Genomic DNA, 115,343 nt, shown 5'->3' on the forward strand with positions numbered 1-115,343 from the left:
TCCAGATGCTTTAAGTTCAGTTCCTCTTGCTAAAAAATATGATGCACCAATACTTTTAACTTATAATAATTTTATGCCAGCAAATGTTATGGATGAAATTAAAAAGCTTCACGTTGGAAAGGTATTTTTAATAGGAGGACAAGGTTCTATAAGCAGTAGTATAGAGACTCAATTGCAAAACCAAGGAATACAAACCGAAAGACTAGCAGGGGCAGATAGATATGAAACTTCAGTGAAAGTAGCTGAAAAGTTTGGTAAAGTAGATGCACTTACAGTAGCTACAGGAGAAGATTATGCAGATGCTTTATCCATAGGTCCTGCTGCTGCAGCTATGGGAGTACCTGTGCTTTTAGTTCCTAAAAATTATGTGCCTGATGCAACTAAAAAATATATAAGAAATTTAAATGTCATAAAAAATAGTGAATATGACAATAGTAGTACTGGCTCTAGTTCTAGCAGTACCAGTACAAATTCTGGAACTTATAGAGATTACCATGTTTTTGTAATGGGAGATAGTAATGTAGTAACTGATAATGTAGTTAGCGAATTTGAAGGTGAAGGAAACAATGTGGAAAGAATTGAAGGTAAGGATAAATATTATAGAAATATAAATGCAATAGCTAGGTTTGTACAAAAATCTAATGGTACAAGTACACAAAATAGAGAAGATTATGATGATAATGATAAACAAGCTCAATATTTTGTCAAAGGTGATATGTTAAGCCTTAATAATTTGTACTTAGCTTCTGGAGAAGGTTTTGCAGATGCATTGTCTGGGGCAGCACTTGCAGCAAAATCAAAGTCTCCTATAATACTTTCTGGTTCTTCTAATTCAAGTATAATAAAAGATTTTATTTTAAGTAAAATCCCCAATTATGGTAATGATTCTGTAAATCCTGAATATCTTACAGTTCTTGGAGGCGAAGGAGTAATGCCAGGAACCAGGGTAAGTGAAGTATTTGGAAATATAGCCTTTGATAATACAGTAGGATTTAAATCAGATTCTGATGCAGTTAAATTTCCAGATAAAGCTTTTGAAAAAGTTATAAGGGATAAATTAAATATTCATGATAGAAATATATATTTTTCAGATGTAAAAGGAATAACTTCTTTAGATCTTACTAATCAGAATATATTAAGCGTTTCAGGACTTGAAAACTTAATTCATCTTAAAAGTCTAAATTTAAGTTATAATCAAATAAAAGATATAAGTCCAATTGTAAGATTAGATGAACTTGAAAATCTTGATTTAAGTCATAACAATATAGAAGATATATCTTATATTTCAAATTTAGTAAATCTTAAAGAACTTAATTTAAGTGATAATGAGATATCTGACCTTGATCATTCAAGAAATATGTATAAAGAGGATAACGAAACTGAATATGGTGAAACCAGTGATAATGTTTTTAAAAAGTTAAAGCATATTGTTTCTTTAGATTTAAGTAATAGTATTTTAGATGATTATTCTGGAAATAGAAATCAAATAACAAGTATTAGTAATTTAAAAGATATGACAAGTTTAGTATCGTTGAATTTGAATGGTAATGATGTTGGTAGCTTAAACAACTTGGAAAATCTAACTAATCTTACTAAATTAAAATTGAGTCATGCTGATTTATATGATTTGGATTTTATAGAAAAGCTAACAGGAATAACTTATTTAGATGTAAGCTATAACAGAGCTATAACTAGTGATGATTTGAAGCCTTTAAAAAACTTAACTAATTTAAAGTATTTAAATATTAGTAATGATAGAATAGATGACGTTTCATCGCTTAGTGGTCTTACTCATTTAACTACGCTTTACATGGAAGATAATCCTATAAAAGATTATACTCCAATACTAAATATTTCAAAATCCTTATATTATAAAGATTTTGATGTGATGTCAGTTGTAGGAAGTACTTCTTATGATAAAGATACCACAATAGATGCTCAAATTAAAGATGAAATTTCAAATTTTCAAAGCATGTATAGCTATGGAGATTATAATAAACTTAGGTATAGAAAATTATATCATGCATATGACTTAGGCACATATGATAGTAAGTTACAAGATCTTTACAGAAATAGAGATTGGATTACTTATGAGATATCTTTAGGTGGTATGAGTCAAGAATATGTAGATAGCCTTAAAAATGAATTGGATGCTATTAACTATAATGTAGAAGAAATGAATAAGAAAGATCAAATGAATAAAAATGTTAAGGATTTGGAAGCGCAACTTTCATCTACATCTAAACCTATAGAAAAAGAAAAATTGATAGGAAAAATAAATTATGTCTATGCAGATTACAGATATGACTATTATAGAAATTTAGTACAAAAATATAATACTGATATGGAAAAAATTAAAGAACAGCTTCAAGAGGCATCCTATGAAACGCCAAATTATTCAAGTAACAAGGATATAAAAAATCTTCAGCGTGCACTTGATGAAATTCAAAAAGATAATGATTTGGCTTCAGAAAAAATAACAATGTATCAAAACTATAAAGATTTCTTTAATGCTGTAGATGCAGTCTTAGAAGAAATTTAGAAAGGAGTAGTAATATTGAAAAGCAAAAGATTAACTTTTATTGTAGCAGTTCTAGTAGCCGGCTTATGCTTTTCAGCTTTTAAGGTTAAAGCTGAAACTATAACAACCAGATATAATGGAATAGACAGATATGAGACTGCAGCTAAAGTTTGTCAGGATGGTTGGAAAAGTTCTCAGAATGTAGTTATAGTAAATGGAGAAAACTTTCCGGATGCTTTGGCAGCAGCTCCTTTAGCCAAAAAGAATGATGCACCAATTTTACTTACATCTAAAGATGTATTAAATCCTTATACTTCTGTAGAGATAAATAGATTAGGTGTGAAAAATGCATTTATAATTGGAGGTAGAGGAGTTGTATCTCAAGCCATAGAGGATTCTTTAAAATCCAGAGGAATAAAGGTTACAAGGTTAGGCGGCGTTGATAGATATGATACTGCAATACAAATAGCTGGAAAACTTGGTAAATCTAATGAGGTTGCGCTTATAAATAGCAATGATTTTAGAGATGGAATGTCTATTTCAGCTATAGCAGCAGCTAAGGGAATGCCAGTAATTCCTGTAGATACTTATAGTATGCCGGCTTCTGTAAGTAAATATCTTCAAGGATATAAAAAGGCAGATCAGATATATGTAGTAGGTGGACAAGATAAAATAAGTGATTCTGTAATATCAGGACTTCCGAATATAAAAAGAATAGGTGGCGGCGATATTTATAGTTCTAATATAGGTGTAGTAAATGCTTTTTTAGGAGAATTAAAGACAGATACTATATATATTTCATCAGCTAAAGATTTTCCAGATTCGTTAGGAGCTTCAGCGCTTGCTCCAAAAACCACTTCACCAATTATATTTGTGGATTCTCCTATGTCTTATGCTACACAGAACTTTTTAAAATCTCATATAGTTAATAATATAAAAGTTCTAGGTGGACCAGGAGCAGTTAGCTATGAATCAGAGCAAATTGCTAAAAGTTTACCAAGTGCAATAGCTAGTATTGATAATATTACAGATACTATAGTTCAAAATGAAAAGTATACACCAAGGCCAACTATGATTGTAACCGCTAGTGATGGAAGCAAAAAAGAAGTTAATGTGGATTGGAATCTTACTAAAATAAATACGTCTAAACCAGGAATATATACTTTTACAGGAACTATTCATGGTACTGATAAAACTGTGCTTGCTACTCTTAGGGTTAAACCAATACCTTATAAGATTGATGATTTAACTAAAACAGCAGTTAGTAGACAGTTTTTTAATGTTCCAAGTACTGTAGAAGCACAAATGACTGATGGAACTAAAACTCAAGTGCCTGTTACATGGGATTATGGAACTCAAAGTGGGAATAAACCAGGGGTATATGTTTTTTATGGCACTGTTGATAATTATAGTAAGAAGGTTAAACTTACCTTGACAGTTACTGATAATGGTACAAGTTCAAAAGTTATAAAAACTATAAATAATATAAAGAAAACAGTAGCTACTAAGTCTAACTTTACATTACCATCAACAGTAACAGCTATAATGACTGACAATTCAACCCAAAGTGTGCCAGTAACATGGGGAACTGAAAATAAGTATGCTACTGGAGTATATACTTATGAAGGAACTGTAAGTGGATATAGTGGAAAAGTAGGTCTTATGCTTATAGTTACAGGAGAGGGCGGACAAGATCCAAATGATCCAAATTATCCTGATAATCCACCAGATCCTAGTAATCCAGATACAATTGATTTAGGTGAGTTAGCTGCTATAATGCAAAATGAATCATACCCAACTACAGTAAAAGATCCAACTACTGGAAAACAAGTTGCAGTTACTTGGACAGAGGCTGTAAGTATTGATTCTACCTTTGTAGACAGCACATATATAGATGATTGTAGGGTTGCTAAATTTACTTTAAATGGTGCTATAAGTGGTAACAGAAAGGTTAAAGCAACTATAGGTATAATACCTAAAATTATTACTCTTAATGTAGATAACAATACTGGTAATGTACCAGCTATAGCTATAACTGTTAAAAGAAGTGATTATTCAGGAGGAACATTTAATATGGATGAATTATCTAATAGGATATGTGCAGTTATAAATAATGCAGATGGAAATAGAGAAGCAAAAAAAGTACATGTTCTTTTATGGAATCCACCAGTTATAGATATAAGTGATTCAAATACTTATCATGTTACAGCAACTATAAGTCATTATAGTACACCAATAACAGTTACAATTAAGGTTCAATAGTGAATTTTGAATAAATAACATAAATGGGAAATAGTTAATTTTTACTATTTCCTAAAAAATTATTAACTAAAAAGTGTAAAATTTCTACAATATGTTACGAGTATAGAAATATGGATATTATTTTATAAAGAGCGTTGGTATTAACGTATTATAAAGGAATTACATGAAAATAAATTTGATGGAGGTAGGAAGATAATGAAAAAAACTAGATTGTTGGTAATGACAGCAGTTATTTCACTTGGTATATGTTCTAGTGTTTATGCTCAGTTGCCAGCTAATTCTATAGTTGTAGGAAATAATGTATATGATGTTACCTATTTTACAAATGATAGCAGTGGTACTAATACAGCTAAAGTAAATGATCAATTGGCAAATAATTTAGGTAATATATATTATGTAGATTCAACAGGTACAACAAAAGATATATTTACAAATTCAACTGTTACTGATAGTCAAATAGTATCTAGAGTAGGAAATACATTGACCTATTATCCAGGCAATGGAACAACTGAAAAAATAGTTACAGGTGCAGATGGTAACTATCAACCTCCTACTATAGCTAATGGGGCCACTACTATAGTTCATGTTACTTATAAGCAATTACCTGGAGGATTATATTTGTTTACATGTCAGATAAGTCAGTTATCAGGAGTAACTGGTGCAGCTTATTTTCAAGTTGGAAATAGTACTATAACACCATTAACTGATCTGGTTAATTACATGGGACAACTTTCAGCTGGAGCTAATGGTTTACTCCATATATATGCTAGTGATGGAGTTACAGAATTGGCAAATGGGTATTTAAATTTAGTTACAAATGGAAATGCTTCTGGAGATGTAAACTTAACAGTCACTTTGCAGTTGACAGGAAATTCAACAGGAGTTGATTCATCTACTTTAGGAAACAAAGCTTATAATATAACTAATAATGGTTTTGCCAGTATTGATAAGAGTGGAAAATGGATTTATTACAGTAATACAGGTGATGGTAATAAGCTTTATAGAAAAAGTGTAACTGGTACAAGTGATTTTCTTATTAGCAATGATAATGTAAAGTTTATAAACGTAATTGGAGATTGGGTATATTATAGTAATTATAGTGATGGTGGAAAGATTTATAAAGTACAGACAGATGGAACTCAAAGACAAAAAGTTTCAGATAACATGGCTTCATATATAAATGTTAAGGGAGACTCAATATATTATATTAATCATGGTGATAGAGATAGAATATATGTACTAAATTCAAAAGGAAACAATATGCTTTTGACTGATCCAGCATCATATTTAAGTGTTACAGGAAACTATTTGTTCTATATTAATACTGCTGACTACAATAGATTGTACAGTTATGACATACAAAATAGTAGAAAAGCAAGAATAAGTACTATAAATACAAAATTTGTTAATGCTTGTAATGATTATTTAGTATTTTATACAGGATATGATGGTGTATTGTACAGGTCTACAAATGCTGAAGGTCAGAATCCAGTGCCAATGACTGTAACTACTAATGTAGCTTCAAAAGCTGGTGCTTATACAACGTTGACTGATAAAGCTACACAAATATGTGCTACTGATGATAATGACATATATTATATAAGTTATGTAGATGGTAATAAAATATACAAATTGGATACTACAGGTAATGGATATAAGGTGGTAGATGACTCAGCCAATTATATGAATATAATAGGTGATGACTTGTATTATTCAAAAGCTGGAAAGGCTTACATTGCTTCTAAAGATGGAGATGGAACTCAAAAGGGAATTGCTATAAAAAAACCTAAGTTAACCAATAAAGTAGTGACCATTAATCCTATACCGACGTATACAACAGATGATATAACAAAATTTAATTTTCCAGAGACTGTATCTTGTATAATGAGTGATGGAAGTCAACAGACTTTAGTAGTAGCTTGGAATAAAACGATACCTAAGTCAAGCAAAGGTGTTTATACTTTTAAAGGAACTATATTAGGATATGGAAATACAGTTACATTAAGTGTAGCGTTAGATTCTGGAGCTATTGATGCTAATAATGTAAAAATTGTGAATAATGTAGGAAGTAAAGATACAATTAGTATTACAGGATTAACTACTGGTGATGTTGTAAATGTTTATAACAATATAACAGATACAAAACCATTAAAAACAGCTACTGTAGATGCAAATGGAAATGTAAACATGACAGGACTAAATCTTTCTCCTGATGGTGGAAATGTATATATTAGTTTAACTAAGACGGGAAGATTAGAAGGTAGTAAGGTAGCTGTTCAATATCAAGCAGAAGCACCAGTAGGATTTGCAGTAGATGCAACTAATCAAAATGTAACTGGATTAAAACCTGGTAAATCATATAAGATTTATATACAAGATGAAAATTTAGATGGAACTGTGCCAGCTTTAGATGGTTTACAGATTTCTACAACAGCAAATAGTAGTGGAGTTATTAATGTTCCTACTATGATATCTAAGATAGATGGAAATACCAATTTGAAGCAAATGCTTAGAGTGGTTGCTTCAAGTACTGTAGATAGTGCTCCTTCAGCACCAGTTGAAATAAGTAGAGCAGTGGTACCTGATTACGTAGGTATTGATTTAAATCTTGGAAGAATTACAGGAACTACTACAGGAATGTCATTTACTTATAATGATCCTGATAGTTCAACAGCAGCATGGACTACTTGTGAATCGGGATCTACACCAATTTCAATGACTAGGTCTCTGCAAGTAGCTGTTAAAATTGGTGCTTCAGGACCAGTACTTGAAAGTAAACCTGCAAAATATGGATTATTCCCATTACCTATAATAACAGGATTGACAAATGGTGGAACTTACACGACTAAAGCAGATGCAGCAACTGGTAAGGAATTATTCCCAACTGTAACATGGAATAGCAATACGTCTGATGCAGCATCAGGTACAACAATAACTTATGTTGCAACTCTAACTAAAGATGGGGTAGCATTATCTTCTCCAGCAGATGGAACTGCTTTACTTAATGAAATAAAAACAGCAGGAGATGGAAATTATGTTTTAACAGTAACAGGAACCAAAACTGTTCCATCAATGAATCCAACTTCTGCATCAAACAGTACTAAAATTAAGTTTACAGTAAGTTCAGCAATACCTTCACCAGTTGATATAAGCTTTGTTGAAAAAGCAGGTACACTCTCAACTAATAAAGTTCCAACACTTTATCAAGCAACACCAACATGGCTAAATTTGGCAGGAACCGTTGCAACAACAGTACTTCAGAGAGTAGATTATTCAAATTCAATTAGTGATCCTACAGCTGACAGTGTATGGACAAATGCGGCTAAAGTAGCTTTTGTACAAAATTCAACTATACAGCAGGATGGATATTATAAATTAACAGTTACATCTAAGAGTAATGAAAATGGAGCAACAAGTATATCAACAAAGGTATTTAGAGTTGATACAACGGATGTGGCAACATCACCAACAGTTTCAGGAGTAACAGAAGGAGCAATTTATAATGAAACTAGTCCAATAACTACTAATGGAATAACGATAACAGATGTAGATTCAAATAATGTTACTAAAGCTACAATAATGAGAGATGGATATGAAACTGATTATAATTCAGGTAAAGCAATAACAGTTAATGGAAATTATGTATTGAAGTTAAATACTACAAACATTATAAATGGAGCTACAACTATAAAAACTATAAACTTTAAAATGGATAGTGCAAATAATGATCCAACACAAAATCCACCAGACGCACCAACGACTGCAACATTTACATTCAATAGTAATGGTACTGCACAGCTTGGAAGTGTAAATACTACTGAAGAATATAGTGTAAATAATGGACAATCATGGATACCGGTAACATCACAAGGAACTCAATTGATTACTTCAACAACTGAATTGAATTCATTGAACAGTACTAGTACAAATGGTGTACAAGTAAGATATAAAGCAAATGGAAATACACCAGCTTCAGAGGCGCAAATTATTTTATTAACACAGTCACCAGCAGCACCAAATCTAACATTTAGCTTTGGTGGATATGATTCAAACAACAAATTAGTAGGCACATTAAGTGGAGCTGCACAATATAGTGTAAATGGTGGATTAACATGGAAAGATGTAGATGGAAGTAAGAATTTACAATCAGGAGATGCAGAGCTTATAAATACAACTAATGGTGTATGGATTAGAACAAAAGCATCAGGTACTACTAAAGCTTCTAATGTTGAAAAAATATCTATAAGTCAAGCAGGAGTACCAAGTGTAACATCATCAGTGGAATCAACAGCAACAGAAACCAAAGTCAAGTTAACTAGTCTTCAAACAGGATTAGAGTATAGAGTGAAGACAGCTAGTACAACAGGTAACTGGACTGATTTAGATGCAAATCCTATACCAGTAACACAAGCAGGTTCCATAGAAGTAAGAAGTAAAGCGGTAGGTACTGCAATGCCAGGATTTATGACAACTATAACTATACAAGCAGCACCAAGTGCAGCTATAGATTACAATAATGAACAAATTACGGGAGTTAATGGTAATAGTATGCAGTGGTCTAGTGATGGAACTACATGGAATACATTTAGTGGTAATACTATAGATCTTAATAGTAACAGTCTAATACCAGCTAATGGTTCTAGTGCTCAAGATGTTTATATAACTTATACACCAACAGGTGCTTCTGTGGGATTAACTAAGCATTTAACAATTAATCCAAGACAGCAGACTATTGATACTACTGGAATAAGTGCATCAATAGTAACTTCAACTGGAGTAGTTACTATTGCTGGATTAAATCCTAGTCAGGTAAATGCATATGAGGTAGAAACTTCAACAGATGGAGGAAGTAATTGGTCATCCTCAAGTATTGCAATAGCTTCTACAGATGCAAATGGAATTGGAACTGTAACTGCAACAGGTTCAGTAAATGCTATTAGAATTAGGCTAAAACCAACATCAACAGCATCAGCAAGTGAATATTCATCTAAGGTTACTGTAACAGCTGCATCCGTTAAAGCATCAGGAACTATAACCTTTGGATCTCCAGCAAATGATGATACTGTAACAGTTGCAGGAGTAAAATTTACCAAAGCAGCTTCTAAAACTAGTAATACTAATTTTTCTACTGCAGATGAATTAGTAGCAGATATTAATGCTTTAGTATCTAGTGTTACTGCAACAAATGTAAGTGGAACTATAACTATAACAGCTAAAACAGAAGGTGTAGCTGGAAATAGCATAACATTAGCGAAAACAGGAAGTGCACTTACAATTTTAGAAACTCATTTAACAGGTGGACAATAACCTTTGAAAATAAAATTTTCTAAAAGTAAAAAGGGGAAAGGAACAAACCTTTCTCCTTAGTTTTAACTATTAATCAGTAAATAGGAGGGAACTAAGTTGACCAAAAAAATTAAAAAATATGCTTTACTATTTTTTTCAATGTTTATATTTATATTTTTTAGTGGTAATGAAGTTTTAGCTGCTGATAATAATGTTTTAAATATGGGAACTAAAACTATAACTAATGTAAATAAAACATGGACAATAACTTTTAACAAACCAATAGATTTTGATTCTATTCAAGGTAATATAGAAATTAAGGATGTTACTTCTGGTAATAATCTTTCAATAACTCCATTACAAGGTGATAGTAAAGCTGTTGTTAAAGTAAGTGCTCCTACAGGGGGTTACATAGTAGGTCATAGTTATCAAATAATTTTGAATAGAAATATAAAATTGATTAGTGGTGGTTCATTAGAAAAAAATATTACATTTAATTTTGTAGTTCAATCAAAGAGTACTAATTATACTATAACTGCAAATGTAACAGTTTCATCTGCTATTAGCATTTTTAAACAAATAACAATAACTTCTACGAATTTGCCAGGTGCAGTAAAATATAAAATTGAGGGAAATAATAATCTATATGATATAGGAAAACCTATGGTTTTATTATCAGGCAAAAGTACTGTTAAAGTTTATATATGCGATTCAACAGGGAATATACTTGGAACAGCAGATATGGATGTTTCAACTACTAAAAGTAATATGAGTTTAAATTTCAACTAATTAAAGAAATGTTATCTGTAGGCTGGAGTAAGATTCTGGTCTACTTATTTTTGTTGATATGAAAAAATATTTAATAAAGTATATATTAGGTAGTTAAAATGGAAAGTTGTTAATAATTCACATCAAACTAAAGTTGTAAAATGTGTTAATTACCATAAAGAAATACCTATGTATTGACGATAATAAATAAGTAATACTTTAAAGGAGGAATATAAATTGAAAAAAATTATAGGAAAAGCTGTTTTTATTTTAGTCTTTATAATGACTTGTTGTGTTTCTTATGGTGCTTTAAGTGTTTCAGCAGCAGAAGATTTTAATGATATGGGAAATAGAGCTATAAGTGATGTAAATAAGGTTTGGATGCTGCAATTTAGAGCACCAGTAGATATTAGTTCATTAAGTAATAATGTTAGTATGCAAGATCTTACAGATGGAGGATATGTTAATGTTACTGTTTCGGCAGGAGATAACGAGAATTTAGCAAAGGTTAACCCGCCTTCAGGTGGTTATAAAATGTCACATAAATATAAATTAACTATATGGAAAAATACTAAATCTAAAAAAGGAGAAAATTTACCGAAATCTGTAGTATTAAATTTCAGTCTAAATTCTAAAGATAATAATGAATATACTACTTCAGCTAATGTATTAGTTGCTCAGGCTATTCCTGAAATTAAGAAAATAACTATATCTACAAATTTACCTTCTGTTTCTAAATATAAAATATATGGAAATAAAAACTTTTTTAATATTGGAGATACTTGTGCTTCATTAGTAGCAGGAAACACAGTAGAAGTTTATTTATATGATAATAAAGGAAATTTACTTGGAACTTCTATATTGGATGTAGATTCCACACAAAGTAACATTAACATAAAGGTAACATTAGCAAATTAAAAATAAAAATTAATTTTTTATGTGATTTGGGGTGAATAATATGAGATTAAATCATAATTCAGCATCGCTAAATGTATATACAGCTTATTCAAAATCATTGAGGAGCCAAAGTGTTGCAATGGGAAGAATATCTTCAGGATATAAAGTAAATAATGCTAAGGATAGTCCTAATGGTATTGCTGATAGTGAAAGAATTAGAATGCAAATACGTGGACTTCAAATGGCAGCGAGAAATTCACAAGATGGTATGAGCATGCTTCAAACTGCTGAGGGTGGGCTAGATGAAATGACTTCAATGATTCAGAGGGTGAGGGAACTTGTAGTGCAATCAGGAAGTGGTTCAAATAATCCAGGTGATAAACAAGTTATACAAAATGAAATTGATCAAATGATAGACGGAATGGATAATATAGCTAATAATACTGAGTTTAATGGGTTAAAACTGTTAGGGCAAGAAAAGGACTTAGAAATGCTTGTAGGTGCTAATGTAGGAGAGAGTATTATTGTACCTCAAAAGGATGTAACTTCTAAAAATTTGAAAACTTCAGATGGAAAAAGTTTGTCACAATTAAAATCTGGTGATTTATATAACATAACTAATGGTAATAATATTGATGATGCTTTAAATATTATAGATCAATCTTTGAATAGCATAGTTTCTATAAGAAGTGGGTATGGGGCATTAGAAAATAGATTTCAAGAAAGCTTTGATGATGCCACTGAAATGTCTGATAGGCTAGAATCTGCAGATAGTGGAATTCGTGATACGGATATAGCTGAGGAAATGGTTAATTATAGCAGAGCAAGTATACTTGTTCAAGCAGGAAATGCTATGATGGTTCAAACAAATAAGTTACCACAGGATGCATTAAAAATACTTGAAAACGTAAGAAGTAAATAATGTGAGAAAAACAGTACCAAATTTAGAAGTTAAATTGGTACTGTTTTTTTGTTAAAAATTGAGTATTAATGCTATTTGTTGTGAAAATTTTACAAAATTGAATTTGCATAAAATTGCATTTTAAAATTATATAGTAAAACATACCTTGATATTGTATAATAATAAGGACAAAATAGTATTATTTAAATCAAGTTTTTAAATTTTGAAATAAAAAACAAAAAAACGTTAATATGTTTTTAAGTGGAATTAAAACATTATGCTAAAAATAATAAAAAAATTACAAGAACTTTTTTAAAAATTAACATTTATTTTAGATTTTATGATAAAATAGTTTATATTGAGTTCGTTTTAATGTAAAATAAAATTATATTAAAATTGTAGAAATTATGGAGAAATTTATATGAAAATGGGGGATTGGAGTTGAATATAGGGAGTATTTCTAAAGATCAAGAAGTTTATAATTTGATAAAAAAAGGGCTAGATGCTTCCACAGAAAGAAGTAAGGCAACAGCTGATAACATTGCCAACATAAATACAAAAGGATATAAAAGAAAATATGTAACTTTTGAAGAAACTTTGCAAAGCAATATGGATGATTTAGATTTGAAAACTACAGATGATAAACATATTAAGTTACAAGAAAATTATGGACAAATAAATACAAAGACAGATAACTCTACTAGCATGAATGAAGATGGGAATAATGTAGATATAGAAAATGAAAAAACTAATCAAGCTGCAAATACACTTATGTATATGGCTCTATTAAATCAGGCTAATAGTAGATTAACCTCAGAAAAATATGTTATTAGTGGAAAATAATTTTAATGGCTAAGAAAGGAGAATTTTTATGATTAAAGCATTTAATAATTTAAGAATAAGTGCCAGTGGACTTTCAGCAGAAAGACTTAGAATGGATACAATAGCTTCTAATATAGCTAATGTAGATACTACCAGGGGTGCCAATGGACAACCATATAGAAGAAAAATTGCAGTTTTTCAAGAAAATTTAAATACACAGCTAAATAAACAGAATGGGAAGTATGAACAAACTCCTCTTGGAGTAAAGGCTGTTGGAATTGTAGATGATGAATCTCCACTTAGAAGAGTTTATGATCCATCTAATCCTGATGCAGATGCTCAAGGATATGTGTCTAAACCAAATGTAAATGTATTAAATGAAATGGCAGATATGATGGTAGCTACAAGAGCTTATGAAGCTAATATAGATGCTATTAGTTCTGAAAAGACTATGTTTTCAAAAGCTCTAGAAATTGGAAGGTAGGGTAAATTATTATGAAAATAAATGAATTTGTTCCTGATAGTAAAATTTTTCAGGGAATTGGAATTGGCAATAATGATAAAAACGGAAATGCAGAAACTCAATCAGTTGGATTTGGGGAATTTTTAAAAGGAAAATTGGATGAAGTAAATGCTCAGCAAATAAAATCAGAAGATACTACTGAAAGCTTTATAAAAGGTGATGAAACAAATATACATAAAGTTATGTTAGATACTGAAGAAGCAAAGATGTCATTAGAACTTGCAGTCCAAATCAGGAATAAGTTCGTGGAAGCCTATCAAGAATTAAATAGGACGCAGTTATAGTAGGTAAGGAGTGCTAAGTTAATGGGTAAGCTATCACAAGTTTTTAAAAATTTAATAGAAAAGTGGAAGGGCTTAAGTAAAAAAAAGAAGATAGCTTTTGGAATAATTTTCACAGCGGTTATAGGTGCTTTAATATATCTAGGCATATATTTTGGTTCAACAAAATATGATGTTTTATTTTCTAATATGAGTTCTACAGATTCTGCAGCAGTTTATAAACAATTGCAAGCTGATAAGGTTGATGCAAAAGTTCAAGGAAATTCTATATTAGTACCTAAAGGTCAAGTTGATAAATTAAGAATGCAGATGTTGTCAGAAGTTAATATGACTAATGGAAGCCAAGGGTTTGAACTTTTAGATAAAACGAAATTAGGATCTACGGATGCGGAAATGAAAATAAATTATCAAAGAGCTCTTCAAGGAGAACTAGAGAGAACCATAAAAGGTCTTCCAGAAATACAAAATGCTAGAGTAAGTCTTGTACTTCCAGATGATACACAATTCGTTAAAGATACTCAACCAGGAAGTGCTTCTGTAACTTTGCAGATGAAACAAGGACAAAAGTTAAATTCTGATCAAGTAAAAGCTTTAGTGGCTTTAGTATCAGGAAGTGTTAAGAATGTACCTAAGGAAAATGTACAAATAATTGATGATAAGTTAGCTTTACTTTCAAAGGATCTTTTTAATGATAAAAAGGATATAACTAGTGATTCTACTACTTCGGCAGAAAAGCAACAGGAGTTAAAACAGCAATATGAAAAAGAATTAGAAAAGAAACTTTCCAATATGCTGGAAGCTGTTTATGGTAAGGATAAGGTTAAGGTTAAAGTTAATGCTGATTTGGATTTCGATGCTGTGCAGCAGGATTCAACTACCTATGATCCTAAAAGTGTTGTAGTAAGTGAACATAATGTAAAAGATACATCTACAGGTGGACAAGGAACTGCAACATCTAGTAGTCCTGTAGATAATAATATGACTAATACTACAACTAATAACACTGGAAATGGTTCATCAACACATGATGAAAGTACTAAGAATTATGATGTATCAGAAGTAAAACAAAAGACTATAAAGGCACCAGGTGCAGTTAAAAGATTGACAGCTTCTGTAGCTTTAGATGGAAATGTGGATCCTACTACTAAAACTTCTATAAGTAATCTTGCAGTATCAGCTATAGGCTATGATGCTAAAAGAGGAGATACTATAAATGTAGAGGGTATTCCTTTTGATACTACATTAAAGGATCAAGCTAAAAAAGATTTGGATGCTATGAATAAAGCAACTGATCAAGCTAAGAAAACTAAAACTTATATAATGCTTGGAATTTTAGCAGCAGTAATCCTTGGTGCAGCAGTAGCTCTATTCTTGTGGAGAAGAAAGAAGAGAGAAGAGGAAGAAGATTTATTTGATGAGGAAACTGGCGGAATTGATGTAATTGTAGGAGATGAAATGGAACCTACAAAACAGCAATTTAAATATAAGCCTGTGGATCTTGAAAGTGAAAATGAACAGACACATGTGGAAAATGAAATAAAGAACTATGCAAAGGAAAAGCCAGAACAGGTTGCAGATATTGTAAAATCATGGCTAGCAGAAGATGAGAGGTGATAAAATTTGGCAAGAGAAAATGAAAAATTAACAGGTGTTCAAAAAGCAGCCATATTATTCATAACTCTTGGTCCAGAGGCTTCTGCAGGAATAATTAAGAAATTGCCAGAGTCGGAAATACAGAAAATAACCTATGAAATAGCTAATATAGCATCAGTTAAGTCCGAACAGAAACAGGAAATACTTGCAGAGTTTATAGAAATGAATAAGGCTAAAGATTACTTAACTGAAGGTGGAATGGAATATGCTAAAAACCTTTTAGCCAAAGCATTAGGTAGTCAAAGAGCTATGGAAATATTGGACAAGGTTACAGAAGCTACACAGCAATTTAGGCCTTTTGCAATAGCTAGAAAGGCAGATGCTCATCAACTTTTAAATATAATAACTAATGAGCATCCACAAACTATTGCTCTTATACTATGTTATCTTCAATCAGATAAATCAGGACAAATATTATCTGCATTACCAGAAGATGTGCAGGCAGAAGTAGCTTACAGAATAGCTACAATGAGTAATACATCTCCAGTAGTGGTAAAGGAAATTGAAAAAGTTTTGGATGGTAAGTTATCTTCAGTAGTTAAATCTGATATGAAGGTAATTGGTGGAGTTCAAACTATAGTAGATATACTTAACCAAGTTGATAGAACTACAGAGAAAAATATTACTGAAGGTCTTGAAAAAGAAGATGCTGAATTGGCAGAAAAAGTTAAAGAGTCTATGTTTGTATTTGAAGACATTATTACTCTTGATGATGTTTCTATCCAAAGAGTTCTTAGAGAAGTTGAAAACAAAGAACTTGGATTGGCACTTAAAGGCTGTTCAGAAGAAGTTGCAAATTCTATTTTTAGAAATCAATCTAAGAGAGCAGCTGCTGCTTTAAAGGAAGATATAGAATTCCTTGGACCAGTAAGACTTATGGATGTGGAAAAAGCTCAACAGAGAATTGTAAGCATTATAAGAAGATTAGATGAAGCTGGAGAGATAGTAATATCAAGAGGTGGAGAAGATGCAATCATCGTATAGGATTATTAAAAATACCAGAGTAGATGAAGACGGCTTAAAAAAAATAATAACAGAATTTGAGACAAAAGAAGAAGTTGAACAAAAAAATTTGGCAGAAACTAATGCTAAAACCTTTATAGATAGTTATGAAAATTTAGCTAAAACTATGTTGGAAAATGCTAGAAAACAAAGTGATGGTTTGCTTTCAAAAGCTTTTATAGAAGCAGAAAGATTACAAAAGGAAGCTTATGAAAAAGGCTATGATGAAGGAATGCAAAAGGGCTATGATGATGGATTTAATAAATCTTATGAAGATGGTTATAAAAAAAATTTAGAAAAGGCTCAAGCAGAAGGACAATTGATTAAGGATAATGCGGATAACATATTAAGGACTTGTAAAGAGGAAAAAGAAATATATTTAAAAGAAAAAGAACAAGAAATAAGAAATTTGATAGTAAATTGTGTAGAAGCTGTTTTGAAGAGAGAAGTTAAGGATGAAGCAGCATTAAATGATGTAATATTCCAGGCTTTATCTACAGTAAAGAATACCAAAACTTTCATAATAAAAAGTAATGAAATCTATTGTGAAGAGTTGAAAAATAAAGTAGAATTATGGAAAGAGCAACTTCCATTTAGAGGAGATATTTTCATTATTCCTGATAAAGATGTAGAAATTGGTAAAGCCGTTATTGAAAGAGAAAATGGTAAAGTTGTAGTTGATGTGAATATAGCTATGGAAAAGATAAAAGAAATAGTGCTTAAAGGTCAGTAGGCAGGTGTTTTTATGATTGATATAAACTTCAATTTCTTGAACAAAAAATTGGAAGAAACGGATTTTAATTATTCAGAGGGAATTGTAAGTAAGGTTATAGGTCTTACAATAGAGGTAGAAGGAATAAAGTCATTTGTTGGTGAGGTTTGCACAATATATAATGAAAAAAATCACCCTGTTACTTGTGAGGTTGTTGGTTTTAGAGAAAAAAATGTTATATTGATGCCTTTAGGAGAGTTGATAGGTATTGCACCTGGATGCAGAGTTGTACCAGAAGGAATGCCTTTAAGTGTGAAATGCTCAGATGAACTTTTTGGAAAAGTTTTAGATGGACTTGGACAACCTTTAAATGGAGAAGAAATAGATATAGGAACTGTATATCCACTAGATACTGAACCACCGGATCCTTTAAAAAGAAGGAGAATAAAAGAGGTTATACCTACAGGAATCCGTGCTATTGACGGTTTTACAACCTGTGGAGAAGGACAGAGAATTGGTATTTTTGCAGGTAGTGGTGTAGGAAAGAGTACAACCCTTGGTATGATTGCAAGGTATGCAGAAGCTGATGTCAATGTAATTGCTCTTATAGGTGAAAGAGGAAGAGAAGTTAAAGACTTTATAGAAAAAGATTTAGGCGAAGAAGGCATGAAAAAATCTATAATTGTTTGTGCGACTTCGGACAAGCCTGCTCTAGTAAGACTTAAAGGTGCTTTTACTGCTACAGCAATTGCAGAGTATTTCAGGGATAGAGGCAATAAAGTAATACTTATGATGGATTCTGTAACCAGATTTGCTATGGCACAAAGAGAAATAGGACTTGCTATAGGAGAGCCACCAGCAACAAAGGGATATACACCTTCTGTTTTTGCAATGCTTCCTAGACTTATGGAAAGAGCAGGAATGTCAGATAAAGGTTCAATTACTGCTTTTTACACAGTATTAGTAGATGGTGATGATTTCAATGAACCTATAGCAGATGCGGTAAGAGGTATATTAGATGGACATATTGTGTTATCTCGTGCTTTAGCTGCTAAAAATCATTACCCAGCTATAGATATACTTAGCAGCATAAGTAGACTTATGTCTGAAGTGGCAGAAGATGAGCATAAAAAAGCAGCCTCCTTTGCTAGAGATCTTCTTGCAACTTATAAGAATTCTGAGGATTTGATAAATATTGGAGCTTATGTAAAAGGTAGTAATGAAAAAGTAGATACTTCAATTCAGTATTATGATGACATAATAGGCTACTTAAAACAGGGGATGAAAGAACATACAACCTTTTCAGAAAGTGTATTAAGTTTAGAAAATATTTTTCAATAAAAGCTAAGGGGGGATTTTATGAGTAAGTACAATTTTAGATTACAAAAGCTTTTAGACATCAGAGTGGATAAAGAAGAAGAAAGCAAAAGAAATTTTACTGAAGCTCAAAACCAGAAATTAAAAGTTGAGACAAAATTAGAAGAACTTAATGCAAGTTATGAAAAGTATAGGAATATTAACAGCGATGAATCAGCTATAAAACGTAGAATAACGCATATATACTTAAATGCAATAAATTATAGTATAAATGAGACTGCAGAAGAACTTAAGCAGAAAGAAAAAATTTTAGAAGATAAAAGATATGATTTAAAGCAAAAGCAAATTGACAGAAAAACAGTTGAAATACTCAAGGAAAAAGGTGAAAAGGCATTTTTAAAAGAGCAAAATCTAATAGAGCAAAGAAATAATGATGAATTTGCTCTATATGGATTTATAAGAAATCATGAAAGGAGGTGAAAAAAATGAATACAAGCATGAATGTTTTGAGTGTGGTAAGCAATACTAATAGCACTAATAATAGTGTTAACTACAAAAGTGATACTTCAAAGAATAGTAATGCATTTAATGATGTATTATCCAAAACAACTTCAGTAAGGCAGGATGCTCAAACTTCCAATAAAAATGATAAGTCCCAGGATTTAAAAGATTCTAAATTCGAAATTTCTGAGGAAACTAAAACTGCTTTAAAGGAAGCAGGTTTATCTGATAAGGATATAGAAAATATCAAATCACCAGATGATTTGAAAAATGTTATAGTAGAAAAAATATTGAACAAAGATTCAAATAGTAAAATAGATTCAGATAAGTTACTAATGCTTTTAGTATCCCTTTTAAAAGTTGATACTAAAGATTTACAAAATTTAAAAGCAAATACTATATCCGACATAAAAGATGCTGTAAATTCTGTTGTTAAAGCAATAGGAAATGAAGGTGAAAATCTTACTGGAGATAAGCTTTCACAAATTTTAAATTCCGCTGGAGATAAATTTAAGGAAGCTTTGGATAAAAATCTTTCAAAAGTGCAAGATCCAACATTAAAATTACTTTTAACTAAAGAAGTAGTTTCTCAAGTAGAAAAAGAAGTAATACCACAAATAACTGAAAATTTAAGTAAAACTAGTATGCCTACAGCTTCACAAGATATTGTAAGTAAACTTCAACAAGAGCTTAAGTCAGCTTTAAATGCAAGCTTAAATGATGTAAATTCACAGAAAAATGTAAATAAGGACAGCAAAATTAATACTTTAGATTTTAAAGAAACTTATAAAGAAGCTTCAAATGATAAAAATCTTTATCAAACATCTGTTAGCAGTAAGGAGCAAAATCAAAATACTGATGAAAATTATTCTTCTTCAAATAAGGAAACATCAAAGGAAGATAACTTTTTAAAATCTCTTACTAGTGATGAAAACAAAGAAGATAAAATTTCAAAAGCTACAAATTTTATGACTCAATTTAATAATATAAATAAAAATATTAAAGTAGATGATGTAGCTGATGTGGTAATAAGCAAAAATAATATGGCTAATGATGTAATAAAAACCTTAAAATATATGGAAACTAACAATATAAAGAATTTAACAGTAAAAATTGCACCTAAAGAATTAGGAGAAGTTATTATAAAGCTTACTATGGAAGGCGGAGTTATGAAAGCATCTATTGGTGCTTCAAATAAAGAGGCTTTTAATTTATTGAATTCCAATATGTCAGATATGACACAAAAACTTCAAAATAATGACACAAAGATTAATAGTCTTTCTTTAAATATTTATAATGAAGATACTACTTTCTTTAAAGATGGTTCAAATCAGGGAAATAATGAAAATAGTAAAAATCATAAAAAGTCTAAGAGTATAAGTGGTATAGAAGAAATAGCAAATGAAGTAGAAGATCAAAATGAAATAGACAGCAATTTAAATATTTTAGCATAGTAAAGGCTTAATTTTTTAAAAGTTAGGAGGTAAAGATATGGCTGGAGTAAATACTGCTACAAATTCTAGTGATGTTAATAAAACTAATGATAGTAATGCTACTAAAACTTCAAGAGGCACTAGAATAGTAAAAAAAGGTCAGGATATGGATAAAAATGCATTTTTTAAAATCTTGGCTGCAGAATTATCAAATCAGGATCCTTCAAATGCTAAAGATGGTACTGAATATGTATCACAGATGGCACAGTTTTCAAGCTTGGAACAAATGGTTAATTTAAACACTACTATGAAGCTTACAGGTGCTAATAATTTAATAGGTAAAACTGTAAATTTAAATAAACTTGATCCAAATGGAAAGTTTTATAGTGGATTAGTAAGCAGTGTAGTTAAAAGTGGTGATACTGTACAGTTAAATGTGCTAGTTGGAACTAAAAAAGATGAAAAAGGGAATGAAGTTCCTGATATTGAAAAATTTGACATCGAAAATGTGACTGAAATAGATGATATGGTAAGTTTAAATAAGTATACAAATGATGCAGATGGTACTGCTGAGTTTTTAAATGCTTCAGTTTTAATTGGCAAAAAAGTTGAACTAAATCAACAAGATAGTAGTAAGAAAAATTATGTTGGAATAGTAAAGGGAGTATCAAGAAATGCTAATGGTGTAGAACTGAATGTAGATATTGGAAATAACGAAATTAAAAAGTTTTTGTACCATGACGTAATTTCAGTAAATGAAAGTTAGTTTGCAGGAAGAGTGATACTATGGGATATAGAGTTATTAATGGTAAACTTTGTTTGATTCAAGATTTCCAAGGTTATAACAGCAGCAATAATAAAGCTAAGGAAAATAGTAATGCTTCTTTTAAAGATTTATTAAATAGAAAAATAGATAGTAAAGAAGGCTTTGTTATATCCAATCACGCAGTTGAAAGACTCAAGGAAAGAAATATAAATTTTGATGAAAATGATATGAAAAATATAAATGAAGGTATTAATAAAGCAGAACAAAAAGGAAGCAAAGAAACTCTAATTCTTTATAAAGATACAGCACTTATAACTTCAATAAAAAACAGAACTATTATTACAGCGATGGCTAAAGAAAATAGTAAAAACAATGTTTTTACAAATATTGATAGTGTAGTTATATTATAAAGGCAGGACCTGAATAAGGATGTCTAACTTTGTGGAACGATTGAAGCAAAGTAAAATAAATAAATTTAGGAGGTAGAAATTTATGTTACCATCCATGTTCTCAGGAATAAGTGGATTAAAAGTTAATCAAAGAAAATTAGATGTAATAGGTAATAATATAGCAAATTCAAGTACTACAGCTTATAAAACCCAAAGAGCAAGATTTGAAGATATGGTAAGCCAAAGTATGGCATCAGCTACAGGGGCTAGTTCAAAGTTAGGTGGCACTAATCCAAGACAGGTTGGTCTTGGTGTTCAATTAGCAGGTATAGATACTTCTACTGGTCAAGGAAGTATGCAGCCAACTTCAGCACCTCTTGATGTAGCAATAGATGGAGATGGATATTTTATTGTAGGAACAGGTGCTGTACCAGAAGATAGTGGTACTGTTCAAATTACTGTTACAGATGATGAAAAACATACTATGTCACCTGATGGAGTAACTACTAGTTTTACAAGAGATGGATCATTTACATTGGATACTCAAGGAAATTTGCTGACATCAGATGGATTAAGAGTTTATGGATATGCTAATAGTAAAGTTAGCATAACTTATAGTAAAGATCCAAAAGTAGCATGTACGGGTACTTATGATGCCAATGCTGAAGGAGGAGCGGATACAGAGATGAATGCAGAGGGATTAGTTCCATTAGTTATACCAGAGTATTTGACTGCAGGTGATAAGAATCATAGGATAAAGTCATATTCTATAGGATCAGATGGAACAATCACTGCTACATTAGATAGTGGTACAGCAGTTCTTGGACAAATAGCTATGGCTTCTTTTAAAAATCCTGCTGGACTTTCAAAGTTGGGTAAAAATCTATATCAAATATCACCAAATTCAGGAGATCCAGTTGTAAGAAGTACTTCAACTTCATCTGATGACAATAGTGCAGCTTATGGAGATGCTCGTCAAGGTATGCTTGAAATGTCTAATGTAGACTTGGCAGAAGAATTTACTAATATGATAATAGCTAACAGAGCTTTTCAAGCTAATGGAAAAATAATAACTACTGGAGATGAAATATTACAGGATTTGGTTAATTTGAAGAGATAATTGGCTTAGCTAGGAATGGATAATTGGAAGTTGAGAGTTTAATAATGTTTAGAATGAAAAAATCATTAACTCTCAACTTTCCACTTTCAATTAAAAAATGGAGGTTTTATATGATAAAGCTTATAGGACTTGATAATAAACCTTTTGTTGTTAATGCTGATCAAATAGAAAAACTAGAACAAATACCAGAGAGTGTTATAACTTTAGTTAATGGCAGAAAATATTTAGTTAAAGAATCTAATGATGAGATTATTGAAAAAGTTATTCAATATAAAAGAAAAATATTTTTAGGTGATGTGAAACAACCTTCTGAAGAAATATTCTAATTTACGTAGGTAGTTAAACTAAGCTTCACTTCACGTTTATTGGTTAACATTAAAAAATTTCACAAGTTGACTAATGTGCAGCGAAAAGGAGAAAGTAAAATGGAAAATAAAACAGAAAAAAAAGGTGGAAACAAGATAAAATTTATAGCAATAGGACTAGTAGCATTAATAATTGTCGGTGCAGGTGGATATTTTGGATACTCTAAGTTTGCAAAGGATAAAGGAACACAAAAAACAGCAGCACCAGCAGCAGTGCAAACAGCACAAACAACAACACAGGCAAAGACAACACAAAATCAAAGTTATTTGGAACAAATAGTTTCAGAAAAAAACATAGGACTAGATGAATGTTTAGTTAATTTGGCAGATGAAGATGGAAAAAGATATGTAAAAACAAAGATTTTTGTAGGATATGATAAAAATTCAAAGTTAGAAACTGAATTAACAGAGAAAAAACCATTAATAAGGGATGCTGTTATTGCTGTACTTAGAAGCAAAAAAGCAGCTGAAATAACACCCAAAAATATGGATAGTCTAAAAATGGAACTTATTCAAAAAATAAATCCTTTGCTTAAAAAAGGTCAGATTAACAATGTTTACTTTAGTGATCTTTTAGTTCAATAGAATTTTAAAGAATGGAGAATTATATGGACTTACAATTTTGGGTAATGCTTTTTAAAATAATAATATGTTTACCTTTTGTACTTATACTCATATACATATCTGTGAAATTTGGAGGAAATAAACTTCAAAATATTCAAAGTGGAAAATATATAAAAATTTTAGAGAGAACACCTATATCAAAAGAAAATTCTCTGTTGGTGGTTAAAATTGGAAATAAAGGTTATGTATTGTCGTCTACTGCAGGTAAAATAAGTATAATTTCAGAGCTTGATGAAGATGAAATTTCAAATATAGAAGTCTCAAAAACTATACCTCAGTATGTTGATTTTAAGGATTTTTATAGCAAACTTAAATTTAAAAAGGAAGATAAAGATGAATAAAAACAGAAGTAAAGTTATAATAAGCGCTTTAGTTTTAGGATTTATATTTTTAATGTTTGCTGCATCTAAAGTTTATGCAGCTCCAGAGGCTTTTCCTATACCAAAGGTAAATATTTCAGTAGATAATGCAAGTACACCTCAACAATATGTTGGAAATATAAAATTACTTATAATGCTGACAATTCTTACTATTTTGCCTTCTTTCATCATGATGATGACAAGCTTTGTAAGAATTATAGTAGTGTTTGGATTTTTAAGAGGTGCTATGGGAACACAGCAGTCTCCTCCAAATACCATATTAATTGGACTAGCATTATTTTTAACGGTTTTCATTATGCAGCCGGTTTACAGTAAAGTTAATACTAATGCTATTCAACCATACATGCAGAATAAAATAACACAGGAACAAGCTATAGATGAAGGAGCAAAACCTTTAAGACAATTTATGCTTAAATATACTTACAAGAAAGACTTTCAATTATTTATAGATACAGCAAAGGTAAATTATAAGATTACAAAAGATAATGCACCACTTTATGTAGTAGTACCTGCTTTTATGATAAGTGAACTTAAAACTGCTTTTATGATAGGATTTATGCTCTATATACCATTTATGATAATAGATTTAGTTGTAGCTAGTGTCCTTATGTCAATGGGTATGTTTATGCTTCCACCAGCTATGGTATCACTACCTTTTAAGTTATTACTATTTGTAATGGTAGATGGGTGGTATTTATTGGTAAAATCTTTGGTTTCAAGTTTTTCGTGAGGTGAGCTAAATGAGTGAAAACATGGTAATAGGCATTATAAAAGATGCAATACAAACAGGACTTATAGTATCAGCACCTATTTTGATAATTTCAATATTAGTTGGACTTATTATAAGTATATTTCAGGCTACTACCCAGATACAGGAGCAGACTTTAACTTTTGTACCAAAACTTATTGCAATAGCAGTAGTTGGACTTCTTACAGGAAGCTGGATGCTTCATCAATTAGTGAATTTTACAGAAAGAATATTCACATATATAGCACATATTACACAATAAAATTAAAAGTTATTTATAGTAAAGAACCTCAGTTAAAAAATGTGGGGAGGAGATTTTGGTAGATACTTTATATTTTACGGCATTAATACTTATAAGTATTAGAATGTTTTGTTTTTTTGTGGTAGTTCCTATATTTTTTCCAAGTGGAACTCCAGCTACAGTTAAGGTAGGTATAACCTTAATTATGGCATACATATTGATACCTGGTGTTGATTATACAGGAATTAACAATATAAATAATAATTTACCATTTATTATAAACTGTATGAATGAAGCAGTTGCAGGATTTACATTAGGTTTTATAACAAATTTATGCTTTAATAGTGTGCGTTTTGCTGGTAGCATCATGGATATGCAGGTTGGATTTTCTATGATGACAATGTTTGATCCAACATCAAGCAGCAACACTACTCTCATAGAACATATATTGTATTGGTTTAGTATGGTAGTTTTCTTTATAGTAGATGGACACCATATGCTTATAAAAGCTTTAATAGAAAGCTTTAAAGTTATAAAGTTGGGAAATTTTTTCTTAAATCAAAACTCAATAAACTTGATAATAAGGGTATTTATTGAGTATTTTGAAATAGCGGTGAAAATAGCAATACCTATCGTATTGATAATTCTTATAACAGATATAACCATGGGACTTGTTTCTAGAACAGTTCCACAGTTGAATGTAATGATACTTGGAATGCCAGTAAAAATACTTGTAGGACTTGGAGCTTTTTGCTTTGCACTTCCTATATTTTTAAAAATGATAGAAAACTCTTTTTATGGAATACAAGATGCTATAAATGGATTTTATAAAACTATACCTCTACTTATAATATTCGCATCTGATGATAAAACTGAAGAGGCTACACCGAAAAAAAAGAGTGATGCTAGAAAAAAAGGACAAATAGCTAAGAGTAAAGAAATAGCGTTAGCACTTACTTTACTTGCTTCTACTATAGTAATTGTAGCTTTAGGTGGTTATGTAGGTAATGGTCTTAAAAGTACCTTAATAGTTTTTTTAAATAATTATTTAACTATGTCTCTAAGTTATGACAGTGTACAGAAAATAGCATTCATAGTTGTATGGAGAATAGGAATAATATTTCTTCCAGTGGTGCTTCCAATTATGTTTATGGGGGTACTAGCAAATTTTCTTCAAACAGGAGCGCTTATTACTTCAGAACCATTAAAACCTGATTTCTCAAAGCTAAATCCTATAAATGGATTTAAAAGAATATTTTCCATGAGAACAGTTATGGAACTTTTTAAAGATTTAGCTATGGTATCAATAGTAGGTTTTGTAGGTTATAAGTTTGTAAAGGATAATTATGAGTACATACTTACTTTAGGAAGTCTTAATGCACAAGCAGTAGCAGCTGCAGTAAGTAAGCTTACAATTAATATATTTTTTAGAATAACTATATTAATGATTATTATTGCACTAATAGATTATGTTTATCAGAGATTTCAATTTAATAAAGATTTAAAAATGTCCAAACAGGAAGTAAAGGAAGAATATAAGCAAGATGAAGGAGATCCTCAAATTAAAAGTAAAATAAAGCAAAAGCAAAGGGAAATGGCTACTAGAAGAATGATGCAGGAAGTTCCTAAGGCTACTGTAGTTGTTACTAACCCTACCCATATAGCTGTAGCGCTTAAATATCAGGAAGGATTAAATGCTCCAGTGGTAGCTGCCAAAGGGGCAGATAGAGTTGCATTGAAAATAAAAGAAATAGCTAAGGAAAATGATGTTCCTATAATTGAAAATAAACCTCTTGCAAGGCTTATGTACAGTGAAGTTGAATTAGATGAGGAAATTCCAATGGATATGTATGAAGCTGTAGCAGAAATATTGGCATTAGTATATAAAATTAAAGAACGTAAGTAAAACACAGGGGTGGTATTTTGGAAAATAGTAAAAAAAGATTTAATATAAAAGACAATGTAGATATAATAATGGCTTTTGTAGTTATATCTGTGGTAATGATGATCATAATACCATTACCTGCAGAAGTACTAGATATACTTATAGCATTTAACATTACTGTATCTGTAGTAATTATACTTTTAACAATGTTTACCACAGAGGTTTTACAGTTTTCTGTATTTCCAACATTACTTTTGATTACTACTTTGTTTAGGCTAGCTCTTAATGTATCATCTACTAGGTTAATACTTAGAGATGCTTATGCAGGAGAAGTAATTAATTCTTTTGGAACCTTTGTTGTAGGTGGAAATTATGTGGTAGGTATAATTATATACCTCATTATAATAATTATACAATTTATAGTAATTACTAATGGTGCAGGCAGAGTATCAGAGGTTTCAGCTAGATTTACTTTGGATGCTATGCCTGGTAAACAAATGAGTATAGACGCAGATTTAAATTCGGGGCTTATTGATGAAAGTGGTGCTAAGAAAAGAAGAGAAGATTTGCAGCATGAAGCAGATTTTTATGGAGCTATGGATGGTGCTTCAAAATTTGTAAAAGGAGATGCTGTAGCAGGACTTATAATTACAGTAATAAATATTATAGGTGGTATTGTAATAGGTGCTGTAATGCTTAGTATGGATATATCTACAGCAGCACAAACTTATACAAAACTTACTATAGGTGATGGACTTGTAACTCAAATACCAGCACTTTTAATATCTACAGCATCAGGTATATTGGTTACTCGTTCAGGTAGTAAGGAAAACTTTGGTAGTCTTGCTGTAAAGCAATTAACTGGATTTCCAAAGGTTATAGCAATAGCAGCTGTAGTTCTTCTATTTCTTGCCATTATACCAGGACTTCCACATCTTGCATTTTTCATACTAGCTGTAGCTTGTGCAACAGCTGCATACCTTCTTTATAAGGATGCAAAGGAACAAGTTATGCAGCAAATAGAAGTTCAACAGCAGGAAATAGTAGAAACAGAAAGTAAGGAGCCAGAGAATGTAATGAATTTGATTTCTGTGGAACCTATGGAAGTGGAAATAGGATATGGACTTATTCCTATGGCAGATGAGGCTGCAGGAGGAGATTTACTTCAAAGAGTAACTTCTGTAAGGCGTCAATGTGCTATAGAAATGGGTATAGTAGTGCAGCCTATTAGAATAAGAGATAATCTTCAATTGAAAACTAATGAATATGTAGTAAAGATAAGGGGAACTGTAATGGCAAAAGGAGAGCTTATGCCAAATATGCTTTTATGTATGGACCCTACAAATGGTGAAACAGAAATTCCGGGTATTAAAACTGTGGAACCATCCTTTGGAATTCCGGCAGTTTGGATAAACAATGACCAAAGAGAAGAAGCAGAAATAAAAGGATTTACAGTGGTAGATCCTACTACTGTTATGGTTACTCATTTAACAGAAACTATAAAGAATCATTCTTATGAATTGTTAGGCAGACAGGAAGTTAAAGTTATTGTAGATTCAGTAAAAGAAAAATATAGTGCAGTAGTAGAAGAATTGATACCAGATTTACTTACTATAGGTGAACTTCAAAAAGTACTTCAAAATCTTTTAAAAGAAAGAGTGTCAATTAAAGATATGGTAACCATAATGGAATCATTGGCAGATAATTCTAGAACTACAAAGGATATTGAAGTTTTAACTGAATATGTGAGATTTGCTCTTGGAAGAAGTATTTGTAATCCACTTGTGGATGAAAATGGAGCTGTATCTGTAGTTACACTGGATCCTAAAATAGAAGATCTTATAGGAAATAATATACAAAAGTCTATGCAGGGATCATTTCCAGCTATAGATCCAGATACTACAGGCAAAATTTTAGGTTCTATAAAAAATACTTTAGATTCTGTGTATTTTTATGAAAACCAACCAGTAGTGTTGGTATCTCCTAAAATACGACCTGCTTTTAGAAAGCTTATAGAAATGGTTTTTCCAGCAGTAAATGTGTTATCTCTTAATGAAATACCCAATGATATAGAGATAAAAACTGAAGGAGTGATTTCGATATAATGGTAATTAAAAGATACATAGTTAAGAGTATGAACGAAGCACTTACTAGAATAAGATATGAATTGGGAAAGGATGCCGTTATAATAAGTCAGAGAAGGATAAGAAAAGGTGGCTTTTTAGGCTTCTTTTCAAAAAGAGTTTTGGAAGTTACAGCGGCCATAGACAATAAGAAACCATCTAGGGACATAAGTAGTGGAGAAAATGTAGAAGAAAGTATACAAGCTATAAAAAAAATAATGAATACTAAAATAAAAGAAAATGAGAAGCAAATTAAAGAAAGTAATATGCCATTGAATAATCAACAAAGAAAAAGAACTGAAGTTATTTTTGATGAAAATTATAAGTCAATGTTAGAGAAAAACAATGAACAATTGGTGAATGAAGTAAAAGAAATGAGAAACATGTTAGATGAAATGGTTAAAGGATCAAATATAACTATTGGTAAAAGTAAAGTACAGTTATATTTAGAGAAAATGGATGTAGAAGATAAGGTTGTTAAATATATAATGAATGAAATGAAAATGATACCTGATGATGTTCCTAATAAAGAAAAAATTAAGAAAGTAATGGAACAGATTATACTAACAAAGCCTATGGAAGAAAATGATATAGTGGTGCTAGTTGGACCAACAGGAGTGGGGAAAACTACCACAATTGCAAAGTTAGCAGGTAAGATGGCGCTTTTAGAAGGAAAAAAAGTAGGGCTTATAACTATAGATACATATAGAATAGGTGCAGTAGAGCAACTTAAAACTTATGCAGATATAATGAACATACCTTTTAAAGTAGTTTTAACTATAAAGGAAATGGAAGCAGCAGTAGAAAGTATGAGTAACTGTGATGTAATATTAGTAGATACTACAGGAAGAAGCAGTAAGAATACTATGCAGATATCAGAACTTAGAGCTTTTATAGAAAAGGTTAATACTGATAATGTCAATTTGGTAATGAGTTGTACTACAAAAAATAGGGACATAGGTGTAATACTTGAGGGATATAAGCCTTTAAATTATAGTAACATAATAATTACTAAGTTGGACGAAACTTCTACGTATGGTTCTATATTAAATATATGTGAAGGCTCTAAAAAACCAATAAGCTTTGTTACAACAGGACAAAATGTTCCAGATGATATAAAGTTTATGACTTCAAAAGAAATAACTAATCTCGTACTAGGAGAGGATAGTATATGATGGATCAAGCTGAAAAATTAAGAAATCTAGTACAAAAAGAAAAAATAGTAAAACAAGAAAATAAATTAGACTCCTCTAAACCGAGAATTATTACTGTAACTTCTGGTAAAGGAGGGGTTGGTAAAAGTAATTTTGTAGTAAATGTAGCTATTGCACTACAAAAGATGGGAAAAAAAGTACTTATATTTGATGCAGATATGGGTATGGGGAATGATGACGTACTTATGGGATTTTTGCCAAAATTTAACGTATATGATATAATATTTGATAACAAATCCATAGAAGAAGTGGTAATTGAAGGAACACTTGGAGTAAAACTTCTTCCAGGAGGAACTGGTATTTCAAAGTTTGAAGAAGTGACAGAAGCTCAAAGAGATGCTTTTATAAATAAATTATCAGAATTGAATGATATTGATTATATAATAATTGATACTGGTGCAGGTGTAAATAGAAGTGTACTTGGTTTTATTGCTTGCTCAGAGGAATTAATACTTATTACCACTCCAGAACCAACTTCACTTACAGATGCATATAGTCTTCTTAAAACGGTGAATCATTTTAAATTAAAAGATTTTGCTAAAATTTTAGTGAATAAAACCATGGACGAAGAAGAGGGGAAGGCTACATATAATAAATTTAGTAATGTAGTAAAAAAGTTTTTAAATGTAGAATTACAGTATTTAGGACATATGAGTGAGGATAAAAAACTTATTAAAGCTGTAAGAAGTCAAGAACCTTTTTTAACAAGTTATCCTAATTCAATTGTGGCTAAGGATGTAGAAAATATAGCAAAAAAAATAGTGGGTATTGAAAATGAAAAAGGTGGAAAAAGTGTACAGGATTTATTTAAAAAAATATTCAATATATTTTCATAAGGAGTAGTTATATGAGTGAAAAGGTAGAGTTCTTAATTAACGGTAAAATAGAAATTGAAATGGAAGATGGATATTACAAAAGTAATGTTCAAGATATTACAGAAGAATATGTAGCAATAAGTATACCGGTAAATAATGGTCAATATCTACCTTTAAGAAAAGAAGAGAGGATTACTGGTGTATACTATTATGATAAAGAAATATATAGGTTTGAAACTGTAGTTTTAGGGAGAAAAGTAGATAAAATACTTATTATAATGATAAAGAAGCCTAGTGCTTTTAGGAAGGTACAGAGGAGAAATTTTGTCAGAGTTCCTTTTATGACTAATGTAGTTTGTGCAAGAATAAATTTGGCAAAAGATATGAAAAGTATAGGGGATAATCAAATAGAGTTCTTTGAAGCCTATTCACTGGACGTAAGTGGAGGCGGTATGAGGCTTGCTGTTAGTCGAGAATGGGAAGAAAAAATAAACTGCAAGGATATTTTAATGGTAACAATCCCTTTACAACAAGAAAGTATTACTGTAAAGACTAAAATAGTAAGGGTAGAAAATGATAAGAAAAATCCTAAAATTATTTATGGAACTGTTTTTTTAGATTTAGATAGACCTACCCGGGAAACTATAATAAAACTGGTTTTTCATATTATGAGGAATCAGATGAAAAATGGAGTAAAGGGGGATTAGAATTATGGCACTGGCAGATGGCCTGGATGTTAAGGAAGAACTGGTAAAAAAATATATACCTTTAGTTAAATATATTGCATCAAGAGTTATAATAGGCAAAACTAAATATATAGAATATGAAGATTTAGTTAGTTATGGAATGCTTGGGCTTATGGATGCTATAGGTAAATTTGATAACACTAGGGGAATGAAGTTTTCAACTTATTCTTCTATAAGAATAAAAGGTGCAATGATAGATGAAATAAGAAAGAATAGTCCTATTTCAAAGGGAGCTATGGACAAGCTAAATAGGTATAATGCTGCAGTAGAAAGACTTCAAAAGACTTTAGGAAGGGAACCTTCTGATAAGGAAATAGCTAATGAACTTAATATAACATTAAAAGAAATGATAGAAATAGAAAATTATATAAATTATATATCTATTGTTTCATTAGAAGATTTAATATTCTCAGAAGATGATGATATTCCTCTAATTGGTACTATACAGGACAATAAAAGTCCAAGTCCAGAAAAAAGTTTAGAAGAAAAAGAGGAATTGGAATATCTAGCAAAGGCATTGGACTTGCTTAATGAAAAGGATAAAACAGTTTTATCTTTATACTATTATGAAGGTTTGACATTGAAAGAAATTGGAAAAGTTTTAAGTGTATCAGAATCTAGAGTATGCCAGCTTCACAGTAGGGCTATTGTACATTTGAGAAATGCAATGCAAAAGCTTAAATACATATAATAAATTTTAATTAAAAGCGAGGAAATTTATGATTTTAGTTATAATAGTTCTAATTATAACAGGAGCATTATTAATAGTGTTAAATTTTAATGCTATGAAAAAAGAAAAGTTTACAAGCATATTAAATAATAAAAAAGAAGATTTAACAGATTATAAATTAGAAATTGGTAAAGTTAAGAAGGAATTTTCCGAAACTATATTAGAGTTGCAAAAAGAAATAGAAGATTTAAAGATTAAAATAAGTTTAATAGAATCTGATAATTGTGAATCAAAAGGTGAATCACAGGATAAAATTGCAGAGGAACAATTACATATAGAAATTAATGACGAATTAGATAAAAAAGATGAAGTAGAAAACAAAAGTGAAATAAAAATAGAGGATAATGAAAATAAACTAAATAATGAACTTAAAACATCCGAAAATATTAAAGTAGGAAGTAATGGCGTAAAAGTAGATAAGATAAACAAAATGATAAATGAAGGAATGTCTGTTGATGAAATAGCTGAAGAACTGAACATTGGTAAGGGGGAAGTGCTATTAATAAAAGAATTATATGTGAAGTAAAAGCTTTAATAGATTTTTTAAGTGATAGAAAATTATTAATAGGAATAGGAATAGGTATTATTATATCCACAATTCTTATGACTGGAGTCAAATTTAACTATGAAATGAGTAAAGTTAAAATTGAAGATAAAGCAAGATCAATGGGTATGATATACCCGGATGAAGTTAAAGTAATTAATAATAAGGAAGTGGGCAAATGATAAGAAGTCTTTATACTGCAGTTTCAGGAATGATAACTCAGGAAGCCAAACAGGATGTAATAACTAATAATTTAGCCAATGCAACTACAGTGGGTTTTAAAGGTGATAATTTAGCTGTTAAAAAATTTGATGATGTGTTGCTTCAAAATTATGACAAGATAGTTGGAGGCAAGAATGTAAGAAATGTAATAGGCTCAATAAGTCTTGGAAGTAAAATTGATGCTGTAAATACTGATTTTACTCAAGGAAATATAGAATCAACGGATAAGGCTACAGATTTTGCTATACAAGGAAAGGGCTTTTTTGCAGTACAGAGGAATAATGGAGTGGATAACGGACAATATTATACAAGAGACGGCCATTTTCATGTAAACATTAACGGAATTCTTGTTAATGATTCTGGTGATACAGTACTAGGCAGAAATTTGCAAAATAATTCTTTGGGTCCTATAAATGTAGGAAGTGGAGAACTAAAATGTGATACTAGCGGTAATGTAAGTATAAATAATGTGCCAACGTATAAGCTGTATACAGTAGATTTTAATGATTATAATACCTTAAAAAAGGTAGGAGATAATCTTTATCAAGGAACAAATCCTACAGAAAATGCAGCTGTAGTTAGACAGAAATCTTTAGAAAAATCTAATATAAATGTAATCAACGAAATGGTTAGTATGATGACTACTATGAGAACTTTTGAAACTAATCAAAAAGTTGTACAAGCACTTGACGAAACTTTATCTAAAGCGGCTAATGAAATTGGATCTGTAAGATAGGAGAGGTGATATTGTGTTAAGGATTTTATGGGGAAGTAAAAGTGCTATGAATGCTCAACAAGATAAGCTAGATAGTATTTCCAATAATATTGCAAATGAAAGTACTACAGGATATAAAAGAGAAGACGTAAGTTTTCAAGATTTAGTTTATGAAACTTTAAATAGAAAGGGTTATCCCAATAGTGGAGATAATCCTAAAGAACCTATAAATGGTACAGGTGTTAAGGCCACCCAATGGTATAGAGATAATACTCAGGGTCCTTTGAGACAGACAGATTCTAAGACAGATTTTGCAATAGATGGAGAAGGCTATTTTAGGGTTACACTTCCTAATGGAACTAAGGCTTATGAGAGAGCAGGGAGCTTTAATATAGATAATAATGGAGACATTGTAGATAAAGATGGTAATAGATTAGACATAGAGTTTACGGAAGAAGGATCAAACTTATTTAATTCGGGTACTGGTTTTACTCAAGATAATTTTGCTGTTAAAGAAAATGGGGAAATTTATTTAAATGTTGATAACAGTAATAGTGTATATTATGGAAAGATTAATGTTTATAATCCAGTAGGACAAGAAGCTTTAAGTTCTATAGGTGACAATTTATACACAGCTAATCCAGGAGCACAAATTAATGTTGCTCAAAATAGCAATGTACTTCAAGGTAAGTTGGAAGAGTCAAATGTAAATATTGGAAAAGAAATGACAGATATGATAATAGCACAAAGAGCCTTTGAACTTAGTTCTAAAGCTATGAAAACAGGTGACGAAATGTGGGGACTTGTAAATAGTATGAAAGGTAGATAAAACACTGAAATTTAATTCAGTGTTTTTTTATTTATACAATATTTCTGTCAATAAATAAATTCTATATACATATAATATATAGATGTAATGATTTAGGAGGTTTTTTAGTGGAAAGAATGTATGGCAGAGGTAGTTGTAACAAGGAAAAGGGGGCTAAAATGGAAGAACATAGTTGTGGAATGAAAAATTTTATATGTCCTATGATGAAATATATGTGTCCAATGATGAATATGATGAATCCGATGATGATGAATCCAATGATGGGGCCTATGATGCAGCAAAATATGCCTGAAGCAATGATGGGGAATATGCCTCAAAATAACATGTATGGTTTAAAAATGAAAACTGTAGAAATGAGTGAAATAGAAGATTAGCATAATTAGAATTTTAGCAAAAAATGCTAAGAAGTACATAGGCGTAATATAAATCTATGTACTTCTTTTTAATGATTATAAGTCTTATTTTGCCATTACTGCTGTCAATGGTGGTACAACCTGTTTCTTTCTTGAAAGTACTCCAGGTGCATATGCAGAATTATTCTTTAATAATACACCAAAGGCTTCATCAACAGCATCTGTATGATCCCCAACTGCGATTAGTTCAGATCCACCTTCTAAGATGTTTGTTAACATAAGTAAAATCAAACCGAATTCTTTTTCCTTACAAGTATTCTCCATTAAATCTAACATATCTTTTCTTATTGGGTTGAAGCTTTCAACATCCATAGTAGATACTTGACCTATACCAACTTTAATTCCACCTATAGTAAATGCTTTGAAATCTTGATTAAGTATTTCAGCAGGTGTTTTTCCTTCAAGTGAAGAACCTGCTTTAAACATCTCTTTTGCAAATGCTTCAGGGTCTATATTAGCTAAGTTTGCTAATCTCTTTAATGCATGTTTATCAGCATTAGTTGATGTAGGTGATTTAAATAGAAGAGTATCTGAAATAATAGCAGCACATAAAAGACCTGCAATTTTTCTAGATGGTCTTATACCATTTTCAAAGAATATAGAAGCAACTATTGTGGCAGTACATCCTACAGGTTCATTTCTAAAATATATTGGGGAACCTGTTTGAATAGCAGCAATTCTATGATGATCTACTATTTCAAGTACATCAGCATCATCAAGTCCAGGTACGGATTGAGATTTTTCATTATGATCTACAAGAATTACCTTTTTCTTTTTTTGAGATATTAAATGATATCTAGAAACATTTCCTACAACTTTATTTTCTGAATTTACTACAGGATAGCTTCTGTATCTAGTTTCAAGCATAACTTCTCTAACTTCTTCAATAAAATCATCAGTTTTAAAGGAAATTAAGTTATCTTTAGTCATTACGTAACTTACAGGAACACTTTGATTTATTAATCTTGAAGCAGTAAATGTATCATAAGGTGTTATAATTACACAGCATCCTACGCTTTTAGCTTTTTCTATTATAGCATCACTTACATCGTGGTTACCTGCTATAATCATAATGGAAACTTTGCAGTCTAAACATACATTTTGAGCATCTTCTCTATCTCCACAGATTACGAGGTCTCCTTCTTCTATAACTTCTTTAGCACTTTCAGGCTGCATAGCTGCAACTACTACCTTGCCTGCAAATTTAGGTTCACCTTCCACAGCATAAACACATTTAGCAGAAAGAGTATCTAGTATGTTTTCAAGATTTGTTCCACTTTTTTGTATTATATTGTTATCCCATATATCCATATAACTAGAAGTTATATTTGATTGAGAAGCAAGTCCTATTAGTCTATCTTCATCATCAACTACAGGAAGAGTTTTTACGTTATTTTTTCTTATCATTGACCAGGCTGTTTTTAAGGAAGTGTCTGGACAAATTGGAGCAACACTATCAAAGTTTAAATCTCCTATCTGTGCTTTAACTGTATCAACTAATTTAGGCTCTTTAACTCCAAAATAATTTAATACAAATTCAGTTTCTCTGTTTATGTTTCCAAGTCTTATGGGAATAGCATTTACGCCAGTTTTATTTTTAAATTCTGCATAAGATATGGCAGAACAAATAGAATCTGTATCTGGATTTCTATGTCCTGTTATGTACACTACATCATTCATTTTTTAAATCCTCCTAATTTTATACTAAATTCTAATGATTGCTACATATTATTATATACAATAGTGATGTTTTATACAACATATATGCAAAATCTCATGTATATACTTTCATGTATAGTATTTGTTTTTTTATTATTTTTTCATAATAGTAGTAATTAAAGGCATATATTTAAATTGTATAAACAACTAAAAAAGGGGAGGGATGTACTTGATTAATGAAAGAGAATTACAAAATGGACTAACGCATGAAGAAGCTAATAGAAGGTTAAAAAAGTATGGACCTAATAGATTAGAAAAAAAGAAGAAAATATCTGCAATTAAAATATTTCTTCAGCAGTTTAATGATTTTATGGTTTGGGTACTTATTGCGGCCACAGTTATATCAGGTTTTATGGGGGAAAAAGCAGATGCAATTACTATACTTATAATTGTTGTAATGAATGCAATACTTGGCTTTTTTCAAGAATATAGAACTGAAAAATCCTTAGAGGCATTAAAGGAAATGGCAGCTCCTACAGCTAAAGTAGTAAGGTCAGGAGCTTTAACTGTAGTAAATGCAGAAGAATTAGTTATTGGAGATTTAGTACTTCTGGAAACTGGAGATAGAGTACCAGCAGACTGCATGCTAACAGAGGATAGCAATTTTATGTTAGATGAATCTCTTTTGACAGGTGAATCTGTAGGTGTAGAAAAAAGTTGTAAAACTAAAGAAAATTCAATATTTATGGGTACTACAGTTTTAAAAGGAAAAGCTAGAGCCAGAGTAGTGGAAACTGGTATGAAAACTGAAATGGGAAAAATAGCAGGTATGCTTGACAATATAGAAAATGAAAGGTCTCCTCTTAAAGAAAAGTTAGCTTCACTTGGAAAGGTTTTGGTAATAATTTGTATTGCTATATGCATAATTGTAACCTTTACTGGAATTTGGAGAGGACAAGATAAATATGAAATGTTTCTTTTAGGTGTAAGCTTAGCTGTTGCAGCTATTCCAGAAGGTCTTCCAGCTATAGTTACAGTAGCTTTGGCACTTGGAGTTTCAAGAATGCTTAGAAGAAATGCTTTAGTTAGAAAGCTTCCAGCAGTTGAAACACTAGGATGCACTTCTATCATTTGCAGCGATAAGACAGGGACATTAACAGAAAACAAAATGATGGTAAAGGCCATGTACTTTAATGAAAAAATATATAAAGTAGATGAAGATTCAATTCCTGAAAATTTATTACTTAAGAAAGCTTTTACATATTGTAATGATTGTAATTTTGATTTTAAGGAAAAGAATATTTCAAAAAGTTTGTTTGGAGATCCTACAGAAACGGCTTTAATTAAAGCTCTTTTTAAGGACAGCAGTGAACTAAAAAAGTTTTTGGATAAATCAAATAGAGTGTACGATATTCCTTTTGATTCTGATAGAAAAATGATGTCTGTAATAATGAAAGAAGGTACAAAAGAAATTTGTTATGTAAAAGGAGCGCCTGAAAGGATAATAGGTAGATGTAAATATATCTTAGATAGAGGTGAAGTAAGATTATTTACATCAAGTTATAAAGAAAAAGTAGAAAAGGCTGTAGAAAATATGTCCTTTAATGCACTAAGATGCATAGCAGGTGCATATAAGGATAAAGGGATTGTAAGAGGAAAATCCTTAGAAGATAATCTTGTGTTTTTAGGTGTTGCAGGAATTATAGATCCACCTAGAAAGGAAGCTAAAGATGCAGTTTTAAAATGCAAAATGGCAGGAATAAGGGCAGTAATGATAACTGGAGATCACAAAAATACAGCCTTTGCTATAGGCAAGGAATTGGATATTTGTAAGGATCAATCACAGGTTATAACTGGAGAAGAGTTAGACAAAATAAGTGATAGAAAATTAGCAGATTTGGTTGATAGAGTATCTGTATTTGCTAGAGTAAGTCCTAATCATAAATTAAGAATTGTAAAGGCTTTTAAATCAAAAAATAAAATTGTAGCCATGACTGGAGATGGAGTAAATGATGCACCAGCAGTTAAGGAAGCTGATATAGGTATATCTATGGGAATATCAGGTACAGATGTAACTAAAGAAGCTTCTTCTATGATACTTTTGGATGATAATTTTGCAACTATTGTAGCAGCAGTGGAAGAGGGAAGAGTTATTTATTATAATATAAGAAAATTTATAAGGTACTTGCTTTCTTGTAATTTAGGAGAAGTGCTTACAATGTTTTTATCTTCTCTTTTCTATTTAGATACGCCACTTTTACCTATACAAATTTTATTGGTAAATCTGGCTACAGATGGGTTACCAGCTATAGCATTAGGAGTAGATCCAGCTAATGAGGATATAATGATTGGAAAACCTAGACCTAAAAATGAAAGTATATTTGCAAGAGGTTTAAGCGAAAAAATAGTTATAAGGGGAACTTTAATTGGAGTATGTACAATATTAGCTTTTATGGTAGGAAAATTGTATGGATATAACTTAAAAACCTGCAGGACATTAGCATTATGTACTTTAATAATATCACAATTGATACATGTATTCGAGTGTAGATCAGAAGAACACTCCATATTCCAAATAAATTTATTTACAAATGTCTATTTGCTTGGAGCTGTAACCATATCAATAACTATGCTTATATGTGTATTATACATTCCATTTATGCAAATGGTATTCCATACTGCAGCTTTGAATATAATTCAATGGGGAATTGTAATATTTTTCTCAGGTATAATAGCATTAACTAATAGCTTATATTTATACTTTAAATAAGACATCTGACTAATAAAAAAGATAGAATTGCATTAGCAATTCTATCCTTTATTTGATTCTTTGAACTCTTTGTGTCCTTTGAGGTTTTCCATCCATAGGTACTAGGTCTTTTTTGGTTGTAATATTTCTTATGTTGATAAGTTCAATTTGTTCTCTATTTTCTTTACCTCTTTTACCTTTTAAACCTTGAACTAAAACTAAATTTCCTTGAGATATAGTTATAAATTCTGGCTTCTTAAACCACTTATTTCTCATATAAGAGCATTTTACAACATTTTTACTTCTCTCAGGTCTTACCAAAAGGGTTACATTTAATTTATGGAATATCCACAATATAGTTTTTTCAGTAATTTTAACAGATACTACTGTTCCTTGCACTTGAGTAAGTCTGTCACCATATTTTTTCAAATAAGACTTTGTGTAATATTGAGCAATTTTTTCTTTAAAACTCATGGTAATAACTCCTTTACGTTTAAATTTTATGGAATGCTGAGTTTTTCAGCGGTTTCAATCCGTAGAGATTAAATTAAATAGTGTATTTATAACATAGTATTATGTTTTTTAAGAATATAATGCACTCTTATCATTGAATGTACATATACGCTATAAGTATACTAAATAAACTTGCACTTTGTCAAAAAAGTTTTAAATTATAGTACTATTATATGCAATGTTATAGGAAAATTCAAATTTAAAATTATATATCTGAAATTAATAATTTCAGATATATAAAAATTAAATGCTAAAAAGCTGATTAGTAGTTTTTTTATTTTTTGTGCCTAAATAATAATTTTAAGAATATTATTATAGTAAGCGATAAAAGGAGGATGGGATATGCAGAGAGAATTGGCAGCTGAAGAAATTATATATAAATTTGAGTTTGAAAATACCAAATTAAGAGAAGATAGCTACCATGTACCTGATGATAATGAAATGTATAAAAAATTAAAAATGGCTTTAGAAATAGATAAAGAAGGGTATAATGTTTATTTAATAGACGATTTTTCAAAAGATAAATTGAAAGAAATCATAAAGTTTGTAAAAGAAAATTTAAGGTTCAAGGAAAAATTAGTTGATATATGCTATGTTATAGAAGATGATGAAAAATGTCCTAAGGTATTATTTTTAACAGCTGGTAAAGGAAAAATTCTAAAAGAAATGTTAGAAAAAATGCAAAAAATATATTCAGAAACAACCTATGAATTTTATACTGATTCATCTAATAAGGAAAAGGAAGAAATAACTGAAAGTATTCGTAAAAAAAGATCTGATTTAATAAATAAATTATTAAAAGATTCTGAAGAACAGGGATTTACTATTAAAGCAACTCAAAATGGATTTACTTTCATTCCTATGAAGGATAAAGAAGAAGTCATGGATGAAGGTGAGTATGAAAAGTTAGAGAATGAAAAGAAAGAAAAAATACTAGATAAGGCTAGTAGCTTAAAGAAGAATGCCCAAAAGGTTTTGGAAGAATTAAAAAATATAGAACAATCGGGAATTGAGAAAATAAAAGAATTTATAGATGATTATTATATTGGGAAAACAAAAGATGTTAAAGAAGAATATTTTGAAAAATTTACAGATAATAAGGATATTATAGAGTTTTTAAATAATATTTGTGTTCAAATAGAAGAGGATATTAAAGAAATATATTCTATGAATTATGAAGATGATGAAGATGAAATAAATAATGCAATATATAAATACATGGTAAATGTGTTAGTGGATAATAGTGAAAAAAATGAACCCCCTGTAATATTTGAAGAAGATCCTAGTGTAAATAATTTGCTTGGAATTATAGAATATGAAAGCAAAAATGGATCATATATTACAGATATAAATTTGATGAAACCTGGATCACTTTTAAAGGCAAATGGTGGATGTATTATAATTAGAGCAAATAGTCTTTTGAATAATCCTTCAGCATATTATCATTTAAAAAAATCTATTATGAGTGGTAAAGTAGACTTAGATTATAATAGGGGATACTTGGAATTCTTAAATTTAACTGGTATAAAACCAGAACCTGTTAAGTTTAACGAAAAGGTAATAATTATAGGTGACTATAATCTTTATAATCTTTTATACAATTACGACGAAGATTTTAAAAAAATTTTTAAAGTGAGAGCCGAATATAAATCTTTACTAGATATTAATGAGGAAATAAAAAAATCTTTCTTAATAAAAATATACAATATGTGTAGATTCAATAATTTTTATCAGCTGTCTCAGGAAGGCATAACAGAGTTAGCTAAATTTTTATCTAGAAAAGCTGAAAATAAAAATAAACTTTATATAGATGATTATGAATTAAATAGAGTACTTACAATTTCTAATAACAAAGTGGAAGAGGATAACAGAGATAAAATAGAACAAAAGGACATAATAGATACAGTATATACTGAAGAAACGGTAGAAAAAGAAATAAATGAAAGCTATAAAGATAACAAAATATTTATAAATGTAATAGGAAAGCAAGTAGGCCAAGTAAATGGTTTATCTGTTATAGACACAGGATATTGCAGCTTTGGAAAACCTATAAGAATAACTTGTTGTTGTTATAAAGGAGAAGGAAATATAATAGATGTACAAAAAGAAAGTAATTTAAGTGGAGACATACACAATAAAGCTATAAGTACATTAAAAGGGTATATAAGCAATCTTATAGGTGGTTACGAAAAGATACCTGTAGATTTTCATTTAAGCTTTGAACAGATATATGGCACAGTAGATGGAGATAGTGCATCTGTAGCGGAAGTAGTATCCATGATATCAGCTTTAAGTAAAATAGGAATAAAACAAAATATAGCAGTTACAGGATCTATAAATCAATTTGGGAAAGTACAGCCTATAGGTGGGATAAATGAAAAAATAGAAGGTTTCTTTAAGGTATGTAAATTAAAGGATACCATAAAAGACAAGGGAGTTTTAGTTCCAGAATCTAATTTAAATAATATTGTATTGAATAAAGAAGTAGAAGAAGAAATTAAAAATGGAAATTTCCATGTATATTCTATGAGTTGTGTGAAAGATGCTATAGAAGTGTTAATGGGAAGGGAAAGTTTTGGCTACAATGAAATTATGGGTGAATTAAGTAAAGAATTGAAAAAGTACACGAGAAGGCACAAAAAAAGTAGATAAAAAATTTTCACATTATAAGTACATTGCAACACAATTTTTTAGGTTGAGTCCGCATTGAATATATGGTGTATAAAAGCCAACCGTTCATTAAGGAGCTCTAATGCCTAAAATTTAAAAAATCCCTACCCGCTCAAATGTCCCGACCTGGGACTTTCGCGGCTTGAATCGTCCTGATTCAAATTACGTGATTTTTTAAATTTTAGACATAAGAGCTCCTAAATTCTCTCAAAAGCTTTTATACACCATATATTCAAAGCTCCCTCCACCTAAAAAGTTGTGTAGTAACTATTGTAATTCTAATATGAAAAATTGCTTATAATTATAGCTCTTTAGAAAAAGCGTAGCTTTCAGCATCATATTTTTCAACGGCATAAATAATAAGTCTCTTTCGAGGTATTTCTATAAAATAGAAAGCAACTGCTTTTTAAACTAAATATATTAGCCAAACATTAGGTTTCGCCTTAATTTTTAAGTGTTATAAGTTATGATTATAATTTTGGATTACTGAAATTATATATAACGATGGAATTAGATGCGTATACTTGAAGTTACTAGTTTGAATTTTAACTTTTATGCAATGATATATGATAAGGGTGTACTCACATTAGCTAAATTGTTTTAGTATTATTCTTAGCTCAAAATTTTTGAAAGCCTTAGAACTTTAGTCCTGTTTGAGGAAACCGAGTTTGACAAAGTTCTTAGGCTTTCAAAAATTTCGAGCTTTAGAATAATTAAAACATTTAGCAGTGAGTACACCCTTATCATATATCACGGAATAAAAGTTAAAATTCAAACTTCCACTGCACTCTTACGTCGCATTAAGCTTATATTATATAAGCTTAAACATTGAATCTAAAGTTAACAATGTCTCCATCTTGCATAATGTAATCTTTTCCTTCAAGTCTAAAATAACCTTTTTCTTTTGCAGCAGCTTCAGAGCCACATTCTACAAGTTTGTCATAAGATACTATTTCAGCTCTTATAAAGCCTCTTTCAATATCTGTATGGATTTTACCAGCAGCTTTAGGTGCCTTGGTTCCATTTTTTACTGTCCATGCTCTAACTTCTTGAACACCGGCAGTTAAGAAACTCATAAGGCCTAGAAGCTTATAGCTTGCATGTATTAGCTTATCCAATCCAGCTTCGTCTAGTCCATATTCTTCAAGCATTTCTTTCTTTTCATCATCATCAAGAGTAGAAAGTTCTTCTTCTATTTTAGCTGAAATAACTATTACTTCAGAACTTTCCTTAGAAGCATATTCTTTAACTTTCTTAACATAATCATTTTCTAAGTTACCAGAAATTAAATCATCTTCAGAAATATTTCCTACATATAATACTGGTTTTGTTGTAAGTAAAAAATATCCTTTAACAATTTCGCTTTCATCTTCAGTTAACTCTAAAGTTCTAACTGGGTTACCATCTTCAAGATGTTTTTTTACTTTAAGCATTAATTCATATTCAGATTTAGCTTCTTTACTACTTCCACTTTTAGCAAGCTTAACAATTTTTTCGATTCTTCTGTCCATTACTTCTATGTCTGAAAATACAAGTTCTAGATTTATAGTTTCAATATCACGAATAGGATCTATAGAACCATCTACATGAACTACATTAGGATCATCAAAACATCTTACTACATGAACTATAGATTCTACTTCTCTTATATGAGATAAGAATTTATTTCCGAGACCTTCTCCTTTACTTGCTCCCTTAACTAATCCTGCTATATCATAAAATTCTATTGCAGTGTATACCTTCTTTTTAGAATTATACATTTTTTCAAGGACATCCAATCTTTTATCAGGAACACTAACTACACCTACATTAGGCTCTATAGTGCAGAAAGGATAGTTAGCAGATTCAGCTCCAGCTTTTGTTATAGCATTAAATAAAGTACTTTTACCTACATTAGGTAATCCTACGATTCCAAGTTTCATTTATGTACATTCCTTTCAATTATATATTGTAAAAAAACTTAAATTTTTTCTATTAAATTATACTCTACAAATGAAGGTATTTCAAGCTGACAAAGGACGAAAGACAGAGGACAAAGGACAATTGGCATAGGACAGTGAAGGAGGATTTTTCTCCGTTATGCTACGAAAAATCTTTAATTTAAAAAAAACTCATGTTTTTTTGTTTCTCTTGGATACTCTCTGAGTAAGCAATTATCTGAAAATCATAGATTTTAGATGCCTGCTTAAGCGATATTTTGCATTAGCAAAACAAGCTTAAAAATAAATTAGTTTTCTGACGTAAGGAAGAAAACTGACCTTCATTGTCCTCTGTCCTCTGTCAATTGTCCTCTAAAAATATATGCCAAAGTTGAATATCTTATTTAAGATTATAGAGAATTAAGTAGTAATATGATTTTTATTGTAGTCGATTTTAGTACTATTTGTTGGAACATTAAAGGGGATGTTATCGAATAATAGTGAAAAATAATTTTAATTCCCTTAAAAAAATAATTAAAATTATTTTAGACAAAGAAGGAATTTTTATGTTAATATAGAATATGTAAAATTAGTGGTTAAAAGTGGGGCAAAGTGGAGTAAATAACCAAATAGGGGTGTAGAAAATGTTTATAGGGGAGTATGAGCATGCATTAGATAATAAAAATAGAATAATCATACCCTCTAAGTTCAGGGAAGAGCTTGGAAGTAAGTTTATACTTACCAAGGGACTAGATGGTTGTTTATATGCTTATCCACTAGATGAATGGAGTGTGCTAGAAAATAAATTAAGAAAGCTTCCATTAACAAATAAAAATGCACGAGCTTTTGTTAGATTCTTTTTTTCTGGTGCTAATGAAATGGAGTTGGATAAGCAAGGAAGGACTTTAATTCCACAAAGCCTTTTAGAATACGGAGAGATAAAAAAGGAAATAGTAAGTATTGGAGTATCTAATAGATTAGAAATATGGAGCAAGGAGAAATGGATACAATACAATAGTTCAAATATAGATTTTGATAAGATTGCGGAACAAATGAGTGAACTTGGAATATAACATAAGTTGGAGGTAGATTTTTAGATGGAATTTAAACATGTATCAGTATTGTTAGAGGAAACTATAGATGCATTAAACGTAAAAGAAGATGGAATATATGTAGACTGTACTTTAGGAGGAGGAGGACATTCTTATGAAATACTTAAAAGACTTTCACCTAAAGGAAGACTTATAGGCATAGATCAAGATACTGCTGCATTGAAAGCGGCAGGTGATAGATTGAAACAATTTAATAATGTAACTTATGTTCATAACAATTTTTATAATATAGATGAAATTTTACAAGAATTAAATATAGAAAAAGTAGATGGAATTATGATGGACCTTGGAGTTTCATCTTATCAATTAGATGAAGCTGAAAGAGGATTCAGTTATATGAAAGATGCGCCTTTAGATATGAGGATGAATAGAGATAGCAGTACTTCTGCATATGATATAGTAAATTTTTATAGTGAAGAGCAGATTTTTAAAATAATAAAGGAATATGGTGAGGACAATTTTGCCAAAAGGATAGCAAAATTTATAGTCCAGAGAAGAGAAAAGGAAACAATAAAAACTACATTGGAACTTGTAGATATAATACGTCAAGCAATACCTGCAAGATTTCAAAAGGATGGTCATCCTGCTAAAAGAACTTTTCAGGCAATTAGAATAGAAGTAAATAGAGAACTACAAATATTGGATAAGGCTGTAGAGGACAGTGTAAATCGTTTAAATAAAGGAGGAAGGATAGCTATTATAACGTTTCATTCATTAGAGGATAGGAAAATAAAAGTTAAGTTTAAACAATTAGAAAATCCTTGTACATGTCCTCCGGATTTTCCGATGTGTGTATGTGGAAAAAAACCTCTTGTAAAACTTATAAGTAAAAAACCTATAGAACCTTCAATAGAAGAATCAGAAAATAATTCAAGAAGTAAGAGTGCTAAATTGAGAGTGGCTGAGAGAATATAGTTCTAAAAAAAGTGTGAGGTGAATAAAGTGATAGTGGTAAATAAAGATAATGTTATATCAGGAAATACTGTTCTCCAACCTGAATATGTGCCTTACGTAGAAGAAGAGCAAGAAAAATTAAGAAGAAGAGCAAAGGAAAAAAGGTTAAGACAAAAAAGGCTAAAAGGTAAAATTAAAATAATAAGAAATATTACTTTAGCCTTTACTGTAGGAGTAATACTCGTAGGTAGATATTGTGTAATTTATAATATGCAGCAGCAGTTAAATTCTATAAGTAATAATATAAACGAAGTAAATAGGGACAATGAAAATTTAAAGGTAGAGTTAGTTAAGTATAATAACATTCAATATATAGAAGATGCGGCAGTTAGTAAATTACATATGATACTTCCAGATAAGGGTACGGCAGCACAGGCAGATTTAGGTAAGGAAGTTATAAAAGCCTCAGATAAAAAGTCAGATACTCAAGCATATAAAAGCATATGGAGTAAATTAAGTAAAATGCTATTTTAATTAGGCAGAATATTATTGTTAAATTTTCAAGAGAGCAATTTTTACGGGGGTAAATTTATTGAATAAAAAGGAATACAGAGATAAAGTTATCATCAGAAGAAGAATGATAATAATTTTCAGTTTTCTTTTTACAACATTTTTATTACTATTTAGCAGATTGATGTATGTTATGGCTTATGAATCTTCTAAATTAAAAGCACTTGCTATTGATCAGTGGACAAGTGAAGTAAAAATTGATGCTAAAAGGGGTAGGATTCTAGATAGAAGTGGACATGAGTTAGCAGTAAGTGCTAATGTATATAGAATAGATTTAGATATGAATACCCTAAGGGATACAATGAAAGAAAAAAACTTATCAAAGGATGATGTAGCAGATAAATTAGCTTCAGCTTTAACTATAGATAAAAGCGAAGTTAGTAAAATACTTAATAAAACACTACCAGGAGGACTTCCACTTGGGTCAGCTACATTGAAGAGAAGAGTTGAAAAAGCAGAGGCTGATAATGTTAGAAGTTTAAATTTAAGAGGTGTTTTAGTATCTGCAGATACTAAAAGGTATTATCCTAATAATAACTTTCTTGCTCATGTTATGGGACATACAAATTCTGATGGAACTGGACTTACTGGAGTAGAGCTTTATTATAACAAAGAACTTTCCGGAACACCAGGTATGAGAATAGCAGAAACAGATAAAAAGAGTAAACAATTTACCAATACTATTTCAGAGTACACTAAACCTATAGATGGAGAAGATGTGGTTTTAACCATAGATGAAACAATACAACATTTTTGTGAAAAGGCTGCTGATCAAGCTTTAAATGACAATAAAGCAAAAGCAGTTACTGTAATAGTTATGAATCCCAAAAATGGTGAAATTCTTGCTATGGTAAATAAACCGGATTATAATCCTAATGAACCATGGATTAAAGATAAATCTTATGATGAACTTCAAAAGTTATGGAGAAATAGAGCAGTTAGTGATGCCTTTGAACCAGGATCTATATTTAAAGTTATAACGGCAACGGCTGCATTAGAAGAAAATGCAGTTAAGGAAAGTGATAAATTTTCATGTTCAGGAAGTATTACCATAGGAAAAAAAGTCATACACTGTTGGAAGACTTCTGGACATGGTGAACAAGCTTTTGTTGATATATTAAAAAATTCTTGTAATGTAGGTTTTGCCCAATTGGGAAAGATGATAGGAAAAGAAAATTTAAACAAGTATATACAAAAGTTTGGCTTTGGACAAAAAACAGGTATAGATCTGCCAGGAGAGGCTAAAGGAATTGTTAAAAAGACAAGTGCTATAAGTGATATCGATTTGGCAACCATATCATTTGGACAGGCAAATACAGCATCTCCAATTCAATATCTTACAGCATTTAACGCTGTAGCAAATGGAGGAACATTAATAACACCTCATGTAATGAAGGAAATATCTCATTATGATAATAATGCAAGCAGTGAAGTTACAGATAAAAAGTTTGATATATCAGGAGCTAACAGTAAGAAAATTGTGGATTCGAATAAGGTAGCACAGCTTAGGGGATATCTTGAAAAGGTAGTTGCAGAAGGTGGAGGTAAAAAAGCTTTTATAGATGGATACCATATAGCAGGTAAAACTGGAACTGCGCAAAAAGCTGGAGTTGGCGGATATCAGCAAGGCAAATACATAGCATCCTTTGCGGGAATGGCACCAGCTAGTGATCCTAAAATAACAGTATTTGTATCTATAGATGAACCTGATCCTTCTAATTATTATGCAGGACAAATATCTGCGCCTGCGGCAAAACAAGTTTTTAATGATATATTTAATTATTTGGATATCAAAAGCGATGCTAGCAGTGAAGATGTAAAAAAGAGTATGTTAAAAGATGTTATAGTTCCAGATGTAAGGGGAATGAAAAAATCTGATGCGGAAAAAGTTTTGAAGGAACATAATTTAACTGATGAATTAGATTCAAATGGAGACTATATAGTAGATATGAATCCTAAACCTGGATATACAGTGAAAGAAGGTACTAAAATTGTACTTTACACAGGAAACACAGCAAATTATAATAAAGTAGTAGCTGTTCCTGATGTTGAAGGGTTAAGTCAGGAAAAAGCTGAAGCTGTATTTAATAGTTTAGGCTTAAAGGCAGAATTTGAAGGAGAAGGAGTAGTATCTGATCAAAGTGTTAAGCCAGGAGACGAAGTGCAAAAAGGAACGGTGGTAAAACTTGACACTGACATACTAGGAGATTAAAATATTAGGCATGCAATACATATAAAAGCATATGTGTTGCATGCCAATGCTATGTAAGAGAATTAAAAAGGGGTGTTTCTATGAACTTGAAAAAAATATTAAAAGAGATAAAATATGAATTATTAAAGGGTAATGATGATCTGGAAATAAGGGAAATTCAGTATGATTCCAGAAATGTAAAAAGTGGAGATTTATTTGTGTGTATTGAGGGGTATAGCACAGATGGGCATAAATATGTAAGTAGTGCAGTAAGTAATGGAGCAGCGGCTGTTATTTGCAGTAAAGATATAGAAAATTTAACTGAATGTACAGTTATAAAAACTGAAGATACTAGAAAAGTTTTAGCATTAGCATCCGCAAATTATTATGATCATCCTTCGGATAAATTGAAGGTAATAGGTATAACAGGCACAAATGGAAAAACTACTTCAACATTTATGATGAAATCTATTTTAGAAGCTCAAGGATATAAGGTTGGACTTTTAGGAACTATAGCAAATTATGTTGGAGATAAAAAAATACCAGCTCATAGAACTACTCCGGAATCTTTAGAACTTCAAAAACTATTTGCAGAAATGGTGGAAGAAGGAGTCAACTATTGCATTATGGAAGTATCATCACATTCATTATATCTAGATAGAGTATATGGTGTAAAATTTTGTCAAGCAATATTTACTAATTTAACAAGAGATCATTTAGATTTTCATAAGACCTTTGAAAATTATTATAATGCAAAACTTATATTATTTAAAAATACATTAAGTTCAGTAGTAAATATAGATGATGAATATGGTGAAAGAGTATATGAGGATTCAGAAGGAAAGAAGACTTCTTATGCTATAGATAAAGTTGCTGATGTTAAGGGAAGCAATTTACATATGCATTCTAGAGGAGTGGAGTTTGACATAACATACAAGAATGAAACTCAGCATATAAATTTAAATATACCAGGAAAATATAATGTTATGAATGCTCTTGGAAGTGCAGCGGCATGTTTAGGCGAAGGAATGAGTCTTGCAACTGTAAAAGAAGGGTTAGAAGCTATGCTATGTGTACCTGGAAGATGTGAAATAGTAACTAAAAATTATGACTTAGGTTATGAGGTTATAGTAGATTATGCACATACTCCAGATGGATTGGAGAATATACTTAAAACTGCAAGAGAATTTACTAAAGGTAAACTTATAAGTGTCTTTGGCTGCGGCGGAGATAGAGATAATACTAAGAGACCTATTATGGGAAAGATAGGTACAGAGCTAAGTGATAAAGCGGTTATTACTTCAGATAATCCTAGAACTGAGGATCCTATGTCCATAATAAAAGAAGTTGTAGCAGGTGTAGAAAAAGATAATTATATTGTGGTAGAAAATAGAAGAGAAGCTATAAAAAAGGCTATGGAAATGGCAAAAAAAGATGATGTTATAGTAGTAGCAGGAAAAGGACATGAAGATTATCAAATATTAAAGGATAAAACTATTCATTTTGACGAAAGAGAAGTAATTGCAGAAATTATAAAGGAATTGAATAAGTAGAAGGAGTGTATACAATTGGAACATATGACCTTTGATGAGATAGTTAATGCAGTACAAGGAAAAGTTGTATTGCAGGGAAACTATGAAAAGTTTAATCAAATAAGTACGGATACGAGAAAAATAGATAAAGATGATATATTCATAGCCTTGAAAGGAGAAAATTTTAATGGAAATGAATATATAAAAGTTGCTAGTGATAATGGAGCATCTATGTGCATTATAGATGAAATTAAGTATAGAGAAGATGAAATAGAAAAGGGAACTACAATAATTAAAGTTGAAGATACTAAAAAAGCATTGCTGCAATTGGCTAAAGCTTATAGAAATAAGCTTAATTTAAAGGTAATAGGTATAACAGGATCTAATGGAAAAACATCTACAAAGGATTTGTTAGCAGCAGCATTAAGTTCTAAATATAAAGTTTTTAAAACACAAGGAAATTTTAATAATGAGATAGGGCTTCCATTAATGATATTTAAACTTGATAATAGCTATGATATAGCAGTGCTTGAAATGGGAATGAATAATTTAAATGAAATTCATAGAATGGCGGAAGCTGCGAAACCTGATATAGCTTTAATTACTAATGTAGGTGTAAGCCATATAGGTAACCTTGGTTCAAGAGAAAATATATTGAAGGCAAAGCTTGAGATTACTGATTTTTTTGATAAGAATAGTATTTTAATTGTAAATGGAGACAATGACCTTCTTTCTGGAGTAAAAAGTAATAAATTTTCTATATACACTACAGGAATGGAAAATGGAAACAATCTTAACGCTTGTGATATAGAACTTAAGGAAAATTTTGTAGAGTTTAGTGTAGAGGAAAATGGGAAAAAATTTGAGGAAACATTTCATGTAGAGATACCAGGAAAGCATACAATATCTAATTCACTACTAGCTATAGCTTGTGGAAGAATATTAGGTATGGAGAATAAAGACATAAAAGAAGGACTAAAAAATCTTCAAACTACTGCTATGAGAATGGATCTTATTAAAGGCAAGAAGTTTAATATACTGAACGATTGTTATAATGCTAATCCTGATTCAATGAAGGCAGCTATAGATGTTTTAAAAAATGTAGAGTCTAGTAGAAGAATAGCTGTACTTGGAACTATGGGAGAATTGGGAGAACAATCTTATAAATCTCATAAAGAAATTGGTGAATATTCAGCAAAAAATGGAGTGGATTTACTTTTAACATTTGGTGAATATAATAAAGCTTTTGAAGAAGGTTTTAAATCAAGTACCAAAGCTGAATATAAAGCTTTTGATGATTATAGTGAAGGTATAAAATATTTAGTGAATGGATATTTAAAAGAAGGAGATACAGTTTTAGTTAAAGCTTCTAGATCCATGAAATTTGAAAAGATAGTAGAAGAACTTAAGAAAAATAACTTATAGGGGGTTATAAGGATGGATAGATTAATTTATTCAGTATTAGTTGCATTTTTTATATCAATTTTAGAAGGTCCTATTATAATTCCATTACTGCATAAGCTTAAATTTGGACAGAGTATAAGAGAAGAGGGACCAAAGAGTCATCAAAAAAAATCAGGAACACCTACTATGGGAGGAATAATATTTATATTATCTTCGTTTATAACTATGGCTCTTGTAGTAAAAAAGCCAGGTGATGAAGCTATGATTGCTTTATATGCTTTTGTAGCTTTTGGAGTAATAGGTGCGTTAGATGATGGATTAAAGATTATACAAAAGAAAAATTTAGGACTTAGAGCTTATCAAAAAATGATATTACTTTTAGGTGCATCAGGTTGGTTTGCATATTATGCAGCTAAAAATCCGGATATAGGAACTTCTATAATAGTACCTTTTGCACATAGAACTGTGAATTTGGGATGGTTTTATATTCCATTTATAGTTATTTATTTTGCAGCAGTTACAAACTCAGTTAATTTAACAGATGGTTTAGATGGCTTAGCAACCTCTATTACATTATTAGTTATGACTTTCTTCTCGCTAGTGAGCTTTGCTATGGGGCATTATACTTTAGCAATATTTTGTGCTGTAGTTGCTGGTGCACTTTTAGGATTTTTGAGATACAATGCCTTTCCAGCAGGAGTTTTTATGGGGGATACAGGCTCATTGGCTTTAGGGGGAGCAGTAGCAGCAGTAGCATTGATATTAAAATTACCATTATTGGTTATAATAGTAGGTGGAATATATGTAATGGAAGCATTATCTGTAATTCTTCAAGTAGCATCCTTTAAGCTTACAGGAAAAAGAATATTTAAGATGAGTCCAATACATCATCATTTTGAACTATCAGGCTGGCATGAAACTAAAGTAGTTTCTGTGTTTTGTATTGTTACAGTAGTATTATGTTTATTTGCTTTTTTGTCTTTATAAGTAAATGTTTAGTCTGATAAAAGTAATTTATGTAGGAGGATATAGGGATGAGTAAACCCACTAGTAAAATGGGGCCTATTGATTTTGTATTATTTTCGACTATAATGCTTTTAGTGGCAATTGGTGTTATCATGGTTTATAGTGCTAGTTCCTATAGTGCATATTTTAATCCACACATAAAAGATAGTACTTTTTACTTGAAAAAGCAGGCAGGAGCAGCTTTAGTAGGAATTTTATTTATGTTTATGACTATAAGGCTTGATTATCATAGAATTAAAAAATATACTAAAATAATTATGATAATTACTGTGGTACTTTTGTCAGCAGTTTTTGCTTTTAAACCTGTAAATGGAGCACAAAGATGGATACAAATTGGAGGATTACCATCACTTCAGCCATCTGAATTAGCAAAATACATAGTGGTATTATATATGGCTAAGAGCATAGAAAGCAAAGGAGAAAAAATAAAGACATTAAAGTATGGTATTATACCTTATCTTATTATATCTGGTTTTTATGCAGGGATGGTTTTTAAGGAGAAAAATTTAAGTATAGCAGCGGTAATAATGATAGTTACATTAATTGTACTTTACGTAGCAGGTGCTAAGACATCGCATATGTTAGGTTTATTAGGCTTAGTAGGTTTAGCAGGAGCAGCAGGAATAGCATTTGAGCCATATAGATTGGCTAGGTTTAGTAGTTTTTTAAATCCATGGGCTGATCCAAAGAATACAGGATATCAGTTGATACAATCTCTTTTAGCTTTAGGTTCTGGAGGAATATGGGGTGTGGGTCTTGGAATGTCAAGACAGAAGTGTTACTACATACCTGAGCCTCATAATGACTTTATATTTTCCATAATTGGCGAAGAATTAGGTCTTATAGGTTGTACAATTATCATCATATTGTTTATTATCCTTATATGGAGAGGAGTAGTAACGGCAGTAAAGGCAAAAGATACTTATGGAACTCTTTTAGCTACAGGAATTACATCAGTTATAGCAATACAAGCCATAATCAATATAGCTGTTGTTACAGGATCAATGCCTGTAACTGGTGTACCACTTCCTTTTATAAGCTATGGAGGATCAGCTTTAGCCATCAATTTAGTGGCCATGGGAATACTTCTAAATATATCCAGACAAAAAGAATATTAATATTTATTGTAGCATTGCAATTAGCAATGCTATAATTTATGTAATTAAATAAAATTTAATCAAAAATTTAATGAAATTAATTTAATAGAGTGTTATTATATATATATCTTAAAAAATTGAGGTAGGTTGATATATTATGGCTTTAACTTCTCCCAAAACAGAAAATGAATTGATTTTAAGAAGAAGAAAGCGAAAAAGAATAAAAAAGATATTGATGTTATTTATTTTACTGTTATCAATATGTATTACATTATGTTTAAAACATCCTTATTTTAATATAAAAAACATTGAGGTAAGTGGAAATAGAAATATTTCATCTAAAGAAATTGTTGATTTGTCAAGATTATTTAAGGGTAATAACATATTTTATATAAATGTTCGAAATGGTGAAAATAACATTTTAAGCAATCCATATATTTCAGAAGTACAAATAAAAAGAAAATTACCAGCTACAGTACAAATAAATATAAAGGAAAGAGAAGCTTTATTTTATAATGCGAAGGATAATAAGTATTTTATAGTAGATAAAAATGGAGTAGTCCTTCAAAAAAAGGATGATATAAAGGGAATGCATTTAGTTAAATTAGATGGCTTTGATTATGATAAGAGTGAAATTGGTAAAGTATTAAAAAATGATGACAAATCAAAAATAGACATAGTTACTAATTTAGGAAATATTATTTTAAATAGCAAAAATACAATTGGAGTTACTTATATAGATCTAAATAGTACTATAGATATAAAAATATATTTTGGTGATATGTGTGTTAAACTTGGTAGAAGCGACAACCTTGATAAAAAGGTTAATGAAGCTTTGAATATAATTAACAGCAAAGGATTAAAAGGTGCTAAGGGATACATAGATGTAAGCTTTGATGGTAATCCTGTATTTTTTATTCAAAAGTAGGAGGATGTTAAAAAATGCGTAAGGTTAACGCTCAAATAAGTGTTGCTGTAGTACTAGGTATTTTAGGGTTTATGCTTGCATACCAGCTTAAGACTATTGTAAGGCAAGATAAAACATTGAACCTAACTAACAAAAATGGTACAGATGTTACTGTTGAGATTGAGCAATATAAAAAACAAAAACAAGAACTTGAAAGTAAAGTTAATGATCTTCAAAACCAAATTAAAAATTATGAAAATGCAGCAGCAGGAAAAAGTGATTCAACAAAGAATCTTTTAAAAGAGTTAGAAGATACTAGAGTACTTACTGGAACTACAGATGTGCATGGACCTGGTATAACTGTTTATCTTACACCTGATGCCAGATTTTTGGGAAATAATATAGGAGATCATATAACGGATAAACATTTGGTGTATTTAGTAAATGAGTTAAAGTTTGCAGGTGCGGAAGCTATATCCATAAATGATATAAGAATACTTTCAAGGACAGGAATAAGAACTGCAGGAAGCTATATTTTGATAAATGATGAAAAAATATCTCCATCCAGTAGAATTGTTATACAAGCAATAGGAGATAAAAATTTATTATATGGAGATATGAGTTTTCCGGAAGTTTTTGCTGATTTTAAAGGTTTGTGTGATGTGAAATTTGAAAAGTCAGATGACATTACAATTAAGAAGAATAATAAAACTTATAAATTTGAATATGCAAAACCAGTACAATAGTAAATAAGTTAAATATATAATAGTTTTGGAGGGTGGTATAAAGTGATTGGTTTTATTGGACTTATAATTGGAATAATTGTTGGTATTGTGTGGAAAGTAAATATTCCAGAACAATTTTCTCCATATATGTCTGTAGCAATACTAGCTTGTTTAGATTCCGTATTTGGTGCAATAAAAGGAAGCTTGTCAAAAAAATTTCAACCAGATATATTTATTTCAGGCTTTTTTGGAAATGCAGTATTGGCAGCTGGACTTGCATACTTAGGGGATAAGATGGGTGTACCTATATATCTTGCAGCAGTAATAGTGTTTGGAGGAAGAATTTTTGATAACTTTGCTACTATAAGAAGATTATTAATAGAGAAGGCAAGAAATCATCAATGAGGTGAGATAAATGAAAAACAATGAAGCTAGCACTTTTGTTTTTATAGCCTCAATAATTATAGGTATATTAATATCTATGAATATTAGCTTTACAAGAACTACAGATAGGGTTTTTTTAAGTGCAAAGCAATATCAAGATTCTTACAATTATAAAAATAAGCTTTATAGTGATATAGCAGCACTCATACAACAATATCAAAAATACAATTCTAAGCTTGTAGAGTATAAAAGTAATGAAAAAAATGAAGAGCAAGTTACTAAGGGAATAATTGAAGAATTAAATGAAAATAATATTATTTTAGGAAAAGTTGCTCTAGAAGGACAAGGAATAAAAATAAGCTTAAATGATGCAAAGGATGAAGATATAGAAAATTCTTTTGAATTTGAAAAGAAATTAAGATTAGTCCATGATATGGATATTATGCAAGTAATAAATGATATTAAAAATTCAGGAGCAGAAGCTATAAGTATAAATGGTCAAAGAGTGGTTGATAGAACTGAAATATACTGTAGTGGTGCTTTTTTAAGAATTAATGGTGTTAAAATGATGGCTCCTTTTACAATTTATGCTATAGGTAACAAAGAAGTTATGTATAATTATATGCTGTCAAATGAAAACTATTTAAAAAGCTTAATAACAAGAAAAGTAAGAGTAGATGTACAGCAATGTGATAATTTAACTGTTCCAGCCTATATTGGAGAACAAAAGAATGCACTAATAAGTAGTAAAAATGAATAATATTATTCAATGAAATTTGGATTTTAATAATATATTATAATTAATTAAATTTTTATTTAAATTTTATTGATTTGTTGAAGGATTTTTTAATTTTATGAAGAATATACTTATGAAGAATGTATTTTATACCATTAAAATTGCATAAAATTACAAGCTCAATTGGACAGTAAAAGGAGACGATGAAATTGTCAATTGAAGAAAATGTAAAGATGATAAGAAATACTATAGAAAAAGATGTTACTTTAATAGCAGTTTCAAAGACCAAACCTGTTGAAGAAATAAAGAAAGTATACGATATAGGAATTAGGGACTTTGGAGAAAATAAAGTTCAAGAACTTATAGATAAATATGATAAACTTCCTAAAGATATAAAATGGCATTTAATAGGTCATCTTCAAAGGAATAAAGTGAAATATATAGTAGGGAAAGTTCACCTTATTCAATCTTTAGATAGTATAAGACTTTTACAAGAAATAGATAAGCACTATTCTGCAAATAATGAAATAGCTAATACTCTGATTCAAATAAATATAGGCAGAGAAGAAAGCAAAACAGGTGTTTTATTAGAGAAATTAGATGAACTGTTACAACAGTGTGAAAACTGTAATAATGTAAAGGTTAAAGGACTTATGGCTATTGTACCACAGGCTACAGAAGAAAGTTGTAGGTGCTATTTTAAGAAAATGAAGGACATTTTTGAAGACCTAAAGAAGAAAAGCTTTAAAAATATACAAATGGACATTTTATCTATGGGTATGAGTGGTGACTACTCAATGGCTTTACAAGAAGGGTCAAACATGATAAGAGTGGGTCAAGGCATATTTGGAAAGAGAAATTATAATAATTGAGGAGGGTAAATTAAATGTCAGGTAAAGTTATAAGTAAGGTTATGGGTTTTTTAGGCCTAGAGGATGATTTAGAAGAAGAAATAGAAGAAACAGAAGAGAGAAGACAGGAAAAAGCGGTAAATGATACAACAGCTTCAGTAGAGCCAATTATATCAAATTCAAAAAGGCAAAATAAGGTGGTAAGTATACATACTACTATTGCTGCTAAGGTGAAAATAGTAAAACCTACTAGTTATGAAGAAGCAGCAGATATTTGTGATGAATTAAAGAATAGAAAAATTATAGTTATAAATACTACAGGATTAGAACAAAGGATAGCTCAAAGACTTTTAGATTTCATGGGCGGAGCAAGCTATGCTCTAGGAGGAGATTTAGAAGAAGTAGAAAGAGGAGTTTATTTACTGTCACCAGCAACAGTAGAGGTTAGTAATGATTTTAAAAGTGAATTATCAAGTAAAGGGATTTTTGGCTGGAATAAGTAGTGTTCGGAGGATAAAATGATAAGTGGTACTTTAGTAGTGGCGCTAGATTTATTATTTAGGTTTCTTGAAGGTGCTATATTATTGGATGTAATTCTTTCATGGGTTATGCCTGGAAGAAGTAATGGTTTCTTAGACTTACTTCATGTATTTACAGATCCATTTATGATTCCAGGAAGGAAAATTCAAGAAAAGCTTATGCCTGGTTTTATGATAGATTTTTCACCTATACTTGCACTAGTAATACTAGATGTAATAAGAAAAATTGTGTTTACTATATTGTTATAGTTGTGAATAAAAAAGATTTTTTAAATAAAGTAGGTTTTTTAGAAAATAATATAGCTTCCAATATCTATGATAAGATTATTTTAGCCAAAAAAATTAATAAAGTAATATGCACAGGAGAATTTTATACTCCTAAGACCTGGAAAACCATAGAAAGTTTAAGTGAGGAAATTGGTATAAATGTTTACCCTTATGGCATTTTTGAAGATGCAGAAAGGAAAGTTATAGCTTTTTCCAATGATCATGTATATTGTTATCCTGTAACCCTTATTAGAGTTAATGGAAAGTCAAAATTTAATAATCTTAGACATAAGGATTATTTAGGGTCTCTAATGGCATTAGGTATTAAGAGGGAAAAATTTGGAGACTTAATACTTAGCAATGATGGATGTTATGTTGCTGTGCAGGAGGAAATAGTTGATTATATAAAAATGAATTTAATCAGTATAGGTAAAACTCACTGCACAATTGATGTTTTAGATATATATAGTTCAGAAATTCCCAAATATGACTTTCAAAAAATTATTGTGAATGTTTCTTCTCTTAGAATTGATTGTGTAGTAAGTACTCTGTGTAATATATCAAGAAGTAAAGCTGAAGAATTAGTAAGGCAAGGAAAAGTTTTAGTAGACTATTCAGAGGATTTTAAGAAGAATAAAATTTTGAACTGTGATACAATAATAACTGTAAGAGGGTATGGAAAATTTAAAATTGTAGAAGAAGTTGGATGGACGAATAGTGGAAAAGTAAAAATCCTTGTAAAAAAATTTATTTGATTTGAGGTGAGCAGTTCACAATGAAGATAACTTCAATGGATATAACAGAAAAAGAATTTAGAAAAGTTTTAAGAGGGTATAGTGTAGAAGAAGTAGATGAATTTTTAGACAAAATAGCTGAAGAATATGAAGTTCTTTACAAAGAAAATTCAAATTACAAAGAAAAACTCTCAGGCATACAAGAAAAAATAGAACATTATAATAAAATGGAAAATACAATACAAAATACTTTGCTTTTAGCACAGAATGCATCTGAACAAGCTAGAGAAAATGCTAAAAAAGAAAGTGAATTAATATTAAAAAATGCTAATGATGCAGCTCAGAAGATAATTGATAAGGCTCACAGTGATGTAATTCAAATTACTGATGAGTTTGAAAGAATGAAGCAGGAATTTTGTAAATTTAGAACTAAGTTTAGAAGCTTTATGGAATCTCAATTAGAAATGTTTGACGATATGGAAAAGGAATTTGTTAAAAATTATAATGTAGGCTACGAAAGTAGTGAAAATGTAAATGAACCTATAAAAAGTGAAGAAATTAGGGAAAAAGAAATAGAGATTATACCAGAAAAAAATTCAAACAGTCCTATAGTTCCTAAATATGAAGATTCAAAATCGGATTCAGAATTTTATAATAACGAAAATGAATTAGAAGAAATTAAAAATTTTTTTGTAAAATAAAAAGCCCACTCAGTAAGAGTGGCTTTTTTATTTTTACGCTATTTAAATAGAAACATTGCATATATGGTATAATATAGATATGATTTAAGCTTAAAATAGAGGTGGTGAAATGGATGAAGGAGATAATTGTTGACACAGTAGATAAAAAGTATAGTGTTTACATAGATAATAATATTAATAAGTTTCATACCTTATTTGAAAAAAACAGAATTAAGATAAGTGAAAAAATATTTATTGTTACAGATAGGTTAGTATATGAATTGTATAAAGATATAATAGAGCATATTAAGTCAGAAAATAATTGTAAAATTTTTTGCATTGCTCAAGGGGAAAAGGAAAAAAATATTTATACCATACAAAATTTATATGATTTTCTTTTGGAAAACGATGCTAATAAAAATAGTACTATTATAGCCTTTGGAGGAGGAACTGTTGGAGATTTAGCGGGTTTTGTTGCATCAACGTATATGGGAGGAATAAAACTTGTAAATGTACCAACAACGCTATTATCTCAAGTTGATAGTTGTATAGGTGGAAAAGTAAGATTTAACTATGGAAATGTTAAAGATTTAATAGGAAATTTTTATAACCCTATATTTGTATATGTATGTACTAGATTTTTAAAAACATTAAGTAATAAAGAATTTAAAAATGGTTTGGGTGAAGTTGTTAAATATGGAGTAATTGGTGATGTAGAGTTATTAAATTTTATAAATTTGAACTATAAATATATACTAGAAAGAGAAAATGACAAATTAGGTCATATAGTAAAAGAATGTTTAAGAATAAAATCAGAAGTATTATTTGGAGAGTGTAGAAACAAAGGGTTAACAAATGTATTAGATTTTGGTCATATTATAGCATATGGAATAGAAATGTCATCTAAATTTACAGTATCATATGGAGAAGCAGTAGGTCTTGGAATGCTTGTTTCTATAAAGTTATCTCAGAATAAATTTAATATACCTTTAGATACATATGGTAAAGTAGAAAGTATATTAAAAAAGCTTAGTATGCCTGTAAAGTATAAAGTTGACAATTATTCTTCATTTATGTATGCTATTAACCATGATAAGAAAAATAACGATAAATTAAAATTTGTGCTTTTAGAGGATAATGAAAGGTGCAAAGCAAAAGTAGAGGTCAGTGAGGAAGAAATTAAGATGGCCTTAAAAGAAAGTATAAACAGGGGGTAAAAAGATGGTAATAGGAATAATCGGAGCTATGGATGAAGAGTTAGAAATTTTGTTAAAGGAAATGAAGTTAGATAGGAAAGAAATAAAAGCCAATATGCTCTTTAATTCAGGAAAAATTTATAATCAAGAAGTAGTAGTTGTTAGAAGTGGTATTGGTAAAGTAAATGCAGCTATATGTACTCAAATATTAATAGATGATTTTCAAGTAGATAAGGTGATAAATGTTGGCATAGCAGGAGGTATTGGAAAAGATGTATACCCAGGTGATATAGTTATAGCTAATAATCTTGTTCAACATGATATGGATACTTCAGCTTTTGGAGATCCTGTAGGTCAAGTTCCAAGATTGGATGCCTTTGATTTTAAATGCGATACTGATCTTATAGATAAAGCTAAAGCAGCTTGCAAAAATATTGAGAAAAGCAATAGCTTTATTGGAAGGATAGTAACAGGAGATCAATTTATTTCTGATACGCAGAAGATAAAGTGGTTGAATGAAAAATTTGAGGCACTAGCTTGTGAAATGGAAGGCGGAAGTATTGCACAGGTATGCTATTTAAATAACATACCTTTTGTAGTTATAAGATCCATATCTGACAATGCTAATAATGGAGCACATATGGATTATGAGAAGTTTGCGCCAATAGCTATAAAAAACTCAACAGATATTTTAAAAAGTATGCTTATGAATATGTAAATTGATTTTTGTATGAAAAAGTTGTATTTAAAATATAATTTCTAAAAAACAATTTTATGAAATTGATTTGATTCCATAATTATTTCCATAACTGCAGAATAAATAAAATATTTTTAGTAAAAATAAAATTAGGTTATTTTTACTCTATAATGAGAAAGGAGTTCTGGGGTTATGAATAATGAAAGATTGGAGCATTTTAGAAAAAAGTTGGAATTAGAAAAAAAGAGGGTATATAGTTTATTAAAGCAAATGGAGGAAAATGAAACTATTAATTCTAATGCTGAATTAGCTACAGAGTTATCTTTTTATGATAATCATCCTTCAGATATTGCTACTGAAATTTTTGATAAGGAAAGAGGAATAGCCTTTAAAGGCAATGAGTTGTCTATTATAAAAAAAATAGAGAATTCACTTTCAAACATAGATAAAGGTACTTATGGGAAGTGCAGTATATGTGGTAAGGATATAAAAGAAGAAAGATTAGAATTTATTCCTTATACAGATCATTGTGTGGAATGTCAAAAATCGCTTAGTAATTCTTATTCAGATGAAAAAAGAAATACACCTATAGAAAAGCAAGAACCTGGTTATCCTTTTGGATATGGATATAACGACCGCAGAGATGAAGTAGGCTTTGATGCAGAAGATAGTTACCAAGCTGTGGCAAGATTTAATAGAATAAAAAATGTAATAGATGTATATAGTGATGAAGATGAGGATTATGTGGAACCAATAGAAAGAATAAGCAATGAACAGTATAAGAACCAATTACCGTAGTAATTGAAATGGAAAAGTTAACGAGAAGTTTCTTGTTAACTTTTCCTAAGCTTTAAAAGGGGGATGCAAATGGAATTACTAATAATAATTTTGGGATTGATATTGGATAGAGTTACAAAGTTATGGGCTCTTAAAGAGTTATCAAATACCTCCGGAATAGTTGTAATAAAAGACTTTTTTGGACTTTTTTATTTAGAAAACAGAGGAGCTGCCTTTGGTATTTTGCAAAATAAGGTAGTTTTTTTAAGTATAGTTACATTTATTGTTATGGCAGGTATAGTTTATTACATTATAAAATATAAACCTACTTCAAAATTACTTAGAATAAGTTTGGCACTTATAATAAGTGGAGCTATAGGCAATTTAATAGATAGAACCTATTATAAGTATGTAGTAGATTTTTTAACTTTACATTATAAAGATGTATACTATTTCCCTACCTTCAATGTGGCTGATGTTTTAGTAGTAACAGGAACCTTTTTATTAGCAATTTATTTAATAAAGGAAGATAAGTAAGTATGGAAACTAGAGAATTTATTATAGATGAAAATTCAGTGAATACTAGGTTGGATTTATTTTTATCAGAAAGAATGGAGGATAAATCTAGATCTTACATACAAGGGCTTATAGAAAAGTCACAAGTAAAAGTAAACGGAATTTTAAAAAAGAGTAATTACAAGTTGAAGATAAAAGATAAAATACTTATTACTATACCTGATCCTGTTGGACTGGATATAGAACCTGAAGATATCCCATTAGATATAGTTTATGAAGATAGTGATGTCATTGTAGTGAATAAACCACAGGGTATGGTGGTTCATCCAGCTTCAGGGGTTTATACTGGTACATTGGTCAATGCTCTTTTAAATCATTGCAGTGATCTATCTGGCATAAATGGAGTAACAAGACCTGGAATAGTACATAGAATAGATAAGGATACCTCAGGTATATTAGTGGTTGCTAAAAATGATAAATCTCATAATAAGTTAGCAGAGCAACTTAAGGATCATTCTATGACTAGAGCCTATACAGCATTAGTTGAAGGAATTTTAAAAGAAGATGAAGGTACTATAGATAAACCTTTAGGAAGACATCCTGTAGAAAGAATAAAAATATCGGTGATTAAGGATGGTAAAAGAGCAGTAACTCACTATAGGGTATTGGAAAGATTTAAAAGTAATACTCTTGTAGAATGTGTATTGGAAACGGGGAGAACACACCAGATAAGAGTACATATGGCTTATATAGGACATCCTTTAGTAGGAGATCCAGTTTATGGTTATAAAAAACAAAAGTTTAACTTGAATGGACAAATGCTTCATGCTAAAAAGCTAGGTTTTATACATCCTAGCACAAATGAATATATTGAATTTACGTCTGATTTGCCAGATTACTTTAAAAAAGTATTAAATGTTTTAAAAAATGAATTGAAATAAAAAAAGTATTATGTTATCATAATTAAGATATATAAAAAATTAATAGTGTACCTTTAAGACGATCCTGTGAGATCATAAGGCAAAAGCTGTATGTGTATAATTATGCTCATGATCTTCGTCATGAGTTTTTTTATTAGGTAAATAGGGGGGATTTTTGTGAAAACTAAAGCAGTTGTTTTAGATGATAAAGGCATAAAGAGAACTTTAACTAGAATATCTCATGAAATAGTAGAAAAAAACAAAGGAGTAGAGAATATTATTCTTGTAGGTATTAAAAGAAGAGGGTATCCTATAGCTCAAAGAATCTCAAAAATAATAGAGCAGATTGAAGGAGTAAAAATTCCTGTGGAAACTGTTGATATTACTCTTTATAGAGATGATTTAAGTAAGTTATATGATCAACCTAAATTAAAAGATGCGGATTTAATTGATGTAGAAGGTAAAAAAGTAATATTAGTAGATGACGTAATATACACAGGAAGAACAGTTAGAGCTGCTATTGATGCTGTTATACATGCTGGAAGACCTGAATTGATACAACTTGCTGTATTAATAGATAGAGGACATAGAGAACTTCCAATAAGGTCTGATTATGTGGGAAAAAATATACCTACTTCTAGAAACGAGGTAGTATCAGTTCAAATTTCTGAAATAGATGGAGCTGATATTGTAAAAATTGATGAATTATAAAAATTAAATAAATCATAATTTTAAATTAGTCCAGTGAGGCTAAAAAAGGAGAGTTTAAATGAAAAACATTGTAGATGTAGAAGAAAAATTACCTATAGGAATTACTATTCCTTTGAGTTTTCAACACCTTTTTGCTATGGTAGGAGCTACCATACTTGTTCCTATTCTTACAGGAATGAGTCCATCTATTGCTCTTTTCTGTAGTGGTGTAGGTACGCTTCTTTATATAATTTGTACTAAAGCAAAGCTTCCAGCATATATAGGTTCATCCTTTGCATTTATAGCACCTATGATGGTGGCTTCTAAGAATTATGGACCAGAAGCTATGCTTTCAGGTGTTTTAGCTGCAGGAATGGTTTATATTATAGTATCCATTATAATTAAATTTTGTGGAGTGAATTGGCTTAATAAAGCGTTACCTCCAGTAGTTGTTGGATCTATAGTTATAGTTATAGGTTTAGGATTGGCAGCAACTGCTATAAATTGGGCAGGCTTAAATTCAGCTTATGCAGATGCATCACTACAAAGTGTACCAAGATGGGCATGGATTACAGTATCTATGATCACATTAGGTGTAGGGATAATTGGAAGCATGTATTTTAAAGGCTTCTTAGGAGTAATACCAGTACTTGTAGCTATAGTAGTAGGATATATAGCAGCATTATGTTTAGGAATCATACCTCATAAAGCTGTAGAGGCAATAGTTAGTGCTAAATTGTTTAGACTGCCTCCTTTTATGACACCTAAATTTAATTTAAGCGCTATGATGCTTATGGCTCCTGTATCGTTTGTAACTTTAGCAGAACATATAGGACATGTGTATGTTACTAATAATGTAGTTGGAAGAGATTTCACTAAAGAACCAGGTCTTCATAGATCAATTTTAGGTGATGGTGTAGCTACTATATTTGCAGGACTTGTTGGAGGACCTCCAAACACAACTTATGGAGAAAATATAGGAGTTATGGCTATAACAAAGGTATATAGTGTTTGGGTAATTGGTGGAGCTGCAATAATAGCAATAATACTTTCTTTTATAGGACCTGTAGCTGCAATAATTGAAAATATGCCACTTCCAGTTATTGGTGGTGTAAGTATATTACTCTTTGGTATAATAGCTTCATCAGGATTTAGAATATTTGTTGAAGATAAAATTGATTTTGGTAAAAAGAAAAACTTATTGTTAGCATCAGTTATTATAGTAATAGGAATAGGTGGAGCAGCAGTTAAATTTAAATTCAATGGAGCAGATGTAGAAATAGCAGGGGTAGCATTAGCTACCTTAGTAGGAATTGTATTAAACTTAATATTGCCTGAGACAAGTGCAACTGAAGAGGTTGAAGTACAAGATGATTTCAAAGATGATTTAGAATCTAAGTCAATCAAAGCTGTATAATATATACCAGGTACTGTATTACTTTACAGATACCTGGTATAATTTTTTTAAGGAGATGATAAGTTAATGAAAAAAAATGTAGGTTTTATAGTTGGATTAGTATTAGTTGTTGTGATTTCAATAGCCGGATTTGTTGTATATAAATCTCACAGCTCTATGGTTAAAACTAAAAGTGCAGCTGCACCAGTAGAAAATAAAGTAAGTACTAAGCAAGTTAAATCAAATAACAATAATAGCAATAGTGCAAGTAATAATGTTGAAAAAACTAAAAGTTCTGCTCCAGTTACAAATAGTTCTCCAGAGGTAAAGAAAAAGATAATAGTAATAGATCCTGGGCATGCTGATAGATCTAATTTAGAAAAGGAGCCTTTGTCACCTGGTTCGTCAGAAATGAAAATAAAGGATGGTGGAGGAGCTGAAGGTGTAGCCACTAAAACTCCGGAATATAGCGTAAATATGAGTGTATCAATGAAGTTAAAAGCTTTATTGGAATCGGAAGGGTATACAGTAAAAATGACTAAAACAAAAAGTTCGGAGAGTTTAGGCAATGTAGAAAGAGCAGAAGTAGGAAATAAGGAAAATGCAGATTTAGTTATAAGGATACATGCTGATTCAAGTGATAGTAGTAAAGTTAGCGGAGCATCAATGCTGGTTCCTGAACCTATAAATGAAAACACTAGAAATATAAATGAAAAAAGTATGTATTATGGAAAGACAATTTTAAATACTTTAGTAAGTGAAGTTGGTATGAATAATAGAGGCGTTGTACAAAGAAATGACATGACAGGGTTTAACTGGTCAAAGGTGCCTGTAGTTTTAGTGGAAATGGGATTTTTATCTAACCCACAGGAAGATAAATTATTATGCTCAGATGAATATCAAAATAAACTAGCACAAGGATTATGCCATGGAATTAAAGCAGCAGTTAAATAATCCTTTTAAAAATTATTGATTATGAGTATAATTATGTTTGGTATGAATTTATTTTGATAAAATAGATAATAAATATAAATATACTTGGAGGAAAAATATGAATTATACACTAATTGCTACAGCAACTTTTGGATTAGAAGCTATAGTAGCAAATGAATTAAAAGAACTTGGATATTATGATTTAAAAGTTGAAAATGGAAAAGTAACTTTTGAAGGTGATGAACGAGATATAGTAACTTGCAATATGTGGCTTAGAACTGCAGATAGAGTATTAATAAGAATGTCAGAATTTAAAGCTCAAAGCTTTGAAGAGTTATTTCAAGGTACTTTAGCAGTAGAGTGGGGAAAGCTCATGCCAAAGGATGCTTTTATGCATGTAGTTGGCAAGTCTGTGAAATCTACATTATTTAGCGTTCCAGATTGTCAATCTATAGTGAAAAAGGCAGTAGTAGAAGCTATGAAAAGGGAACACAACACAGAATGGTTTAGTGAAGATGGTGTCGAATATAAAATAGAAGTTGGAATTCTTAAAGATATAGTTACATTGACATTAGATACATCTGGTGCTGGACTTCATAAAAGAGGCTATAGGGCACTTGCAGGTGGAGCACCTATGAAGGAAACATTAGCAGCAGCTTTAGTACTTTTAAGTAAGTGGGACCCTTCTAGAATTCTTGCAGATCCTATGTGTGGATCAGGTACTATAGCCATTGAAGCTGCTCTTATAGGTAAAAATATAGCACCTGGATTAAATAGAAGTTTTGTTTCTGAAAACTGGGATATAATTCCTAAGAATATATGGGAAGAGAATAGGAAATTTGCACGAAATGCTATAAACAATAATGAAGTTAAAATATTAGCTTCAGATATAGATGGCAGTGTAATTAGAATAGCTAGACAAAATGCTGAGAAAGCTGGAGTAGCGGATTTCATAGAGTTTCAAAAAATTCCAGTACAGGAGTTTAGCTCAAAAAAAAGATATGGGTTTATAATATGTAATCCCCCATATGGAGAAAGATTAGGAAATGAAAAGCAAATAGAACAGCTTTATAAGCAAATGGGTGAAGTTTTTCAAAATTTAAAGGATTGGTCTTACTTTGTAATAACTTCTCATCCCGAATTTGAAAAGCATTTTGGATTAAAAGCTAATAAAAATAGAAAGCTTTATAATGGAAGAATAAAATGCTATTATTATCAGTATTTTGGAGCAAAGCCAGAAAATCAGAAAAAGTTTAATACAACGAAATAAGTATAATGCGAAGCAAAGCTTCGCATTATTTTTATCTTGTAAATTTATTGCAGTTGCTGTATAGGTGGTTTTTCAGGATCTATAAAAATAGTTTTATTAGTATAGTAGATTACCATTCCTGGCTTTGAACCATTAGGTTTATGCACATTTTTAACTTCAGTGTAATCCACAGCCACTTTTGTAGAATCTTTAGATTTGCTATAGAAAGCAGCTAATTTAGCAGCTTCTTCTAAAGTTTTATCTGGTATATTCCCAAAATTTTTTATTATTACATGTGAGCCAGGAATATTTTTAGTATGCATCCACATATCTCTTTTATCTGCAAATTTTAATGTTAGGTAATCATTTTGAAAATTATTTTTACCTACATATATTTCAATTCCATCACTAGATATAAATTTCATAGGCTTTAAAGGTTTTACTTTTTTGTTATTGTGATTTTTCTTGAATCTAAGGTATCCAGTTTCCATTAACTCTCTTTTAATTTCTTCTATACTTTCATAATCTTCTGAGTTCTTTATGTTAGTTAATACAGATTGTAGATAATCTACATCTTTTTTTGTGAGTTCTAACTGTATTTTAGAAGCTTCTTCAGTTTTTTTGAGTTTGTTATATTTTTTAAAATAGTGCTGAATATTTTGAGAAGGAGTTTTGTTCACATCTAGCTTAATATCCACATAATCCATATTTTCATCATAATAGTTCTGAAGCTTTGCAACTTTATCTCCCTTTTTAAGACTATAAATATTAGCTGTTAAAATTTCGCCGTATATTTTATATTTATCCCTGTTTTGGCATTCAGTAAGGGAATTTTCTAGTATATCTATTTTCTTATAACATCTTTCTAAATTTACATTTATAAGCTTTTGTAAATCGGAACTTTTGCCGTTTAGTCTATCATGTTTATCTTTAGAAAAATAAAATTCTTCTAAAAGTACTGAAGGTGAAGAATAAGTTTTTTGTGAATATTCTTTAAGTGAGAGTAGATTTTCACAGTAAAAATCCTTCACGACTCCATTTAACGAATAGGACGCAAAATAGTAATTATCTTGTTTTATATTATCAAAAACTCTTCTAGTTAAATCATATATACTAGATAGATTTGCTTCAGAAAACTCTTTTTTTTCATTAACAAATTCATAAAAAATTTCATTAGAGAATTGAGAACTAACTCCTGTAAATACCTTAGAAAAAAAGCTTTTTTCATATTTTACATTGTTTTTTTCTACGAAAGCTTTAAATTCATCTATAGTATAATTGAAAGGACTTAGTTTTGGAGAATTAGGAGGCAGTACATATTTAATACCAGGATATAAAAATCTTATAGTATTTATTTCTGGTGTAATATGTTTTATACTGTCCATAATAAATTGATCTCTATCACGAACTAATGTTATGTTACTGTGCCTTCCCATAATTTCTATAGCTAAAGTGTAGATACTGTTAAATCCTAATTCATCAGTACTTTCAAAGTCCAGAAAAATTACCCTATCTGTATCTAACTGTCTTATATTCACTAATCTCCCAGTGTTTATATGTTTTCTCAAAACCATGCAGAATAATGGAGGCTGCATAGGATTTGTTTTAGATAATTGGGTAAGATGAATTTTAGGATAAACAGAACTAGCACTTATTAAAAGTTTGTAAGTTTTTCTCTGATTTTTTATAGACAAAATTATTTCATCTTTTTCAGGTTGATTTACCTTTTCAACTCTTCCATTTAATAAATATTTTTTTAACTCACCTATTACACTATGTATAAAAATACCATCCAAGGCCATATATTATCATCCTCTCTGCAAGCTAAATTAGTTAATTGATATATACTCATATATATCTATAGTATTATATCATTTTGAAATTTTAAAATAAAGGTTGTGTATGCTTGGTAAATGATACAAAATGTTAATAAAACAACTTCTTAATAAATTATTGCTAAATTTAGTTTCTAGTAGTAAACTTATTTTGAAGTTTATTCATTTATTAAGAATATATTAAAATCACAAGTTATTTTATGATAAGAAGGGTGGATAATTATAGTGAAATTTACGAAAATGCAAGGAACGGGAAATGATTTTATAGTAATAGATGATAGAAAAAATAGTTTTTTAGGTAAAGAAGGAGAATTAGCTAAAAAACTTTGTGATAGAAAGTTTGCCATAGGTGCAGATGGAATATTATTAGTGAGAAACAGTGATGTTGCACAAATAAAAATGATTATAATGAATGCAGATGGTTCTTATGCTTCCATGTGTGGAAATGGTATAAGATGTTTTGCTAAATATGTGTGGGATGAAGATATAGTAAAGGGAGAATCTATAACTATAGAAACAGGTGATGGTGTAAAAGAAGCTATTTTGCACTTAGAAAACCATAGTATAAAGGAAGTAACTATTAATATGGGTACACCTTCTTTTGAAGTGGAAAAAATACCTGCAAGGTTTAATGAAGAAGTTATAAATAAGAGAATAAAAGTAGAAAAGAAAGAGTATAATATAACAAGCATGCTCATGGGAGTTCCTCATACAATTATATTTGGAAAACTTGAAGATTATAATGTAGAGGAAGGAAAGGCTATAGAAAAATCTGAGTTCTTTCCAGATGGTACAAATGTTAATTTTTGTGAAGTAGTAAGCAGCAATAAAGTTAAAGTGAAAACCTGGGAAAGAGGAGCAGGTCCTACTTTAGCTTGTGGCACAGGAAGCTGTGCTTCTGTTATAGCTGCCAACAAATTATCGCTTACTGATGGAAGTGTAGAAGTTCAAGTACCAGGTGGAAAGCTCTTCATAGAAATAAAGAAAAATGGAATTTTTATGACGGGTCCTGCAGTAGTTTCTTTTAAAGGGGAATATGAATTGTAAATGAAATCTTTTTTAAAATCTGTAATTTTAATTATTACATTTTTAATAAGCTTAACTTTTGTTTCATGTGGCATAAAAAAAGAGCAAAAGGTGGAAGAAAATAATGTACCCAACTATTCAGAAGTTACTGTATTGGAAAATAGTAATGGTAACTTTAATGCTTTCAAAATAGATGATAAAGCTCTGGCAAGTGTTGGGAGCACTACAGGTAATGTTATCGACATGGCTTATAATGTTAAAAATTCAGTTTATGTACACTCTATAAGTGTGCCAAATGGTGAAAATTCCAGTAAAAACATTATAGATATAAATTCATTAGGAAAAAAACTTCAGTTGAAAGATTTTTATTCTGCACTGGATTTAAAACTAAACAATAATGGAAATAAGCTGGCTTTTAGGTCGTTTAAAAGCAATTCGCTAAGTAGTGCAGAGGGAATGAAAGTATATGATATAAAAAATAATAAATATTTAAAATTAAAATCAAAAGTTTTGGTTTCAGGTAAACTTTATGAATGGATAGATGAAAATAAAATAATCTATTATGGAAGTGTAGAGGGAGAAAAAAATTCACAAAAGATATATATGTATGATTTTAATAAGGATAAAGAGGAAGTTTATTTAGATGATATAAGTGGAAATTGTGTATATTTTGCTCCTATGAAAAATGGTATTTTAATTTTAAGCAGCAAGGCAGATAGTGAGCAGTTGTATTATTATGATATAGAAAGTAAAACTGCTAAAAGTATAGCTGCTAATTTAACAGAAATATATAAAACTGTTACAAATTATAAGAATGAAGAAATCTTTATTTTAGGGACTGAAGGCGGTCAAACAAATGCGTTATATGTGTTTTCTTATAAAGATTTAAGTCTAAAAAGACTTACTTATGATTTTCCTAAAAATTTGGATGTGTCAGCTGGCTTAGCAATAGACAGTAATGATAATATATACTTTTGTGGTATGGAAAATTTAGAACAAAGCATCAAAAAAGATGTCTATATGTATAGTGAAAAAGAAAATTCTGTGAATTTAATATCTGCAGAACAAGGTAATTATAGCGTTTATGGTAGTGTAAAATAAAGTAAGAGGCATATGATTTAATCATATGCCTCTTTTGTGTTTAAAAATAACTTACCTGGTTATAATTTCAAGTAACAATATGATAAATGGAGGCTTAAAATAATTTAATTATGAGTAATGAAGAGTTAGAATATATTGATTTAGAAAGTATAAACATTCAAGATGAAATGGTAAAGAAAATACCAGAAAATATTGCTAGAGAAAATTGTTTAATAGCTGTTAAAGAACAGGAGCAATGTCTGTATATTGTAATTAATAAAGATCCAGATATTTTATTAAAAGATGAGCTGAAATTTATAAGTAATAGGGACGTAAAATTTTTTTATGGAGATAAAAATAAAATAGTAGATGCAATAAATACTTATTACTGTAAGTGCAGTGTAGAGAAGGCTATAAAGACTATTAAGATAGAAAAAAAGTTTCACGACGTAAAAAACGGATATGAATTTACAAATGATGAAAGTTTACAGGAAGCACCAGTAGTTAAAATTATTAATTCTATAATAAATATGGCTATATCTGAAAAAGCTAGTGACATTCATTTAGAACCATTTCAAAGCGATGTTTTAGTAAGATTCAGAATAGATGGTATTATAAGCTGCTTTACAAGAATACCCAAGGATATATATCCACTTGTGTGTACAAGATTTAAAATAATGGCTTCTATGGATATTTCAGAAAAGAGGGTACCTCAGGATGGCAAAATTAAGTATGTTTATGAAAATAAAAATTATGATTTTAGAATTTCAACACTTCCCACTATATTAGGAGAAAAAATAGTTATAAGAATATTGTATAAATCTGAGGATATAAAGGTTTTAGATTCCTTAGGATTTTTAAAAAATGATGTTGAAGCTATAAAAAACATGCTGAAAAATTCCCACGGGATAATTTTAATAACTGGACCAACAGGTAGTGGAAAATCCACTACATTATATTCTATGCTTGATACTTTAAATAAAGAGGAAAAAAATATTACAAGTATAGAAGATCCTGTAGAGTGTATTATGGATAATATAAATCAAGTTAAAGTAAATAATAAGGTAGGCCTTAGCTTTGCACAAGGTCTTAAAAGTATACTTAGACAGGATCCAGATGTGATAATGGTTGGAGAAATAAGAGATGAAGAAACAGCACATATAGCTATAAGAGCAGCAATAACAGGCCACTTAGTTTTAAGTACTTTACATACTAATAGTGCTGTTGAATCGGTACTTAGACTTTTAGAAATGGGAATCCCCTCATATTTTATAGAGGATGCTTTAATTGGAGTTATATCACAAAGGTTGGTAAGAAAGATTTGTCCATACTGTCGAAAGTCTTACTATGCATCAGAAGCTGAAAAAAAGTATTTAAATTTAAATTCTGATGATAAATTATATCGTGGAACAGGATGTTATAAGTGCAGAGGTACTGGTTATAAAGGTAGAACAGTGGTATATGAAATAGTAGACTTTAAAGTATTAAAAGATATTAATGTTATAAATAAGAAATATATTGAACATATTGATAACTATAATTTAAATAAATATATAACATCAATAAAGGATAATTGCATAGAGCTTATAAAAAGTGGAATAACAACCTATGATGAGCTTATGAGAAAAAATCTTTAAAAGGCAAAGGGGGAGGATATTATATTTATTAATTATAGAGCTATAAATATAAATGGAGATAAAATTAAAGGAAAATATAAAACTGAAAGTGTAGAAGATTTAAGTAATATGCTTAGAGAAAAGGGGTACTTTTTATTAAAATATAGAATTAATAAAAAGCTGTTAAATAAAGTATTTATTCAAAGGGTAAATTTACAAGATATAAGTATATTGTGCAATAATTTAAGTCAAATGATAGCATCAGGGCTTTCAGTATCAGAAATTTTTAATATAGTTTGTACTCAAAATAGAAAGTTAGTAATAACTGAAAGTATGTATCAGATACAGAAAAATATTGAAAGAGGAGAAACACTATATGAAAGTATAAAAAAGTTTTCTCATATATATCCTTTATTCATGATAGAAATGATTAAAGTGGGTGAGGAATCAGGAAAACTAGAAATAGTATTTAAATATTTATCAGAATATTATGATAAAAGGTATAAAATATTTAATAAAATAAAATCTGCAATATCATATCCAATAATGGTTTTAATTACATCTATAGCAGTAATTATATTTTTAATGATGAAAATAGTACCGGAATTTGCAGGCATTCTTTCTAGTGCAGGAGGAAGTATTCCAATTTTAACATCTACAATTTTATGGATTTTTGCTTTTTTAAAGGATAAATTTTTTATTATAAATTTAATATTAATTACAGCTGTCTTTATTTTTTATAAATTTAGTAGAACTTATAAGGGAAAAGAGTATTTTGATAATTTGAAGCTAAGATTACCAGTCATAGGTGGTATTTACAGCAAATTTTTGCTTCATGAGTTTAGTAAATCTCTGGCCATACTTATCTCTTCTGGTATTCCAATAATAAAATCCTTAAATATATGTTTAAGTACAGTACAAAATAAAGTTTTAGAAAATAAGATAATTAATTGCACTGAAGATATAAAGAAAGGGGAGAGTATGTATTTTTCTTTCAAAAAACAAGGCATAGGAGATCCCACTTTCCTAAATTTATTAAATATTGGTGAAGAATGTGGCGACATAGAAGGTATTTTATTTAAAATATCAAATATTTTTGAATGCGAAGTTGAAGATAGCTTAAAGAAAATAGTAAATTTTATAGAGCCTGTAACAATATTGATTTTAGCTGCTTTTATAGGAGTTTTTGTAGTAGGTGCTCTTCTTCCAATATTTAATATTATGGATTCAATAGGTTAAAACAGAAAGATTTTGGAGGGATAAAACATGAAGAATTTTCACAAATGTAAGGGTTTTACATTAATAGAACTTATGTTGGTTATAACAATAATTTTAATATTAATGGGTTTTTTAGTACCTAAGGTTTCAGCATATCAAGAAAAGGCTAGAAATGCTAAGGCTATAAATACTGCAAAACAAATAGAAACTGCAGCCATGGCTAGCTATGGTAATAATGATAGTAAGTTTAGTAAAGAGGATGTAATAAAAACTGTACAAGAACTTACTTCAGCAGAAAATGTTGATGCGGGTACTGTAACTGATGAAAGTGCTAATATTACCTATAAAAGTGATGGTAAGAATTGTTCTGTAGAAATAAATGCAAGCGAAAATACATATATAGTGAAATGTGGAGATAAGCAAGTGTTTCCTAAAAATTAGTTCGAAGATATAAAGTTAAAATTTTAAAATATTAACAATAAATTTAAATGAAGGCTTGTAAAATTATGATTAAAAATAAATGGAAATCAAAAGGATTTACACTGATAGAATTAATGTTGGTTCTTACAATAATTTCAATATTGCTAAGTTACAGTTTTATAAATTTAACAGGTGTAAACACATTGCAAAATGATATTGAAGCTGAGACTTTCGGAAATGTAATGGTGAATTTCATCAATAATTCAAGAGAATATTGTAGAGACAATAATATTAGAGGATATATATATTTGGATGAAGATAGACGTGAATTAACTTTAAATTGTGGCTTGGAAGAGATTCATAAAATGCAATTACCTGATAAATTTATTTTAGCTATAGGGAAAAAAGGCAGGAAAATGGAAATAAGTGATAAAGGTAAGATTATAGACTCTTGCACTATTAGGTTTAAAGATAGGAGGAATAATCACCGCATAACTGTGTGTGTGGGAACTACTTATGTTGATTTTAAAGAAGAAAAAGGGATTTACTCTCATTGAAGTATTATGTGCTATTACCTTATTTTCAACTTTATTTATTACATGCTTAAGAACAGAATTAAATGCTTTAACTTTGGAAAAGTATAATCAAAGTATGAAGAAATACTTGGTGTGTATGGAGTATATAAAAAATAACATGATCTACAATTTTAATTATAATGATATACAGAATTTAAAAGATCAAGGAAGATATTATTGCTCAATAAATACAGAGGAATTGGATAATATTAAAGGAGAAAATTTGAGTAAATTGTTTACAAAAAGTAAACCAGGAAATAAGCCTTATATGGTGATGAGCATAGATGGAGAGAAGGTTTATAAAGTTAATTTAAAATTGTATGTTCAAATTCTTAATAAAGAAAGGATTATGGAGTGTGAATTCTATAAAGGAAAATATAAAAAATAAAATATATGTAAAAAAAGGATTTACATTAATAGAACTTATGTTGGTGGTTTCAATAATAGGGATAATAACATCTGTTCAGGCAGTTGTTATGTTGAAGTATATGAAAATTCATAGACAGGAGATAAACTCTATTAGAGAAGCATTCTATATAAATGAAGCTTTTACCATAATTCAGCATGAAATAGATAATGAAGGGTATGTAAAAATAAAAAATAATAATGTAATTGTAATAACAAGAAAAAATGGAGGAGGATTTAATTATATAAGGACAAACAGGAATTCAGACATAATAGTAAGTTATTATTCAGAGTATTATTCTACAACAAATAATATACTAAAGAACGTTAAGAATTTTAAAGTTGAAAAAGATAGACATGTACTTTATGTATCCATAGAAACTAAGAAAGGCAATGTGTATAGAAGATGTTTTCCATTAAAAAGAGAAGAAGATCAAAAGGGTTCATCCTAATATATGTAATGTTCATAGTTAGTTTTTGTATTTTTATAGCTTTAAATTGTTTTAAGTCGGAAGTTTTAATAAGACAAAATAATTTAAGTATGGAAAAGAAAATATTAAAGGTTGATCCTACTCAAAAAATTAGAGAATATATGCTTACTGATTTAGATGAGTTGTTATATAAAGATGTTAAAATGATAACAAATGATGAAATAAAGAACTATTTAAGCTCTAAGACAGATTCAATAGTTCAATATGATAATTCCTGTATTAAATATGATAAAGATGATTATTTAGTAGTTAAGTATTATGTGAATAATAAGTTTTATAAAGAAGAGTATTATAAATGTAAAGTAGAAAATAACTTTATTTTTTATAAGTTTATAAATTAAAGTTTAATTATTCTTTTGAAAAAGGAGTTGGATTGAAAGAATTATGAAAAGTGGTATATTGCAAATTAATGAAAAAGGATTAATATATAAGGACATTATGAGTAAAAATCTTATAAGTAAAATAAAAGAAGGTAAGTGGAAAGAAAGCTTAGGTATAGAAGGTAAAAATATAGATGATATTAAAATTGATTTTCACAGCAGAAATATTTTTATTATAGTACAGGGAGAGCAAATATATGTAAAGCTTATAGAGATACCAAAGGTAAGCAAGAGAAAACTTAATTCTATTATTAAAGCAGAACTTAAATATCATTTTAAAAATATAGATATAGACAGCATAATGTTTACATATGATGTGTTTAAAGATAATGGGAAAAGCTTGGAGGTAATTGTATTTTGTTTAAACTGGGATAAGAATAATATTATAGAAAAATGTGTAGAAAAAGGTGCTAGCATAAAAGGGGTGTACCCTATACAATTTTGTATTTTAAATAATTATAAAAAATTAATTAAGGAACGTGAATATGTTCTTACTTTTTTATATGACAATAAACTTTATCTTTTGGCTTGTATAGATGGAAAGATATTGTCTAATAGTGTTATTCAAGATTTTGATAAAGATAATTTTGGGATAATTATGGACAAATTTAAAGAAAAATGTGAAGCAACCGGTCTAATTAGAAACTTAAAAAATGTATTTTTTCTAAATTTACCTTATCAAGACATAGTACAAACACTTTCTAAAAAATATAATTGTAATGACCTTGGAACTATATGTAAAGATAAGCTGGAGGTAATATAAGTGAATTGTGGACGCTTTTTACCTAATTGGTATTTGGAAAAAATAAAAATAAAGAAATTAAAAATTTTAAAGATATTTATTATTATGTTTTTTATTGTAGATTTAATACTTATAGATATGATAATGATAAATAGAAGTAAGATAAATACTATAAATGATGAAACTAATGAAAAAATTATTTTGTTAAAAGCAAATGCTGATGAAAAAGCTAAATTACATAGCAGCAATACTGAAACTTTAAATACATTTTTAAAATTTGAAGAGGATGTTTATAAAAATATTGATTTTAAAAGTTTAAATATAGAAAAAAGAAATATAGACATTAAATTTAATATAAATCCAGTAGATTTTGCAGCATTTATAAAAAAAATCGAAGATGCAAATAAATTTAATATAACATATGTTAATGATTCACATAAAGATAATAGTCCATCAGCCAGGAGTGACGATAATTCGTCAGAAATAAGGTTACAGTTGAAATAATAGGAAGGAATTGGAACTATGAATAAGGAAGAAAAATATAAAGTTATATTAATTATGTGTTTTATATTTTTTATAACATTGTTAATCAAAAACTATTTTTTAATTAATAAAAGAATAGAATGTAATACAAAATTAACCAATTTAGAACAGGTGGAAAAAAATAAACAAGTAACTTATAAGAGAATTAAATGCAGCGATGTTATCAAGCTTTTACAGGATCAACAGGATGCAAGGGTAATTGAAATTGACAACAAAAAAGATGATAAAGCATCAATAGTTAAAGTAGAAAGTAATTGGGATGTTGAAAAAACAAAAAATATGCTGAAAAAAATACAAAATAGAAATGGATTTATTGATGTAAGTAATTTGCTTATAGAAAAAGATGCTGAAAATAAAATAGTTACTGAAATAAATATGAAATTTGCAAAATAGAATTAAATTCAGTAATGCATAAAAAGCAAATATAAACATTTAATAGTATTTGCAAATAATCACAAGTTTTGATAAAATAACATTGTCCACCAAGGCTTATTGTATTCAATAAATTTAAATAATATATGATAAGAAAATAAGTGAATAATATTATAAAAATTAGATAAATTAGTAATATATTATACTTTAATTGAATTGTAGAGGGGAATTAATATGTTTGAAAAGAGAATAGGGGAACTTAGAAAATTAATGACTGAAAAAGGTATGGATGCTGTTCTTTTAGTTGGGGATTGTAATAGAAACTATTTAAGTGGTTTTACAGGAAATGAAAGTTTTTCAGTAATAACTAATGATAAAGCATTTTTTATTACAGACTCACGATTTACAGAACAAGCAAGGCAGCAAGTTAAAGATTATGAAGTGGTTCAGTATAATAAAGGTACTTCTTTTCATGACTTTTTAGGTGAATTAGTTAAAAATAATAATATTAAAAAGCTTGGATTCGAAGAGGATATAATTTCAGTTGCTACTTATAATATATATAAGTCTAAAGTTCAATGTGAGTTGGTTCCTATGGAAGGAATGGTTGAAAAAATAAGACTTGTAAAGGATGAATCAGAATTACAGTTAATAAAAAAAGCAGCAGAAATTGCGGATAAAGCTTTTGATCATATGCTTAAATTCATAAAAGTAGGAATGACAGAAAGAGAGATAGGTCTTGAACTTGAATTTTATATGAAAAAGTTAGGAGCTTCAGATTTATCGTTTCCTTCAATTGTAGCATCCGGTGTTAGATCAAGTTTACCTCATGGAGAAGCTACAGAAAAAGTAGTTAACAAAGGTGAATTTTTGACTCTTGATTATGGATGTATTTATAAAGGGTATTGCTCTGATATGACAAGAACTATAGTTATTGGAGAACCTTCGGAAAAAATGATAGAAGTGTATAATGTAGTATTGGAAGCACAGGAAAGAGCTTTGAAGGCTTATAAACCTGAGGTACCTGCTATTGAAGTGGATGGAGTTGCAAGAGGATACATAACAGAAAAGGGTTATGGAGATTATTTTGGACACAGTCTTGGACATGGAGTTGGAAGACAAATTCATGAGGCACCTGTAGTTGGATATAGAAATGCTCAAAAGTTAAAATCAGGAATGGTAGTTACAGATGAGCCAGGAATATATATACCAGGATTTGGTGGTGTTAGAATAGAGGATTTACTTGTGATTACTGAAAGTGGATCAGAAGTATTATCAAAATCAACAAAGAAACTTATATGCATAGATTAGCCGTATATAATTACCTGAAAGGGTTATAATATAAAAATGATTAATAAATTTTGGAGGGATACATAAATGATATCAGCAGGAGATATAAGAAAAGGAACTACTTTTGAACAAGATGGACAAGTGTATACTGTAATAGACTTCCTTCATGTAAAACCAGGAAAAGGTGCAGCTTTTGTTAGAACAAAACTTAGAAATGTTAAAACAGGAGGAGTTACTGATACAACTTTCAATCCAACAGCAAAACTTCAAGAAGCTGTAATAGAAAGAAAAGAAATGCAGTATTTATATTCTGATGGAGAATTATATTACTTCATGGATCAGGAAACTTTTGAACAGATTCCTTTGAACTATGAAAAAGTTGAGGAAGCTATAAAATTCTTGAAAGAGAATATGTTTGCTGTAATTAAATTTTACAAAGGAGAAGCTTTTTCAGTAGAAGCTCCAAACTTTGTTGAATTACAAATAACACAGACAGATCCTGGTGTTAAAGGTAATACTGCTACAAATGTGTTAAAACCTGCTACTGTTGAAACAGGTGCGGTAGTTCATGTGCCTATATTTGTAAACGAAGGCGAAATGATAAGAATAGATACTAGAACTGGAGAATACATGGAAAGAGTTTAAGGAATACTAATGGCAAAATAAATTTAAGGATGTGGTACAGTGAGCGATATTATATCAAAGGTAGCTTACCTTAATGGACTAGTAGATGGATTGGAAATTGATACCACTACTAAGGAAGGAAAAGTACTAAATGAGATAATAAATGTGCTAAAAGTTATAGCTGAGGAAGTGGATGAAATATCTGAATCACAAAAATATATGGAAGATTATATAGATGCTATAGATGAAGATTTATCTATTTTGCAAGATGATATGTATGATGATGACTATGAATTATGTGAAGATGAAGGAGACAATTTCATTCAATTGAAATGTTCTAACTGCGGCGATGACGTTTATGTTGATAAAGATATAGTAAAACAAAAAGAAAAGATAACATGTCCTAATTGCCATAATTTAATTCCAACATAAAGAATTCTTAAATATACAATGAATAAAATTATGAATAAGACCATATGAATGTATTAAACATTCATATGGTCTTTTTTTAAAATTATTTTACATTAATGTGGAATAAATTTGAATAAACAAAAATAGAAATAGATATATAAGGAAGGAGATGAGAAAAATAGACACGAAAGAAATTTTAAACATTTTACCAGAGAATATAAAGAATTTTATTACAGAAGCTTCATTAAATGAAGAACTTCAAGAGATAAGAATAAGAGCAGACAAGCCCTTAGTATTGGAAAACGGGAAAGAAGAGATGATATTTAAGTATATACCTAGTAGGGAAGACTTAAAGGCAATTGTACAAAGGATAAGCAACTATTCCATATATGCCTTTGAAGAAGAAATAAAGAAAGGATATATAACTATTAGAGGAGGCCATAGGATAGGAATATGTGGAAGGTGTGTTATAGAAAAGGATGAGGTAAAGACAATTAAAAGTATAGCATCTCTAAATATAAGAATATGTAGAGAAGTTATAGGATGCTCTGATCCGTTAATGGATTTTATTATTAAAAATAATAATGTGATAAATACAATAGTAATTTCCCCTCCTAAATGTGGAAAAACTACTTTAATAAGAGATATTGTAAGAAACATTTCTGATGGGATGAAGCAAAAGGCATTTACAGGTAAAAAAGTTTGTGTAATTGATGAAAGAAGCGAAATAGGAGCTTGTTACAATGGAATACCTCAATTAAAGCTAGGGTTAAGAACTGATATCTTAGATAGCTGCCTTAAAAGTCAAGGAATAATGATGGCAATAAGAAGTATGTCTCCTGATGTTGTTGTATGTGATGAAATTGGAACCTATAAGGATATGGATAGTATTTTATTTGCATTAAATTCAGGAGTAAATTTAATTACTACAATACATGGATATGGAATAGAAGATTTATATAAGAGACCAGTTTTTAAAGAAATTGTAGAAAATCAAGTATTTAAAAGAGCAATAGTATTAAGTAGCAATAATGGAGCAGGTACTGTTGAATATATATATGATTTTAAAAGTAAATCTATAATATGGGAGCGTTAAAATGTTAAAGATTTTAGCATGTATTATTATAATAATTGCATCCACAGCAATAGGATTCAATTATGGGGAGGGTTTTAAAAAGAGGACAAAACAACTCAATGAGCTTCAAAGATGTATTAATCAACTTCAGAACGATATGATTTATACGTTTACTCCATTACCAGAAGCTATTTATAACATAGCTGAAAAAAGCAAAGATCCTATAAAAAGCATATTTAAAGAAATTTCAAGTTTATTATTTTCTAATGCTGTTGATAGTTCATATGATGCATTCTATAAAGTTTTTAAAGATAAAAAAGAAGTTTTAAATTTAAATAAGGAAGATTTAAATGTAATACTGGATTTGGCTAAGACTCTTGGAGAATGCGATATAGATGGAGAAAAAAGAATGTTTTCATTAACACTTAGTAGTTTGAAAAAACAGCTTGAAGGTTCAGAAATTTCTATGAATAACAATGTAAAGATGTGCAGATATTTAGGATTTTCATTAGGTGCTATGGTGGTTATAATGCTAATTTAGATTAGTTAAATATTCTTTACTTGAAGAAGGAGGTTTTAAAAGTGCTAGACATAAGCTTAATATTTAAAATTGCAGGTGTGGGAATAGTCATAATAATTATAGATAAAGTTCTAGAGTCAAGTGGCAAAGGAGACTATGCTGTAGTAGCAAATTTGGCTGGTATATTAATAGTGCTCATGATGGTAATAAATTTAGTCAATAAACTATTTACTACAGTGAGAACAATGTTTCAACTTTAGGAAGTTAAAATCCTAAATGGATTTTAACGGGTAATTTTACTGGTGAGAACAAGGAAAATTGCCCAGTGTTCAAACCGAAAGGAGGAAGCTATGGAAATAATAAAAATAGTTACCTTTGCCTTTATATCTCTTTTTATAGTAATGATTTTTGAAAATAGAAGAAATGATTTAGCAATATATGTGAGTATGGCTGTAGGAATACTTATTTTTCTATTTATGATAACAAAGATTACATCTATATTGCAGTTTATTCAAGAATTATCAGCTAAGTCTAATATAGATTTCGTATATCTAATTACTGTATTTAAAATACTAGGAATTGCTTATCTTGCTTCCTTTTGCAGTGAAATATGCAAAGATGCAGGTCAAGGCAATATAGGCACAAAGGTTGAATTTGCCGGTAAGATTTTGATTTTAGCACTGGCAATTCCTATACTTATGGCTGTATTACAGTCAATATTAAAGATTATGTAGGTGTTTATTATGAAAAAAATTATATGTGTTTTATTTATAATTTTTATTATGTGTTTTAATGTACAAGCCGCTGAAAATAATAATTACACAGAAAGCTTAAAAAATCAAAGTCAAAGTGAAGAAGTTGAACAATTATACAATTATATATCCAATATGAAAACTAAATATGAAGTATTAAAAGATGTGGATGTAAAGGAGTATGTAAAGGATTTTATAAAAACAGGTGATGGAAAAATATCAACTAAAAAAATTTTAAATGCAGTTGGTAGTTATCTGTTTAGAGAAGTAATTGCTTCTTTAAAGCTTCTTGCTGTTTTAGTTGCAATAGCTTTAATCTGTGCACTGCTTACAAATCTTCAAAAGGCATTCAGCAGTGAAGATTTATCCAATATAGCGTATTTTGCATGTTATTCTCTTTTAATAATAATAATGGCAAAAAGTTTTTATATGGGGGTGGATATTGCAAGAACAACAATAAAGGAAATGACAGATTTTATGACGGCACTTATTCCAGTACTAATAATGTTAATTGCAAGTGTTGGGGGATTTGTAGAAGCAGCAGTAATGGATCCAGTAATTATAGGTACAATAACAATAAGTGCAAATTTATTTATGAATGTCATAATTCCTGTAATATGTATGGCATTTGTACTTCAATTTGTAAATAATATGTCCAATGAATATAAAATAGACAAACTTACTAAATTATTAAATCAAGTCACATTGTGGTCTCAGGGAATTATAATGACAATCTTTATAGGAATAATTACTATAAGGGGAATTACATCTAAAACTATTGATGAGGTTACTGCTAGAACGGCAAAGTTTGCAGTAGACAATTTTGTACCTATTGTTGGGAAAAGTCTTTCTGATGCTATATCTACTGTAGCAGGTTACTCTATATTATTGAAAAATGCTTTAAGTAGTTTGGGGTTAATTATAATCATTATAATAATGCTTTTTCCAGTGTTAAAAATTTTAATCATGGCATTTATGTATAAGCTCACAGGAGCTTTAATAGAGCCTATTAGTGACAGCAGGCTTGTAAATTGTATAACCTCTGCAGGTGATTCTTTGATACTTATAGCTTCTTGTCTTATAAGTGTTTCAGTTATGTTTTTTATAATGGTAGCTATTATTGCATCAGCGGGAAAAGTGATGATGGGAACATAAATTAAAAAACTTTAGAAGAAGGTGATAAAAGTTGCTTCAATCACTAAAAGCATGGATTATAACTATTTGTACAGCGGTGTTTTTTATTACAGCTGTAGAAATGATTCTACCAAATAATAGTTTAAAAAAGTATGCAAAATTTGTATTAGGGTTAATTTTAATTACAGTTTTTATAAATCCCATAATAAAATTATTTGATAAAAATTTTGATATAAATACTTATACAAATAATGCAGCACAGTGTATAGAAAGTAATAATGGTAAATTTAATGATGATTTTAACAAATATAAAGAAAAGAGCATAAATAGTACTTTGGAAGCTTTTAAATTAAATTTACAAGACAGCTGTGAAAAAAAATTAAAGGAAAAATATCCAGACAGTAGTTATAAAGTTCAAGTAGATGCAAGCTATGATAAAGAAAAAGAAAAAGTAGAAATAAAAGATATTAATGTAGGCATAAAAGAAGGCACTGTGGAAAAAATTAAAAAAGTTAAAATAGCAACAAACAGTAAAGTAGTTAATAATCAAGATAGCGTAAATGATGAAAAAAGCTTAAATATTACAACATATTTAAGCAATGAACTAAATGTTTCTAAAGACATAATAAAAGTACACAAACTATGAAATAAGGAGGTAAACTATGAATTTAAAGGATTTAAAGAAATTATTTCAGAAGCAAGGGGATGAAGAAAAAAATAGTTATCTTAGTGATAAGAAGAACAGAGCCAATTTATTTATAGCTTTTTTAGTAGGAATATTGATTCTTATAAGTATTAGTTTTTTTAAGACTTCAAATACACAGATAAGTGCACAAGATAAAAATAATACGAAGCCAGCTAAAGAACAACAAAAAACAGAAGAACAAAATATAGATCAAGAGCAATATGAAAGTGAGGTTCAGGATAAGCTTAAAGGTACTTTAGAAAAAATTGAAGGTGTAGGTAAAGTAGATGTTATGGTTAGTTTCGAAAGTGGAGAGGAACAAGTTCCAGCAGTTAATGTAAGTGATTCTACAAATACTACAGAAGAAAAAGATAATGAAGGTGGGGTAAGAAATTCAACTCAAAAAAATAATGGCAGTACAGTAGTTATAACTAATGATGGAAGTAAATCCAAACCTCTTATAGTTAAAACATACAAACCGAAAGTTTCAGGAGTTTGTGTTGTGGCAGAAGGATCTGAAAACAAACTTACTGAACTCAGAATAACAAAAGCTGTGGTTAACTTATTTAATATATCCGAAGATAAAGTTAATGTTTATCCTATGAAAAAATAGTATATATAAATTTTTTAAAGCATATAATTTTTTAGAAAGGTAGATGGGGGGAATTAATAATGAATAAGAAACAAGCTGTAATTATTGTTGCTCTTCTAGCTCTTATTGTGTGTGCTGGAGTGCTTGCAACAAAGCTTAATAATCCTTTATATGTAAATGGGGGAGATAATAGTAGTGGAAAAAGTACAGTATCACTAAATAATAATAGTAGTAAAGATAATAAGTCTGAATTCTTTGAAGAAGCAAAAATAACAAGAGATAATAAAAATGCTCAAACATTACAGACATTAAAGACTTTTATTGATGATAAAAATGTAAGTAAAGACAAAAAGGAAGATGCGTCTAAAAAATATACGGATTTAGCTATGAACACTAACTATGAATCTAAAATAGAAACTACTCTTAAAAGTAAAGGATATGAAGATGTATTATGTTCTATAGAAGGAAATAAAGCTAGATTAGTAGTGAAGGCAAAGGACAAACTAACGGATAAGGATACGAGAGATATGAAAAATGTAGTTATGGGAATAGCAAAAATACAGGAAGTGGAAATTGAAACTAAATAAAATAAAAATTTATTATAGGGAATATAGAATGAAAATTTCTTAATTCTCTATTTTTTTAGTATAAAAATTCTATGTTTGTAAAAGATAAATCTATTTGGTATAATGTAAATAAGATTTTTGATTTATGTCAAGAACTAGGGGGTATTGCCAATGGAAGATAATGTTAAAAATGAAATCGACTTAGGTATTGTTAAAATATCCGATGAAGTAGTTGGTGTAATTGCAGGATTAGCAACTACAGAAGTAAAAGGAATAGTAGGAATGAGTGCTAGCCTTGTAGGTGGAATCACTCAGATATTAAGTGGAAAGAAAAACCTGTCAAAGGGTGTTAAAGTAAGTGTTGGAGAAAGCAGTGCAGCTATTGATTTGTACGTAGTAGTGGAATATGGTATAAGAATACCTGATGTTGCATTAGAAGTACAGGATAATGTAAGAAAGGCTGTTGAATCCATGACTGGGCTTTGTGTTTCAGCAGTAAATATACATGTTCAAAATGTTATGATACCAAAGATAGAAGATTCTGTAGAAGATATTGAAGAATAATATTTGCACCCTCTGAATTCAGAGGGTGTTTCCATGTTTTAGTAAATATTTATGCTAGTATACTTGAACTACATAAATACTTTAAGTATAATTATATCTAAACTGAGAATAATTAATAATAGAATATTATCTGGCAAAATTAGGAGGAAGAAATGAACAGAAGAAAATCAAGAGAACTAGTTATGAAACTATTGTTTCAAATGACTATAAATAAGGAAGATTTCAAGGATGTTGTAGCAAACCTGAAGGAGAATATAGAGTTAGACAAAAGTGAGTTGCAAATTACAGGTATTGAAGGTAAAAATGAGATAGACCCTGAAAATATTGACCTAAAAGATATAGACATGGAATATGTAATAAGAGTTCTTAAAGGAGTGCAAGAAAATAAGGAGTCTATAGATAGTGCAATTGAAAAGCATCTTATAAATTGGAAACTTAACAGATTATCTAAGCTAGATGTAGCTATATTAAGGGTATGTACTTATGAATTTTTATATGAAGACAATATTCCTAAGAATGTATCTATAAATGAAGCTATTGAACTAGCTAAAAGATATTCAGGTGATAAGTCTGCAGCATTTATAAATGGAGTCTTGGGCAGCATGATTAAGGAAAAATAATTAAGATTTAGACATTGAACTGAGTTTTCAATGTCTAATTTGTAAAGGTGAATAATAATGTATATTAAAACTTTAACTGTATCTGAGTTAAATGGTTACATAAAAAAGTTAGTAGATAATGATTTCATATTGGGAAATTCCAATGTAAAAGGAGAAATATCTAATTTTAAACTTCATAGTAGTGGGCATATATATTTTTCTATAAAGGACGAATACAGCAAAATAAATTGTGTTATGTTTAGAAGTTCGGCAAGAAATTTGAAGTTTATGCCTGAAAATGGAATGAAGGTTGTAGTTAAAGGAAGAGTTTCTGTCTATGAGAAGGATGGAGCATATCAAATATACTGTAATGATATAGAGCTAGATGGTGTGGGAGAGCTTTATATGGCTTTTGAGAAGCTGAAGAGTAAACTTCAAAGTCAGGGACTATTTGAAGTTACACATAAGAAGGAGATACCTCCTTATGCTAGAAAAATTGGAGTAGTAACTTCGCCTACAGGTGCGGCTGTAAGAGATATAATTAATGTGGCAAAAAGAAGAAACGATGCTGTGGAACTTTTAATATATCCTGCTTTAGTTCAAGGAATAAATGCTAGTGAAAGTATAATAAAGGCTATAGAATATTTAAATAGGATTGATGATATAGATGTTATTATACTGGCAAGAGGTGGAGGTTCTATAGAAGAACTATGGTGTTTTAATGATGAAAAGCTAGCATATTCAATATATAATTCAAAAAAAGCTATAATAACAGGGGTAGGTCATGAAACTGACTATACTATAGTAGATTTTGTCAGTGATAGAAGAGCACCTACACCTTCAGCTGCAGCTGAATTAGCAGTATTTAATTTGGAAGATTTGCAAAGCAAGATTGTTTCTTATAAAAATACTTTAAATAATCTAATAGATTTTATATTAAAGGAAAAAAGTAATTCTTTAGAATTACTTAAGAGAAATTTAGATGTTAATAGTCCTTATTCATATATAGTAAATGAATATAATAATATTGATAGATTAAAAGAACTAATGAATATAAAAATAAAAACAAGGTTAGAAAAGGAAAGAGAAAAACTTATTAAAGCTAATTCTTTGCTTACAGCACATAATCCAATGAATATACTAAATAAAGGTTATGCTGTCATTGAAAATGAGAAAATAGGTGTTGTAAACACCATACAAAATCTAAAAAAATTAGATAAGGTTAAAATTACTTTAAAAGATGGAAGTGAAGAGTTTAACCTAAAGATTAAAAATTAATTATGGAAATTTGAGAGTGAAGGTGATCTTGTGCCCAGAAAAAATGAATCTTATGAAACTATGCTAAAAAAGTTAGAGGAAATAGTTAACGAAATGGATACAGGAAGTTTATCTTTAGAAGAAAGTATGAAAAAATATGAAGAAGGTGTAAAGCTTACAAACAAATTATATAAAATTTTAAGTGAAGCAGAAGGAAAAATAAAGCTTTTCACAGAATCAGGGGAAAAGGACTTTAAAGTAGAAAGTTAATTTTATTAACAATTAAGAATGGGGAATGTGATATGGAGAAAGAGATATCAATAGAACATTTAAGAAATAGTATTGAAAATTGGCTGGGGAGTTATTTTAAAGACAAAGGAAGTTATAATAAGAAAGTTTATGAAGCTATGGAATATAGTTTAGGTGCTGGAGGAAAGAGAATAAGACCTTTACTATTATTACTTACCTATATGCTTTATAAAGATGACTTTGAAAAAGTTTTACCTATAGCTTCAGCTGTAGAAATGATTCATACCTACTCGTTAATCCATGATGATTTGCCATGTATGGACAATGACGATTTAAGAAGAGGAAAACCTACAAATCATAAAGTATTTGGGGAAGCAGTGGCTGTTCTTGCAGGAGATGGACTTTTAAATGAAGGTATGAGTATAATGTTAAAAAGTTGTATGAATGAGCAGCATAATTTCATAAAAGCATGCAGCTTTATTGCTGAAAGTGCAGGAGCTGAAGGTATGGTCGGAGGTCAAACTGTTGATATATTAAGTGAAAATACTAAGATACCAATTGATCAATTATATTACATGCATAGTAAGAAAACAGGAGCTATTATAAAAGCATCTATAATAGCAGGAGCAATATTAGGTGAAGCTCCCAAGAGAGATATAGAAAATTTAGAATATTATGGACAAAAGCTTGGACTTGCTTTTCAAATAAAGGATGATATTTTAGACATAGTTGGAGATACAGAAGTTTTAGGCAAAAAAGCTAAAAGTGATTTGGATAATAATAAGACGACTTTTATTACAACCTATGGATTGAATAAATGTATTGAAATGTGTAATTCAATTACAGCAGAATGTATAGAAGTGCTTGATAATATTTCTGGAGATACATCTAAATTGAAAGATTTAACACTATTTTTATTAAATAGGGAAAAATAATATTGTATTTGTAGCATTATGGTGAATTTGGATTTAAACATACTTTGAATATATAAAAAAGCTATGATATAATGTTTTACTGTGAAATATAAAAAGGTGGTGCAGTATTCTAGTCAGGTAAGTGCTTTTTGAGGACGGGGCTAAAAATCCGTCAAAGGGCATATCGATGAAGTTCCTTGTGCTGGCTTATGACGCCCAGTTATGGGTTGGTGCTGGGAGTAAGGAGGATGGGGCGGCCGCAACGGCATGCGCAACTGACCCTACCACCGTGGAGACCATTGCTTGTACATGTGGCGAGATGCCTAGTGTACGTCAATGGATTAAACCTGTAATGTGGTGTAAAAGCTATGTGCAGTGTAGCCTGCCTTGAGTGGATTTAGGTGGAGGTAAGTTTAAATCTGAAGTTTTGGCCAAAAACTTCAGGCTATTGCTTAAAGAAACCTATTCTGCAAAAGAGGCTAGAAAAGTACCTAACTGTTGAGGAAATCTCCTAGACTGTTTTGTATAAAAGTATATTAGGGATTACAGTGCGGACTAAGTGGCGATCTAGTTCTATTTATGGCGACAATGTAGATAGAGTATTAAAGGGAAACCGTCCAAATGGCGACATTTAGATTGCTCTATGGGAAATCCTACTAGACCTAAGCCGCAAAGTTTACTTAGTATACTACCACCACTACATATTTTAGAGTGAATGGAAGTTTTAAATTTTAAAACTTAGTTATATATAACTTTTGGAGGAATAAATTTTTGGGAAGTAAATCTAAATCTAATAGTAAAAAGAGTAATACTAAATGGATTTTGAAAATTATTTGTGGGTCCATGATAATTTGCGGAAGTATTTCTCTTTTATCTGATGTGCTACTAAAAAAAGTAAATATCTTAGTAGCTTTTATTATATTAATTTTTATTATATTTACAGGAATAATATCTGATATTATAGGAGTAGCTGTTACTGCTGCTAATGAAATACCATTTCATGCTATGGCATCTAAGAAAGTAAAGGGTGCTAAAATAGCTATAAAGCTTATAAAAAATGCGGATAAAACATCTAGTATATGTAATGATGTAGTAGGTGATGTATGTGGAATAGTAAGTGGTTCCATAGGAGTATACATAGCAAGTAAAGTTCATTTACTTTTCCCAGGCTTAAATACATATGTTATAAATACACTTATAGGAGTGGTTATAGGAGCTTTTACTATAGGAGGAAAATCTATAGGAAAAAATTTAGCCATTAACAGAAGTAATGAAATACTGTTTAAAGTTTGCAAAATAATATATTTTTTTAAAAAGGATAGATAAAAATGTCAAATATACTAGAAAATTATAAGGGAATACATGAAATAAAACATATGTCATTGAAACAACAACAACAATTAGCTCATGAAATAAGAGAATTCTTAATAGAAAATGTTTCAAAAACAGGTGGTCATCTTGCGTCTAATTTAGGTGTTGTAGAATTGACTTTGAGTTTGTTCAGCGTATTAGATTTAGATAAGGATAAACTTATATGGGATGTAGGACATCAAGCTTATGTACATAAATTACTTACAGGAAGAAAAGAAAAATTTAATACTCTGAGACAGTTTGGGGGCATGAGCGGTTTTCCTAAAAGTTCAGAAAGTATTTATGATTTTTTTGAAACAGGTCATAGTAGTACATCTATATCAGCAGCACTTGGAATGGCTAGAGCCAGAGATTTAAAAAGAGAAACACATGAAGTAGTAGCTGTAATAGGTGATGGGGCTCTTACTGGAGGTATGGCATTAGAAGCATTAAATGATGCAGGATATAGGAAAACTAAATTAATAATAATATTAAATGATAATCAAATGTCTATAGGAAAAAATGTAGGCGGAGTATCAAAATATCTTAATAAAATAAGAATTGATCCTAAGTATAATAAATTTAAATTAGAAGTAGAAAATACACTAAAAAAGATACCTAATATAGGTAGAGGTATGGCTAAATACCTAGAAAGAATAAAAAATGGAATAAAGCAAATGATAGTTCCTGGTATGTTTTTTGAAGATATGGGAATTAAATATTTAGGTCCTGTTGATGGACATAATTTGAAAGAGCTTACAGAAGTATTATCAAAAGCTAAAAATATTAAGGAGCCTGTGATTATACATGTAATAACGAAAAAAGGAAAGGGTTATGAATTTGCAGAAAAGAACTCTGGGAAATTTCATAGTATAGGACCTTTTCATTGTGATAGTGGAGAAGTATGTGCTGATTCATGTGTCACTTATTCAAAGGCTTTTGGAGAGGAAATGGTTTGGCTTGGAAAGCATTACAATAATGTAGTAGCTATAACTGCAGCTATGAGAGACGGAACAGGTCTTGGTGAATTTTCAAAAGTTTTTCCAAGTAGATTTTTTGATGTAGGTATTGCAGAACAACATGCAGTAACTATGGCAGCAGGTATGGCCAAGACTGGATTAAAACCTGTTTTTGCTGTTTACTCCACATTTCTTCAAAGAGCGTATGACCAAATATTACATGATGTGTGTATACAAAAGTTACCTGTTATATTTGCTATTGATAGAGCTGGAATTGTAGGTCAAGATGGTGAAACACATCAAGGGGTATTTGATTTATCATTTTTGACACATATACCTAATATAACAGTAATGTCACCTAAGTGTATTTTTGAACTTAAAAATATGCTTAAATGGTCTGTGAAACAAAATTATCCTATAGCAATAAGATATCCAAGGGGTGGCGATAATGAAAAAGTTTTAATGGAACCCCTTAATGATTTTACATTAGGAAAATGGGAAGTAGTTAATAAAGAAGGAAATATAGCATTAATTGCCCAAGGAAAAATGGTTCAGCATTCTATTTTAGCAAAACAGAAGTTAAAAGATCTAGGTATTAATGTAAGTGTTGTAAATGCTTGCTTTATAAAACCTATAGATAAAGAGTTAATTAAGGCATTGGTAGAAGAAGGCATGAATATTGTAACTATAGAAGATAATGTTATAAGAGGAGGCCTTGGATCATATGTACTTGAATATATAAATACTCTCGATAAAAAAGTAAAGGTTATGAATCTTGGATTTAAAGATGAATTTATACCTCATGGAAAACCAGATTTATTATATAAGTTATATGGATTAGATGTTGAGGGAATTGTAAAAAGTGTATTGAAAATAGTATAAGGGTAAAGGAGTTTACTATGTCAGAAGCAAAAGAAAGACTTGATGTATTGTTAGTAAAAAAAGGATTATTCCCTTCTAGGGAAAAGGCTAGAGCTAGTATAATGGCTGGAGAAATATTTGTAGATAATCAAAGAGTTGATAAGTGTGGAGAAAAAGTAAAAGAATCTTCAAATATAGAATTTAGAGGAGAAAAACTTCCTTTTGTAAGTAGAGGAGGTTTAAAACTTCAAAAAGCTGTAAAGAATTTTAATATAGATTTAAAAGATAAAACTTGTTTGGATATAGGTGCTTCTACTGGAGGATTTACAGATTGCATGCTTCAAAGTGGAGCTAAAAAAGTTTTTTCTGTAGATGTAGGCTATGGTCAGTTTGCATGGAAACTGAGAACAGATCCAAGAGTAGTATGTATGGAAAGAACTAATGTGAGATATTTAGAACCAGAGGATGTAGGAGAAGCATCAGATTTTGCTAGTATAGATGTATCGTTTATATCCTTAAAAAAAGTAGTTCCAGCAGTTTTAAATTTACTTAATGAAAATGGAAGAATAATGGCTTTAATAAAGCCACAATTTGAAGCAGGTAGAGAGAAAGTTGGAAAAAAGGGAGTAGTAAGGGAAAAATCAACTCATGAAGAGGTTGTTAAGGAAATTGCAGAATTTGTTCAAGGTCAAAACACAAAAATAATTGCATTAGATTATTCACCAATAAAAGGACCAGAGGGAAATATAGAATATTTAATTTATTTTACTAAGGAAAAAGACTATATTGAAACTTATTGTGAAAATGATATTATGAATGTAGTAAACTCAGCACATGCTAATCTTAATGGGGAGGCACTATGAAAAATATAGGTATTAATGTAAATACAACAAAAGACAAAAAAAGAAAAATGTTAAATTTTATATTAAAAACCATTCATAATGAGTGTGAGAATATTAATATCAATGTATATGAAGATTGCATAGGGTTAAATGAAGAAAAAAGTTATGAATTAGATATGATTATAGTTTTAGGCGGAGATGGAACTATATTAAATACTGCAAGACACATAGCTAAATATGATGTTCCTATTTTTGGAATTAACATAGGGCATTTAGGCTTTTTAGCTCAAGTGGAAAGTTCAAATATAAGTTATGCTATTAAGAGTCTTTTAAAAGGAGATTATGTTGTTGAAGAAAGAATGATGCTTCAATGTAGTTATGAGCAACAAGGTATAATAAAACATCATATAGGGTTGAATGATGTGGTGTTATCTAAAGGAGTTTTGGCAAGAATAGTGAAATATAAAATTTATATCGATGATAAATATTATAACACTTTTGCAGCGGATGGAATAATAATAAGTACTCCTACAGGTTCTACAGCATATTCACTATCAGCAGGAGGACCTATAATTTATCCAACCTTAGATAATTTTGTTTTGACTCCTATGTATTCACAAACTGTTGGAGCAAGAACTATAGTTTTAGATGGAAAAAGCAATATATCTATAAATTTCCCTAAAAACGATGAAAACATATTTTTGTCTATAGACGGTCAAGAGTGGATAGAAGTGGATAAGGCTCAATCTGTAAATGTTTGTAGTGCAAAAAATAAGTGTAAATTAGTTAAACTAAATAGCAATGATTATTTTGATACGCTAAGAAAAAAAGTCACATTTAGATCAAAGGGGTACGAAGGTGAAGAGTATGAAGGCGACAAGACATGCTAAAATACTTGAAATTATAAATTCAAAGGATATTGAAACACAAGAAAATTTAGCAGAAGAACTAAAAATCAGTGGAATGGATGTTACACAGGCCACTGTTTCAAGGGATATTAGAGAATTGAAATTAATTAAGGTTTTAGGTAATAATGGTAATTATAAATATGCTACTAGAGTGCATACAGAAAATTTTTTATCAGATAAACTAATGAACATTTTTTCACAAACTGTAATTAGTGCTGAAAATGTGGATAATTTCATAATAGTAAAAACTATAGGTGGTTCTGCTAATGCGGCAGCAGAAGCTATTGACTCATTAAATTTTTATGGCATAGCTGGTACTGTTGCAGGAAGTAATACTATTTTTATAGTAGCTAGAGATGTTGATAAAGCAAAAACAATAACTCAGAATATAAAAAAAATGATTTTCAAATAAGATATAATGTACAAAAATTACATTTAGGCAAAGGAATGTGAAGGTGAAAGTTATGAAGATAACGAGACATGCTAAAATACTAGAAATTATAAATTCAAAAAATATTGAAACACAGGAGGAATTAGCGGAAGAATTAATAAAGAGTGGAATGGATGTTACACAGGCTACTGTTTCAAGAGATATAAAAGAATTAAAATTGATTAAAGTTCTAGCTGATGACGGTAATTATAAATATGCAACTATAGTACATACAGAAAGTTTTTTATCAAACAAACTTATAAATATATTTTCACAAACTGTAGTTAGTGTTGAAAATATAGATAAATTTGTAATTATAAAAACTATGACAGGATCTGCTGCTGCTGCTGCTGAAGCTATTGATACATTAAATTTTGATGGTGTAGCTGGTACTATTGCAGGAGATAATACAATCTTTTTACTAGCTAGAGATAGTGAAAAGGCAGAGATTATAGCACAAAAAATGAAAAAAATGATTTCTTAAAGTAGGGAGGCATTTAGAAATTATGCTTCTTCAGTTAAATATAAAAAATTTTGCATTAATAGAAAATTTAAGCATATCTTTTGATGATGGATTTAATGTACTTTCAGGTGAAACTGGAGCAGGAAAATCTATAATTATAGATGCTATAAATTATGTTCTGGGCAGCAAGTTTAATAAAGATTTAATAAGAACTGGCGAAAATAAGACTTTTGTAGAAGCAATTTTTACATTAACAAATTGTAAAACATTAGAAATATTGAAACAAAATGATATAGATATTGATGTTAATAATTTGGTTATAATAAGTAGGGAAACATTTCAATCAGGAAAAAGTATTACAAAGGTTAATGGTAAATCAATATTAATAAATACTTTAAAGTCAATAAGTAATACTTTGTTAGATATTCATGGACAACATGAAAACCAAAATTTATTATCTGCAGAAAATCATATTGACTATGTGGATTCTTATGGAGAAGAAAACTTAAGAGAATTTTTATTGAATTATAGGGAAAAGTATAATAAACTTTGTGAAATTGAGAGCAAAATCAATGAACTTGCAGGCAAAGATGGAGAAAGAGATAAGCTTATAGACTTTTTGAAATATCAAATAGATGAAATAAATTCCTTAAAATTAAAAGAAAATGAAGATGTAGAGCTTGAAGAAAAATATAAAGTGCTTTCAAATGCAGAAAAAATAAATAATACGTTAAATAATTCTTATTCTTGTCTTTATACTGGAAGTGAAGAATCAATGTCTATTTATGATAATTTAGGAATGGTTATAAAAGATCTTTCTTTAGTCCAGGAAAACTTACCTAAAATAAATGAGATAATTGATGCTTTAAAAGATGCTTATTATAATATTGAAGGTGGTATAGAGCAGATAAGAAGTATAAAAGATGATATTTTCTATGACGAAGGGGAACTAGAATATATAAATAGTAGGATATATCAAATAAATGGAGTTAAGAAAAAGTATGGTAATAGTATAGATGATATTTTAAAGTATAGAGATAAAATAAAATCTCAATATGATGAAATGATAAATAGCAGCGAGATAATAGAAAATTTAAAGAATAAAAGAAACAATTTAATGGAAGAATTAAAGGTCTATGGAGAAAAGCTTCATAAAGAAAGATGTGAAATAGCTGAGGAATTACAATTAAGGATAAAAAGTGAATTAGATTTTGTGGGGCTTGAAAAAAGTACATTTAAAGTAAGTGTAGAATTTCAAACAAAATTTTACTTAAATGGTATGGATAAAATTCAATTTTATATATCAACGAATCCAGGAGAACCTTTAAAGCCTCTAGAGAAGGTAGTATCAGGTGGAGAACTTTCCAGAATAATGTTGGCATTAAAAACTGTATTTGTGGATAAAGATCATATACCTTCTGTAATATTTGATGAAATAGATACTGGAATAAGCGGAAGAATTGCTCAATGTGTAGCAGAAAAAATGTATGTTATATCTAAAAATCATCAGGTTTTTTGTGTAACTCATCTTCCACAAATTGCTTGCATGTCAGATATACATTATTGGGTATCTAAAAAAGTCAAAGATGAAAAAACTTATACTACAATTAAAAAGATGGATTATCAGGAAAAAGAATATGAAATAGCTAGAATGATAGGAGGTTCTGAAGTTACGAAATTGACTTTAGAACATGCTAAAGAGCTTATAAAAATGGCTAATTCTAGAAAAAAGTTAATTATATAAAAACTGCAAAAATTTGCAGTTTTTTTTATTTTGTTTAATAGTTCAATACCATACATGTGAATTATAAATTTTTACTGAAAATTTTAGTGCAAAAATAAAAAAGATGACTTTAAATGAAAGTATATAATAGCATAATAAGCTTCTCTAAAGGGAAACTTAAAATCAGATAAATTAAAGACAGGAGGCAAAAGCATGGATAAAAAAATTAAAAAAATGTTATGCTGTATTTTAATTCCTATCCTGTTGTTAATGATAGTTTCTTACTATAAGGCACAAAATATACCTACTACTATATTTATAAGAGAAGGTGAAAGTTTAAAGTCTGACAATCTAATAAAGCTAAGAGAAGCATATAAAACAGAAAATATAGATATGGAAGATAAAAAAGTAAGTGTAAATTTATTAGGAATATTGCCTGTAAAATTGGTGTCACTGAAGTCTGTAAGCAACTCCATAGTTTTATATCCTGGAGGTCAACCAGTAGGTGTAAAACTTAATACAAAAGGAGTTTTAGTGGTAGCTTTGTCTGATATAAGAACAGAAAAAGAAAAGATAGCCAGTCCAGCAGCTTTAGCTGGTATACAAATAGGAGACAATATTATCAAAATAAACAATTGTCTTGTTAAAAGTTCAGAAGATGTTCAAAAACAAATAAATGACTCAAATGGAGAAGAACTAAAAATAATAATAGATAGAAAAGGAGAAGAAATTGAAAAGAAAGTTAGACCTATTAAAAATCCAGAAGATGATAATTTAAAAATAGGCTTATGGATAAGAGATTGTACTGCTGGAGTAGGAACATTAACTTTTTATGATGAAAAAACTGGTATGTTTGCAGCATTAGGTCATCCTATAACAGATATTGATACTGGAACTATTTTAAATATAAGTTCAGGAGAAATAGTACCATCTTCAATTGTATCGGTAAAAAGGGGGTTAAAAGGAAATCCTGGTGAATTGAAAGGTATATTTGTAAATGAAGAAAAGATATTAGGCAAAATATATAAAAATACGAAATGTGGTATTTTTGGTAAAGGTAGTAGTGAGCTAATTAATAGAAACGTTAAACCTATGAAAATTGCATTGAGAAATGAAATAAAGGAAGGACCAGCTAAGATTTTAACAACTGTAGAGGGAGAAAAACCAAAATTTTATGATATAAGAATAGAAAAATTACTAGCACAGGATTCACCAGGTCCTAAGAGTATGGTAATAAAGATAACAGACCCTGTCCTTTTAGAGAAAACTGGAGGCATTGTGCAAGGAATGAGTGGGAGTCCTATTATACAGGAAGGCAAAATAATAGGTGCAGTAACTCATGTGCTTATAAATAAACCAGATACTGGTTATGGTATATATATAGAATGGATGCTTAAGGATGCTAATATTTTATCAAAATAAATAGAAATAGAAATAAATAAAAACACAAATAAATTTGAAATAATAGGAAAAAGTGTGATAGAATAAAATTAGATAGCATAAATTATGCTATCTTTTAAATTTAAATAGAATTTTTTATTTCTAAGAAGGATTTAAATTAGTTTTGTCGAATTAATTAATTTGTTAAGAAATGGGAATTAAAATAATAAAGGGGAGTAAGAAATATGGAAGAATCAAAAATAAGTGTGATTATTGCGGATGATAATAAAGAGTTTTGTAATATTCTCAATGATTATCTTTTAAATCAGAGAGATATTGTAGTAACAGGCATTGCAAAAGATGGATTAGAAGCATTAAAACTTATAGAGGAAAAGCATCCGGACTTGGTAGTATTAGATATAATAATGCTACATCTTGATGGTCTTGGAGTTTTAGAAAGACTAAGTAGTATGAATATAGACCCTATGCCAAGAATAATTGTTCTTTCAGCAGTAGGACAGGATAAAATAACTCAAAGAGCTATAACGTTAGGTGCAGACTATTATGTAGTAAAACCATTTGATATGGATGTTTTTACTAAGAGAATAAGACAAATGTTTAATAATACCATAAGTAATGGAGATGAACCTAAGAAAACAATTTCATTAATTGACACTACAGGAATTAAATTTACTAAAAGTGAACCTACTAACCTTGAACAGGAAATAACAAACATAATACATGAAATAGGAGTTCCAGCACATATAAAAGGATATATGTATTTAAGAGAAGCTATAACTATGGTAGTAAACAATATGGAACTTTTATCTGCAGTAACAAAAGAGCTATATCCTTCTATAGCTAAAAAATATAATACTACTGCAAGTAGAGTAGAAAGAGCAATAAGGCATGCTATAGAGGTTGCATGGGCTAGAGGACAAGTAGAAACTATAAACAAGATATTTGGCTATACTATACATAATGATAAAGGTAAGCCAACAAATAGTGAATTCATTGCAATGGTGGCTGATAAGCTAAGATTAAAGAATAAGGTATCTTAACTAGTTGTATTAATGGCTCAATGTGTATATACGGTATACGTGTAAGCCAACTTATATTTATATAGGTGAAATGTACACCTTCTTATTGGTTGTTAAAAACAACGATTAATAAGGAGGTGTTTTTGTTTTGTCTAAAGTTACCAAAAAATTATTTTTGATCTATCATTTTTATTTTGTATATTGAATAAATTGTTAAATAAGTGTAACATATAAATATAAAAAGTAAATTTCACTTATAATTAGTTATTTTCTTAAGAAAGTAATAAAATTTTGTAATAGGTTGTGTAAAAGGTCTTATAAAATTAAAAATATAATATTCTAAAAAATGAATTAAGGACATAATATTTTAACAAAAGGAAGGTGATACTATGAAGCTGGATTTAGATATTGAAGAAATTAAGAACATAAAGGATCTATTAATAAGTAGAATTAATGATCTAAGGGATAAATTAGCAGATGATCAGGATAAAGAAGAAGAAGTAAAGGAAATTATAAGAAATTACAAAAGGCTTGTAAAGAAGATTGAAAGTCAAATATGAAAATGAAAAGTAAAGTAGCACTACCCTCTAGATAATAATGTTTTAATATTGTCTAGAGGGTAGTGTATTATTTACAAATAAAAAGTTCAATGATATTCCTATAATTGACAAGTATATATGTAAAGTATAAAATTAATTTAATTAAATAAAATAAGAGAAAAGTTTACACGTATTATTTATGAAATTTGGAGGTAATATAAGGTGCAGTTTGAAGAAAAAACTTTACTAAATGAAAATATATATAAAGGTAAAATTATTGAAGTTAATTTGAAAACCGTTGAACTTCCTAATGGAAAAGAGGCAAAAAGGGAAATAGTAAATCATCCTGGTGGTGTGGCTATACTTGCATATAAAGACAAAGATACTATACTTTTGGTAGAGCAGTTTAGAAAACCTTTAGAAAGAAACTTATTGGAGCTGCCAGCAGGAAAAATTGAAAGAGGTGAAGAACCCAAAATTTGTGGTATAAGAGAACTTGAAGAGGAAACAGGATATAAGGCAAATAAATTTAGTTATTTAGGAAAAATAGTTACAAGTCCTGGATTTTGTGATGAATATATATATCTATATAAGGCAGAGGATTTATATAAGGGAAACACAGGATTACAGGACGAAGATGAATTTATAAATGTAAAGGAATTAAAAATAGATATTGTAAAAGAAATGATCAAAAAAGGTGAAATAATAGATGCTAAAACTATAAGTGCTTTTATGATGGAGTAATGTATGCATATAACTCTTTTGTTTTTCATAGATATTAAAAAAAGGTGATTAACAAAAGGGGGATGAAATTATGTCAGAAAACAAAGTATTAGGACTTTTAAATAAGCATGTACAAAGTAATTTTTGGCTGTATATTATAAGTCTTCTATGTATATGTACAGGGATAGTATTAGGAATGTACAGTGTAAGGTACATGGGAAGCTTTGATAAAACAGATCTTTTAAGCTACATCAAAAATTTTAATACCGCCATTAATTCAGGAAATATAAGCTATAAATCTATATTCTCAGAAACATTAAAAAGTAATGTTCCTATCTTACTCGCAATGTGGTTTCTTGGCCTTACTATGATAGGAATTCCTATCATTTTAATTATAGATATTATAAAGGGGTTTACCATAGGATTTACTATAAGTTTTATGGTAAATGGAATGGGAATGAAAGGGATGATGTTTTCACTTCTTGGGGTATTGCCACAAAACATAATATATATTCCATGCTTTATATTGGCTTCAGTAATTGCTATGGATTTTTCTATGGCAATATTAAAAGATAAATCTAATAGACAATGGACATCTAATATTTGGGTTATGGTTACATCGTATTCCTTATCATTTTTGCTAGTAGCTGCAGTTATGTTTATAGGTTTTCTTATGGAAACGTATTTGACTCCTAATATAGTTAAACTTATTATAGCAAGTGTTGGGAGCATTATAATATGAATATAGATGAGAAAATATATGATTTTATAATAACTGTACTAAAATGCTTTTTTATATTAATAGTTTTAGGATTGTTTTTACCCAAATTATTAGATTATGTTTTTTATAATTTTATAAATAAGCCTAATGTTTATGATAATAGTATATTAGTAAATAACTTAGTTCATAGAAATATTAATATCCTCCATAATTATATTATTGTTTTTAATAAATTTTTAGGGCTTTGGTAAACTGTTCTAAAGGATGGGGAAAGATATGGATAAAGTTTTTTTGAAATACATTGAAAATTTAGAAAAAAAGAATGTAAGCAAAAATACTATGGATGCTTATGTAAGAGATATAAGTAAGTTTTATAATTTTATAAAAGAGAGAAATGAAAATGTAGTGGAAATAGAAGTAGTTTCCATAATGGCATATGTTCAGCAATTGCAAAAAGAAGGAAGAGCTACTTCTTCTATTATAAGAAATATAGTTTCTCTTAGGAATTTTTACAAGTATCTTACAATTAAAGGATTTATAAATGAAAATCCTATGATTAATTATGAAATACCAAAAGTTAAACATAATATTCCTAAAATTTTAACTGTAGAAGAAGTAGATACGCTTCTTTCAACGCCAGATTTAGGCACAAATAAAGGCATAAGAGATAAAGCTATGTTGGAAGTGCTTTATGCCACTGGTATGAAGGTTACAGAAATTTTAAATATTACTATATATGATATAAATTTAAAGCTTGCTTATATAAAATGTAAAGGTTCAAAAAATCAGGAAAGAATTATACCTATAGGTTCTATTGCTATACAATGTTTACAGGAATATTTAAAAATAAGATCACAAATTAATATATATAATTTAGATCTGCTTTTTATAAATTTAAGGGGAATTCAAATGACCAGACAGGGATTTTGGAAGATAGTAAAATATTATGCAAAGGCTGCAGGAGTAGATAAACATATAAATGCATTTACTCTAAGGCATTCTTTTGCAGTTCATTTACTTCAAAATGGGGCTGATATAAAGTCTGTACAGGAGTTGCTTGGACATAAAGATTTATCAGCAACTCAAATATATTCTTCTATTTCTAGAAAGAATAAAATTGCAGAGGTATATAAAAAATCACATCCTAGAGCATAGAGAGTGCTAAAGCCGGAGTTATATTCTCTGGCTTTGTTAATTTTTTGCAATAAAAGTATACACTATTTTTTATACAAATTTTAAATTTGTCAAGCAATATTTTTTATTTCCTCATAATATTATTAGTTTCGGGAAAAAATACATTTTAGAGAAAGGAGGAAATGAAAAATGAAAAAGAAAAGAAAAAAGAAAACTTTATTAAGCGTAATACTAATTTTATCTTTAATTTTAGGTATTTTTACAAAAGCAGTTAAAGCTGAACCAGAAGCAAATACTAAGGTTGAAGATAACTTAATGAAAGTAGATGCTAAATCAGCATTACTTATGGAGCCTTCAAATGGCAAAATAATTTATGAAAAAAACTGTCATGAAAAATTAGCACCAGCTTCAGTTACAAAGGTTATGACTATGCTTTTAACAATGGAAAATGTGGATTCAGGTAAAATAAAATTATCTGATAAGGTTACTATAAGTGAAAATGCAAAAAAGATGGGTGGAAGTTCTATGCTTCTTGACACAGGAGAAGTAAGAACTGTAGAGGAATTAATAAAAGGAATAGGTATAGCATCTGGTAATGATGCAGCTGTGGCTATGGCAGAATATTTAGGCGGCAGTGAGGAAGGCTTTGTTAAACTTATGAATGAAAGAGCTCATAAGCTTGGAATGAAGGATACTAATTTTAATAATTGTACAGGATTAAGTTCACCAGGACATGTTACTACAGCTTATGATATAGCTATCATGTCAAGAGAACTGTTAAAACATCCAGATATATTAAAGTATACAGGTACATATATGGAAACTATATCTGAAGGAAGAAAAAGTCCTATAGGTTTAGTAAATCATAATAAGCTTGTAAGATTTTTTAAAGGCTGTGATGGTTTAAAAACAGGGTTTACTGATGAAGCTAAATATTGCATATCTGCAACTGCTACAAGAGATGGAGTGAGAATGTTAGCTGTAATAATGGGATCTCCTACATATAAAGTGAGAAATAAAGATGCAAGTATGCTTATGAATTATGGATTTTCAAAATATGAAAATAAAAAACTTATAGAAAAAGGAAAAGATGTTGAAAAAGTAAATTTAAATAGAAAGGGAGATAGATTCTTTATAGCAAAAGCACAAGATGATTTTAGTGTAGTTTTAGAGAGAGGAAAAGATGCTAAGGTAAGTAAAAAAGTAGTTATAGATAAAGACAAAAAAGAATATAAATCTAATGAATTTGTAGGATATTGTGAAGTATATGTAGAAGGTAAAATAGTAGGAAAAGTTAAGCTTTATAGTGATCGAGATGTGAAAAAACCAGGAATTATTGGAAACTTAAGGGATAACTTTGTAAGAATATTAGATAGAGGAGTTTAAATATAAATTTTCAATGGTTTTAAAGCCATTGAAAATTTAATTTTTTTTGATTACGAGTAGAAATGTGTAAAAATAAAGAGGTTGACTTATAATTAAATACTGTAGATAATTAATACAGATACTTAAACAATGAAATTTTATACTTTAAGCGTATTGCGAAGCAATATTTTTAATTTATAAGTGTTTGGAATTAGGAGAGATAAAATGTCTTTAAACATTAAAATAGAAAACTTTGAAGGTCCTTTTGATTTATTGCTTCACTTAATAAAAAAAAATAAAATGGATATATATGATATCAAGATATATGATATTACTAACCAGTATTTGGAGTATGTTAAGGCTATGGAGGAAATGGATCTTGAAATAACTTCAGAATTTATAGTAATATCAGCTACACTAATCGAAATAAAATCAAAGATGCTTTTACCAAAACCTAAAGTTGATGAAAATGCAGTAGATAGTGATGAAAAGGATCCTAGAGAGGAATTAATAAACAAGCTTGTTGAATATAGAAAGTTCAAGGAAAGTGCTAAGTTTTTTAAGAATAGAGAGCAAGGAATAGGAAGAATGTTCAGTAAAAAACCAGAAATAATAGAGGAAAAGAATAAGAGTTTTGATCCAAAGGATTTCCTTAAGGGAGTAACTATGCTTCATTTGTTTGAGATTTATAGCAAACTCATGAATGTATATAAAAATAAAATAAATACTGAAAATGTAATTAATAAAGAAATTCCATTGGACAAGTTTAAGATAGAAGATAAAATTGACTATTTAAAGGAAATTATGATAAATGATAAAAAAATTATTTTTTCTAATATAGTAAAACATTGTTCTCACAAAATGGAAGTAGTAGTTACATTTCTTGCTTTGTTAGAGCTTATGAAATTGAGAGTTATAAAAGTAGTTCAAGAAAATAATTTTAAAGAAATTTATGTGGAAAGGATAAATAATAATGAAGAATATTAATATAAATCAAATGGAGATAGAAGAGGCATCACCTAAGAATATATACTTTTCTATAATAGAATCTCTACTATTTGTATCAGGTGAACCAATAGATATAAAACAAATAGCTTCAATAATAGAGTGCAGTGCAAAGTTTACAAAAGAATTAATGGCAGAAATGATAAAATATTATGAAGAAGAATCTAGAGGTATAACAATAATAAAAGTAAATGAAAGCTATGGATTGGTTACTAAGTCAAAGAATAGTGATTATGTGGAAAAGCTTTTAGGCACAAATTCAAGACAGTCGTTGTCCCAAGCAGCTTTAGAAACTTTAGCTATTATTGCATATAAACAGCCAATAACAAGGATAGATATAGATGAAATAAGGGGAGTAAAAAGTGATAGAGCTTTAACTACTCTTGTGCAGAAGGGTTTAATTAAGGAATCAGGAAGGTTGGATGTGCCCGGTAGACCTATATTATATGGTACTACTGAGGAGTTTTTAAAGTACTTTGGCTTAGAAGACCTTAATAGTATACCATATTTAGATGATTTAGTTGGTGATAATATAGATGAAGAAAAAATTGAGGATTAAATATTAAAGATTAGCTGATTTACATAATTAAATCGGCTAATCTTTAATATTATTCATCAGAATTTTTTTCAGTTTGTTTTTCTTCAGATGTTTCTTTAGAATCTTTTTTAGAGTCTTCTTTAGAATGTTCTTTTGAATCCTTTTTATGATTTTCTGTATCTTTGTCTTTAGTTATGTTTTTGATAAAATCCATTACTTGAGGAATGGAGTCGATTATTTTATCATAAGTATTTTGTTGATTCAAGGACAAAAGCCTTACAGAATCTTGTTTTGTAACTAGAAAAGCTACAGGCTTTACAGTAACACCTGCACCAGAACCGCCACCAAAAGGGTAAGGAGAAGATCCTGTACCACCTGTATTTCTATTGTCAAATTCACTTCCGCCAGAAGCGAAACCAAAGGAAACTTTAGATATTGGAATGATTAAAGTGCCATCTTTGGCTTCTACAGCATCGCCGACTATGGTATTAACATCTATCATATCTTTAATATTTTCCATAGTACTTTTCATTAAATTTTCTATAGGATGATTATCCATAATAAATTCCTCCATTTATTTAAGTTTTACTAAGAATTATTTTTTGATTTATTCTCCAGACCCTATATATTATATATATTATATAAATAACTTTAGCAAAATTAACAAAAATTATACTGTTTAATTCTAATTTTAAAATAAACTTCTTTAAATCAGGTACGATACAAATAGAATGTTTTTTTATTTTAAAAGGATAATTTAATAATTTTATTACTAAAGGAAATAATGCACAAAATAGTCCATAGCATATAGCTGTATAGGCAGCATCATTTAGACCATATTGAAAATTAAGTTTAAATCTAAGGGTAGGTTTGAATTTATTCCTATTTAATAAATCTAAAAATAGTCTTATATTTTCAAAATAAAAATTTGATTTATCTTTATTCTTATTTTCATCTTCTTTTTTATAAGATTTAAATTTTGAAATCAACTCTATATTATATATGTACATACATAATTTTTTATCTGTATATTTAATTTTAAACGTAATTGGTATTGGTATTAACAATATTAAAATAATAATACTAAAAATAATTAGCACTAAATTTTCCTCCAAAATTCCTCTAATAACTATACCTTTGTATATTTAGGTTTGTAGAATATTAAAATTCAATAACCGTGTTTATTAATAATTATATCCATTAAAGGAATTTATATAACTGCATAGAAAAAATTTATGGGTTAATTTAAATATTAAATGAGAAAATAATTATATACTTAGTTGCAAAAAAATAAAACTATATTTGAAAGGAGGAATGTTACCTATGAAAAATAAATTTAAATATATTAATATATTAATTTTAACAGTATTTATAGTAACTTTATTTGTGCCAATAGATGTGCGAGCTTTAGAAAATAGTAATGATAATGGCAAAGAAAATGTTACTAAAGATATATATGTAGATGCTGGATATGCTATAGCATTAGATAGTAAATCTAAAGTAGTACTTTATGAAAAAAAAGCATATACCTTAGTTCCAATGGCAAGTACAACTAAAATAATGACTACATTGGTAGCTATAAAATATGGTGATTTAGAGAGGAAAATAGAAGTATCAGGGAAAGCAGCTGGCATAAGAGGATCTACAGTAGGTTTTAAAAAAGGAGAAAAAATATCATTAAAAGAGCTTTTGTATGGGTTAATGCTTAGGTCAGGGAATGACGCAGCTATAGCTATTGCAGAAGGTGTAAGTGGAAGTGTTGAGGAATTTGTACAGCTTATGAATGAATACGCTAGTGAAATAGGTGTTTTAAATACACATTTTCATTCACCACACGGATTAGATTATGAGGATCATTACACAACAGCTTATGACTTAGCGCTTATTACTGCAAAAGCTAAGGAAATTAAACTTTTTAATGACATTGTAAGTTCTAAAGATGTAGATGGCAAAACATATAATTTTACAAGAAGTTATCATAATATAAATAAAATATTGTGGCAATTACCTGAAGCTAATGGTGTAAAAACAGGATATACAGGTAAGGCAGGTAAGTGTTTGGTAACTTCAAGTAAAGTACAAGGAAATGATGTTATTGTTGTAGTTTTAAATTGTAGAGAGAGATGGAAGGAAACAAAGAAAATTTATGATTATGTTAATAAAAACTATCAATTTAAAAGAATATTTTCTAAAGGAGAAAATGCTGGAAGTATAAATTTGCATAAGGATGTTTTAAATCTAGAATATGAGGATGATATTATTATCCCATTGAAAAATAAAGTCAATTATAGTGTTAAAATTGTGAAACCAGAAAAAATAGATGGAGTTATTAAAAAAGGGGATAAGGTAGGGAATGTTTGTATATATGAAGATGAAAATATAATTTATAAATCAAATCTTATTGCATCAAACAATTACAGTAGAAACAGAATATGGGATTTGATTATGAAACACTATAAATAAATATATTAAATTCAACTTTAAATATTTACATGTAAAGGTGTATGCTTATAGAATGTTATAGTGAAAATGCTATACATAAAAAAGCATATGCCAATTTTTTATATTTATTTAGTAATTTATATGATTTTAAAACAATGTTAACAAAAAATTTACAAAGTACATTGTAAGATTACTCAGATATAATTTTAACAATAATATTATGTTAATTAGTATAAAATTTTAACTAAAAAAGTTATGTATTCATCAATAAAAAGACTTCATTTGAATACAAAAAGAATTATGTTTTTAATAGCAATTAATTTATTGAAAATAATAAAAAAAATTAAATTTTTTATTCAAAAATAATTTGTTATATAAAAGGTGTTAATTCAATAAAATTAATGATCTAGTATTAGGACATAAAGACTATAACAATGAAAGCATATATTATGTAATACAATAAAATTGCTAGTTAATTTAAATAATATAGAATGTAATATAGAAAGTATAACAACAAAAATTAAATAAAAAAGTTATGCTTAATTTACCAATGAATATAACGACAAATGAAATGCAAGGGAGAAAATATTGCACAATAAGAAAAATTGTTAAGATTCATGTGAAATTTATTAATATATGTAATTTGTGGTAGCAAATTTGAATTTATTGAGGAAATACTAGAAAAATAAGTTTAGATTGACTTAAATTTAACATTGTAATAAAATGAATTAGATCAAAAAAATGTAATTTTAGGAAGCAAAAAAAGCAATACATTATGCTAAAATATTTATAAAATGGCATTAATATATGTTTATTTTAGAAAAATTTACAGTATATATAAAAAAAATATGAAATAAAATACTCAAATGGAAAAATAATGACGAAATTGCGATAAAAATTAAGTTTATGCACAATTTTTTCGTAAGCGTTTGCAAAAGCATATTGTAATTAAATTTTTAACATGTATAATTAGACTTAGAGGGTTAAGTTCTGTTATATAAAAAATATAAAAGTTAATTTTATATGATGTAAAATTAAAAAATTAACGTTAAAATTGCAAATATTGTACTTGGACAAAGTTATAATATAAAAAATAATCTTTTATATTAAAACATTTTAACATTACTATAACAGCAATTTTTTTATATTAGTACAGAATGGAAAATCTAATTAGTACAGGCCTATAATAAAATTTAAGGCAAATAAATTTTATATAAAAATTATGCATATACATGAAAAATTAAAGTATTAATAATTAGTAATAGTATAAAATTTATTACTTAATAATATGAGTAAAATTTTAAAGGGGTAAGAAGTATGAATAGAGAAACAGAAGGAATTGTGATTCAAATAGAAGGCAATATAGCTAAGATTAAAGCTAATAGACATGGTGATTGCTCAAATTGCGGAGCTTGCCCAGGAGATAAAGCTATGGTGGTAGATGCAATAAATACTATTGGAGCTAAACCAGGACAACATGTTAGCTTTGAAATTAAAGAAGTAAATATGTTGAAGGCAGCTTTTGTAGTTTATATTTTACCTCTTGTATCAATTTTTATAGGCGCAGTAATTGGAGGATTTGTGGCTAAGAAGATTGCACAAGATAGTGTAATGTGCTCAGTAATTGGTGGAATTGTATTATTTATTCTATCCATTATATATATAAAGTTTTTTGATAAAGCTGCTAACAAAGATGAAAACATGAAACCTATAATTACACGTATTTTATCTTAAATTTAAATGTATTTTTAAAATTTTCGCTTAAAGTTAAATTTATATAAATTTTCTTTATAAAAGACTATATCATTAAAATTATGTAAAAGAGGTGTTTAAAGATGTTTAAAAGTTTCCGAGGTGGGGTACATCCTAATGACAGAAAAAGTTATACTTCAGGTAAAGCTATAGAAGTATTACCAGTACCCAATAAGGTTACAATTCCTGTTAGACAACACATTGGCGCGCCTTGTTCACCAATAGTAAAAAAAGGTGATGAAGTAAAAAAAGGACAGGTTATTGCAAAAACAGATGCTTTTGTTTCTGCTAATATTCATTCTTCAATATCAGGTACAGTAGTTGATATTGGTGATTATAACCATCCTGTATTTGGTAAGTGCCAGGCAATTGTTATTGAAAATGACGGGAAAGATGAATGGGTAGAAGGAATCCCTGTTGAAAGAAATGACTGGGAAAAGTTAGACAAAAAGGAACTGCTAAATATTATTAAAGAGGCAGGCATTGTTGGAATGGGAGGAGCAACTTTCCCTACACATGTTAAGCTTTCTCCACCACCAGATAAAAAGGTTGATACGTTTATTTTGAATGCAGCTGAATGTGAACCTTATTTAACAGCTGATCATAGAATGATGCTTGAACAAAGTGAGCGTATTGTTAATGGTGTAAAAATAACAATGAAAGTTCTTGGTATCGATAAAGGTTATGTTGGTATAGAACAAAACAAACCAGATGCTATAGACGTTATGACTAAAGCATTTGAAGGTACAGGGGTACAAGTTGTTGGACTTCCAACAAAATATCCTCAAGGTGCTGAAAAAATGTTAATCAGAGTTTTGGTAGAGAAAGAAGTACCATCTGGTGGATTGCCAGCAGATGTAGGTGTCGTAGTTCAAAATGTTGGTACTGTTGCAGCTATAAGTGATGCAGTACTTAAAGGAATTCCATTAATAGAAAGAGTTACAACTATTAGTGGTGGAGCTATAAAAGAGCCTAAAAATCTTTTAGTAAGAGTTGGTACTCTATTTTCAGATGCAATAGAATATTGTGGAGGTTTTTCAGAAACTCCAGAAAAATTACTTTCAGGTGGTCCTATGATGGGAATGGCTCAATCTCATATAGATTTACCTATAATTAAAGGTGTATCTGGAATATTAGCTTTAAGTAAAAAAGATGTTAACTCAGGAAGAGAATCAGCATGCATTCATTGTGGTCGTTGTGTAGAGGTATGTCCTATGCACTTAGTTCCAAGTAAGCTTAGTATCCTTGGTGAAAGAGGTTTATACGAGCAAGCTAAAGAAGAAGCAAATCTTTTAGATTGCGTAGAATGCGGAAGTTGTGTTTATGTATGCCCTGCTAAACGTAATATTGTTCAATATATAAAATATTGTAAGGCACAAAATGCAGCTCAAAATGCAAAGAAGAAGTAAGGGGGAGAATATTAATGGCTGAAGTAGAATTAAAAGACAAGCTATTTACCGTTTCTGCATCACCACATATTCGTTCAGAAGAATCTGTTTCTAAAATTATGTGGACTGTTAATGCAACTTTAGTACCAGCAGCTATTTTTGGTATTTGGAATTTTGGAATTAATGCATTAGTTACAATTATAGCAGGTATTGTATCTGCAGTAGTTTTTGAATATGCTGTACAAAAAATAAGAAATAAACCTATAACTATAAGTGATGGTAGTGCTGTTTTAACAGGATTACTTATAGCAATGTGTGTTTCGCCAAAGGTTCCATTTTATATGGTTATATTTGGTTCATTTATTGCAATAGTTATAGCAAAACATTCTATGGGTGGATTAGGTTACAATATATTTAACCCAGCTCACATAGGTAGAGCAGCTATGATGGCTTCATGGCCAGTATTTATGACAAGTTGGACAGTTCTTCGTGCTTCTGGTGTTGATACTGTAACAAGTGCTACACCTTTAGGAATTTTAAAATTACAAGGTTATTCAAAACTTATTGAAACTTTTGGAGGACAAGCAAATCTTTATAAGGCATTATTTATAGGTACTCGTAATGGTTGTATTGGTGAAACTTCAACAGTTTTATTAGTTCTTGGAGGATTATATTTAATTTATAAAAAATATATTAACTGGGAAGTACCTGTTGTTATGATAGCAACAGTTGGCATTTTAACTTGGGTATTTGGACCATCAGGTATGTTTACAGGAGATCCAGTATTCCATATGATGGCGGGTGGATTAATAATAGGAGCATTCTTTATGGCTACTGATATGGTTACTACTCCAATTACGCGTAAAGGACAAATCATATTTGCTTTTGGAGCAGGATTAATTACTACATTGATTAGATTAAAGGGTGGATATCCAGAAGGCGTTTGTTATTCATTATTACTTATGAACTGCGTAAGTCCTTTAATTGATCGTCTATGCCCTCCAAAAAAATTCGGAGCAAGGAGGTAATTAAAAATGGCAGAACAGCATGTAGAAAAACATTATAGTACATTTCAAATAGCTATGAATTTAACAGCAGCCTGTTTTATATCAGGAATAATTATAGCTATGGTATATTTTGTAACTCATCCTATAGCTGTAAAGAATAGTAAGGCGCTTGAAGTTCAATCAATGCAGAAGTTAATTTCTGATGCAGATAAGTTTGAAAAAATTCAAGGAAAAGAAGGATGGTACACTGCAAAGAGTGGTGAAAAAACTGTAGGTTATATTATTCCAGTTGAATCAAAAGGTTATGGTGGAGCGATTAAAATGCTTGTAGCTGTAACAGCAGATGCTAAGGTAATTGACTATAATATACAATCAGCTAATGAAACACCAGGACTTGGAGATAATGCATCCAAAGAACCATTTAGAAAAGAATTCAAGGGTAAGAAATCAGAGGATCTAGAAGTTGTAAAAGATCCTTCAAATACTAAAAATATACAGGCTATGACAGGTGCAACAATTTCTTCAAGAGCGGTTACAAAGGGTGTTAAAGAAGCTGTTGATGATGTTAAAAGCTTGAAAGGAGGTAACTAGTAATGGGTGATTTGTGGAAGATATTTAAAAAAGGCGTAGTTATGGAAAATCCTATATTTGTTCTTGCACTTAGTTTATGTCCTTCGCTGGCAGTAACTAGTACAGTAAAAAATGCATTAACAATGGGTCTTACTGTTATGTTTGTTATAACTGCTAATAATATATCAGTATCATTCACTAGAAAATGGGTTAATCCTAAGGTACGTGTACCGGTATATATTACTTCTATAGCTACTATTGTTACAGTGGTAGAATTATTATTACAAGCTTATGAACCAACGTTGTTTAAAGCATTAGGTATTTACCTAGACCTAGTAGTTGTTTTTGCAATTATTTTAGCTCGTGCAGAAGTTTTTGCTTCTAAAAATAAAGTACTTCCATCAATGCTTGATGGATTAGGAATGGGAGTAGGTTTTACTATTGCAATGCTTATTATTGGAGTAATTCGTGAGTTCTTTGGAATGGGCTCTATAATGGGAATTCAAATTTTAGGTACATGGTATAAGCCTATATTGATGATGATTTTACCTCCAGGTGCATTTATGCTAATTGGATATTTAGTTGCACTGTTTAAAATTCATAATGAAAAAATGGCTAAGCAACAAGCTGAAGGAGGTAATGCATAATGGAATATTTAACTCTTTTTGTAAGTGCTGTCCTTGTAAATAACTATGTTTTAACAAGGTTTTTAGGATTATGTATTTTCTTTGGAGTTTCTAAAAGTCTTGATGCTTCTATAGGAATGGGTATGGCGGTTACTTCTATTTTGACATTAAGTTCGGCACTTGCATGGATAGTTTATCATTTTGTATTAGCACCATTTGGTTTAACTTTTTTAAGAACAATTGTATTTGTACTTTTAATTGCAAGTTTTGTTCAGCTTTTGGAAATGATTATAAAAAAACATGCACCTGCATTGTATAATATGTGGGGAATCTACTTATTACTTATTGCTACAAACTGTAT

The 115,343-nt window shown here is 29.4% G+C and carries 119 protein-coding genes (2 of these 119 only partly in view); 113 read left to right on the forward strand and 6 right to left on the reverse strand.

The window, feature by feature from the left end:
- The 33 genes from Ccar_RS25160 to Ccar_RS25320 all read left to right on the forward strand — a co-directional run.
- Window positions 1-2,542, forward strand: partial view of a cell wall-binding repeat-containing protein gene (locus Ccar_RS25160; protein WP_007059564.1) — the 3' portion only. The gene continues 197 nt to the left of window position 1, outside the view; 2,542 of the gene's 2,739 nt are visible here — the last part of the coding sequence; its start codon lies off the left edge, out of view; it ends in the stop codon at window positions 2,540-2,542.
- A 15-nt stretch (window positions 2,543-2,557) separates the two neighbouring features.
- Window positions 2,558-4,783, forward strand: a complete 2,226-nt coding sequence (locus tag Ccar_RS25165; protein WP_007059563.1) for a cell wall-binding repeat-containing protein — start codon at window positions 2,558-2,560, stop codon at window positions 4,781-4,783.
- Between the two features lie 195 nt (window positions 4,784-4,978).
- Window positions 4,979-10,090, forward strand: coding sequence for a DUF5050 domain-containing protein (locus tag Ccar_RS25170; protein ID WP_007059562.1), 5,112 nt, complete (start codon window positions 4,979-4,981; stop codon window positions 10,088-10,090).
- 96 nt (window positions 10,091-10,186) lie between these two features.
- Window positions 10,187-10,858, forward strand: a complete 672-nt coding sequence (locus Ccar_RS25175; protein ID WP_007059561.1) for a hypothetical protein — start codon at window positions 10,187-10,189, stop codon at window positions 10,856-10,858.
- Between the two features lie 216 nt (window positions 10,859-11,074).
- The gene (locus Ccar_RS25180) at window positions 11,075-11,755 is read left to right on the forward strand and encodes a hypothetical protein (protein ID WP_007059560.1); all 681 of its coding nucleotides are present in this window, start codon (window positions 11,075-11,077) and stop codon (window positions 11,753-11,755) included.
- A gap of 40 nt (window positions 11,756-11,795) precedes the next feature.
- Window positions 11,796-12,656, forward strand: coding sequence for a flagellin N-terminal helical domain-containing protein (locus Ccar_RS25185; RefSeq protein ID WP_007059559.1), 861 nt, complete (start codon window positions 11,796-11,798; stop codon window positions 12,654-12,656).
- A gap of 420 nt (window positions 12,657-13,076) precedes the next feature.
- A complete protein-coding gene (gene flgB, locus Ccar_RS25190) occupies window positions 13,077-13,478 on the forward strand; it encodes a flagellar basal body rod protein FlgB (RefSeq protein WP_007059558.1) in 402 nt (133 codons plus the stop codon).
- Window positions 13,479-13,506: 28 nt separating this feature from the next.
- Window positions 13,507-13,941, forward strand: coding sequence for a flagellar basal body rod protein FlgC (gene flgC, locus Ccar_RS25195; RefSeq protein ID WP_007059557.1), 435 nt, complete (start codon window positions 13,507-13,509; stop codon window positions 13,939-13,941).
- Between the two features lie 11 nt (window positions 13,942-13,952).
- Window positions 13,953-14,264, forward strand: coding sequence for a flagellar hook-basal body complex protein FliE (fliE, locus tag Ccar_RS25200; RefSeq protein WP_007059556.1), 312 nt, complete (start codon window positions 13,953-13,955; stop codon window positions 14,262-14,264).
- A gap of 21 nt (window positions 14,265-14,285) precedes the next feature.
- On the forward strand, window positions 14,286-15,875 hold the full coding sequence (fliF, locus tag Ccar_RS25205) for a flagellar basal-body MS-ring/collar protein FliF (RefSeq protein ID WP_007059555.1): 1,590 nt from the start codon (window positions 14,286-14,288) through the stop codon (window positions 15,873-15,875).
- 6 nt (window positions 15,876-15,881) lie between these two features.
- Window positions 15,882-16,898, forward strand: coding sequence for a flagellar motor switch protein FliG (fliG, locus tag Ccar_RS25210; protein ID WP_007059554.1), 1,017 nt, complete (start codon window positions 15,882-15,884; stop codon window positions 16,896-16,898).
- Window positions 16,882-17,649 (forward strand): FliH/SctL family protein, encoded by a 768-nt coding sequence (locus tag Ccar_RS25215; protein WP_007059553.1) that lies wholly within the window; start codon window positions 16,882-16,884, stop codon window positions 17,647-17,649. Before fliG ends, Ccar_RS25215 begins: the two co-directional genes overlap by 17 nt.
- Window positions 17,650-17,661: 12 nt before the next feature.
- The gene (gene fliI / locus Ccar_RS25220) at window positions 17,662-18,969 is read left to right on the forward strand and encodes a flagellar protein export ATPase FliI (protein ID WP_007059552.1); all 1,308 of its coding nucleotides are present in this window, start codon (window positions 17,662-17,664) and stop codon (window positions 18,967-18,969) included.
- An 18-nt stretch (window positions 18,970-18,987) separates the two neighbouring features.
- On the forward strand, window positions 18,988-19,425 hold the full coding sequence (fliJ, locus tag Ccar_RS25225; protein WP_007059551.1) for a flagellar export protein FliJ: 438 nt from the start codon (window positions 18,988-18,990) through the stop codon (window positions 19,423-19,425).
- Between the two features lie 5 nt (window positions 19,426-19,430).
- Window positions 19,431-20,900, forward strand: a complete 1,470-nt coding sequence (locus tag Ccar_RS25230) for a flagellar hook-length control protein FliK (protein ID WP_007059550.1) — start codon at window positions 19,431-19,433, stop codon at window positions 20,898-20,900.
- 37 nt (window positions 20,901-20,937) lie between these two features.
- Window positions 20,938-21,645: a flagellar hook assembly protein FlgD gene (locus Ccar_RS25235; protein ID WP_007059549.1), complete on the forward strand. Its 708-nt coding sequence runs from the start codon at window positions 20,938-20,940 to the stop codon at window positions 21,643-21,645.
- Between the two features lie 20 nt (window positions 21,646-21,665).
- Window positions 21,666-22,055, forward strand: a complete 390-nt coding sequence (locus Ccar_RS25240) for a TIGR02530 family flagellar biosynthesis protein (RefSeq protein ID WP_007059548.1) — start codon at window positions 21,666-21,668, stop codon at window positions 22,053-22,055.
- A gap of 82 nt (window positions 22,056-22,137) precedes the next feature.
- Window positions 22,138-23,154, forward strand: a complete 1,017-nt coding sequence (locus tag Ccar_RS25245) for a flagellar hook-basal body complex protein (protein WP_007059547.1) — start codon at window positions 22,138-22,140, stop codon at window positions 23,152-23,154.
- Window positions 23,155-23,264: 110 nt separating this feature from the next.
- Window positions 23,265-23,480, forward strand: coding sequence for a flagellar FlbD family protein (locus Ccar_RS25250; RefSeq protein ID WP_007059546.1), 216 nt, complete (start codon window positions 23,265-23,267; stop codon window positions 23,478-23,480).
- Between the two features lie 99 nt (window positions 23,481-23,579).
- Window positions 23,580-24,104, forward strand: coding sequence for a flagellar basal body-associated FliL family protein (locus tag Ccar_RS25255; RefSeq protein ID WP_007064781.1), 525 nt, complete (start codon window positions 23,580-23,582; stop codon window positions 24,102-24,104).
- Window positions 24,105-24,127: 23 nt separating this feature from the next.
- Window positions 24,128-24,484 carry a flagellar biosynthetic protein FliO gene (gene fliO / locus Ccar_RS25260; RefSeq protein ID WP_007059544.1) on the forward strand — a complete coding sequence of 119 codons (357 nt, stop codon included), beginning with the start codon at window positions 24,128-24,130 and terminating at the stop codon, window positions 24,482-24,484.
- A complete protein-coding gene (gene fliP, locus Ccar_RS25265) occupies window positions 24,477-25,253 on the forward strand; it encodes a flagellar type III secretion system pore protein FliP (RefSeq protein WP_007064780.1) in 777 nt (258 codons plus the stop codon). Before fliO ends, fliP begins: the two co-directional genes overlap by 8 nt.
- A gap of 10 nt (window positions 25,254-25,263) precedes the next feature.
- On the forward strand, window positions 25,264-25,533 hold the full coding sequence (gene fliQ, locus Ccar_RS25270; protein WP_007059541.1) for a flagellar biosynthesis protein FliQ: 270 nt from the start codon (window positions 25,264-25,266) through the stop codon (window positions 25,531-25,533).
- Between the two features lie 55 nt (window positions 25,534-25,588).
- A complete protein-coding gene (locus Ccar_RS25275) occupies window positions 25,589-27,418 on the forward strand; it encodes a fused FliR family export protein/FlhB family type III secretion system protein (RefSeq protein ID WP_048030480.1) in 1,830 nt (609 codons plus the stop codon).
- A gap of 68 nt (window positions 27,419-27,486) precedes the next feature.
- On the forward strand, window positions 27,487-29,502 hold the full coding sequence (gene flhA / locus Ccar_RS25280; RefSeq protein ID WP_416101005.1) for a flagellar biosynthesis protein FlhA: 2,016 nt from the start codon (window positions 27,487-27,489) through the stop codon (window positions 29,500-29,502).
- A complete protein-coding gene (flhF, locus tag Ccar_RS25285) occupies window positions 29,502-30,695 on the forward strand; it encodes a flagellar biosynthesis GTPase FlhF (RefSeq protein WP_007059537.1) in 1,194 nt (397 codons plus the stop codon). The genes flhA and flhF overlap by 1 nt, the downstream gene beginning before the upstream one ends.
- Window positions 30,692-31,570, forward strand: a complete 879-nt coding sequence (locus Ccar_RS25290; protein WP_007059536.1) for a MinD/ParA family protein — start codon at window positions 30,692-30,694, stop codon at window positions 31,568-31,570. The genes flhF and Ccar_RS25290 overlap by 4 nt, the downstream gene beginning before the upstream one ends.
- 11 nt (window positions 31,571-31,581) lie before the next feature.
- Window positions 31,582-32,256 carry a flagellar brake protein gene (locus Ccar_RS25295; RefSeq protein ID WP_007059535.1) on the forward strand — a complete coding sequence of 225 codons (675 nt, stop codon included), beginning with the start codon at window positions 31,582-31,584 and terminating at the stop codon, window positions 32,254-32,256.
- Between the two features lie 4 nt (window positions 32,257-32,260).
- Entirely contained in the window at window positions 32,261-32,986 is a 726-nt protein-coding gene (locus tag Ccar_RS25300; RefSeq protein WP_007059534.1) for a FliA/WhiG family RNA polymerase sigma factor, read from the forward strand.
- 28 nt (window positions 32,987-33,014) lie between these two features.
- Window positions 33,015-33,551 carry a DUF6115 domain-containing protein gene (locus Ccar_RS25305; protein WP_007059533.1) on the forward strand — a complete coding sequence of 179 codons (537 nt, stop codon included), beginning with the start codon at window positions 33,015-33,017 and terminating at the stop codon, window positions 33,549-33,551.
- 196 nt (window positions 33,552-33,747) lie between these two features.
- Window positions 33,748-34,527: a flagellar basal-body rod protein FlgG gene (locus tag Ccar_RS25310; RefSeq protein WP_007059531.1), complete on the forward strand. Its 780-nt coding sequence runs from the start codon at window positions 33,748-33,750 to the stop codon at window positions 34,525-34,527.
- A 13-nt stretch (window positions 34,528-34,540) separates the two neighbouring features.
- On the forward strand, window positions 34,541-35,335 hold the full coding sequence (locus tag Ccar_RS25315) for a flagellar basal-body rod protein FlgG (RefSeq protein ID WP_007059530.1): 795 nt from the start codon (window positions 34,541-34,543) through the stop codon (window positions 35,333-35,335).
- Between the two features lie 116 nt (window positions 35,336-35,451).
- On the forward strand, window positions 35,452-35,709 hold the full coding sequence (locus tag Ccar_RS25320) for a hypothetical protein (RefSeq protein WP_237737346.1): 258 nt from the start codon (window positions 35,452-35,454) through the stop codon (window positions 35,707-35,709).
- Window positions 35,710-35,793: 84 nt separating this feature from the next.
- On the opposite strand, the gene Ccar_RS25325 is transcribed toward Ccar_RS25320, so the two are convergent.
- Complete coding sequence (locus tag Ccar_RS25325; RefSeq protein WP_007059528.1) at window positions 35,794-37,428, reverse strand: putative manganese-dependent inorganic diphosphatase; 1,635 nt, start codon at window positions 37,426-37,428, stop codon at window positions 35,794-35,796.
- Between the two features lie 202 nt (window positions 37,429-37,630).
- Between Ccar_RS25325 and Ccar_RS25330 the strand changes: the two genes are divergently transcribed.
- Window positions 37,631-40,177 (forward strand): calcium-translocating P-type ATPase, PMCA-type, encoded by a 2,547-nt coding sequence (locus Ccar_RS25330; protein ID WP_416100997.1) that lies wholly within the window; start codon window positions 37,631-37,633, stop codon window positions 40,175-40,177.
- 48 nt (window positions 40,178-40,225) lie between these two features.
- Here the strand turns inward: Ccar_RS25330 and Ccar_RS25335 are convergent, their stop codons facing one another.
- Complete coding sequence (locus Ccar_RS25335; protein ID WP_007059526.1) at window positions 40,226-40,630, reverse strand: hypothetical protein; 405 nt, start codon at window positions 40,628-40,630, stop codon at window positions 40,226-40,228.
- 381 nt (window positions 40,631-41,011) lie between these two features.
- Between Ccar_RS25335 and Ccar_RS25340 the strand changes: the two genes are divergently transcribed.
- Entirely contained in the window at window positions 41,012-43,321 is a 2,310-nt protein-coding gene (locus Ccar_RS25340) for an AAA family ATPase (protein WP_007064779.1), read from the forward strand.
- Window positions 43,322-44,160: 839 nt separating this feature from the next.
- Here Ccar_RS25340 and ychF read toward each other — a convergent pair.
- Window positions 44,161-45,261, reverse strand: coding sequence for a redox-regulated ATPase YchF (gene ychF, locus Ccar_RS25345; RefSeq protein ID WP_007063506.1), 1,101 nt, complete (start codon window positions 45,259-45,261; stop codon window positions 44,161-44,163).
- 641 nt (window positions 45,262-45,902) lie between these two features.
- On the opposite strand from ychF, the gene mraZ reads away from it, so the two are divergent.
- From mraZ to Ccar_RS25475, 26 genes are all read left to right on the forward strand, one after another.
- Window positions 45,903-46,331: a division/cell wall cluster transcriptional repressor MraZ gene (mraZ, locus tag Ccar_RS25350; RefSeq protein WP_007063505.1), complete on the forward strand. Its 429-nt coding sequence runs from the start codon at window positions 45,903-45,905 to the stop codon at window positions 46,329-46,331.
- A gap of 24 nt (window positions 46,332-46,355) precedes the next feature.
- A complete protein-coding gene (gene rsmH / locus Ccar_RS25355; RefSeq protein ID WP_007063504.1) occupies window positions 46,356-47,285 on the forward strand; it encodes a 16S rRNA (cytosine(1402)-N(4))-methyltransferase RsmH in 930 nt (309 codons plus the stop codon).
- Between the two features lie 27 nt (window positions 47,286-47,312).
- Window positions 47,313-47,798 carry a hypothetical protein gene (locus Ccar_RS25360; protein ID WP_007063503.1) on the forward strand — a complete coding sequence of 162 codons (486 nt, stop codon included), beginning with the start codon at window positions 47,313-47,315 and terminating at the stop codon, window positions 47,796-47,798.
- Window positions 47,799-47,856: 58 nt separating this feature from the next.
- Window positions 47,857-50,046: a stage V sporulation protein D gene (locus tag Ccar_RS25365; RefSeq protein WP_007063502.1), complete on the forward strand. Its 2,190-nt coding sequence runs from the start codon at window positions 47,857-47,859 to the stop codon at window positions 50,044-50,046.
- 80 nt (window positions 50,047-50,126) lie between these two features.
- On the forward strand, window positions 50,127-51,578 hold the full coding sequence (locus Ccar_RS25370; RefSeq protein WP_007063501.1) for a UDP-N-acetylmuramoyl-L-alanyl-D-glutamate--2,6-diaminopimelate ligase: 1,452 nt from the start codon (window positions 50,127-50,129) through the stop codon (window positions 51,576-51,578).
- 15 nt (window positions 51,579-51,593) lie between these two features.
- Window positions 51,594-52,982 carry a UDP-N-acetylmuramoyl-tripeptide--D-alanyl-D-alanine ligase gene (locus Ccar_RS25375; protein ID WP_007063500.1) on the forward strand — a complete coding sequence of 463 codons (1,389 nt, stop codon included), beginning with the start codon at window positions 51,594-51,596 and terminating at the stop codon, window positions 52,980-52,982.
- Window positions 52,983-52,994: 12 nt separating this feature from the next.
- A complete protein-coding gene (gene mraY / locus Ccar_RS25380; RefSeq protein WP_007063499.1) occupies window positions 52,995-53,948 on the forward strand; it encodes a phospho-N-acetylmuramoyl-pentapeptide-transferase in 954 nt (317 codons plus the stop codon).
- 47 nt (window positions 53,949-53,995) lie between these two features.
- On the forward strand, window positions 53,996-55,105 hold the full coding sequence (gene spoVE, locus Ccar_RS25385; RefSeq protein WP_007063498.1) for a stage V sporulation protein E: 1,110 nt from the start codon (window positions 53,996-53,998) through the stop codon (window positions 55,103-55,105).
- Window positions 55,106-55,241: 136 nt separating this feature from the next.
- Window positions 55,242-56,012 (forward strand): cell division protein FtsQ/DivIB, encoded by a 771-nt coding sequence (locus Ccar_RS25390; protein WP_007063497.1) that lies wholly within the window; start codon window positions 55,242-55,244, stop codon window positions 56,010-56,012.
- Window positions 56,013-56,026: 14 nt separating this feature from the next.
- On the forward strand, window positions 56,027-56,737 hold the full coding sequence (locus Ccar_RS25395) for a DUF881 domain-containing protein (protein WP_007063496.1): 711 nt from the start codon (window positions 56,027-56,029) through the stop codon (window positions 56,735-56,737).
- A 42-nt stretch (window positions 56,738-56,779) separates the two neighbouring features.
- Entirely contained in the window at window positions 56,780-57,121 is a 342-nt protein-coding gene (locus Ccar_RS25400) for a small basic family protein (protein WP_007063495.1), read from the forward strand.
- A gap of 10 nt (window positions 57,122-57,131) precedes the next feature.
- Window positions 57,132-57,860 (forward strand): DUF881 domain-containing protein, encoded by a 729-nt coding sequence (locus tag Ccar_RS25405; RefSeq protein WP_007063494.1) that lies wholly within the window; start codon window positions 57,132-57,134, stop codon window positions 57,858-57,860.
- A 185-nt stretch (window positions 57,861-58,045) separates the two neighbouring features.
- Window positions 58,046-58,708 (forward strand): YggS family pyridoxal phosphate-dependent enzyme, encoded by a 663-nt coding sequence (locus tag Ccar_RS25410; RefSeq protein WP_007063493.1) that lies wholly within the window; start codon window positions 58,046-58,048, stop codon window positions 58,706-58,708.
- A gap of 14 nt (window positions 58,709-58,722) precedes the next feature.
- Window positions 58,723-59,190 (forward strand): cell division protein SepF, encoded by a 468-nt coding sequence (locus Ccar_RS25415; protein WP_007063492.1) that lies wholly within the window; start codon window positions 58,723-58,725, stop codon window positions 59,188-59,190.
- Window positions 59,191-59,205: 15 nt separating this feature from the next.
- Window positions 59,206-59,475, forward strand: coding sequence for a YggT family protein (locus Ccar_RS25420; RefSeq protein ID WP_007063491.1), 270 nt, complete (start codon window positions 59,206-59,208; stop codon window positions 59,473-59,475).
- A gap of 2 nt (window positions 59,476-59,477) precedes the next feature.
- Window positions 59,478-60,248 (forward strand): YlmH family RNA-binding protein, encoded by a 771-nt coding sequence (locus tag Ccar_RS25425; protein ID WP_048030482.1) that lies wholly within the window; start codon window positions 59,478-59,480, stop codon window positions 60,246-60,248.
- 20 nt (window positions 60,249-60,268) lie between these two features.
- Window positions 60,269-60,928 (forward strand): DivIVA domain-containing protein, encoded by a 660-nt coding sequence (locus tag Ccar_RS25430; RefSeq protein WP_007063851.1) that lies wholly within the window; start codon window positions 60,269-60,271, stop codon window positions 60,926-60,928.
- Between the two features lie 113 nt (window positions 60,929-61,041).
- Complete coding sequence (locus tag Ccar_RS25435) at window positions 61,042-62,124, forward strand: 3-dehydroquinate synthase (protein ID WP_007063850.1); 1,083 nt, start codon at window positions 61,042-61,044, stop codon at window positions 62,122-62,124.
- Between the two features lie 4 nt (window positions 62,125-62,128).
- On the forward strand, window positions 62,129-62,821 hold the full coding sequence (locus tag Ccar_RS25440) for a 5'-methylthioadenosine/adenosylhomocysteine nucleosidase (RefSeq protein WP_007063849.1): 693 nt from the start codon (window positions 62,129-62,131) through the stop codon (window positions 62,819-62,821).
- A 171-nt stretch (window positions 62,822-62,992) separates the two neighbouring features.
- Complete coding sequence (locus tag Ccar_RS25445) at window positions 62,993-63,598, forward strand: TraR/DksA C4-type zinc finger protein (protein WP_007063848.1); 606 nt, start codon at window positions 62,993-62,995, stop codon at window positions 63,596-63,598.
- Between the two features lie 69 nt (window positions 63,599-63,667).
- Window positions 63,668-64,114, forward strand: a complete 447-nt coding sequence (gene lspA, locus Ccar_RS25450; protein ID WP_048030484.1) for a signal peptidase II — start codon at window positions 63,668-63,670, stop codon at window positions 64,112-64,114.
- A gap of 2 nt (window positions 64,115-64,116) precedes the next feature.
- Window positions 64,117-65,034, forward strand: coding sequence for an RluA family pseudouridine synthase (locus tag Ccar_RS25455; protein WP_007063845.1), 918 nt, complete (start codon window positions 64,117-64,119; stop codon window positions 65,032-65,034).
- Between the two features lie 156 nt (window positions 65,035-65,190).
- Complete coding sequence (gene pyrR / locus Ccar_RS25460; protein WP_007063844.1) at window positions 65,191-65,724, forward strand: bifunctional pyr operon transcriptional regulator/uracil phosphoribosyltransferase PyrR; 534 nt, start codon at window positions 65,191-65,193, stop codon at window positions 65,722-65,724.
- Between the two features lie 58 nt (window positions 65,725-65,782).
- The gene (gene uraA, locus Ccar_RS25465) at window positions 65,783-67,120 is read left to right on the forward strand and encodes a uracil permease (protein WP_007063843.1); all 1,338 of its coding nucleotides are present in this window, start codon (window positions 65,783-65,785) and stop codon (window positions 67,118-67,120) included.
- Between the two features lie 66 nt (window positions 67,121-67,186).
- Window positions 67,187-68,053, forward strand: coding sequence for an N-acetylmuramoyl-L-alanine amidase family protein (locus tag Ccar_RS25470; protein WP_007064777.1), 867 nt, complete (start codon window positions 67,187-67,189; stop codon window positions 68,051-68,053).
- Window positions 68,054-68,150: 97 nt separating this feature from the next.
- Window positions 68,151-69,302 carry a THUMP domain-containing class I SAM-dependent RNA methyltransferase gene (locus Ccar_RS25475; protein WP_007063841.1) on the forward strand — a complete coding sequence of 384 codons (1,152 nt, stop codon included), beginning with the start codon at window positions 68,151-68,153 and terminating at the stop codon, window positions 69,300-69,302.
- A gap of 44 nt (window positions 69,303-69,346) precedes the next feature.
- Here Ccar_RS25475 and Ccar_RS25480 read toward each other — a convergent pair whose 3' ends face one another.
- Complete coding sequence (locus Ccar_RS25480; RefSeq protein ID WP_048030486.1) at window positions 69,347-71,083, reverse strand: Rqc2 family fibronectin-binding protein; 1,737 nt, start codon at window positions 71,081-71,083, stop codon at window positions 69,347-69,349.
- 258 nt (window positions 71,084-71,341) lie between these two features.
- Here Ccar_RS25480 and dapF point away from each other — a divergent pair, with 258 nt between their 5' ends.
- From dapF to scpB, 45 genes are all read left to right on the forward strand, one after another.
- Complete coding sequence (gene dapF, locus Ccar_RS25485; protein ID WP_007064775.1) at window positions 71,342-72,163, forward strand: diaminopimelate epimerase; 822 nt, start codon at window positions 71,342-71,344, stop codon at window positions 72,161-72,163.
- Window positions 72,164-73,243 (forward strand): hypothetical protein, encoded by a 1,080-nt coding sequence (locus Ccar_RS25490; RefSeq protein WP_007060044.1) that lies wholly within the window; start codon window positions 72,164-72,166, stop codon window positions 73,241-73,243. It begins immediately after the preceding gene.
- A gap of 110 nt (window positions 73,244-73,353) precedes the next feature.
- Window positions 73,354-74,859: a GspE/PulE family protein gene (locus Ccar_RS25495; protein ID WP_048030488.1), complete on the forward strand. Its 1,506-nt coding sequence runs from the start codon at window positions 73,354-73,356 to the stop codon at window positions 74,857-74,859.
- Window positions 74,860-74,967: 108 nt separating this feature from the next.
- Window positions 74,968-76,077, forward strand: a complete 1,110-nt coding sequence (locus Ccar_RS25500) for a type II secretion system F family protein (protein ID WP_007060041.1) — start codon at window positions 74,968-74,970, stop codon at window positions 76,075-76,077.
- A gap of 27 nt (window positions 76,078-76,104) precedes the next feature.
- Window positions 76,105-76,497 carry a type II secretion system protein gene (locus Ccar_RS25505; RefSeq protein WP_007064773.1) on the forward strand — a complete coding sequence of 131 codons (393 nt, stop codon included), beginning with the start codon at window positions 76,105-76,107 and terminating at the stop codon, window positions 76,495-76,497.
- A gap of 65 nt (window positions 76,498-76,562) precedes the next feature.
- Window positions 76,563-77,033, forward strand: a complete 471-nt coding sequence (locus tag Ccar_RS25510) for a pilus assembly FimT family protein (RefSeq protein WP_007060039.1) — start codon at window positions 76,563-76,565, stop codon at window positions 77,031-77,033.
- On the forward strand, window positions 76,993-77,439 hold the full coding sequence (locus Ccar_RS25515) for a type II secretion system protein (protein ID WP_007060038.1): 447 nt from the start codon (window positions 76,993-76,995) through the stop codon (window positions 77,437-77,439). Before Ccar_RS25510 ends, Ccar_RS25515 begins: the two co-directional genes overlap by 41 nt.
- Complete coding sequence (locus Ccar_RS25520; RefSeq protein ID WP_007060037.1) at window positions 77,408-77,908, forward strand: prepilin-type N-terminal cleavage/methylation domain-containing protein; 501 nt, start codon at window positions 77,408-77,410, stop codon at window positions 77,906-77,908. Before Ccar_RS25515 ends, Ccar_RS25520 begins: the two co-directional genes overlap by 32 nt.
- Before the next feature lie 89 nt (window positions 77,909-77,997).
- A complete protein-coding gene (locus tag Ccar_RS25525) occupies window positions 77,998-78,288 on the forward strand; it encodes a hypothetical protein (protein WP_156184601.1) in 291 nt (96 codons plus the stop codon).
- 43 nt (window positions 78,289-78,331) lie between these two features.
- Window positions 78,332-79,090 (forward strand): hypothetical protein, encoded by a 759-nt coding sequence (locus tag Ccar_RS25530; RefSeq protein WP_007060035.1) that lies wholly within the window; start codon window positions 78,332-78,334, stop codon window positions 79,088-79,090.
- A complete protein-coding gene (locus Ccar_RS25535; RefSeq protein ID WP_007060034.1) occupies window positions 79,091-79,573 on the forward strand; it encodes a hypothetical protein in 483 nt (160 codons plus the stop codon).
- An 18-nt stretch (window positions 79,574-79,591) separates the two neighbouring features.
- Window positions 79,592-80,005, forward strand: coding sequence for a hypothetical protein (locus Ccar_RS25540; RefSeq protein WP_007060033.1), 414 nt, complete (start codon window positions 79,592-79,594; stop codon window positions 80,003-80,005).
- Window positions 80,006-80,218: 213 nt separating this feature from the next.
- Window positions 80,219-81,295 carry a M24 family metallopeptidase gene (locus Ccar_RS25545; RefSeq protein ID WP_007060032.1) on the forward strand — a complete coding sequence of 359 codons (1,077 nt, stop codon included), beginning with the start codon at window positions 80,219-80,221 and terminating at the stop codon, window positions 81,293-81,295.
- Window positions 81,296-81,361: 66 nt separating this feature from the next.
- Window positions 81,362-81,919 (forward strand): elongation factor P, encoded by a 558-nt coding sequence (efp, locus tag Ccar_RS25550; RefSeq protein WP_007060031.1) that lies wholly within the window; start codon window positions 81,362-81,364, stop codon window positions 81,917-81,919.
- Between the two features lie 39 nt (window positions 81,920-81,958).
- Window positions 81,959-82,330, forward strand: a complete 372-nt coding sequence (locus tag Ccar_RS25555) for a CD1247 N-terminal domain-containing protein (RefSeq protein ID WP_007060030.1) — start codon at window positions 81,959-81,961, stop codon at window positions 82,328-82,330.
- A gap of 148 nt (window positions 82,331-82,478) precedes the next feature.
- Entirely contained in the window at window positions 82,479-83,405 is a 927-nt protein-coding gene (gene spoIIIAA, locus Ccar_RS25560) for a stage III sporulation protein AA (RefSeq protein WP_007060029.1), read from the forward strand.
- Window position 83,406: 1 nt separating this feature from the next.
- A complete protein-coding gene (spoIIIAB, locus tag Ccar_RS25565) occupies window positions 83,407-83,925 on the forward strand; it encodes a stage III sporulation protein SpoIIIAB (protein WP_007060028.1) in 519 nt (172 codons plus the stop codon).
- 41 nt (window positions 83,926-83,966) lie between these two features.
- Entirely contained in the window at window positions 83,967-84,164 is a 198-nt protein-coding gene (gene spoIIIAC / locus Ccar_RS25570; RefSeq protein WP_007060027.1) for a stage III sporulation protein AC, read from the forward strand.
- 90 nt (window positions 84,165-84,254) lie between these two features.
- Window positions 84,255-84,638: a stage III sporulation protein AD gene (gene spoIIIAD, locus Ccar_RS25575; protein WP_007060026.1), complete on the forward strand. Its 384-nt coding sequence runs from the start codon at window positions 84,255-84,257 to the stop codon at window positions 84,636-84,638.
- Window positions 84,639-84,647: 9 nt separating this feature from the next.
- Window positions 84,648-85,811: a stage III sporulation protein AE gene (gene spoIIIAE / locus Ccar_RS25580; protein WP_007064771.1), complete on the forward strand. Its 1,164-nt coding sequence runs from the start codon at window positions 84,648-84,650 to the stop codon at window positions 85,809-85,811.
- Window positions 85,812-85,842: 31 nt separating this feature from the next.
- The gene (gene spoIIIAF / locus Ccar_RS25585; protein ID WP_007060023.1) at window positions 85,843-86,436 is read left to right on the forward strand and encodes a stage III sporulation protein AF; all 594 of its coding nucleotides are present in this window, start codon (window positions 85,843-85,845) and stop codon (window positions 86,434-86,436) included.
- 16 nt (window positions 86,437-86,452) lie between these two features.
- The gene (spoIIIAG, locus tag Ccar_RS25590) at window positions 86,453-87,088 is read left to right on the forward strand and encodes a stage III sporulation protein AG (RefSeq protein WP_007060022.1); all 636 of its coding nucleotides are present in this window, start codon (window positions 86,453-86,455) and stop codon (window positions 87,086-87,088) included.
- 59 nt (window positions 87,089-87,147) lie between these two features.
- Window positions 87,148-87,654, forward strand: coding sequence for a SpoIIIAH-like family protein (locus tag Ccar_RS25595; RefSeq protein WP_007064770.1), 507 nt, complete (start codon window positions 87,148-87,150; stop codon window positions 87,652-87,654).
- A gap of 150 nt (window positions 87,655-87,804) precedes the next feature.
- Window positions 87,805-88,197: an Asp23/Gls24 family envelope stress response protein gene (locus Ccar_RS25600; protein ID WP_007060019.1), complete on the forward strand. Its 393-nt coding sequence runs from the start codon at window positions 87,805-87,807 to the stop codon at window positions 88,195-88,197.
- Between the two features lie 152 nt (window positions 88,198-88,349).
- On the forward strand, window positions 88,350-88,817 hold the full coding sequence (gene nusB / locus Ccar_RS25605; RefSeq protein ID WP_007060018.1) for a transcription antitermination factor NusB: 468 nt from the start codon (window positions 88,350-88,352) through the stop codon (window positions 88,815-88,817).
- 57 nt (window positions 88,818-88,874) lie between these two features.
- On the forward strand, window positions 88,875-90,074 hold the full coding sequence (gene xseA, locus Ccar_RS25610) for an exodeoxyribonuclease VII large subunit (RefSeq protein ID WP_007064769.1): 1,200 nt from the start codon (window positions 88,875-88,877) through the stop codon (window positions 90,072-90,074).
- Window positions 90,075-90,104: 30 nt separating this feature from the next.
- Window positions 90,105-90,323 carry an exodeoxyribonuclease VII small subunit gene (locus Ccar_RS25615; protein ID WP_007060015.1) on the forward strand — a complete coding sequence of 73 codons (219 nt, stop codon included), beginning with the start codon at window positions 90,105-90,107 and terminating at the stop codon, window positions 90,321-90,323.
- Window positions 90,324-90,355: 32 nt separating this feature from the next.
- Window positions 90,356-91,237 carry a polyprenyl synthetase family protein gene (locus Ccar_RS25620; RefSeq protein WP_007060014.1) on the forward strand — a complete coding sequence of 294 codons (882 nt, stop codon included), beginning with the start codon at window positions 90,356-90,358 and terminating at the stop codon, window positions 91,235-91,237.
- 750 nt (window positions 91,238-91,987) lie between these two features.
- On the forward strand, window positions 91,988-92,542 hold the full coding sequence (locus tag Ccar_RS25630) for a CNNM metal transporter family protein (RefSeq protein WP_007064768.1): 555 nt from the start codon (window positions 91,988-91,990) through the stop codon (window positions 92,540-92,542).
- Window positions 92,543-92,544: 2 nt separating this feature from the next.
- A complete protein-coding gene (gene dxs, locus Ccar_RS25635) occupies window positions 92,545-94,407 on the forward strand; it encodes a 1-deoxy-D-xylulose-5-phosphate synthase (protein WP_007060012.1) in 1,863 nt (620 codons plus the stop codon).
- A gap of 17 nt (window positions 94,408-94,424) precedes the next feature.
- Window positions 94,425-95,249, forward strand: a complete 825-nt coding sequence (locus Ccar_RS25640; RefSeq protein WP_007060011.1) for a TlyA family RNA methyltransferase — start codon at window positions 94,425-94,427, stop codon at window positions 95,247-95,249.
- Window positions 95,246-96,118: an NAD(+)/NADH kinase gene (locus tag Ccar_RS25645; protein ID WP_007060010.1), complete on the forward strand. Its 873-nt coding sequence runs from the start codon at window positions 95,246-95,248 to the stop codon at window positions 96,116-96,118. The genes Ccar_RS25640 and Ccar_RS25645 overlap by 4 nt, the downstream gene beginning before the upstream one ends.
- Window positions 96,096-96,548 carry an arginine repressor gene (locus tag Ccar_RS25650; protein ID WP_007060009.1) on the forward strand — a complete coding sequence of 151 codons (453 nt, stop codon included), beginning with the start codon at window positions 96,096-96,098 and terminating at the stop codon, window positions 96,546-96,548. The genes Ccar_RS25645 and Ccar_RS25650 overlap by 23 nt, the downstream gene beginning before the upstream one ends.
- Before the next feature lie 52 nt (window positions 96,549-96,600).
- On the forward strand, window positions 96,601-97,050 hold the full coding sequence (locus Ccar_RS25655; protein WP_007060008.1) for an arginine repressor: 450 nt from the start codon (window positions 96,601-96,603) through the stop codon (window positions 97,048-97,050).
- A 22-nt stretch (window positions 97,051-97,072) separates the two neighbouring features.
- Window positions 97,073-98,773, forward strand: a complete 1,701-nt coding sequence (gene recN, locus Ccar_RS25660) for a DNA repair protein RecN (protein WP_007060007.1) — start codon at window positions 97,073-97,075, stop codon at window positions 98,771-98,773.
- A gap of 192 nt (window positions 98,774-98,965) precedes the next feature.
- Complete coding sequence (gene spoIVB / locus Ccar_RS25665) at window positions 98,966-100,174, forward strand: SpoIVB peptidase (RefSeq protein WP_007060006.1); 1,209 nt, start codon at window positions 98,966-98,968, stop codon at window positions 100,172-100,174.
- 203 nt (window positions 100,175-100,377) lie between these two features.
- Window positions 100,378-101,193 (forward strand): sporulation transcription factor Spo0A, encoded by an 816-nt coding sequence (gene spo0A / locus Ccar_RS25670; protein ID WP_007060005.1) that lies wholly within the window; start codon window positions 100,378-100,380, stop codon window positions 101,191-101,193.
- A 368-nt stretch (window positions 101,194-101,561) separates the two neighbouring features.
- Entirely contained in the window at window positions 101,562-101,732 is a 171-nt protein-coding gene (locus Ccar_RS27190) for a hypothetical protein (RefSeq protein WP_007060004.1), read from the forward strand.
- 201 nt (window positions 101,733-101,933) lie between these two features.
- Window positions 101,934-102,455 carry an NUDIX hydrolase gene (locus Ccar_RS25675; RefSeq protein WP_007060003.1) on the forward strand — a complete coding sequence of 174 codons (522 nt, stop codon included), beginning with the start codon at window positions 101,934-101,936 and terminating at the stop codon, window positions 102,453-102,455.
- A 70-nt stretch (window positions 102,456-102,525) separates the two neighbouring features.
- Window positions 102,526-103,176, forward strand: coding sequence for a stage II sporulation protein M (spoIIM, locus tag Ccar_RS25680; protein WP_007060002.1), 651 nt, complete (start codon window positions 102,526-102,528; stop codon window positions 103,174-103,176).
- Window positions 103,173-103,406 (forward strand): hypothetical protein, encoded by a 234-nt coding sequence (locus Ccar_RS25685; protein WP_007060001.1) that lies wholly within the window; start codon window positions 103,173-103,175, stop codon window positions 103,404-103,406. The genes spoIIM and Ccar_RS25685 overlap by 4 nt, the downstream gene beginning before the upstream one ends.
- A gap of 25 nt (window positions 103,407-103,431) precedes the next feature.
- On the forward strand, window positions 103,432-104,310 hold the full coding sequence (xerD, locus tag Ccar_RS25690; protein ID WP_007060000.1) for a site-specific tyrosine recombinase XerD: 879 nt from the start codon (window positions 103,432-103,434) through the stop codon (window positions 104,308-104,310).
- A gap of 168 nt (window positions 104,311-104,478) precedes the next feature.
- On the forward strand, window positions 104,479-105,675 hold the full coding sequence (locus Ccar_RS25695) for a D-alanyl-D-alanine carboxypeptidase family protein (RefSeq protein WP_007059999.1): 1,197 nt from the start codon (window positions 104,479-104,481) through the stop codon (window positions 105,673-105,675).
- 204 nt (window positions 105,676-105,879) lie between these two features.
- Complete coding sequence (locus tag Ccar_RS25700; protein ID WP_007059998.1) at window positions 105,880-106,641, forward strand: segregation/condensation protein A; 762 nt, start codon at window positions 105,880-105,882, stop codon at window positions 106,639-106,641.
- The gene (scpB, locus tag Ccar_RS25705) at window positions 106,628-107,218 is read left to right on the forward strand and encodes an SMC-Scp complex subunit ScpB (protein ID WP_007059997.1); all 591 of its coding nucleotides are present in this window, start codon (window positions 106,628-106,630) and stop codon (window positions 107,216-107,218) included. The genes Ccar_RS25700 and scpB overlap by 14 nt, the downstream gene beginning before the upstream one ends.
- A 49-nt stretch (window positions 107,219-107,267) precedes the next feature.
- Here scpB and ytfJ read toward each other — a convergent pair whose 3' ends face one another.
- Both ytfJ and Ccar_RS25715 read right to left on the reverse strand, forming a co-directional pair.
- The gene (gene ytfJ / locus Ccar_RS25710) at window positions 107,268-107,756 is read right to left on the reverse strand and encodes a GerW family sporulation protein (protein ID WP_007064765.1); all 489 of its coding nucleotides are present in this window, start codon (window positions 107,754-107,756) and stop codon (window positions 107,268-107,270) included.
- A gap of 19 nt (window positions 107,757-107,775) precedes the next feature.
- Window positions 107,776-108,297: a DUF2953 domain-containing protein gene (locus Ccar_RS25715; protein WP_007059995.1), complete on the reverse strand. Its 522-nt coding sequence runs from the start codon at window positions 108,295-108,297 to the stop codon at window positions 107,776-107,778.
- A gap of 223 nt (window positions 108,298-108,520) precedes the next feature.
- On the opposite strand from Ccar_RS25715, the gene Ccar_RS25720 reads away from it, so the two are divergent.
- The 7 genes from Ccar_RS25720 to Ccar_RS25750 form a co-directional block, all read left to right on the forward strand.
- Window positions 108,521-109,660 carry a D-alanyl-D-alanine carboxypeptidase family protein gene (locus tag Ccar_RS25720; RefSeq protein WP_007064764.1) on the forward strand — a complete coding sequence of 380 codons (1,140 nt, stop codon included), beginning with the start codon at window positions 108,521-108,523 and terminating at the stop codon, window positions 109,658-109,660.
- A 1,296-nt stretch (window positions 109,661-110,956) separates the two neighbouring features.
- On the forward strand, window positions 110,957-111,373 hold the full coding sequence (locus tag Ccar_RS25725) for a SoxR reducing system RseC family protein (RefSeq protein WP_007059993.1): 417 nt from the start codon (window positions 110,957-110,959) through the stop codon (window positions 111,371-111,373).
- Window positions 111,374-111,474: 101 nt separating this feature from the next.
- Window positions 111,475-112,800: an electron transport complex subunit RsxC gene (rsxC, locus tag Ccar_RS25730; protein ID WP_007059992.1), complete on the forward strand. Its 1,326-nt coding sequence runs from the start codon at window positions 111,475-111,477 to the stop codon at window positions 112,798-112,800.
- A 14-nt stretch (window positions 112,801-112,814) separates the two neighbouring features.
- A complete protein-coding gene (locus Ccar_RS25735) occupies window positions 112,815-113,807 on the forward strand; it encodes an RnfABCDGE type electron transport complex subunit D (RefSeq protein WP_007059991.1) in 993 nt (330 codons plus the stop codon).
- 6 nt (window positions 113,808-113,813) lie between these two features.
- Window positions 113,814-114,377 (forward strand): RnfABCDGE type electron transport complex subunit G, encoded by a 564-nt coding sequence (locus Ccar_RS25740; protein ID WP_007059990.1) that lies wholly within the window; start codon window positions 113,814-113,816, stop codon window positions 114,375-114,377.
- A gap of 2 nt (window positions 114,378-114,379) precedes the next feature.
- Window positions 114,380-115,003 (forward strand): electron transport complex subunit RsxE, encoded by a 624-nt coding sequence (rsxE, locus tag Ccar_RS25745; RefSeq protein ID WP_007059989.1) that lies wholly within the window; start codon window positions 114,380-114,382, stop codon window positions 115,001-115,003.
- Window positions 115,003-115,343 carry the 5' portion of an electron transport complex protein RnfA gene (locus tag Ccar_RS25750; protein WP_007059988.1) on the forward strand. It continues 238 nt past the right edge of the window, so only the first 341 of its 579 coding nucleotides appear in the window; the start codon lies at window positions 115,003-115,005; its stop codon lies off the right edge, out of view. The genes rsxE and Ccar_RS25750 overlap by 1 nt, the downstream gene beginning before the upstream one ends.

The organism is Clostridium carboxidivorans P7 (assembly GCF_001038625.1).
Taxonomy (GTDB): domain Bacteria; phylum Bacillota; class Clostridia; order Clostridiales; family Clostridiaceae; genus Clostridium_AM; species Clostridium_AM carboxidivorans.

What these genes read in the sequence shown, in the direction of transcription:
- Ccar_RS25530 (WP_007060035.1), top strand. Translation starts at nt 78,332, where the DNA reads ATGAAAAGTGGTATATTGCAAATTAATGAAAAAGGATTAATATATAAG.
- fliI (WP_007059552.1), top strand. Translation starts at nt 17,662, where the DNA reads ATGATTGATATAAACTTCAATTTCTTGAACAAAAAATTGGAAGAAACG.
- Ccar_RS25370 (WP_007063501.1), top strand. Translation starts at nt 50,127, where the DNA reads ATGAACTTGAAAAAAATATTAAAAGAGATAAAATATGAATTATTAAAG.
- Ccar_RS25525 (WP_156184601.1), top strand. Translation starts at nt 77,998, where the DNA reads ATGGAAAAGAAAATATTAAAGGTTGATCCTACTCAAAAAATTAGAGAA.
- rsmH (WP_007063504.1), top strand. Translation starts at nt 46,356, where the DNA reads ATGGAATTTAAACATGTATCAGTATTGTTAGAGGAAACTATAGATGCA.
- Ccar_RS25540 (WP_007060033.1), top strand. Translation starts at nt 79,592, where the DNA reads ATGAATAAGGAAGAAAAATATAAAGTTATATTAATTATGTGTTTTATA.
- Ccar_RS25495 (WP_048030488.1), top strand. Translation starts at nt 73,354, where the DNA reads ATGAGTAATGAAGAGTTAGAATATATTGATTTAGAAAGTATAAACATT.
- fliP (WP_007064780.1), top strand. Translation starts at nt 24,477, where the DNA reads ATGAATAAAAACAGAAGTAAAGTTATAATAAGCGCTTTAGTTTTAGGA.
- spoIIIAD (WP_007060026.1), top strand. Translation starts at nt 84,255, where the DNA reads ATGGAAATAATAAAAATAGTTACCTTTGCCTTTATATCTCTTTTTATA.
- Ccar_RS25420 (WP_007063491.1), top strand. Translation starts at nt 59,206, where the DNA reads ATGATAAGTGGTACTTTAGTAGTGGCGCTAGATTTATTATTTAGGTTT.
- spoIIIAG (WP_007060022.1), top strand. Translation starts at nt 86,453, where the DNA reads ATGAATTTAAAGGATTTAAAGAAATTATTTCAGAAGCAAGGGGATGAA.
- Ccar_RS25215 (WP_007059553.1), top strand. Translation starts at nt 16,882, where the DNA reads ATGCAATCATCGTATAGGATTATTAAAAATACCAGAGTAGATGAAGAC.
- Ccar_RS25435 (WP_007063850.1), top strand. Translation starts at nt 61,042, where the DNA reads ATGAAGGAGATAATTGTTGACACAGTAGATAAAAAGTATAGTGTTTAC.
- Ccar_RS25695 (WP_007059999.1), top strand. Translation starts at nt 104,479, where the DNA reads ATGAAAAAGAAAAGAAAAAAGAAAACTTTATTAAGCGTAATACTAATT.
- Ccar_RS25545 (WP_007060032.1), top strand. Translation starts at nt 80,219, where the DNA reads ATGTTTGAAAAGAGAATAGGGGAACTTAGAAAATTAATGACTGAAAAA.
- efp (WP_007060031.1), top strand. Translation starts at nt 81,362, where the DNA reads ATGATATCAGCAGGAGATATAAGAAAAGGAACTACTTTTGAACAAGAT.
- fliJ (WP_007059551.1), top strand. Translation starts at nt 18,988, where the DNA reads ATGAGTAAGTACAATTTTAGATTACAAAAGCTTTTAGACATCAGAGTG.
- Ccar_RS25595 (WP_007064770.1), top strand. Translation starts at nt 87,148, where the DNA reads ATGAATAAGAAACAAGCTGTAATTATTGTTGCTCTTCTAGCTCTTATT.
- Ccar_RS25185 (WP_007059559.1), top strand. Translation starts at nt 11,796, where the DNA reads ATGAGATTAAATCATAATTCAGCATCGCTAAATGTATATACAGCTTAT.
- fliQ (WP_007059541.1), top strand. Translation starts at nt 25,264, where the DNA reads ATGAGTGAAAACATGGTAATAGGCATTATAAAAGATGCAATACAAACA.
- Ccar_RS25510 (WP_007060039.1), top strand. Translation starts at nt 76,563, where the DNA reads ATGATTAAAAATAAATGGAAATCAAAAGGATTTACACTGATAGAATTA.
- spoIIM (WP_007060002.1), top strand. Translation starts at nt 102,526, where the DNA reads ATGTCAGAAAACAAAGTATTAGGACTTTTAAATAAGCATGTACAAAGT.
- Ccar_RS25250 (WP_007059546.1), top strand. Translation starts at nt 23,265, where the DNA reads ATGATAAAGCTTATAGGACTTGATAATAAACCTTTTGTTGTTAATGCT.
- Ccar_RS25740 (WP_007059990.1), top strand. Translation starts at nt 113,814, where the DNA reads ATGGCAGAACAGCATGTAGAAAAACATTATAGTACATTTCAAATAGCT.
- mraY (WP_007063499.1), top strand. Translation starts at nt 52,995, where the DNA reads ATGGATAGATTAATTTATTCAGTATTAGTTGCATTTTTTATATCAATT.
- Ccar_RS25470 (WP_007064777.1), top strand. Translation starts at nt 67,187, where the DNA reads ATGAAAAAAAATGTAGGTTTTATAGTTGGATTAGTATTAGTTGTTGTG.
- flgC (WP_007059557.1), top strand. Translation starts at nt 13,507, where the DNA reads ATGATTAAAGCATTTAATAATTTAAGAATAAGTGCCAGTGGACTTTCA.
- Ccar_RS25170 (WP_007059562.1), top strand. Translation starts at nt 4,979, where the DNA reads ATGAAAAAAACTAGATTGTTGGTAATGACAGCAGTTATTTCACTTGGT.
- Ccar_RS25320 (WP_237737346.1), top strand. Translation starts at nt 35,452, where the DNA reads ATGTATGGCAGAGGTAGTTGTAACAAGGAAAAGGGGGCTAAAATGGAA.
- ytfJ (WP_007064765.1), bottom strand. Translation starts at nt 107,756, where the DNA reads ATGGATAATCATCCTATAGAAAATTTAATGAAAAGTACTATGGAAAAT.
- fliE (WP_007059556.1), top strand. Translation starts at nt 13,953, where the DNA reads ATGAAAATAAATGAATTTGTTCCTGATAGTAAAATTTTTCAGGGAATT.
- Ccar_RS25725 (WP_007059993.1), top strand. Translation starts at nt 110,957, where the DNA reads ATGAATAGAGAAACAGAAGGAATTGTGATTCAAATAGAAGGCAATATA.
- xseA (WP_007064769.1), top strand. Translation starts at nt 88,875, where the DNA reads ATGTATATTAAAACTTTAACTGTATCTGAGTTAAATGGTTACATAAAA.
- Ccar_RS25475 (WP_007063841.1), top strand. Translation starts at nt 68,151, where the DNA reads ATGAATTATACACTAATTGCTACAGCAACTTTTGGATTAGAAGCTATA.
- Ccar_RS25700 (WP_007059998.1), top strand. Translation starts at nt 105,880, where the DNA reads ATGTCTTTAAACATTAAAATAGAAAACTTTGAAGGTCCTTTTGATTTA.
- Ccar_RS25500 (WP_007060041.1), top strand. Translation starts at nt 74,968, where the DNA reads ATGCTTAGAGAAAAGGGGTACTTTTTATTAAAATATAGAATTAATAAA.
- spoIIIAE (WP_007064771.1), top strand. Translation starts at nt 84,648, where the DNA reads ATGAAAAAAATTATATGTGTTTTATTTATAATTTTTATTATGTGTTTT.
- Ccar_RS25445 (WP_007063848.1), top strand. Translation starts at nt 62,993, where the DNA reads ATGAATAATGAAAGATTGGAGCATTTTAGAAAAAAGTTGGAATTAGAA.
- fliO (WP_007059544.1), top strand. Translation starts at nt 24,128, where the DNA reads ATGGACTTACAATTTTGGGTAATGCTTTTTAAAATAATAATATGTTTA.
- fliF (WP_007059555.1), top strand. Translation starts at nt 14,286, where the DNA reads ATGGGTAAGCTATCACAAGTTTTTAAAAATTTAATAGAAAAGTGGAAG.
- Ccar_RS25430 (WP_007063851.1), top strand. Translation starts at nt 60,269, where the DNA reads ATGAAGATAACTTCAATGGATATAACAGAAAAAGAATTTAGAAAAGTT.
- Ccar_RS25415 (WP_007063492.1), top strand. Translation starts at nt 58,723, where the DNA reads ATGTCAGGTAAAGTTATAAGTAAGGTTATGGGTTTTTTAGGCCTAGAG.
- Ccar_RS25655 (WP_007060008.1), top strand. Translation starts at nt 96,601, where the DNA reads ATGAAGATAACGAGACATGCTAAAATACTAGAAATTATAAATTCAAAA.
- spoIIIAA (WP_007060029.1), top strand. Translation starts at nt 82,479, where the DNA reads ATGAGAAAAATAGACACGAAAGAAATTTTAAACATTTTACCAGAGAAT.
- Ccar_RS25335 (WP_007059526.1), bottom strand. Translation starts at nt 40,630, where the DNA reads ATGAGTTTTAAAGAAAAAATTGCTCAATATTACACAAAGTCTTATTTG.
- flhF (WP_007059537.1), top strand. Translation starts at nt 29,502, where the DNA reads ATGGTAATTAAAAGATACATAGTTAAGAGTATGAACGAAGCACTTACT.
- Ccar_RS27190 (WP_007060004.1), top strand. Translation starts at nt 101,562, where the DNA reads ATGAAGCTGGATTTAGATATTGAAGAAATTAAGAACATAAAGGATCTA.
- Ccar_RS25645 (WP_007060010.1), top strand. Translation starts at nt 95,246, where the DNA reads ATGAAAAATATAGGTATTAATGTAAATACAACAAAAGACAAAAAAAGA.
- Ccar_RS25245 (WP_007059547.1), top strand. Translation starts at nt 22,138, where the DNA reads ATGTTACCATCCATGTTCTCAGGAATAAGTGGATTAAAAGTTAATCAA.
- Ccar_RS25505 (WP_007064773.1), top strand. Translation starts at nt 76,105, where the DNA reads ATGAAGAATTTTCACAAATGTAAGGGTTTTACATTAATAGAACTTATG.
- scpB (WP_007059997.1), top strand. Translation starts at nt 106,628, where the DNA reads ATGAAGAATATTAATATAAATCAAATGGAGATAGAAGAGGCATCACCT.
- Ccar_RS25405 (WP_007063494.1), top strand. Translation starts at nt 57,132, where the DNA reads ATGAAAAACAATGAAGCTAGCACTTTTGTTTTTATAGCCTCAATAATT.
- Ccar_RS25295 (WP_007059535.1), top strand. Translation starts at nt 31,582, where the DNA reads ATGAGTGAAAAGGTAGAGTTCTTAATTAACGGTAAAATAGAAATTGAA.
- Ccar_RS25230 (WP_007059550.1), top strand. Translation starts at nt 19,431, where the DNA reads ATGAATACAAGCATGAATGTTTTGAGTGTGGTAAGCAATACTAATAGC.
- Ccar_RS25255 (WP_007064781.1), top strand. Translation starts at nt 23,580, where the DNA reads ATGGAAAATAAAACAGAAAAAAAAGGTGGAAACAAGATAAAATTTATA.
- spoIVB (WP_007060006.1), top strand. Translation starts at nt 98,966, where the DNA reads ATGGATAAAAAAATTAAAAAAATGTTATGCTGTATTTTAATTCCTATC.
- Ccar_RS25300 (WP_007059534.1), top strand. Translation starts at nt 32,261, where the DNA reads ATGGCACTGGCAGATGGCCTGGATGTTAAGGAAGAACTGGTAAAAAAA.
- Ccar_RS25490 (WP_007060044.1), top strand. Translation starts at nt 72,164, where the DNA reads ATGAAATCTTTTTTAAAATCTGTAATTTTAATTATTACATTTTTAATA.
- ychF (WP_007063506.1), bottom strand. Translation starts at nt 45,261, where the DNA reads ATGAAACTTGGAATCGTAGGATTACCTAATGTAGGTAAAAGTACTTTA.
- rsxC (WP_007059992.1), top strand. Translation starts at nt 111,475, where the DNA reads ATGTTTAAAAGTTTCCGAGGTGGGGTACATCCTAATGACAGAAAAAGT.
- Ccar_RS25290 (WP_007059536.1), top strand. Translation starts at nt 30,692, where the DNA reads ATGATGGATCAAGCTGAAAAATTAAGAAATCTAGTACAAAAAGAAAAA.
- Ccar_RS25325 (WP_007059528.1), bottom strand. Translation starts at nt 37,428, where the DNA reads ATGAATGATGTAGTGTACATAACAGGACATAGAAATCCAGATACAGAT.
- Ccar_RS25395 (WP_007063496.1), top strand. Translation starts at nt 56,027, where the DNA reads ATGCGTAAGGTTAACGCTCAAATAAGTGTTGCTGTAGTACTAGGTATT.
- Ccar_RS25735 (WP_007059991.1), top strand. Translation starts at nt 112,815, where the DNA reads ATGGCTGAAGTAGAATTAAAAGACAAGCTATTTACCGTTTCTGCATCA.
- Ccar_RS25640 (WP_007060011.1), top strand. Translation starts at nt 94,425, where the DNA reads ATGTCAGAAGCAAAAGAAAGACTTGATGTATTGTTAGTAAAAAAAGGA.
- spoIIIAB (WP_007060028.1), top strand. Translation starts at nt 83,407, where the DNA reads ATGTTAAAGATTTTAGCATGTATTATTATAATAATTGCATCCACAGCA.
- Ccar_RS25455 (WP_007063845.1), top strand. Translation starts at nt 64,117, where the DNA reads ATGGAAACTAGAGAATTTATTATAGATGAAAATTCAGTGAATACTAGG.
- Ccar_RS25440 (WP_007063849.1), top strand. Translation starts at nt 62,129, where the DNA reads ATGGTAATAGGAATAATCGGAGCTATGGATGAAGAGTTAGAAATTTTG.
- Ccar_RS25390 (WP_007063497.1), top strand. Translation starts at nt 55,242, where the DNA reads ATGGCTTTAACTTCTCCCAAAACAGAAAATGAATTGATTTTAAGAAGA.
- Ccar_RS25240 (WP_007059548.1), top strand. Translation starts at nt 21,666, where the DNA reads ATGGGATATAGAGTTATTAATGGTAAACTTTGTTTGATTCAAGATTTC.
- Ccar_RS25720 (WP_007064764.1), top strand. Translation starts at nt 108,521, where the DNA reads ATGAAAAATAAATTTAAATATATTAATATATTAATTTTAACAGTATTT.
- Ccar_RS25480 (WP_048030486.1), bottom strand. Translation starts at nt 71,083, where the DNA reads ATGGCCTTGGATGGTATTTTTATACATAGTGTAATAGGTGAGTTAAAA.
- Ccar_RS25305 (WP_007059533.1), top strand. Translation starts at nt 33,015, where the DNA reads ATGATTTTAGTTATAATAGTTCTAATTATAACAGGAGCATTATTAATA.
- lspA (WP_048030484.1), top strand. Translation starts at nt 63,668, where the DNA reads ATGGAATTACTAATAATAATTTTGGGATTGATATTGGATAGAGTTACA.
- flhA (WP_416101005.1), top strand. Translation starts at nt 27,487, where the DNA reads ATGGCTTTTGTAGTTATATCTGTGGTAATGATGATCATAATACCATTA.
- rsxE (WP_007059989.1), top strand. Translation starts at nt 114,380, where the DNA reads ATGGGTGATTTGTGGAAGATATTTAAAAAAGGCGTAGTTATGGAAAAT.
- Ccar_RS25310 (WP_007059531.1), top strand. Translation starts at nt 33,748, where the DNA reads ATGATAAGAAGTCTTTATACTGCAGTTTCAGGAATGATAACTCAGGAA.
- dxs (WP_007060012.1), top strand. Translation starts at nt 92,545, where the DNA reads ATGTCAAATATACTAGAAAATTATAAGGGAATACATGAAATAAAACAT.
- spo0A (WP_007060005.1), top strand. Translation starts at nt 100,378, where the DNA reads ATGGAAGAATCAAAAATAAGTGTGATTATTGCGGATGATAATAAAGAG.
- Ccar_RS25235 (WP_007059549.1), top strand. Translation starts at nt 20,938, where the DNA reads ATGGCTGGAGTAAATACTGCTACAAATTCTAGTGATGTTAATAAAACT.
- xerD (WP_007060000.1), top strand. Translation starts at nt 103,432, where the DNA reads ATGGATAAAGTTTTTTTGAAATACATTGAAAATTTAGAAAAAAAGAAT.
- nusB (WP_007060018.1), top strand. Translation starts at nt 88,350, where the DNA reads ATGAACAGAAGAAAATCAAGAGAACTAGTTATGAAACTATTGTTTCAA.
- spoVE (WP_007063498.1), top strand. Translation starts at nt 53,996, where the DNA reads ATGAGTAAACCCACTAGTAAAATGGGGCCTATTGATTTTGTATTATTT.
- Ccar_RS25340 (WP_007064779.1), top strand. Translation starts at nt 41,012, where the DNA reads ATGCAGAGAGAATTGGCAGCTGAAGAAATTATATATAAATTTGAGTTT.
- Ccar_RS25330 (WP_416100997.1), top strand. Translation starts at nt 37,631, where the DNA reads ATGTACTTGATTAATGAAAGAGAATTACAAAATGGACTAACGCATGAA.
- Ccar_RS25515 (WP_007060038.1), top strand. Translation starts at nt 76,993, where the DNA reads ATGTTGATTTTAAAGAAGAAAAAGGGATTTACTCTCATTGAAGTATTA.
- Ccar_RS25620 (WP_007060014.1), top strand. Translation starts at nt 90,356, where the DNA reads ATGGAGAAAGAGATATCAATAGAACATTTAAGAAATAGTATTGAAAAT.
- recN (WP_007060007.1), top strand. Translation starts at nt 97,073, where the DNA reads ATGCTTCTTCAGTTAAATATAAAAAATTTTGCATTAATAGAAAATTTA.
- mraZ (WP_007063505.1), top strand. Translation starts at nt 45,903, where the DNA reads ATGTTTATAGGGGAGTATGAGCATGCATTAGATAATAAAAATAGAATA.
- Ccar_RS25650 (WP_007060009.1), top strand. Translation starts at nt 96,096, where the DNA reads ATGAAGGCGACAAGACATGCTAAAATACTTGAAATTATAAATTCAAAG.
- Ccar_RS25600 (WP_007060019.1), top strand. Translation starts at nt 87,805, where the DNA reads ATGGAAGATAATGTTAAAAATGAAATCGACTTAGGTATTGTTAAAATA.
- Ccar_RS25685 (WP_007060001.1), top strand. Translation starts at nt 103,173, where the DNA reads ATGAATATAGATGAGAAAATATATGATTTTATAATAACTGTACTAAAA.
- uraA (WP_007063843.1), top strand. Translation starts at nt 65,783, where the DNA reads ATGAAAAACATTGTAGATGTAGAAGAAAAATTACCTATAGGAATTACT.